Below are 115,343 nucleotides of genomic sequence, written 5' to 3' on the forward strand. Positions count from 1 at the left end.
CTCTTTCCCGCTCCGTAATTTTCCAAATATGAATAAAACCAAGATGGGCCGCTAATTTCGAATCATACGGATTCTCGAGGTAAGCTGCCATCAGCAAATAATCCGCTTGAGGAATATCCTGATATCGCCCCTCATGAAGGGTTCGCCAAAAATATCGCTCTGCCCGAGTAGCCAGTGGACTATTAGATAATTGCTGTTTTTTAGGTGGCGTAGTCAGTAATGCCATTTTTTCACAAGCCACCAAATTAAATATCATGAAACCTAACAAGCCATAAGATAAACGCACGCTCTTAATCCCTTAATCCTTTTATTTATTTCATCCCTATGTTTTATCTTGCTTTAGACGCCAACTCAATAACTCATTACCAAGTCAGCGCATCAGAAATATAGGCAGGAACCAATCATATCATTCATAAACGATATAACGCGGCCTCCTAAGTGGCAAGTAGTTGAGAAAAAATAATCACTCCCCATTACAGCTTACAGCACAAAACAATCTGATTTTCTAATTAATCTAAATTAAATGGATAGACGACTTAGACTTTCGTCTTCCATTTCTTCAAATTTATGTTTATGAACTCTTTTAATTAAATCCAAGATGTCATATTTGTACAGTGTGAGACTTGAAAGTTTTCCGTTGAAATCGTCCTTCTCAGGAGCACGCTCTAAATCTGAAAAAGTTAGCGAATTTTTATTTTATTCTTTGAAATAGCCTATACTTTTTAGTAACAACAAAAACATATTCTTCATGGAATTTTAAACATGACGACTAACTCATGGAAAGATAAACTGCAAAAGCAATTAATACAACAATGTGGTGCCCAAAAAGGGAGGCAACTCATTGATAAATATACCGAAACACTGTCAATGAGTTATTGCGAACAGCATTCTCCGGAAGAGGCACTCCAGGACATTTTACAAATAGAAAAACTGTCCAAAAACAATCCCCTAGTCATCGATTTTTATGAAACTACTCACTCACAATATCCTCTTCACCTTAAACTCTATCGGTATGAGACTCCAATCCCTCTATCTGACATCTTGCCTATGCTTGAAAACATGGGGCTACGCACTTATACCGAACGTCCTTATAAAATCAAAACACAAGAAGGACAATTATTCTGGATTAGTGATTTTAACGTAACCTATTCTCAAACCGATTCACTCAATATTGCCCTAGTCAAAGACATTTTTGCGGAGGCACTCATTAATATCAATCTTGGTATTTGTGAAAATGATGGTTTTAATAAATTGGTGTTATGTGCTGGACTTTCCTGGCGAGAAATTACTATTTTGCGAGCTTACGCAAAATACCTGCATCAAATTGGGATTCGTTACAGTCAATCCTATATTGAAAAAACCATTGAAATGCATGCTTACATTGCGCGGGAGCTGATTCACTTTTTTTATTTGAAATTTGCCCTTAAAAAGAAATCTTCTTTGCAAAAAGAAATGTCTGCATTTGAACAGAAAATTCAAACAAGCATTGATGCGATTAGCAGCCTCGATGAAGATAGAATTATGCGTTACTTTTGGGCTTTGATGAAAGCGACTCTTCGTACTAATTACTTTCTGATGAACAACGAGGAGCAGCCCAAAGATTACCTCTCCTTTAAATTAAAGTCTTCTGAAATTCCGGATTTACCACCAGGCCAACCACTTTATGAAATTTTTGTGTACTCAACTCGTTTTGAAGGAATTCATTTACGCAGTGCCAAAGTAGCGCGAGGCGGTATTCGCTGGTCCGATCGGCCAGAAGATTTTCGAACTGAGATTTTGGGACTCATGAAAGCGCAAAAGGTAAAAAACTCTGTAATTGTCCCCTCTGGCGCCAAGGGAGGTTTTGTCTTGAAAAAGCCGCTTCACTCAGCCAATCGTGAACAAATTCAACAGGAAGTAATCTCTTGTTATAAATCGTTCATCAGTGGTTTACTGGATCTCACCGATAATCTAATCAATGATAAAACAATCCCTCCACAGAATATTGTATGTTACGACGAGCCTGACCCGTATCTGGTTGTTGCTGCTGACAAAGGAACAGCTACTTTTTCTGATATTGCCAATAGTATTGCCAAGGAACATGGATTTTGGCTAGGTGATGCCTTTGCTTCTGGAGGTTCCGCCGGGTACGATCATAAAAAAATGGGGATCACTGCCCGTGGTGCGTGGGAATCTGTCAAAAGACATTTTCGTGAACTTGATATCAATATTCAGCAACAAGACTTTACGGTAGTAGCTATTGGTGATATGAGTGGTGATGTATTTGGCAATGGCCTCCTTTATTCAAAACATATACGACTGTTAGCCGCTTTCGATCATCGCCATATTTTTCTTGACCCGGATCCTGATCCTTTAAAATCTTATGAAGAAAGACTTCGCTTATTTAATTTACCTACCTCATCCTGGGAAGATTACAACTTGCAACTTATTTCTAAAGGTGGGGGTGTTTACAAACGCTCAAGCAAATCTATCCCCATTAGTCCTCAAGTCAAAAAAGCACTGACCATAGACGCAAATGCCCTTACGCCCAACGAACTTATCCGAGCACTCTTAAAAGCACCAGTGGATTTACTATTTAACGGCGGCATTGGAACCTATGTCAAAGCAACCACGGAGTCACATGCCGATGTTGGCGACAAGACTAATGAATTCTGCCGCATTAATGGCGCAGAACTACACTGCAAGGTAGTAGGAGAAGGAGGAAATCTGGGTTTTACTCAACTTGGACGCGTCGAGTTTGCATTAAAGGGCGGTCTTATTAACACTGATGCGATTGATAATTCCGCCGGCGTTAACTGCTCTGACCATGAAGTCAATATCAAAATTCTTTTAGATAAAGAGATCAGAGAAAAGAAGCTCACAGAAAAAAAACGCAATCAATTGCTAAGCAGAATGACGGACGAAGTCGCCGATCTTGTTTTGCAAGACAACTACAATCAAGCCTTGATTTTAAGTATATCGGCAGCTCATTCTTCTCACTATAGTGGCTTATATCAGGATTACATGAAAGAATTGGAAAAGTGGGTTAACCTTGACAGAAGCGTTGAATTCCTTCCTGACGATAAAAAACTCCTCGAACGCAAAACCACTGGCGCAGGGCTGACAAGACCAGAGCTTGCTGTTTTAATGGCACACACCAAAATTCATATTGCTAACGAATTATTAAAATCGCATTTACCCGATGACTCATACTTTACAACTTTTTTGGAAACAGGTTTTCCCATCTCGCTACGAAAGCCCTATGCGAAAGCCTTGCCAAAACACCCTTTATCTCGTGAAATCATAGCGACGCAACTGAGCAATAAGCTGGTTAACAACATGGGAATTACTTTCATGTACCGCATGCTGATGGAAACCGGTATGTCGATTGCTGATATTGCCTGCGCTTACACTATTTCAGCCTGTATTTTCCAAACGGATGTCTTACAAAATCTGATTGATTCATTTCAAGATAAAATATCTTTATCCACCCAATATGAATTATTACACCATATTCGTCAATTGCTCAACTTGGCGACACGCTGGTTTTTGCATAATAATCGACTGGCCGGAGGTATTGAAAAAAATATTAAAAATTATGGCACGTCAGTCAAAAAACTTGAACAGTTGATTCCCAAGCTCATGGGTGGTGTCACTAAAGAATACCTTGAGAAACTCATTAGCCAATTTGTCAGTATTGGCATTGAAAAAGATATGGCTCAAAAAATTGCTATCACTCGGGCTCTTTATACTTCATTAAATATCATTGAAGTAGCCACGCAAAATAAATTTGATTTATCGCTTGCTGCAGAAACTTACTTTAAAGTTGGCAGTCAATTTAATCTCGTTTGGTTTCGCGACCAAATAGCCAATGACTCACGTGAAGGTCATTGGAATACCATGGCTCGCCTGTCTTTGCGTGATGAGTTAGATAATCTTCAAAGACGTTTGACTATTGCCATTTTAACAACTAACACCAAAGAACGCACTGCTGAAAAATTGATAAACTATTGGCTGGAACAAAATCACCCCATTCAAAAACGCTGGGAAAAGTTATTAGAAATGTTATTGGGTAGCGAAAACATAGATTACACCATATTTTTTATCGCTTTGCGTGAACTGTCCTCATTAATTCAAGTATTGTGAACAAGGGTAGTTACTAATTGATTAAATGATTGAAATTATCAGGAGAAAGGAATGGTCTTACAATTTGATACCATCATTTTAGGTGGAGGGAAAGGTGGGAAGACTCTTGCAATGGATTTAGCAAAAGGCGGCCAGAAAGTCGCGATGGTTGAAAACAATCAGATTGGTGGGACCTGTATTAATGTGGCATGCATACCTACTAAAACGCTTGTTCAGTCAGCTAAAATGGCACATTACTGCCGTAAAGCAAAAGACTATGGATTAAATACCACATTGGAATCAATTGATTTTAAAGCAATTAGAGCACGTAAAGAGGCTGTAGTGAAAGGAATGCGTGAAGCGAATTTAAAACAATTTTTAGATTCAGGGATGGATCTCATGTTAGGACATGGTCATTTTATTGGACCAAAAATGATTGAAGTTATTCTTTCCTCACCGCGAGACAATCAAAAAATACTGCACATTACGGCTGAAAAAATTATTATTAATACAGGCGCCCTGCCATACATTCCCCCAACTCCGGGGCTTGATAAAGTAATTTATTTCACCAATGATAGTTTAATGAACATCAACACGGTACCCAAACATTTATTGATCATCGGCGGTGGTTATATTGGCTTAGAGTTTGCTCAAATGTTTCGCCGATTTGGTGCCGAGGTCACCGTAATCGAAGCCAGCCGTGAATTCCTTAGCCGGGAAGACAAAGACATTGCTGAACAGGTTTTTAATACCTTATCCAATGAAGGCATTCAATTTGCTATCGACACAAAGATTAATGCCATTCGTCAAGAGCAAACCGAAGTAATTATCGAGGTTAATCGACAAGGTCAGTCAGAGATTATCCGTGGCACAGCCATCCTGGTTGCAGTAGGGCGTATTGCCAATACAGCAGGATTGCATTTGGATAAAACTGGCGTTGAGCTTGATGAGCGTGGATTCATCAAAGTCAATGAGTTTCTCGAAACGACAGCGGCAGGGATTTGGGCATTGGGCGATGTCAAGGGAGGGGCACAGTTTACCCACCTGTCTCTTGATGACTATCGTCTGGTGAAACATAATTTACAAAACCCTCAGAAAAAGCTTTCTTCCCAAAACAGGCTTATTCCTTACACAGTGTTTCTCGACCCGGAATTAGCACGCATTGGAATTACTGAAGCTCAAGCCAGATCCCAAGGCCGCCCAATTAAAATCGCCACAATTCCGGCAGCTGCAATTCCTCGCGCCAAAACCCAAGGGGAAACAACAGGTGTTTTAAAAGCGGTCATTGACGCTGAAACTGATTTGATTTTGGGCGTTTCTATTTTCTGTGCGGAGGCAGGGGAAATATTAGGCGTCATCCAATTAGCAATGGAGTTAGGTATACCTTATCAAAAATTGCGCGATATGATGTTCGCTCACCCTACTTTAGTGGAAGGAATCAATCTGTGGTTTGCACAAATAATTTGAGCAGATATAAACCTTACTCACCATTTTTCATAGTGCAAGGCAAATTGTTAATTGAGACGTTTCAATAAATCCTGTGTATAGGCAGTAATCAGATACAGCCGATACACACTTTTTTATTTAATTTATTGCTGTGACTGTACTATTCTACATGGAACGTTTGCTTTTTATTGAATAACGAGAGGATAAATTATGAAAATAGTGTTGATTGGTGCTAGTGGGATAATTGGAAGAGCAATCATTGCTGAATTAAGCCCAAGACATGACATTATTTCAGCAAGCTATAAAAATAGTGATATTCAAGTGGATATAACAAGTAAACAATCAATCGACGCAATGTATAAAAAATTAAAAAATATCGATGCGGTCGTGTTGGCTACCGGTAAAGTGCACTTTGGTGCTCTAAAAGATATGGGTGAAGATAATTATAAAATTGGTTTGACCAATAAATTAATGGGGCAAGTTAACGTAGTCTTAGCCGGATTAGAATATATCAAAGAAAATGGCTCATTTACATTAACAAGCGGAATATTAAATCGCGATCCCATTCTCTATGGAAGTTCTGCCGCCATGGTTAATGGCGCATTGGATGGTTTTGTTAAAAGCGCTGCTCTAGAAATGCCAAGAGGTATCCGAATCAATTGTGTAAGCCCTACAGTAATTACCGAAGCCATGGAAAACTATGGCTCCTATTTCAGAGGCTATGAATCTGTATCCGCTGCCCGCGCAGCACTCGCTTACAGCAAGAGTATTGAGGGCGCTCAAACAGGTCAAATCTATTGTGTAGGATAAATTAATATTATTTTAAAAAACAGCAAGCTTGGTTTTGTATGGTATTACAGAAAAATTAACATGAGTTATGAATAAGATTGGTTGTTATCTCTAACCAATAAAGGCTAAAGAGGAATTTATGCCGTCCATGAAACTTCCCTCTGATTTTTTCTCTTCTTCGGCAACGTTTTTTTAGGTAACTCGAGTTTATTTTGGAATTGTTTATTTGGCAATTTGATCTCTCATAAATTAGAAACTACAATTAATGTAGTTTTTTTATTCTTTTTGTTTAAAAAATCAATATGAGAGAGCTATTCAATAAACTTAAAAATCATGGATGTTCGGCCAAACTCTGTGATGAAAAGGAACAACTCAGTGGAAATGAGGTACTAGAGCAAGTTCAGATTTATTCTGCTTCATTTTATCCGTTGATTTGTCCCCGATCTAGAGTAGTTCTGATTGGGGAATATCATTGCAATTGGCTCATAGCATTTTTCACATTAGCACAAATCAATGCGGTTATTATTCCTTTGGATAAGGAGCTTCCTCCAAGTGAAATGAAGAAAAAAATTGAATTTATAGAACCTCAATTTATTTTAAGCCTGTCTCATCATTTACCTTACCTTGAAGATTTTGTTGAGCAAGATAGGGGTCTTTCCATAGGAATTATCTATATAAATCAAAAAAATAAACCACTCCAACAGGATGAAACCCTGGTAATGATTTTCTCTTCAGGAACCGGCGGTAAAGAAAAACTGATTAAATTATCAGCTTTTACCGTTTGCGAAGTGGTTAATCTTTACATCAGGGAAATGAACCGATATCAATGCTTTAATGTATTAAACGTTCTTCCTCTTACAGCCATTTACCCTTTATCTATTGTCATAGCAACCCTTCTTAACGGCGGACATGTTATTTTATCTAATCCCAAAAGCAATCTCGTTAAACTAATGCAGGATGAAAATGTGGAGTGCCTACCTGGTGTACCAATGCTTTTGGATAAAATTTATACAAACATACAAAATAATCTTAAAAAACAAAAGCACTTCAAAAGAATAGTCTTTAACAGCATTTATTCTATACTTTACCTTTTACGTCAAAGATGGAATATCAATTTCGGACGTTATTTTTTCGGTAGCATCCATAACGCATTTAACCCCAAGTTAAAAATCATACTTTCTGGTGGAGCAAATTTTGATAGAAACAAACTCAATTTTTTAGACACTCTTGGGTTTCATATCCTTGAAGGATATGGTCTCACAGAATTAGGAGGAATTGTTAGTATCAGACGAAATAACCCAGAGGAATTTGGTTCGGTTGGAAAAGTAATTGAAGATATAGAAATCAAAATTGATGAATCTAGTCAGGAAATACTGATTAAAAGCCCAAGGCTTTTTAGCGGCTACTATAATGATGAATTTGCGACAAAAGAAGCAATGCATGAAGATTGGTTTAGATCTGGTGACATAGGGTATTTTGATCAACACGGATATCTACACATTGTAGGGCGTTTAAAAGAAGTTATTATCAAAGCCGATGAAACCAAACTACTTCCCGAAAAACTGGAGGAATATTATAAGACGATAGTACAAACTGATGATTTTGCTATAGCAGGGGTCCCCCATTCCAATCAATCCGGTGACAAAGTAGTAATTTTTATTGCTAATGCCGATGTAAACCAACGCCAGGAGATATTATCTAAAATTCAGCAAGCCAGTGATTCATCCCATACACAATTCAAAATTGATCAGTGTCTTTTCGTGCAGGAATTACCAAGAAATAAGCTTGGGAAAATATGCCGTCAAAAATTAATCAAAGAATACTATGCCAGCATTGTGCAGGAGGTAAGTAATGAATCTGAGATACTTGAGATTTATGAAAAAAAATTTTAAAAAAATTATTTCTCAGTCCTTTTTTTGGTCCTTATACTCTCTAAAGCAAGTTTTTGCTTATGATCTTGACAAAAAAAATATCAGGGCTACTTTTAGCCAAAAAAAATTTTATAAGCACAGCTTGGTAGATCAACTTTCTGCTTCTGCACGTATTACGACCTATTGTATTTATCGTGGTGAATTCAATCTTCAGCTTTTTGAACAAGCTGTCAATTACGTCTTTTCTCAACATGAAATCTTTTTTACAACCTTTTACATAGAGAACGATGAATTGTATTTTAAAGTCCATGAAAAAAACCTCGTGAAAATTGATTTTATTGATTTATCGCAGATAGATAACTACCTAAACGTAGAGCATACCTGCGAAGAAATTGCTTCAGTTGCTATGGATCCAAGAAATCTTCCCCTTTACAAAATTGCAGTTATCTTGTTACCCAACTATTATTTTAAAATTGTCTTCTGCTTTCATCACATGATCATCGATGGATGGTCCTTTTATTATTTGCAATCACAGATTTCCAAGGCTTATTCCCTTTTAGTTGATAAAAAAGAACTACCAATAATAAAACGTAAAGTACAATTTAGTGATTATATTTACATCGAAAACATGGCCAATCGACTATACGAAAAATCAAGGCTAGTCTTCTGGAAAAGTTACCTCGAGCAAGCCTCTGCATTAACACTCCCTTTTTTGAATAAGCCTACTGCATCAAGCAAAAAAGCCAGAAACATTGGCCTTTTGATGAACAAAGCCATTTTTAATGCGCTTAGAGACTTCAAAACAAAAACAAAGGTTTCCAACAATACCGTCCTGTTGGCCGTATTTATCACACTTCTATACCGTTACTGCCGCCAAGAAAGCATAACAATCATTATTCCTCGCTTTGCTCGCTTTCACCCCAAACAACAGTCGATAGTGGGACCCATGCTTGATGGATTGCCGCTGATCATCAATATGCATGACGAAATAACTTTTATTGAAGTAATAGCCGAAATAAAAAGAGTCATGTCTTTAATCATGAGCTATGATGATATTCCTTTTGATTATCTCCTAGAAAAATTACACAAAGATCAGCATATCGATCTCGATTTTTTTAAAAACTCAGTGATTTTTAACTACATTTCGGCTGAATGGCGAACAAATCTTGAATTGAGGAATGCAGAATTCATCAAAGAATCGTTTATCTCTAACTCAATATCTAATTTATTTAACTTTTATATTGTTGGCGGAAAAATAAAAAAGGAAAACGCGCTGAGTTATCAAATTTCATTTCAAGAGGAATGTATTGATCCGCTAATGGCAAGATTTTTGGTTGATCAATTTGAAGATCTATTGCAAACTGCCATTAACTATCCCCAAAAGCCCATTATTGAGTACCAACTGCTGACTCATTATCATGATTTAAAGGAACCAAATTTAAGTCATGATCTTAAGTTACCAAATCTACCACTAATTACTCAACAGCTATTAAAAAGCTTTAAAAATAATGCTGCAAGACCCTCACTAATGACTAACGGCGAACAATACTCATATCAACAATTATGTGAGAAAATTTTAGGCATGTTTCAAGCATTACAAGGTATAGAAAATTGTGATGTTTTCATTATAATGGGGCAACGAAATATATACTGGTATGCTACCCTTCTAGCTAGTCTATTTCTCGGTAAACCTTTCTGTCTTATTGATGACAAATCAGATGAACAAACCATTTGTAACAGAATCGAATCATTAGATAGTTATATTATCATCTCCAGCTCTGAGTTGCATGAAAAAACACTAGCAATTGTTGATAAATGTCAGCTTTCAGTTATACGTGCTGATGAACTCTTTCCTAAAATAATCACATCAACACTGGATTCATTGCAAGAGGCTTCTGACAAAATAAACCCCGAGCAACTTTGCTACCTCATTTTTACTTCAGGATCAACAAATAAACCAAAGCTTATCAAAGGCAATTATCTCGGTTTGTCTCATTTCGTCGATTGGCAAGTTTCCCAATTTAACTTAAACAATACAGACGTATGCGCACAAATTACTAATGTACATTTTGATGTTTGTTTACGTGAGATATTTTCACCATTAGTTTGTGGTGCTGAATTGGTTGTTCCTAGCATACCTCTAATAGACAATGCGCTATCTTTTATTGATTGGGTCGATGAAAACAATGTTACTTTTTTCCATATTGTACCAAGTTTATTTAGCACTATTTTAAAAAACAGCTGTGATTATGGGGCTCATAGCCTCAGAACAGTACGCTTCATATTCTTTGCCGGAGAAGCATTACACTTAACTTTAGTTTCTACCATCAGACATATGTTTTACGGATATGGATTTTTAGTGAATTTATATGGTCCTTCAGAGACTACATTGGCCAAGCTTTACTACATGGTTCCAGATTCCCCTTTGCATCAAATTATTCCAATAGGTAAACCCTTGCCAGGTAGCCAAGCCCTGATCATGAATAAAGGTCGGTTATGTGGAATAGGCGAACCAGGAGAAATTGTTCTCCGGACCCCATATAGAACTATTTTGGCTTCTAATGATAAGAGAGTGATTGCTAATCCTCATTCGAAATCGCAGGATGATTTACTCTACGCAACTGGCGATTTTGGATTGTTAAAGCCTAACGGCGATATTTGCATTCTTGGCCGCATAGATTCAATTGCCAAGATTAACGGGGTACGCGTTAACTTGAATCGAATACAGCAAAATTTAATGGAGCTTTCTTTCATCAAAGAAAGTTGCGTAACTATTAATTTAAATGAAAATCAAACAACACAATACATTGTAGCTCATGTAGTTATTGACAAAGAAGTGAAAAAAAAATTTACTGAATACATGATTAATAGCAAACTGAAGAAGAAAGACCCTTTCTGCCTCACTCCGAATGCTTATAATGTAATGGATAAATTACCGAGATTATCCAGTCAAAAATACGACAGAATGAGATTATCTCGTGTAAATATTGAAGAATTAAGTCGATTGAATACGGTTGATTCTCAACAAAATGCAGTTCCCAGTAACACCGATGAATTAAAAATTCATCAGCTCTTATGTTCTGTGACCAATCAAAAGGAAATCTCTTGCAATAAAATGTTTGACCACTTAGGTGTTACTTCTTTACAAACGGTGCAATTCTTAATGAAATTACAACATAAATTTTCTAAGTCTTTAACGCTTCAGGATATATTTAGATACAATACTATCCAGAAATTAGCATTGCGGTTGAATGCAGGGTCAACTCTAAAAGAACTTGATAATCCTCTTAAAGGGGTTAGCGCTAACTACCTGACCCAATTTGCAAAACTACCTGAACTTAAACTTGGAACTGGGAAAAATTTGGTGCTTAAACCGCCAAAAAACATATTTTTAACTGGCGCATCAGGCTTTTTGGGTAGATTTTTACTCGTAGAATTAAACAAACAATTTCCCTCTGCGACGATACATTGCCTTGTGCGTAGTAATGATATTAATGAAGCTTTATCCAAGCTAAAAAAAGGGCTAAGTATATGCCTGCAAGAAAACAACATAAATTTCAATCAAATTAAAATCATTCTTGGTGATTTGGAAAAGAGCCACTTTTCCTTAAAAGAAGAAACCTATCTGACCTTAGAAAAGGAGATTGATTTAATCATCCATTGTGGTGCTTATGTAAATTTTATTAGTGATTTCAATACATTATATCCATCAAATGTCCTCGGAACAAAATCCATAATTGAACTAGCCGCCTCACGTAAAATTCCGATTCACTATGTTTCAACAGCAGGTATCTTTCCAGGAAGGCATGAATGGGAAAAGGTCGAAATTAGGGAAGATATAGATATTCATTTTGAGGATGAATTTCCCTTGATTGGAGGCTACGCCCAGACAAAATGGGTAGCAGAATACATGCTGCATAAAGCTAGAAAACTTGGAATTCCCGTCAGTGTTTATCGATTTGGACGAATTAGTGGTGATATGTTAACCGGAAAATGGCCTACTCACGATTTTGTCTTAGCTTACCTAATCTCTATGGTACAATTAGGTATTGCACCTGATCTTTCAACTAAAATTGAAATGATTCCTGTTGATATTGCAGCAAAATTGATGATCAGTGCCTGCGTCAATGATCTTGATGGAAATCAAACTTATCATATTATCAATCCTAATCAAATCTCCTTCAGCGAACTAAAAAATCTTTTTACGCAAATCGGGTTTAATCTACATATAGTTCCATATCAAGCATGGAAAGCAGAATTAGAAAATGCTGTTTTAAAGGGCAAAGAACATGCCCTAACTCGCTTTCTTACATTATTCCCGGAGATCGCTGAGGATTTACCCAGGTTAAAATTTAACCGAAAATTTTCAACTAAGACTATAGAGCCTATCATTAAGAAAACTGGAGTTAATTTTCCTCTCTTGACCAAAGAGATGTTGGCCTTTTATTTGACCAAAAATACAAATTTTCAAATAAATCCTATATTTATCCAAGGAGAGAGAAATGAATCGATTTGATCCAAAACTAAAAACACCCATCCCATGGATAATCAACGCATTGACTTGCTGGTTACTTATTTTGGGTAGTGTTTACTTTACCAACCTATATTTAAATCCTGTTTCCTTTACGCTTTGCATAATGATTGTGGCATCAAGGCACCACGCCCTTTTGCTGCTTGGGCATGATGCAGCACATTATCTTGTGAGTAAAAATAAAAGCCTCAATGATTTTTTTTGTTATCTTTTTGTTTCGCCAACAGGATTTGCCCTTAAACGTTATAGAAAATTCCATTTTTTACACCACAGGCATTTAAATACAGAGAGAGATCCTGAAATGCATTTTAGAAGTGAGAAAGTACCTGATTACAAACTACCTAAGACCAAAAAAGATTTGATCAGGATATTGCTGCAACACTTCACGTTGGTCAATTATCGTTATACTATTGAAATTTACTCTATGTTTAGACCTTCCGGCTTGATTGATTACATATCAATTTATGGAAGCATTCTCTTGATTTTGTCTATCGTTGCCTGGAATAAGACTTACTGGGTTTATATACTCATTTTACTGATTTACTTAATTTTTTTTCCCTTACTGTTTCGATTTAGAACCTGGACTGAACATTGGGGATCTGAGTACGCCCATGTGATTAGTGCTAATCCAATTGAACGGTTTTTTCTTTACCCATGTAACACCTGTTACCATAAGGAACACCACTTAAATCCAAGCGTACCTTATTGGTACCTGCCTCATTTAAGAACAGAAAAGGACAAAGCGCAGGCAATAAGCACAAAGCAATTGCTGGGTAAACTATTCTCATGTGCATGCAAAACTAATAAATAATATTTTATAGAAGATACATCAAAAAATTATTTTGATACCCCATTAAATGTTTTATAAACCACTGCAATTTAGGCAATTTCAATTTCTGATTTTAAATAACCCATCCACTTCATTTAATACAGTTCAAATTAAATGTCCGAATATCATGATGTTAAGATGCTTCAAGTTAATGGCTGTCGAATTAAGTTATCTTAGTTTTATATTTGTTTATGAGTTTTTAGTACAAGTTTTTCTACTCAGATTTTAATAAGCAGATTGTCTTTGTTCACTTCAATCTAAGCTATAGCTTTCCATCCTATAGTACTCTTTTCTTAAAAATTAAGGTAATGCGAAATGCCAATTCATTGCTTTGGATAAACCTTCCAGCATGATTTCCCCTCGGATGCTATTTCCTTTCGCATTCACTCTTGGACTCAACACCACAATACCTGCTTTACCGGGAACAACCGCGATGGTATAACCAGACACTCCACTTTTAGCTGGCATCCCTGTTTTAACCATGTGAGTACCTGTTTCATCATATAATCCACAGGTTGCCATGATAGCCAAAGTAATTTTACAGGTTTCGATAGAAAGGATTTGTTCACCCGTGTCCGGATCTTGCCCCTTGTTCGCTAACACAGCAGGTAAGTACATCATCTGATCTAACATGGCTTCATAGGAACATAGCGCAAAATACAAATCGAGGGTTTCATGAACATCAGCTCCAAGATTGTTTCTGCTTTTCAGTAAATAGGCAAGAGCGCGGTTACGATTACCGGTTCGTTTTTCAGAAGCAAAAACCAGAGGATTGATACTGAGACGTTGATTAAATAATTTTTGCACCCAATGTTCTAACCATCTAAACTGCTGCTCACCCACGCCTGGAATACGTGAACATAAGGCAATTGCGCCAGCGTTCAGCATGGGATTTGACGGTTTAGGTCCAAACTGCTCCAGGCGGGTAATGGAAGCAAAATCATCGCCCGAAGGCTCCACCTTAACCCATTCAAACAATTGATCAGCACCAAACTCCTCAAGCAAACCAATCAAAGGGATCATCTTCCCAGTGCTTTGCAAAGTCACTGGATGAAGTGGATTATTACTATAAGCCAAGGTTTTCTCACCCAAAGGTTGCACCGCAATTGCTGTCAATTCCTGATTAACATTCGCCAGTTCAGGGATATAATCCGCGGTTTTGCCTTCTTGATTTAATTCGGCAGCATGCACAAGCTCTTCTAACAATTGGATGGTAAGCAATTTTGATGACATAGTACTATCGGATTAAAAAAGGGGCTATTATGGTAAATTTAGCACATTAAGACAAATATTTTATTTCTAAAGCATATTATTGATATGATAAATGGACCCTGTTGGAAATAAGACCTCTTTGGGAATTTATTATTCTTACATCAATTGGAGGTCATACCCCAGTACTCAATCTGCAATTTTTATATTAGATGATAATCTCTAGACCTGTATCAATTTTGTCCCCGAAAGAATTCAGGAACAAAATAATGAGAACAACTATATTGATATATTATTTTTTATTTACAAGCACATTGGTTTGGTCACTCAACTCAACACCAGACAATGTAAATAATTTAAATATACCAAGTCGATGCAATATGCTTACACTCTTGGGCATGGAATTGACGTGAACATTCTTTTGCAATGGAGTATTTTCCAGATTTTCATCAGTAATCTTAAGACTAGAGTCGGAATCGAAATCAACAGTAAATTGCAAATTGATCATTTGCGCTTCTATATCTTTCATCATTTGGCTAAACCCTTTCGAACAATCGTTATCTAATCCTTTGCAAGCCTCAGTAAAAGATTGGATTGTTTCCAAAGTGCAATTTGCTTTTAGAATAGAGATTAAGTGTTTGAAATCAATGTCAACTTGATGATTTAAACTGACAAATGTCTCCACTTCAAGTTGATTGAGAAACTTATTAAACAATTTACCCTCTTTATCTGTATCGAGGAACTTCTTAATTTCTGTAAGGTATGGAATAAAATCTGAGTTCCATATAGCTAAATCATTGCCTGACTTAGCATAGAGCAAGCTTAGTCCTAAAATATGCCTAGAGAATTTGGCTAAGGTGACTGAGCCGGGCTCTTCATTCTCAAATTTTAAAAAAGATTTTTCAATGAGGCCTAAAAAGAATTCCATTTCAGGCTCATTGTCTACTTTTTTAACAACCAGAAATAGTTTATCTAAAAAAAATCCGCCATCTTTTCTACTTGCTTCCGGAAGTTTTTCAAGTAAGTTGCGCATTACATTTTGATACCACATACCATTTACCTGCAATTAAATTAAACAGATTATACCGAAAGTAAATTAAGTGAATATTAAGTGGACTTTCCTGCGGTTTTAAACTGTGCACCTACAGCGATAGTTTTTTAAGTCCTGCATCAATAATTGAAAGGCCGATTTCCAAATCTTTTACGCCAGTAGAAAGTGGCATGTGGAGGCGAATTATGTTCCCATATGTTCCACAGGTCAAAATGACCAATCCGTGTTCTAAACAAAATTGAGCCAATTGTACTGCGGCTTCTTTATTAGGTTCTTTCGCGCTTTTGTCTTTTACCAATTCGATCGCCTGCATGGCACCCAAACCGCGAACATCACCGACTACCTTGTATTTTTCCTTAAAGCCAGAAAGTCTGGACTGCAGTACCTTTGCAAGATGGGTAACATTTTGCAGCAGGCTTCCTTCTTCAAAAATATGGAACACTTCAAGAGCAGCAGCACAACTAAGGGGATTTCCACCAAAAGTTCCACCCAACCCCCCTTCCATAGCCGCATCCATGATTTCAGCTTTACCTGTTACACCAGCAAGCACTACCCCACCGCCAAGGCCTTTTGCTGATATGGTGAGATCGGGGCTTACTCCTAAGGTATTCATCGCAAACAGATTTCCTGTGCGGCCAAAACCGGATTGGATTTCATCGGCAATAAAAACGATATCGTTTGTCGTACAAAACTCACGAAGTTTTTGCAAAAATAAGGCAGGGGATTGAATAAATCCACCTTCACCCAATACCGGCTCTATAATGACTGCAGCAATGTTTTCAACACCGACACGGAAATTGGCAAGATCGGAAAACTCATTGAAACATTCTTCTACACAATTGGCTCCCTTCCAACGATACTCATAAGGAAAAGGAGCGCGATGGATTTCGGAAGGAAACGGGCCGAATCCCTCCTTATAGGGCTTGTTTTTCGAAGTGAGTGTCATTGCCATGTACGTGCGTCCATGAAAAGCATGATCAAAACAAATCACTGCTTGTTTGCCCGTATAGGCACGAGCAATTTTAATGGCATTTTCAACTGCTTCCGCACCGGAATTCAAAAGAAGCGATTTTTTTTCGAAATGTCCCGGGGTGTGATAATTTAATTTTTCACACACCTTGATATAGGCTTCATAAGGAATGATGTTAAACCCGGTGTGTATGAATTTTTCGGCCTGGAGCTTGATGGCGTTGACCACTGAATCAGGGCAGTGCCCTGTATTGACCACCCCAAACCCTGATGAAAAGTCCAAAAACACGTTTCCATCAACATCCTCCACAAAAGAACCTTTGGCCTGCTTCACAAAGATAGGAGTAGCATGAAATGGCCCTCTTGCAACATGCTGACGTCGCAATTCCATCAACTGTTGCGATTTGGGTCCGGGTATTGACGTTTTGATATGAATTTTTTTCATTAGTTTAGTACCAACCAATTGGTGTTTCATCCAGGTTAATATTCACTTGCTTGACCTCAAGGTAACTCTCAATGCCATACAAACCTAACTCACGACCTGCTCCGCTTTGTTTGTATCCGCCCCAAGGCATTTCATTATAGGTTGGATGGTAATGATTCACCCAAAGAATCCCGGCACGGATTTGAGATGTGACTCGATGGGCCCGAGTAATGCTCTTCGTCCATACAGCCCCGGATAAGCCATAATCAGTATCGTTCGCAATGCGAATGGCTTCTTCTTCTGTATCAAAGGGGATGACCACAAGTACTGGACCAAAAATTTCTTCACGAGCAATGCGCATCGTGGATTTCACTTCATCAAAAATAGTTGGCTCGAAAAAATTTCCCTTTGCAAATTCACTGCCTGTCGGGCGTTTACCGCCGCAAAGTAATTTGGCTCCTTCTTCCATTCCAAGCTTGACATAGCTTTCCACTTTTTCACGATGTGCACTTGAAACCAAAGGCCCCATTTTTACCCCGGCGTCCAAACCATGGCCAAGCTTGATATTTGGAATTTTTTTCAACATTCCCTCTACTATTTTTTTGTGAATAGAGCGCTCCACTAGCAAGCGGGAACCCGCAGAACAGACTTCCCCTTGATTTGCAAAAGCACCAAAAAGGGCGCCGTCGATTGCCATTTCAAGGTCACAGTCTGCAAAGACAATATTTGGATTTTTTCCGCCAAGCTCTAACGAGATTTTTTTTAAATTGCCAGTAGCTGCCTGCATGATTTTTCTGCCTGTTGCCGATCCTCCGGTGAAAGCAACCTTATCCACCATAGCATTATTTGCCAACTCCTCTCCAACTCCTATACCCGGCCCAGTAATGAGGTTAACCACACCCGCTGGAAATCCGCATTGATCAATCAACTTGAATAACTCAAGTGCCGTTATCGGGGTCAATTCTGATGGTTTTAATACCATGGTATTGCCTGCGGCAAGTGCGGGAGCAAGTTTCCAGGCCGCCATAAGCAGTGGAAAATTCCATGGAATGATTTGCCCACACACGCCTATGGGTTCACGTACTACGTAACTAAATGAATTCGCTGGAACCGACATCGTTTCACCATGAATTTTAGTCGCAAGCCCACCGTAAAATTCAAAGCAATTGGCAGCATCAGTGACATCAAACTCCGCTTCGGGTAACGGCTTTCCGCAATTTCGAGTTTCCAGCTCTGCCAACATTTTAGCATTGGCTCGAATCAAATCAGCAAGCTTGAATAACAATTTGCCTCGATCAAGCGCCAGTGATTTTCTCCACTCTCCTTCATCGAAGGCTTTTCTGGCTGCTTTGATAGCAAGTATGGCATCTTCTTTGGCACTTTCTGGCACTCTTGCAATCAATTCCCCGTTAGCCGGATCAAAAATGTCGCGAGTAGTTCCGCTTTTGGCTAAAGTAAATTTTCCATCAATGTACATTTCGTAAATTTCCATTTATTCAGCACCTTTTTTAGGAAGAGGTTAAAAATTTTAGTATGGCATCATTGACTATCGCGGGGTATTCCAAGGGACTGGAATGTCCACCAGGAATTGTAATAAATTGAGCATTAGGGATCCCTTGTGCCAGTTGTTGACTTTCTGCAGGCAAGGTCAGTATATCGTCCTCTGCTGCTATAACTAGTGTGGGTACTTTAATTTCATGTAGCCACCCGCGGGAATCAAATGGTGGTATGGTTCTAAATTGTCGCGCTTGATCTTGTAAGGATTGCGGGTAAGGATTATTTTTCAAATTCTCTTTAAAAGTAGCGATATTTTTAGGCTCAGCCAAATATTCGCTTGAAAAAAACCATGGTATTCCAGCCTCTATTAATAAATCGAATGAAATATTCTCCTTTCGCAAATTCAAAAGGCTTTCCATAGCCTGGTTTGCTCTTGTATTGAATTTTGCAACCGAATTTAAAATAACCAATTTACTGATTTTTTTACCATGCTTTCTGGCAAGCAGTTGAGCAATGGCCCCACCCATTGATTGCCCCAGAATAGAAGGGTTTCTAAAACCTAATTGCTCCAAGAAAGCCATGATGTCATCCGCCTGAGCTTCTAATGTAAAAGAATCTCCATTGTCTCTCGTTTGCCCTATCCCGCGATTGTCAAATATCAATACCTGGAATTCTTCAGCCAACTCATGGAGCATGGCGTTCCAAAAGGTGTGATCACAGCAATAGCCTGCAATTAAAACCAGTGGTTTACCTTGCCCATAGAGCTCATAATAAATATCAACACCCTGAATCTTGAGTGTGGGCATGTCGCAAAAACTCCTTAATTGATTTTTTTGACGAACAAACACAACGCTTCATTCAATGACTTTTCGCCTCAATTATCTATTGTTTCGATGAATTAAGCCATTTGTCAACAAACGTATTTGATAAGTTTCTGCTGTCATAATTGTTAGTTTTTATAAAATCTGACTGCTCAATTATCATCAAAATAATTGATGCAGAAATCAATTCCTCTTAATAATTTCTTAATTAAGGTTTAATATACTCATCGCTTCATCGCCTTCCTATCTATTTTAGATGAAAATAAATGCGTTATGTTAATTTTGAATTATTAAAGAGAATCCCTCAGCATCTTAAAGGGGTTATGGAATACTACCCCGATGTGCTTCTGTTTCAATTGAATCAAATACAGTATACACATTTATGGCATGAGTTATCTTCCGCAAAATACCTGTATACTAACGGATTTGTGATAAAACCTACCCATTGGTTGATGTATGCCTTTCAAACGGTTAAAGGCTGGCTTGGCTTTGATAATCATTGCCAACCAGAGAAAATTTCATACGTTTTAGACAAACTCTCGTATTATGGATACACGAAACAATTTCTTCAGCCTGATTTTTCATCAATAACAAATTTCTCAATCTCTCCAGAAATTTCTGCCCTGGCTGTCAAAAGCAGAGATGATTTAACGACAGCCCAGCTACAAAATAAATTGGTGAATAATTATTTTAAAGTGGAGCCCCATCTTGGGATTGATTATTCCTACCAGAAACTAAACCCCAATCATCGCTTTGGTGAAAGCTGGACGCACGCACACGAGTGGGGACTGATTCCGCAATTAGACCCTCAAGATGACAGCTTGATCGCGGAGGTAATCAGCACCCTGGATAAGAAGGGGATTTCAGCAAAAGATGTGTTCTTTTTGCAACATAGCAAATACGCCAAAGCTGCTGCTCAGTACTATTGTGATAAGGCTAAAAATACAATTGTCCCTTCATTTTTTTTCCGCTTGCTTTGGACCGACCCGCGCCCTCGCTATCTCGCTTTGGCCCTTGCTTACGATCCTGAAATAGCCAAGCGGGATGCCCAGAAATTCATTGAATATCATCTTGCGCAAAAGGAATATGACAGTGCGTTTAATCTATTGGGCATATTGAACGACTCCAATCTGGTTTTAAAATTTTTGTTAGCGATTCCAGAAACAGAACGTCATGCTTTAATTCAAAAAGACACAGCAATCGCCGCCATCATGGCGAAATATTATATCGAAAAAAAACAATATCTCCTGGCAACACAATTTTACACCAATATTGAAGAAATTAGCCCTAATGCAGCATTTGCTATTGAAATTCAAGAGCAAAATTATGAAAAGGCTTATGATATCTTTAAGAAATACAATTCCCCTGACCTATTTTCAATGCCTGAGCGTAAATCGCTTGCCAAGATATTTTATAGTGAAGCTGAAACAGCCTACGTGGCCGGGAAAACATATAGAGGAAATAAAAGTTGGGAAAAAGCAAAACAATATTATCTGCAAAGCCTGGAGCAAAAAAAGGCAGCGCACCACCTGGATCCCACGGACGAATACCTGGAAGATTTATACGCTCACAAACGCTTATATGCCTTGTTATTAATCGACACGGATATCGACCTGAACAAAGCAGAGGACAGTGATATTGCCAGCATCCAAAAAGCAATCACTCTGTTAAGAGAATGCCGCTCAAACAATAAAGAAGAACAAGAACATCATAAGCGCGCCCTGGCAGCCGGGCTTATGCGCCGAGTAGATACTTTGCGTGAAAAAATTGCTTTTAATTATTACTCTTCTGATTTTGAGTCTATCAGAAAACATAAAATCGAACACCAACAAGATATTGCTATTTTAATTAAAACATTGGGGGAGTTAATTGCTCTATTGGAAGGAACTCAAGACAAAGCCTTGCGCTTGCAACTAGGTAAAGCACATTATCTCCTGGCCGATGTTCAATGCTTTTTTGATATCAATGCCCCAGACATTAACCAGCATTATAAAATGGCGATGAAAGCCGTACCAGGAAACCCCTTTTATGTGCTACGCGTAGCAGAGCTATTTGAAGAAGAAAAAAGCAAACTGCAAAAAATCGGCATAACTCAGCTGAAAAATATGGGGTACCAGGTCTTCGATTTTCTTCATTGGTCTGAAGAGCGTTGGTGTAAACGAGACGATATAATTCATAATATCAAAGATATCCACATGCCGCCCTCAGAACCAATTAATAGCTCATCATGGAATTTTACGTTTTAATTAATAGCTATAAAGTATAAAATAAACTCGGTTTGTGGGCTTTCTTTAAAATATACTTTTCCATTACTGCCAATTGAAGGAGGCATTTAGAATAATGGCAACTTATTATGGTCAATGCGCTTGTGGAAAAATTCAATTTATGTGCACAGGTGAGCCTGTCTTTACTCAATATTGTCATTGCAATAAATGTCGAGAAATTGCTTCTTTATCTCGAAAGAAACAGGATAAATCAGGTTACTCGCTCACTGCAGCTTATTTGACCAGAGACTTCAGGATCTTGTCTGAGGAGAATGATTTTGAAGAAATCATTAAAGAAAAGGCAAAGTTATTTCTTTGCTCATATTGTCACAGCCTTGTTTATGGTATTGCACTTGATCCCGCGCAACAGGATAGTATTGGGATTAATGTAAATAACTTTAGCTTTGATACGAGCATCCCAGATTCATTTAAACCAGTAAGGCACATATGGTATGCCAGTCGTATTATGGATTGCGATGATCAACTACCTAAATTTAAAGACGCTCCCAAAGAGCAGTTTGGTTCAGGGGAATTATTTGAATTGCCTAATGCCAACTGATAAGCCGTATTCTATGCTGATGTCATTGAGGATAAAGATCATAAATGGGCAGATTCTCTAGATCATGTCCTGGTCAATCAGGGCCATATGGTTGATTTAGTCAGAGTAAAGCAACCCCCTGAATCTTATCTGGAATACTATTTTTCGCAACTTCAACCTTGGATAGGCTCAAAAGCAGCTGAAGCGGTTTTTGCGGCACAGAGACAATTCTTCCATGCCACTTATGAGGCAGTTGCTGGTTTTAATAGCGAAAACACATAACCTCATCTGGTGGTTGATAGCTTAGGGCGCTATGTGATTGGGCCTGATGATAATCCAATACGAGAAGAACTTGTTGACGAAGACGAGGAAGAGTCTGGTGAATTAAAGTTTTTCTCACAAAAAAAGAAACTCGAGGAAAACCAACGTTACATGCGCGTTGATGAATATTTAAAACTTGATGAGGTACAAAAGCGATTCCCTGGCGCTGGCTAAAGACTCGATGGGGGACTGCCAGGACTGACTGAATATCAATATTTACAGCGCTTGAACTCAATAAACAGAGCGAGGTGTGAAAACGATGTCGACTTTTGTTTGGGACAACTACAAACAGCTCATCATCAAACTAAAATCACTCAATAAAGAGAGCATTTCAATCGAGTTCTGAGAAAGCGCGAAGACAACCCAATATGGATGAAATTGCTGCTGCACGTATTGTTCAGCAAATCATGGCCAATCCTGATTGCATCCATGACGATCATGTCTTCCTTAACGGTCAAAAACTGGAAGAAAAATTCTTTCGTGATTTGTTAGCGAGATGTGACATGGCTATTGTAGGGTCGCTATTAAACGACACAGACATTAGAAATATCGATACGTTAATGCAACATGAGAGAAACACAGAATTTAACTCAACCGATGACAAAGCAAAAGCTGTGAAACTGAGAGAAAAATGGGAAAAAACAATCAGATCAGGTGGGGGTGTTGCCCAGATAAAACATGATTTAATTTTCCTCATGCAAAATGATGCCTGGTACCATACTCGAGTCAATGCGATTGCACAAAACCGAGATATAAATTCAACCTTCAAAGAAGTGTTGATTAACACTTTCAAGGCCATTTGGCTAAAACAAGAAAAACAAGGAACTTTCGTAAGATTGTAATTCTTTATCTTCCACGGTAGTCCATGTAAGGGTAACTCGTGGGATATTTTAGATGATTATGAAAATAAGACTATGATTATCACCTCTTGCCACGTTTAAAATGCAAGCATATATTTAATCGCTGCCATCTAATTTATTTTTGATCGCATTGTCCCATCACAGCATTAGCTCCTAAAAACCGTATTTTTGCCCTATTTTTTATGAGTGAGAGAAATTGAACAAATAGCTCTCTTGTGCTAGGAATATAGATATGGAAAGCGTTACTATTTCTAAGGATGCTTATCTGTGAAGAAAACGGGAAGTGATGTTCTCAAAGAATTTATAACTACCTTTGAAATTAATTATATTTTTGGCAACCCTGGCACTACAGAATTGAAATTTCTGGAAGCCATTGAGCAGTGTGATAATTCTACCTATTTTCTCACACTGCAAGAATCCAGTACCGTAGGTATAGCCGCAGGCTATGCCATAATCACCAGGAAACCAGCTCTTATTAATTTACATAATTATGTTGGATTAGCGAATGCTGTCTGTAATATATACAATGCATTCACTTCAGGAATTCCCCTGCTAATAATTGCTGGCCAACATTCACGTCCTTATTTAATTCATAGCCCAGTCATGTCCGGAGATCTGACCTCTTTAGCTCACACTGCAGTAAAATATGCCTATGAGGTGAATTCAGCCAGCGATCTGGCCGTTGCTTTACAGCGTGGTTATGCTCAGGCAATTTTGCCTGGCCCAGGTCCGGTTTTTCTATCAATCCCTATGGACATTTGGCAAGAAGAAACTCAAGAAACGACGATAAAGAAGACAAGATTTTTACATACTTGCATCAACGCTGAAATAGAGCAAATTTGTGAGGTTTTAACAAATACCCCCAAAGGAAAATTGGCATTTATAGCGGATTATGAGGTAGGTGCATCGAATAGTATTTGCCTTTTACATACCATTGCCGATCGACTAAATGCCGATATTTATGCTGCCCCCTATCATGTGCGTGAAGTAATTAATCCCTTAAGTGTAAATTACAAAGGTAGATTGTCTGATAAATCTGGAGAAGTGCACAACCTGCTGCTGCAATATGAAACTGTGGTACTTTTAGGCGAAAAAGTGAAAGGGTATTTATATACTGGTCAATCTTCTATTCCACAGGGTATACAATTCATACAAATCAGTGCCGCATCGGAGCATCTGGCCTTTGACTATCCTTGCGATCTGGCAATTCTTGGCAATCTTGAAGCGACCTTGACTGCTATTAGCAAGCATTTAAAAATTAATGGGGTAAATGTACCGCTTAAACCAGCCACCAACATTAAAAATTTGGAAAAAAATATAAGCAACATCCTCTGCATTCATTGATTGTTACCCTCCTGAATCAAGTAAATCGCTCTGTTCATTTAATAACAGAAGGATCATCGGAAGATGCTGTTGTGCAGGACATTGCAACAACACTAGGTTTTTTAAATGTGAATTTTTCACCCAGAGGGGGTGGACTTGGCTGGGCTATGCCATTAGCAATAGGTATTTCTCTAGCGACCAGACACCATTCAATTTGTTTTGTAGGTGATGGGGGCAGCATGTATGCGATTCATTCAATATGGTCAGCTGCCAAATATAAGATTCCTGTCATTTTCATTTGTTTTGTTAATCGAGAATACAGAGTATTAAAAACAGATATGTCTCAAAATAGATCTTTCACAGAAGAAGATTTTTTTCGCCTGGATTTGAATCATCCACCAATTGATGTCCAACAAATTGCTTTATCTTTCGGGGCACAGGTGAAGACAATTAAATCAAAAGAAGAAGTAGAGGCTGTTCTCAGGAGTAGCTTTGCATTCCAAGGCCCAACATTTATTACCCTATATCACCAATAAAGCATTTCGAGAGTCAGACATTGACTATTGCATTATCTAAAAATGTAAAGCATAAAATCAGTCTCAGTATTTAAAAATTTGTTATTATACAACTCATAGGAAAATTATTGCCGGGAATTAATTTTTCAGGTTAGTCAGATTGCAATCAGAACACAAGCCTTTGATTTCTACCGTACAATTAATAATTGAAAATTGAATGGAGTTCGCCGCTTCTGTTACCGAAGTAAAATCAACTACACATTCCAATTCTTTGACAAAATCACACTGATTGCATATAAGAAATTGGGCTTGTCCCACATGATGGCCATACAAACAGGCGACATAGGATTTCAGACTGTCAATGCAATGAATAAATCCCTCTTGATGCCAAAATTGAATAGCCCGGTAGACCGTTGGTGGCTTGGGATTGTCTACTTCCATAGATAATCTTTGCAGGATGTCATAAGCACCGAGAGGCTTTCTCTCATCGACTAATATTTTGAGGACACGCTCCCTTGGCTCGGTAAATCGATAGCCATGGTTTACACAATGTTTATAAGCCTTATCCAACAAATTATGTTTCATTAATCTTCTTTCAAGCGAATAGTTAGTGCGCACTATTTTATCATAATCCCTGTTGCAAGGAAAAATGATCAAACAACAGCCAATCATTATTTCATAGAAATCATTTACTGTCTAAAAATTATTTAATTTTTCTTGTTATCTAACAATTAAATGTTACAATATAACATTTTTTGAGAAAGGCAGTATGTGCTTGTAACGCCTGGCTTAGGAAGAAATCTTATTAGGGACAAACAGCTGGAACTATTGTGCAGATCCAGTTTCAAAACAGGCATTTGCAGAAAATGAACCTTTCTCTATAGCAACCGGATAACCCTTTTAATAGAGGAAAGCTATGCTGTATAGTAATTATCGATTCTACCTTGCAAAAGATGCCCAACTGCTCGACCCGGAAGAATCCAGAGAAGCAATTGAGCAGATTTTGGCTAAAACCAAAGAACTGGAGTTAGTACGAGTAGCAGTCGATTTGACTGGTTCCAATAAAAGCATCAGCGTATTGTGCGCATCCAAAGAGAATCACGTCATAAAAGCCAAAGTAACTCAGCTTTTAAAGGAGCAAGGACTTACTGTAACAGACATGATGGAAACGGAAGTACTCCAGGATATTGAGCCAATGGATCATCACCATCCTACTCATAAGTCTAAGAACGCACATCTTCATCCCATTAAAAAGCACCAAAAAAAAGCAAAACATGACCATTCTCATGGGCACCACCATGGACATCATCATGAAAATCATTGGATCAAAGCAGCATTAGGTTTGATTTGGGGAATTGGATTGCTTGTTCTTTCTATTGGGACTTTTAATATTCCCCTGGTTGCTTACTATGTCATTACAGGACTTACCTCTTTGATGACTTTGTATTTGGGCTATAGAGTTTATCAATCAGCCTGGCAAGCATTGAAAGAAAAAAAATGGGACACTACTACCTTATACTCAATTAGCACTCTAACTATTCTTGCTGTTTCTATTGCGAGCGTTTTTGTCCCTGGCCTACCCATGATGTTTGAGGCAGCCCCTCTGGTTTTAGGCTTTTGGCATTTAGGTGAAGGAATTGAACATACTCTGGTCGGTAAAATCAATAAAAAATTGGATGTCCGGGATTGTGTACCACCATTAGTCCTGTTAAAAGGCAATCCGGATAAAGAGATTTCAGTCAAGACATTAATTCCTAACGACATGATTATCATTAAAAAAGGACAGGTCATTCCTGTTGATGGTGTCTTAACGCAAAAAGCGCTCCTTTATACCACAAGAATTGATGGCTCGCCCAAACTCAAAGAATTTCACCCTGGCGATGTTGTAAAAGCTGGCATGCAATTGGCAGATCATATTCCTTCCCTGGAAATGCAGGTTACCAAAACTTATCAAAATTCTTATTTGTCATTGATTGCCGAAAACATTAATAAAGCGAATGATGAGAAAGCGCCTATTGAAATGTTCGCAGACAAGGTATTGAAATATTTTATTCCTGGTTTGATTGCAGTAGCGCTCCTATCGGGGATTGTGATCGGTTCGTTGTTTAACCCGGCTCTGGCGATTCAATGCGTCGTGTCTGTTCTGGTAAGCGCCTGCCCGTGCGCTTTGAGTTTAATTACCCCAATGGCAGTTAAAATCGGTATGAAAAAAGCCTCTGAAAACGGCATCCACTTTAACAACGGTAAAGCCTTGCAAGCAGCAGCCGACATCGATACCGTTGTTTTTGATTTAAATGGCACTCTGACTCAGGGCAAAATGGTGGTCAAATCATTACATATTACCGATAAAAAGTATTTGCGCCCTATTGCATTACTGGAAAGCCAGTCGGATCATCCAGTAGCAAAAATTATTAAATCTTATATAGAACAGCAAGACGCAGCTTCAACCGAACCATTAGAAATAACATCAATTGATAAGAGTCATCATTCCGGCATGAAAGGTATTATTAATGGCGAGGCCTTTATGATAGGGAATAAAGACATGCTTGCAGCCAATGGAATTACCTCCTTCGACAAACCCTATGATAACCCTGAAAACGGTTCTGTTTATATTGTACGTGGAACAATGGTGATAGGACAGATTGCCTTAACTGACCCATTGCGCGAGGATGCCATTGCCACAGTGAAGCAATTAAAACGTCTTGGTAAATCCGTACACATTTGCACAGGAGCAGATCAGGCTACCGCAGAAAAATATGCGGCACTATTAGGCATTCCCAAGGATAATACCTGTGCGAACACCGTAGGGGCTGTCACGAAAACAGGTGAAGTATCCAAAACCAGTTATATTCAACAATTAAAGCAAAAAGGCTTTAAAGTAGCTATGGTTGGTGATGCCGCTAATGACGCTACCGCAATTGCCTATTCCGATATAGGCATTGCCGTTAAATCAAGTATCGGCGATTCCATAACCGAACAACATGCCGGCATAGTCGTACAACAAGGGTTATTATTCCCTATTGCGACCGCATTTGATGTTGCCAAAAAAACCAAACAAAATATTTTCCAAAACCTGTTCGTGAGCCTAAGCTATAACTCAACAATTACTCTGGTAGCAGCTGGGTTGTTTGTGGCATTAGGTTTTGCGCTCAATCCTGTGCTGGGTGTTGCATTGATGGTGCTTGAATCCACTATCGTTTTAACGAATTTATATCTTTTCAAGCAACAAGACATTGTGTCCTCAACATCATCCAATTTCAATAATACTGTAGAGGTCGAGCCAGCTGCCAATACAACCTCAAAGGTCTTGCATGCTTTAGGGCATCACTCCCAGCCTCAAGAAAATTTAGCAATTGTGACAAAGCCTAAACCAGTCAATCCGAAAGTAATCAATTTGTTTGCGCCTAAAGAACATTCTTCTTATAGGTCTGATGTCACTCAGCAAAAATTGGGATGTGGAATCTGTTGATCAAGCGGTACTGAAATTGCCTTGATTTTCTACTTCAAAGCAGTTGTTACTCCTTTTGCCTCATAAATAACTGTTTTTTGGACTATACTTTTATCAAGACCATACAAAGCATCAAGCCATAAAATTAGGCTGATTCAATGCCATGAATAACACTTGGCATCAAACCGCCACTGGAAACCACTCCATTTTAAGTGATTTGTGATTAAGTAGAACTCTACTTAACGTCATCTTTATTATTGCCCTTTCTCTGCTCTTAATCATCAATATTATTTCTTATAACCAGGTCAAAAACTTACTCTTGGCCATTAACTGGGTTTCTCAAAGTTATGAAATCATCCAAAGCATCCATACTTGTCTTTATGAAGTAGTCAGTATTGAATCTCGCCAGCGGTTTTACCTGATTCGAGACTCAAACGACCAACATATGGTCGATATGAAGAAAATGAAAGCGGAAAATTTGCGTTCAGCCATTTCCAAGTTACATGTTAAATACGGGGCACAACCTGTAGGACAGATAACAGCCTCAATCGGGATCTCGGTCTATGCTGACGATGCCAAATCTCCCACTGGACTGATTGAAGCGGCTGATAAGGCTTTATACCAAGCCAAAAACAAAGGCCGGAATAAGGTGATCTGATTATCCGAAGTAACCTATTGATTTAACTTATCAACAACCCATGGATTTTCAGGAAAAAGCGCTCAGTGTCCAACGTCAGAAACTCTGTGATTTTTAATGGCAAGCCAGTTTGCATTAATGTATACTGTGCCATCATTAGGCATCATGACTTCTCTACATGCTCTATTAAGGAATTATCTCGAATGTTTAGCAAAGCCCTGATCACTGCAACCTATAAAAATGCAAAACCCGGCCAACTTACAGAAGAACATGAAAAAGCTGAGCATCACCGCTTTAAGACAGAATTTCTGTTTAAAAATGCCAAGATCCCTAAAGAGTTATACGCTTCACGCTTGATTCAGCATTTTTTGATTATTAAAGCCTTAGAAACAAAATTACAAAGTTTGTCAAAAACAGAGCAGTCAGAAATCAGCGCATTTTTTGCTTTATCTTATCTTGAGCACCTATGGCGTACCCCTGGTATAGAAAATGATTTACGGCAACTCAGCATTAATCCTGATGAAATTCATAAGAATGAGATAACAAAATCAACCGAATATTACCTTGAAAACATAGGAAAATTTACACCCAAAATCCTCTTGGCTCATTTTTTATTGCATATTGCCGGGTTTATGCATGGAGGGAATATTATTCGCTCGAAATACATTGAACCAAGTAATCGTTTGACCACTTACCAAATAACAGCAGAACAATATGATTTTTCTTCTGCCATCTCCTTTTTATCCTCAGGAAAACATTCACCGCTCGCTCTTTATCAGGATATGATGAAACAAGTCGATAATATTGTTCTAACTGGTGATGAGTATCAAGAGATTCTTGAGCAATGCAAAGGCATCTATGAATCCATGACCAATATCTACGATGACTTATGTGATATGCACACTCATCACTCGAAACTACCCACTTGCTCACTTGCGGCTATCAGCGTCAGTCTGGTTGCACTTGGATTAATTCTAAAACTACTGATGGATTTTTTAAATCCGATGACGAATCCTATAGCAAACGCTCCTCGTTAAAGCCCATCGCCAGAATATTATTGTGGCCTGGATATTAAGATTTACAATGATTTATTTCTTTATATATAATCATTACCCACTTTTATAGAAATTTGAACAATATCAAACAGATAGTGTTGTATTGATAAACAAATGGAACAGTAACAGATGTTAAAACGGGATATTTCAACCCTGAATATATTAGTTGCATCAGCTGGCGGAATGATTGGTTCAGGTTGGTTGTTCAGCCCATTTATCAGTGCCCAAATGGCAGGCAGTAATTCTCTGATAAGCTGGATTATTGCAGCAATATTTATGTTGTTTATTGCCCTACCGCTTTGTGAACTGGGAACGATGTTTCCAGTTTCCGGGGGTATGTCTAATTATCCTACTTACACACATGGTCGAGAAGTGGGTTTTTTATTCGCATGGACATCCTGGTTATCTTATGTCGTTATGACACCTATTGAAATACAAGCAATTTTGCAATATTCAAGCCATTTTTTTCCAATATTAATCGACAATCATAGCGAATCACTCACACTGTCCAATTATGGTTATCTTGCTGCAATTGGGATTATGTTCTTCGTGGTTATTTTGAATTCTTATGGGATTAAATTTTTAGCCGAGTGTAACAAGTATGCCAGCGTCATTAAATTTGTTTTGCCGAGTATCGCTATTATCTCACTGTTAAAGCAATCACCCTCTCTTGTTAATGTTAATATTAATCTGTCATGCAAAGAACATTGGGTAGAGATATTTACCGCTCTTTCTGCAGGCGGTGTAGCTTTTGCTTTTACAGGGTTTCAAAATGGTTTAATCCTGGCAGGAGAAGTTAAAAATCCACAACGAAATATTCCTATTGCCATACTTGGCGCGGTATTGGTTGGCTTTATTCTTTATTTTATGTTGCAGTTCAGCTTTATAGCGGCGGTACCACAAAAATATTTGGCTCAAGGTTGGCATGCATTGAGTTACCCCGGCGATGAAGGCCCACTGGTTGGATTAACTCTTTTGTTAGGACTTGGTATTGTTGCTACTCTGTTATTGTTTGACGCCGCTTTTTCTCCTTTTGGCACGACTTTAGTTTATACCGCAGCTACATCTCGTATTTTGTATGGCATGGCATTAAACCAACATTTGCCCAAGCTCTTCTTAAAGGTCAACCGCCATAACATACCTTACGTAACGCTTTATGCAAATCTTTTGGTTGGCTCTTTTGCATTCTTACCCTTTCCAGGATGGCAAAAACTAGTGGCGTTCCTTTCATCAGCAAGTATTTTATCCTACGGAATTGGCCCGATTTGTCTCTTGGCCATGCGTAAGATACACCCTAACATGGATAGACCTTTCAAACTCAAAAATAGTGTATTCTTGTCGCATATCGCCTTTTATATATGTAATCTCATGCTCTACTGGTGTGGTTTTTCTATTATTTGGAAGCTAAACTTAGCATTGCTTATGGGACTTGGTATTTACTTTTTTTACCATCGCCATATTTCTTTGAGAAATGGCTCGCCTCTGGTGTGGTTTATCATGTACATGGGATCATTTTCTATTATTTCTTATTTAGGATCTTTTGGCGGCATTGGTTTATTAAAATTCCCTTTCGATTTAATTTGCTTCTTGCCTTATAGCATTTTAATACTTTACACATCTCAAGTTTTAGTGACACCCCGCCATGACAGTGACATGGTTGGTAATGTTACAGAATTGCCAGTATACAATTCTTGAGGTAGCAAAACGACAAAATAAAAACGCTTCCTGATTGTCCTTGTCTGTTTTGTAGTGAAACGTCATGATTTCTTATGGGTAAAATGCATCAAGGGTAACTTGCCTGCTTCCTGCCAAGATACCCTGATGCATATTGAGTTTCCAACATTTTTTACGATAAAGCGATTGCATCAAAATAAAATTTGTCTCAGTTCCGCTTCCTGTAATCGAGTTGCCAAAGACTCATCGGACTCCGAACCGGTTTGCACTTTGCCAGAAACGTGAGTATACCTTTTATTCTGTTCATGAGGAAAGAAACCATAACGCGACAAAGTATCAAACAGTGTTTCAAAGTGTTGGTGGTAACGTTTTGTTCTCTCTGATTGAGTTTGGGGTTTGAAGGTTCTTTCAAGAACTTGCTCTTCTTTCAAAGAAACGGCTCTGTCAGATAAGGCTTCATAACCAAAAGCTCGCTTAGGAGGTTTGTATTGTCTGGGTCCCTGGATAGATTCTACTTGTGTTATCCAATGTGTATTACTCAGGTTCTTTAGAGTGACCGTGGGATATTCCGGAATAGGTTTGCCATTCGGTTGTCCAACAACATTGAGATTGATTTTAAGTAGGTCGGCAATTTCTTTCAAATCATCATGCGTAGCCCATCGTCCTTGTTCTTTAATTTTTTCAAGGTTCTTCAAAATAATTGAATTTGAATTGATTGTATTGCCTGATAGAACATCGTTTAGTAAGACTTCTTTAACAAAAGCATTTTCTATTTTCTGTACCTGATGAAAAGGCTGGTTTCTGAGGATTGGTCTCAGTATTCTGGCAATATCTCGCGCTGTTTGAACAATTTCCGGAGAGAGGGCTAGTTCATTGAATTGACTTATCCTTTCCAGCGAATCTCTTCGATAGAGATAAAGTTGTACCAATTCCATGAATTTGCAATAAGCATTTGATCCTTCTACTTTGGTTTGATCTTTACTTCTACCTTCTTCGATTATTCTCTTGACCAAATCTTCTTTATTAACAATGACTGCAATATTTCGTAAAGACATCTGCAATAGAAATAATAATTCACTTTTATAAGTGTAGGGTGAATCATGAAGTTTTGTTAGATCGACATTAAGGATGTCTTGCAGTCGTAATCCATAAATACCTTCGACTTGCTTCCATCGATCATAAGTTTTACTTTTTCCGTAAAGTTTGTATTCATTTTGTATGATGCTTATTAAACCAATAGCAAGAGCATAAAATCCACAATCCCCGCCACCAGGATTATCTATTGAATATGACATCTGTACACTCCCTTTTAGGATTAATGATTTAATGTTTCAGTCAAGCATTATAAAATATGAACATTAAGCAAACATTGTGTAACATATGACATGGGGAAGTGCAAGTCGTTACCAATTATCTTTTACCTTACTTGTGGGTATCCAAGATATTTATAACTTACATTTAATATTGATATCAGTTATTATCGTGTGGAAGAAAAAAATCTTGCTAAAGCCTTAGCCTCTTGTAAATTGATTTCTGCGTTAATCCAATTTAACTTGACTTGCGCTGTTGTTTGTTCACGTTGATTTACTAAAAAAAGTGTACTATCGCCTTCATAAAACCGCTTGTTTTCACCTTCCTCAACTTGCTGTGCCAGTTTTAACTCTTTATTAAGTAACACAACCTGCTGCTGATATATTCTTATCGCAACCAGGAGATTAGACAACTCGTTATTTAATTGTTCATAGGTAAATTTCATTTCTGTTTTCACTTGCTGCAGTTCGCTCGTGGTGCTAATAAGCTTTCCTCTTGCTTCACGTTGAAAAATAGGGAATTTAAAATTCACACCGATCATCGCAGCCTGAGGGATTAATAAAGGATCGCCCCCTGTCCCATATTGCTTAAAAGTATAAGCTGTCGCATCAAGGTTAGGGAGAAGCTCATTTCTTGCTAAATTTTGTTTTAATTGGATAATCCGTGAATAATTATCCAATTTGCGTAAGGCAGGATGTTGTTGTAACTGTGAGATGCTATTGGATACTTTAATTGATCTTCTAGGAAATGAAGTGGGTAATTGACTTTCCGCTGGTTTTTGAGGTCTGCCATTTGCATCCCGATAATAAAGTGAAAGGTTAATACCTGCTTGTGCCAATACCATTTTTCCTTGATTGACCAACTGTTCACGTTGAACAATCAGTTGTAAATTTTCTGCTATGGCAAGCTTAGGCAAATCACCTTGCTGAGCTTGTTGAATAATCGCATTTTGTCGTATTTTAGCTAAATTTAACAGATGCCTAAAAGTTCTTAATTGATAACCAGCCTCAACCCATAACCAATAAGCTTTGATGGTTTCTTGATAAATTTTAATTTTTGTGGCAGCAGCATCCTGCTGTTTCATGCGAATGGTTTCTTCTCTTGTAAAAAGCTCAGTGCGCTCTTTATCAATTTGCCTGTCTCGCAGCAGCGGCAAAGAAAATCCTGCACGATATTCACCGCCTGAGTTGGTCAGAAAATTTCGGTAGTAAACAGGCCAATCCCCTCTACCAATACGATAACCCCCAAACAATTTAAGCCCATTATAGAGTGTTGGCACATTGAATAGATTGTCTGCGTAATTATTAATATATCCACCAACTGGTTGGGATTGAGGACTCACATCGAAAGAAGGATCAAACTTTCCTAAAGCATTCATATAATCACCCTCGGCTTTTGTAATTTCAAGGCATGCTATTAGTATCTGAGGATAACTTCGATCAACGCTTTTGAGTACTGCATCAAGCAGCAAAGGTTTGCTTCGCTTTGGAAAACAGTTGAATGACAATATCAAGAGCAAACATAAGAGAATCAATCTGTTTTTGCTCGAAGAAAAAAAAATCATGATGCTTTATTCTCGCGGTCACTTTCCGGGGGAAAACCATTATACTGGCGCCAAAGCTCATACCATAATGGAACTTCACCCAATTGAACCCAACCGTGAACCCGTACTCCTTGCCTTAAAAACCGAGTACTAGGCCAAGGTTCATTAGGAACAATCACTACGCGAAATAAACCAAATCCATTATCTGTAGGATCGATAAAGGATACTATTCCTCCAAATGTTCCCACAGCAATTTCTGGCCATCCACGAAATTGAATTGCAGGCCATCCTTCAAATTGCAAACGTGCTTTTTGATTCAGACGCACGAAAGGAATATCATTCCCATCAATCCATAATTCAACGGCACGAGACTCTGTTTCAGGCAGAATTTGGGCCAATACCTCTCCAGCATTGACAACGACACTTTCCTGACCGGTCAAACGCCTAAAAATAATACCGGCAACATGGGCTTTAATGATTTGTGTTTCTTGACGCGCAATACGAACATCGACATTCACTTTATCAATGTTTGCCTGGGCTAGTTCATTTTGGTATTTTGCATATTCAATTTGTGCCAATTCGTATTGCCTTCTCGAATTAATCCCTTGTTCATACAATTTCTTTTGTCTGTCAACATTGGCTTTACCAGCAACAATAGCTTGTTTAGCCGCTTCTATACGAAGCAAAATTGCTTTTTTTTCCTGCTCAAGGCGTGACAGAATCTCTGGATCGTTATCAGTAATATCGACTATCGGATCCCCGGGGTTAACGTGCATGCCTTCATCGACATACCACTTCTTTATTCGTCCGCTAATTGGCGAATTAACCGTATGTTGTCTCTCAGTTGGTGAAAAAGCGATGACTTTCCCATTACCTAATGCAAACTGTTGCCATGGGGTAAAACTTAAGAAAAGAAGAATAATCATAAAAACAATAAAAATTATTTTGCCTATTTTTTGAGGCTTAGGCAGTTTACTAATCATTGTATAAGCATACAGTTTCATGAGGGAACCACCAAGCGGTTGGTCAATTTGTTAAAATCAGCGTGTTGGCTCACGATCACCAATAGAGTATTTTTTAATGTCAATACCAATGCCATCATCTCATTGATTTCTTGACGATTTAGAATGTCAAAAGCTCGATCAATCACAATTAATTCAGGCTGCAATAGCATAGCTCTGACCAACATCAGTTTAATAATCTCAACTGAGGTAAACACATCCCGCCATTCATAGAGAATGGTGTGCAGTCCTTCCGGTAGTTGTATAATTTTATCAGCGAGTCCAACATTTTTTAATTGTTCAATAATCACTTTGTTGGACATTGTGCGATGATTGAGTACCAAATTGTCATAAATGCTCCCAGTAAACCACTGGGGCTCTGCAATCAATAAACTAAAACGACGCAGAGAAATAAGGTTTTTCTTCATGCAAGGAATTCCATTTATGAGAACCTGAAGTGAAACAGGATCTTGAAATCCTAACAATTGCTCAACAAACAATTGGCATATATCTGGTTTTTCTGAAGACACTAATAAAGGATTATCAGCAGTAATTAGTGCCTTATCCTTGCCATCTAAACCCAATTGGATGCTTTTAATTGGAGTCAGTAATTCGCCGCTATCCTCCTCTTTCACCTGCTCAAGCGATAAATTAAGTACTGCATCGATTTTATTTTCTGAAGCGACCAACTCATAATAATTTTCTAAAAGAACACTAAAGCGTTTAAATGAGTAAATCAGAGCGCCTAAAACGATTTCAGCGGCAACCAACTGACCAAGACTTAGCTGATCATTAATAACAAGATAGCCCCCCAATCCCAATAAAAGACTGCTCGCCAGAGCCGACAGGGTATAAAAACCGATTTGATGTTTGATAAGCTGCTTAAAATGAGTATTTCTTGCTTTTAAAAAAGCAACCAATTTTTTATCCGTTTGTTGGGTCACAAAGCGGTGATATAAACTAAAACGGAAGAGATAGCGGTTAATCAAAATTTCTTCTAACCAAGCACCTACAACGTGTTTTTCAGAACATTCTTTTTTGGCGCTGACCAACGCTTTTTTGTAAGGAATGAAAATGATCAACAGAATGCTAAGAATGATAAAAATATCAAACAAAAGGAAAAGTGGGTGGTAAATTAGAATCAGCAAAAGCCCAAAAAAGAGTTGTAACCCCAAATTAATGCCATATAACAATAAACTTGCGAGTGATTTTTTGATAGTGACTATTTCAAAAAAGCGATTGACCAACTCCGGCCCATGATGTGTCGAAAAATTATCAAGGGACATGTGGGTGAAATGTCGTGTCAAACTTAAGCTCACTTTAACCATCAGTTTTTGCTGAATTACTTCAATAATTACACTTTGCCATATCTGAAGAGCTCCTAAAGCCACCATTAGAATCAATACCATGAAACTTAAAGTAATGAGTGGTTGTAGTAGCTTGCCGAAAGCGATTAAATTCACAAGTGTTTGTGCGGCAATTGGAATACTCAATGACAGTAAACTAACAAGAACACTAATCATTGCGATGGATGAGAGTGTTTGACGATCTAGCACATCAATAATTGAATTAATTGGTTTTGCATTCATTCCCTAATTATCCCTTTTACCTTTGTTTCTTGTATATGCTGTTAATGTTTTAATTTTTGCAAGATAAAAAATTCAAGCGATTCAATCGCTTTATTGCTTTCACTCTTTTTTAATAAAGAAACATGGACATCATTCAAAACAGGGAGAAAATCATAATCGAGCCGTTCCAGATAATTTGGGATCATGCTGCGCTGAATAGCAGTAATTCCCAACCCAGCGCGCACAGCGGCCATTTTTCCCGCATAACTGGCACTGCTGTATACGAGGCGCCAGTTAATATGAGCTTTGTCCAAAGCATCAATGACATTTCCCCGATAAACACAAGGTGTTGGTGACAGCACTAGTGGAATTGGCCCTCGTTTGTCTAAAATAGGTAATAACTCCTTTTTTCCTATCCACTCAACAGGTTCTGTGCACACATCAATACACTCAGTACCAACCTGTTGCTGAGTCGTTTTAATGAGAATTAAATCAAATTTACCTTCATTAAAACTCTCAATGAGATTAAGCGTCAAGTCACATTCAACGTTCAATAGGACACGAGGATGTAATCTTGAAAATTCCACGAGAACATCCGATAAAATAATACTGGCAAAATCCTCTGGTAATCCGAAGCGGATTTCACCTTGTAACTCAGGCGCTTTAAAACGATCGAGAGACTCTCGATGCAACTCATAAATTCGTTTGGCATACCCTAAAAATATTTCACCATCCGTGGTCAGAGAAAGTTCTCGGCCACGATTAATTAAAGGTTTTTCAATCAGGTTTTCCAATTTAGCTATTTGCTGACTGATAGCCGATTGGGTGCGTCCAACCCGCTGCGCCGCCTTGGTAAAACTTTGTGTTTCAGCCACGGCGAGAAAACATTGTAGTGTGATTGTATCAATTGACATAAGTTTTTCTAATAGTTCTAATCATTATTTTTAATTTTACTTATATTAACATATCTAATATATTTCCACAATAATAACAGAATTTCTAATGGAGAATTAATGTGGATAAACTTTTAAATGGGTTATCGATTTCACTCATGCTATCACCCTTGATAGCGATGCTATTCTATATCTTGTTAGGAAAGACAAGAAATATTCAAGCAACTTATTACGGTACCACAATCATAGGTTTTGGTTTTGGTTTGAGTCTCTTGGCATTAATGATTTCTGCAAATACTGTAAACCAAAACAGCTATTCTTTAGTTCATACTAGCACGTTAAGTCTCTTGCTAACCACATTAATATTATTCATCAGCTTTATTATCCACCGTTTTTCCATACGATACATGCATGGGGATAAGTGCTACCGACGTTATTTTTTCAAACTTTCAGCCATAACTTTAACAACTGTTGTGATGGCTTTAGCAGACAATCTTTTATTATTTTGGATTGCCTGGTCGGTAAGTAACTTGCTCTTAATAAATCTTATGATTCACAAGTCGCAATGGAATGCTGCTTACAACTCAGGAATATTGACTTTAAAAACACTATTACCAGGAAGCTTATCTCTGATCACAGCATTTTGCATATTGTTTGCACTAAATAATACTCTGTCGATTGAAATAATAATCAGCGAAGTGAGCAATAAGCCATCCCCTGCTATTGCTGTAGCGCTTGGATTTATTATCTTAACAGCGATGACGCAATCTGCCATATGGCCTTTTCATCGCTGGCTAATGAGTTCATTAAACTCGCCAACGCCGGTATCTGCTCTAATGCATGCTGGATTAGTTAATGGAGGAGGCTTTCTGATTGTTAAATTTGCACCTTTGTTTGCAACGCAAGCAAATTTATTAACCATTTTATTCGTTTTCGGCGCACTGACTGCTTTATTAGGCAGCCTCTGGAAACTATTGCAGTGGAATATCAAAAGTATGCTTGCCAGTTCCACCATGGCACAAATGGGTTTTATGATGATGCAATGTGGCTTAGGACTTTTCCCAGCCGCTATCGCGCATCTATGCTGGCATGGCTTGTTTAAATCCTATCTTTTCCTCAGTTCAGGCTCTGCCGTCCAACAAAAGAAATATCAGAATAAATCATGTCCCAAAAAATTGACAACCTTATTGATTGCATTTTTTGGTGGGCTGTTGGGAATGTATGGTTTTGCCCTGATCACGGGGAAACCCATCTTATCGCTCCAGGCATCCACCTTTCTTTTAGGTTTTGCATTCATCACAGGTACACAACTCACCATGAGCTTAATTGCAAATGAGAAAGATTTCAAAAAGGTAATTTTAGCCTTGGCTTTAGTTTTCTTAATTGGAGTTTTTTATGGAGGAAGTATCCATCTTATCGAGTCACTCCTACCTAATCTAACAGGATTTACTCAATACCAATTAAGCAGCTTACAAGGCTTAACTCTGATTGTCTTCTTTTCCCTTTGGATTGTATTCAGCATGGGGTTATTCAAAAAAATCAGAGAGACAAGACTTTGGGATTGGTTTTACATGTACATGTTTAACGCAAGTACTCCTCATCCCAAAACCATTACGGCAAATCGACATACTTATTACTATTAAGAAAAGGAGCAAACATGAGCAGCCACATCACTCTAATCAAAACTAATAAGGACAATCAAAATCAAATGACTCAATGTAACTACCCAATCGATAATGATGTCATGATTATCCAGGCCATGGTAAATAATGTTGCAAAACAAATTACACCTGTATGGCCTCTGGAAAAATTTATTGCCTGTAATTCCTTGCATGGTTTTGAATCGATGTCCTTTGAAGAGGCTATCCTGATAAATCAAACAGCAAAAAAAGGCACTCCATTTAATGAAAAACTGGAAAGAGTTAATTGGCACATGATCAAATGGTGTGGGAGCTTTCTGGACATTGGACAAGGCACGATTGAAATGCCTCATCGTGATAAAGGCTTATATTTTGGTTTTTTAAAGCTAGCCCCTTTTGACAGCGCACTGCATCAAAACAATAAATCAACAAAGATCTGGTTATCAAACCTGCCAGAAATGCCTGAACAAGCTATCCAACTTTGCCTCGATAAACTTGGCGTATTAAACCAAAGACAAGAGGAATTTCTCCAATCTACTCTGTCTCACTTACCTGGATGGGCTGGATACATTAAGTGGATAAGCGAATGGAAAAATCGTAATGGCAAGGAAGAAAATCCTGTAAGCCTAGTCGATTTTCTTGCAGTGAGGCTGATAATCACCTGCGTATTATGGCCAGAAGCAAATCTGGAAGAAAAAAAAAAGGAAAAGGATAGTACACATACTAAACAACTTATTCAAAATATAAAACACAAAGAAGATGATTACAGGCAATTGCTTTTAAAGAAGCTTTTGCCTGAGTTAAACAAAGTTCAGATAAAAGAAAATAGAGCTAATGCCCAAATGGTTTTTTGCATTGATGTCCGCTCAGAACCGTTTCGACGATGTATAGAAAAACTGGGAAGCTACGAGACTTTGGGATTTGCAGGATTCTTTGGTTTACCTGTGAGTATCAAAGATTATGACGGTGAAACAATAAAAGACTCCTGCCCAGTCCTCTTAAAGCCACGATTTAATATCCATGAAAAAGCAATTGCTGCAAATGAACATTGCATAGAGCATCATAAGAAAGGTAAAGAGCTTAAAAAAATTTTGAACCGGGTCTATCAGCAATTAAAGTACAATTTTTCAACCCCCTTTGCCCTGGTAGAATCATTAGGAATCTGGTGTGGGATTACAATGTTCCTCAAATCATGTAGCCCAATTTTCGCTAGACGTATTACCAAAAACCTAAACGAAATGATATGCCCCTCCATTCAAACACAGCCTGTTTTTGAATTGGATTTATTAGAGAAGGAGGTGGGGATCTCACTTCAAGAACAAATTGCCTATGCCGAAATGGCATTGAAACTCATGGGACTAACTGATAACTTTGCCAAACTTGTTATTTTCTGTGGTCATGGCAGCTCTACGCAAAATAATCCTTATGCTTCAGCCCTGGATTGCGGCGCTTGTGGAGGTAATCAAGGTGGAAAAAACGCGCAATTACTGGCGTCTATCCTCAATAAAATAACAGTGAGAAGGGCTCTGGCAGAAAATGGAATCAATATTCCCCAAGATACTGTGTTCTGTGGCGCACAACATGACACAACGACGGATGAGGTTGAAATTTATCATTCAAATGTCAGTCAATTCATTGACCAAGATATCCTCGACCAGCTTAGAACTGACTTAAAAATGGCTAAGCATAATAATAATTTAGAGCGAATTAACTATTTGAATTCTATAGATTGCCCGGAAAAAGACATTGTACGAAGAAGCACGGATTGGTCAGAAACAAGACCAGAATGGGGACTTGCTCGCAATGCCGCTTTCATCGTAGCACCTCGCCAACTGACCAAAAACATTGATCTGGAAGGGCGTTCTTTCTTGCATTCTTATGACTGGACCAAGGACGAAGACGGCACCCTGCTTGAAACCATTTTGACTGCACCTATGGTGGTTGCCCAATGGATTAATACCCAGTACCTGTTTTCAACAATCGACAACGTGGCATATGGAAGTGGCAGTAAAATCACTCATAATGTCGCAGGAAAAATTGGAGTCATGCAAGGCAATGCCAGTGATCTAATGCATGGACTACCACTGCAATCTGTCATGAGCTATGATGACAAATCCTTTCATGAGCCACAACGCTTGTTAACTATAGTCTATGCTCCTCGTGAAATTATCAGTGAACTAGTTGAAAAACACGATGTCTTAAAAACCTTGTTTTTTAATGAATGGGTTCATTTGGTAGCGATTGATCCACGTAGTCACTTGTTTTACAAGTTAGAGAAAACCAATACATGGTCTGTAATTAAGTGAAAGGAGTTTTATGATGAATATAATCAAAGTATCAGAAAAAAAAGAGATGAACATCTCTTTGCATCCGATGAAAAAGATCGAAGTGATCGTATCTGGTGAAAATGAAAATATGGTCGCTAACATGATGGAGAAGGCAAATATTTCTGGTTTTACCTTATTGCGAAACGTCTCTGGAAAAGGACATCATGGGTTTCATGAAGGTAAAATTTTGTTTAACGACAAAGCCTCTTTCGTCATGTTTATTGCAGTGGCAACTGAGGAAGCTATTGCCAAAATTGCACTTGGCATGAAAACTCTATTCCAAAAGAATTCAGGAGTCCTCTTTGTGTCGGATGTTTCTGTTGCTAGAGTCGATTATTTCTCTTAGTATTTAACTTTGGAGGTGACCCCTATGCACTATCAGAATCAGCATGTTTTACTGGCCTCAAAACATCAAAAGGAAAAAGCGATTCAGCCTCCTTTTGAGGAGAAATTAGGCTGTTTTATCCATGTCCCTGCTGATTATGATACTGATCAGTTCGGCACCTTCACCGGTGAAATACCAAGAAAAGCCTCAGCCTATGAAACATTAATTCTGAAAGCTAAAGCAGCAGCCCAGCAATTTGGATACCGTTATGTTATATCCAGTGAAGGAAGCTTCGGCCCCCATCCCCAGCTTTATTTTTGTCCTGCAGATACTGAATTGATGGCCTTTGTTGATTTGGATAATGACTTAATTATCGCTGAGCACGAATTATCTACAGAGACAAATTACAGTCATATTGATATCAGTGCCACAAATGACTATGAAGCGTTTCTCAACAAAGCAAAATTTCCAAGTCACGGTATTATTGTTCGAACCTTAAATAGGGAAGAGAATTATATTCAAAAAGGAATCTGTGAGCTTGAGCAACTTAAAACAGCGATTCAAAAAGCGTTCACATACAGTACAACTATCCGCCTTGAAACCGATATGAGAGCGATGATGAATCCACTTCGGATGAATGTAATTAACAAACTTGCCGTGAAACTGGTTCAGCGTATTCAGCAACATTGTCCTCAATGTCACACTCCAGGGTTTGGAAAAATCTCGGCTGAAGGTCATTTAGCCTGCATTTCTTGTGGAACACCAACAGAACTTTACCTGCGAAAAGTTTTAAATTGTCTAAAATGTGAGTTTAAGACTTATCAAGCGCGAGACGATGGACTAGAATTTGCTGACCAAAGGTATTGTCCTTATTGTAATCCTTAACCGTTTGCGAGAATCAAGTATATGCTATGTTATAAACATTCAAACAAGAGAGGCACACTATGAAACCCATATTAATAGGTCTAATTATGGGTTCTCAAAGTGATTGGCAAACATTAATCCATGCTGCCCAAACACTGGATGCGCTCAACATTGGCTATGAGGCAGAAATTGTCTCCGCTCATAGGACACCCGACAAACTTTTCCAGTATGCGGAACAGGCTGAGGAAAGAGGTTTGGAAGTGATTATTGCTGGTGCAGGAGGAGCCGCTCATCTCCCAGGCATGGTAGCAGCCAAAACATCTTTGCCTGTTTTAGGTGTTCCCGTCATGTCACAAACTTTAAACGGCGTCGATTCCTTGCTATCCATTGTGCAAATGCCTGCGGGGATACCTGTAGGGACTTTATCGATAGGTAAAGCAGGTGCCATTAATTCTGCACTGTTTGCAGCTGCAATTCTTGCTAATAAATATCCTGATATTCGAGCTGCCTTAAAACGCTATCGAGAACAACAAACACAAAAAGTGCTCGACAATCCAAACCCTAAAGAGGAAAAGTCATGAAACTTGGTATTCTAGGTGGTGGCCAACTTGCAAGAATGTTGGCATTAGCAGCATATCCCTTAGGGATTAACACTGTCTGCCTGGATCCCAGCCCTGACGCCTGTGCGAGTCAACTCACCAGGCTGATAGTCTCTGATTTTAATGATGAATTGGCTTTAAAACAATTTTTGTCAGAAGTGGATTGCGTGACAATAGAAACCGAAAATATACCATTTTCCTGCGCCGAATTGGCTGCCCAAATAAGGCCTTTCTATCCATCAACACAAGCTCTGAAAATTACGCAAGACAGATTGCATGAAAAAAATTTTTTCAGAACTCTGAATATTCCTGTACCAGAATTTTTACCGGTTGAATCAGAAGATGAATTGATACAGGCTATTTCAGTCATAGGAATGCCTGCTGTGTTAAAAACAAGAAGGTTTGGCTATGATGGCAAGGGCCAATATGTTTTGCGAACCCAAGCTGATATTTCAAAAAGTTGGGGCCTGTTAGGCGGCCAACCACTCATTCTTGAAAAATTAATCTCCTTTGAAAGCGAATTTTCGTTAATTGCTGTTCGTAATAAGAATGGTGAAACAAGTTTCTACCCATTGATTAAAAATCATCACAGGAAGGGCATTTTACATTTCTCAGAAGCACCTGTTCATCATGATACCTTACAACAGGAGGCGCAAAATCATGCATTCAAAATTTTAGAAGCACTGAATTATATCGGTGTACTTACCATTGAGTTTTTTTATCAAGACAACCAATTGATTGCGAATGAGATAGCACCACGCGTTCATAATTCTGGCCACTGGACTATCGAGGGAGCACATACTAGCCAATTCGAAAATCATCTGCGCGCTCTTTTTGATTTGCCCTTGGGAAGCACTGAAGTAAGCGGCTCTTGTTTTTTATTAAATTGCATTGGCAATCTGCTGCCATTGGAACCCTGTTTATCGATCCCGGGCGTTCATTACCACGCCTATGGAAAAGCACCCCGGCCAGATCGCAAGGTAGGTCATGTTACCCTTATCGATACTCATTTGGAACGTTATGCAAAAAGTAAAGACTTACTTCTTGACATTTCATGAGTAACAGATAGTTAGAAAGCGAGCAATAGCAGTCAGTGCATAATATTGTTTGCAATTTGGAAAGCTGAACTTTGGATTCTGTTTCCTACTACTCATCCTCATTATCCTGCTTATTATTGGTTGTCACTATAGACTCGGCATCAATGGAGCTTCCAGGAATTTTTCGGCTTTCGCTGGCCCATTCTCCCAGATCTATTAATTTGCATCGTTCAGAGCAAAAAGGCCTGAACTGGTTATCAGGGCTCCAGGTATTTTGCTTGCCACAAATGGGGCATTTGATTTTTTGCTGGTTGTTCATTACGGTTTTTCTAATTTATATAGTTTAGATATGAAGTATGGCTACAGCAGCAATGATTTTCAATATACCTGCCTCATTTGGACAATAGGAAAATAGATCTCTTGCATTCCCCAATCTAAAACTAATTATCAACATGCACTTCGCGCACCAGAGCCAACCAGGCTTGCGCAGCCTCGGAGAGATAAGAATTTCTGCGCCAAGTCATCGCCATATTCCATTGGAACTCACTTCCATTAAGTAAAAGAGAGCGAATTTGTGTCGTATGCCTTTGAGTGGCAATCATCCGTGGCAAAAAAGTAACCCCAAGGCCTGCTGCAACAAGCTCCAGCATAAAATCAATCTGACTGCTTTGAGCCACCACCTTAGGTTCGAAACCAGCATGACGGCACGCATCCAATATAATTCGATGTAGTGCGAAACCACTGCCAAAAAGGATGAAAGGTATTTCTTTAAGTTCTGGTAGAGAAATGCAATGTTTAGTTGCTAATGGATGTCCAGATGCCAGGAGCGCGACTAACGGTTCAGAGCGAACTAATTGGCAATCAAATTCTTTGGAAGTGGGTAATAAGGTTCCAGCAAAATCTATCTCTCCTGCACGCAAACACTCTGCAAGTTTATCGCTGCCATGTTCAACAAGCTCTACTTCAATGCCTGGATAACGTTGTCTGTACAGAACAAAAAGAGGGGCAAATAAAGTACTGCTGCCCACCGGAGAAATACCCAAACGCAGTCGACCTTGTTTCAAACCTCGGATTTCATCCAATTCTTTAAGAAGATCATCTCGATCAGCCAGTAGTTTGGTTCCTCGCTGATAAACAATTTCACCTGCTGTTGTTGGTACATTACGCTTTTTAAACCGCTCAATCAGAGTGATACCTAACTCCTCTTCAAGCTGTTTTATGGCTTTACTCACTGTAGACTGGGTCGCAAATAGATTTTCAGCTGCTTTGGAAAAACTACCCTGCCGTACAACCTCTATGAAAATCTGAAACAGTTTAAATTCCATAATTATTCCATATTGGAAAGGTTATTAGTCTATAAATTCATTTTATTCATCTTAATTAAAAGTGTAAACTTAAATGAAAAAATAATATTCATCATGAACACATATATGGCAAACAAAATTCAGCAAAATTCATTTTTTCAGATAGTATTGGTTGGCTTATTTTGGTTAGCTAGTGAATTATTGCTCAAACTGATCAAGCTTCCTTTGTCCGGAGGAATCCTTGGCTTGGGAATTGTTTTACTGCTTTTAGCGACGAATTGCTTAAAATTAAATCGTATAAGACGGGGGGCTGAGTTACTCCTTGCCAATATGTTACTTTTTTTTATCCCTGGCGTCCTTGCAATACTGGAGCACCAGGAATTTATCGGTCTTTTAGGCCTTAAAATTCTCTTCATTATTCTGCTCAGCACAATCACGGTGATGCTAGTCACTGCCCTTGTTGTAGATTATTGCTACCGTTGGAGAACGCATCATGCCAAGCAACATTCTCTCTGAATCCATGATTCAGGCATTTTTCTGGTCGCTTATCACAATAGGCATGTATTTTATTACCCAAAAACTATATAGAAGATGGCCCTTTTGGTGGCTAATGCCGCTTGCTTTAACACCAATACTGGTTGCCAGCGTAGTGCTTTTACTGCATGTAAACTACGAGGACTATTTCCGCGGAACAAAATGGCTAGTCTTGTTAATCGGTCCTGCAACCGTAGCCTTTGCCATTCCCATTTATGAAAAACGTGCCCTCATTCGCCAGCATTGGCCAGTGATTTTAATTGGCGTGATTGTGGGAAGTTTCACTGCTATAGCATCCAGTTGGGGATTGGCAATCCTTCTTGGCCTTGATGATAATTTACGTTTAAGTCTGCTCCCTCGCTCTATCAGCACACCGTTTGCTATAGAAATCTCAAGGGGAATTGGTGCGGCACCTGATTTGACTGCGATTTTTGTTATTGTCACAGGGATATTGGGAGCTATACTCGGCGAGTTCATCCTGTCGCGATTGCCTTTTAACTCAGCTCTTGCCAGAGGTGCCCTTTTAGGAGTAGGAGCCCATGCGGCAGGAACCGCTCAGGCCCATAAAATAGGGAATACGGAAGGCGCCATTGCCAGTTTGGCTATGATTTTAGTAGGCCTATTTAATATACTTCTTCTCCCCCTTATCAGCCATCTTTTGAAATAAAAGTGCGTTTAGTAGAAATTAAAGGGAACTCCTCTAGTTAAGAAAAAATCATAACCATGTTATTTTATGGTTTTTCCATCAATAGAAGAAAATAATGACTATTGCTCTTGTGTGGTTCCGTCAAGATTTAAGATTGACCGATAATCCCGCGTTCATCGAAGCATGCTCCCATCATGAAATTGTAATTCCACTTTATATTTATGATGATAAATGCAGTGTTTTAGGGCAAGCTCAAGCTTGGTGGCTCCATCATAGTCTCATTGCTTTGGGCAAATCGTTAAATCAACTGGGTTTAAGCCTCGTTCTTCGCAAAGGATCTCCGCAAGAGATTATTTTGGAATTAGTCGCGCAGTATGGTGTGGAATCAGTCTATTGGAATCGCTGCTACGAGCCACAGGTCATTGCACGCGATAAAAAAATTAAGTTTGCTTTGGGTGAAAGAAAAATTAAAGTGCAGAGTTTCAATGGAAATTTACTTCATGAGCCGTGGACAATTAAAAATAAAAATGGGGATTTTTTTAAGGTTTTTACTCCTTACTGGAAACAATGTCGACAAATTCTTAATATCCCCTCGCCTTTTTTTCTCACTAAACGCCCAAGGGGAATTGAAATTACAAGTGATGACATTGGCAAATGGAAGTTATTGCCAGCAATTAATTGGGCAGCACGATTTTCTGAATATTGGATTCCTGGAGAAGAAGGCGCACAAAAAAAACTGGATGAGTTTATTGCTCATCACCTTAGCGGATATAAAAGGGATCGCGATTTTCCAGCAAAAAATGCGACCTCTCGATTGTCCCCTCATTTGCACTTTGGTGAAATCAGTCCTTGGGTGATTTTAAGAGCGCTGGAGTTGGCTAAACTGGAACAAACCTGTGATCTGGCCTCATTAGAACATTTTTTATCAGAGCTGGGGTGGAGAGAGTTTTCTGTCTATCTGCTCTACCACTTCCCCAAGCTGGATTGCGAAAATTTTAGAAAGGAATTTGATGCATTCCCTTGGCAAAATGATGAGCAATTATTAACTTGCTGGCAAAAGGGAATGACTGGGTATCCTATCATTGATGCTGGAATGAGAGAATTATGGGCCACAGGATACATGCACAACCGTGTTCGCATGATTGTCGCATCATTTCTTACCAAAGATTTACTGATTGATTGGCGTTCGGGCGCACAGTGGTTTTTAGACACTCTAGTCGATGCAGATCTGGCGAATAACAGCGCGAGCTGGCAATGGGTAGCAGGATGCGGTGCGGATGCAGCACCTTATTTCCGTATTTTCAATCCTGTTTTACAAAGCCAAAAATTTGACCCGGCTGGCGTTTACATACGCCAATGGATCCCCGAACTTGCCCAATTAAATACTCAGTCAATTCATCAACCCTGGACAGATGCTGACGCCAGTTCCATTTTTTTAGGAAAAAAATATCCCAACCCCATCATTGATCACCAAGAAGCGAGAACTAAGGCATTGAGTTACTATCAGCAAATAAAAAAAGGAATGGATTGACAATAGATTAACTAAAATTTGGAGAGACCCTATTGAACAAAAAAAGTTGGATGGAGCTGATTGCCTGGATCATTACCTTTGAAGCAATTGGTTTTTTTTTAGGAATGCTGACGCAAGCGAATATTCCCTCTTGGTATGAGGGGCTCAATAAATCCGGTTTAACTCCTCCTGGACCAGTATTTTCAATTGTTTGGTCGATTTTATATGCCCTTCTTGCAATAACTGGTTGGGCTTTATGGTGCTCTCGAAAAAAGTCTGAGATGAGATCCGTATTTTATTTATATTCAGTACAGATGCTGATGAATTGGGCATGGACCCCGCTTTTTTTTGTGCTGCATTGGACTGGGCTTAGTTTGTTATGGATTCTTGTGATGGTGGGGCTCACTGGGCTTCTGATTTTGAGCCTAAAAAATAAGAAAAAAAGCATCACTATATTCTTGCTCCCCTATCTCGTTTGGCTTCTTTTTGCCGCCTATCTCAATGGCGTGATATGGCTTCTCAATTAACTGTCCCCAAGTTATCCCTTAAGCCAAATACAAACTGGCTATAGTGAAATCGTGCTAAATCTTACTTTGCGAGATAAGCACAGGACTTACGAAAAACTCCAAGGTCAAGGCAAAAAATGTTTTTAATGAGGGAGTTTAGATAAACTAAATGACTGAATTAAAACCATTTTTTAGCATAGAGATTGGGGTTTTCGTAAGTCCTGAAGCAATCATCTTTGAGCCAACAGAATATTGCCCTCTGAAGAATTAGGGTTGAGGGCAGTTGGAAATCCAATCCATAGTATTATCTTCCGCGATATTGTAAATATCCGAATTATTAACAATAAGAGAATCTTGTAACGCAGAGGTGAGTTGGCAATGTTTTGCGCCATGCTTGACTAAAAATAAAAGAGGAGACTTCCTTTGCTGATCTTTTTTTAAGATTTTGGCTAGGGCTGCCTCACCAAAATCATCAACAGCATCAACAGAGCCGACATGTTGCTGGCAAAATTTAATTAGCAAATCACTCATCAAGGGATATTCCTCAGATTTGTTCGCAATGGTCTTGATTGCCTTGGGAAAGAGGTTCTTTTGCCATGGTGAGTACAAGGCTGACATTAATTTTTGCGCAACACGATCTGCTCCTGAATCCAATTCAGCAGTTAGCATGCTGATTTGCTCATCATAACTACCATTAGCTTGGGATAAAAAATCTAAAAAGAGCTGTTCGTAATCTTTTTCAGCATAAAATTCCGCTGTCATGGGAGTATCGGTTTTATCACTCGCCAGAAAGCGCTTAACAGGTTTATCTAGGTTTAAGAAAATTCGATTTTTGATAATTGCTGCATTTTTCATATCACAACTTACTCTACCTGGATATATAATTTTCATTATAATGAAATTTAAGGGATATTTAAACTATTTCTTTTTTTTCCTTTACAATTTTAAAAATTGGCTAGTGTTGCTACAATCCTCACTCACCTGGTGTTCTTTTTTTAGAATTCGATGCAGATTAAAGCACTCTATTCGAAAATCATCTGAAAAAATTTCAGCCTTTGTACTGATTACTAATGGAGGATCCAATTTCATTTTCTCATTGATATGAGATATGATTTGCGGGCTATCTTTTAAAATATCAAGGAAAAAACGGATATAAGAACGAGTTTCAAATTTATGCATCGCTGTTGGCCGAGCAATATTTTCCCCTGAAAAATATTTTTGCAATAATCGCATAATACCGCTAATTGAAGTTTGACTCGCGCAAGCCTCCTTCAATTGATTAAGAGCATCAATGTCCGCAGTAGTCGTACCTATAAACCTGCTGTCCAGATGCCTATTAAGATTATGAAAATTAATGCAGTCCTCAATTGATTTAAGCACAATACCGCATAATATTTTTACTTCAGGGGCGGGGTCAGGGCAATTTGCAAGTTGTTCAGCCTCGCAGAAATCTCTCATACATAAGGGCATATAGCACGATTTAAAATAATTTAGATAGTATGCCCATACTTGCTCTCTTAACTGAATAAAATCAGAATCAAATTGTGCAATTTGCTTAAAGTATTCATGATATAGAGGAGGATGAGTTAAATATTCAAGTCCCTCGTAGCTTGGATAATTAGGCAGAAGATTAATGCATTTCACCAGAGGAATAAGAATTTCGTTGACACTGTGAAAACCGGCACCGACGATATACGCTATAATTCCAAGGCTGTAGGCTTGTATTAATTCGATATTTTGAGGATTTAAAAACAGCAGCATCATGTTCATATAGATAGAAGTCATGCCAGAAGGGCCAGTGACATAAGGACAATCATTTTTAAGCGCAGTCTTGTAATATATTGAATTCTGATTGGCTTCTTGTGCTTGAGCATCCGCACACCAAATTTGTTTAGGAATAACGGTTAACCCCATGCTATGCGCTGAATGATCCAGCTTCATCAATCCTAACTGGTTGGTTTTTAAGTGGGTTTTACGAGGCCCTTGGCGCCCTCTGTTTTCTCCTTGGGTATAAAGTTCATCCTGGTAAAATAATTTTTTAGTGATGAAAGTTCTAAATTCTTCCGCCTCATTTTTAGCTGCCATAAGCTGATAGGAAAAGCCATCCTCTTCTTCTTTCAAATCGGGGTGAGCCTGTAAATATTTACCCAGAACTTGGGCAAAAAGGCCAGTTGGCTTAAATGGTGGCAAATTTCGTAATGGAAATGGTCCGATTACACTGCGAGCAAACATAAATGATATGAATTGAATTTGAATTAAATTCTTAGGATTATTTTCCTTTAAAATAGCAATAACCTCTTCCAGAGACGGCCTTTTTTTAAAAGCCCCAAACTCTATATCAGAACCCTCTAACTCTTGCAGAAAAAAATTCAGCGCAGCTCGTTCGGAAGATTTCGAGTCTAATTTACTATACTCTTTGATTAAATTGATTATAGCTTGAGATACCAGATCAATTGCTTGCATCATGCTTTTTGTTGGCGATTCTATCAAGCGGCAAGCCAGCTCTGATTCAAATCGCCGGGGCAGAATATTGTTTGCATTAGATTGACTGTCTTTGATAGGCACCAAGCATAACGCATTTAACTCATCGGCATGCTCCTGCTCAAGCAAGTGACTCAAGCCATGTAACGTTTTGTGAACGACCAAAGTATCTTGCTCATGATTTTCATAAGCCATTTTTATTGAATCAATGGCTTTAGCTATCGCTTCTCTTTTGTCGGCCATGTAATTGGTCTGCCATTGATTTAATAAAAAAATAAAATAAGTGTAAGCCTCTGGTTTTGAATTAAAACATCGGTAGTCACCCGTGTTTTTTAATGATGTTGGATCAGCCATGGCAGCAAGGTTATCGCTGCCTTGGCGTTTTGTATTTTTTAGAGAAGGGTTAATTTTTTCTTTACTTAACATAGAACGCCTTCCTTGAGGTTAATATGGCAAAACGATGACGTTGCGGTTTTCTTTCCTGGGTTCATGATTTGCAACCATCTGCTCTTCATTTGCTGCGATGGACGTCTTCTTAATCTCCAGGAAGAGTTCTTTTTGCTTAGAGCTTCCCAATTCGCACTGATGCACACCAATCGTATTTTCTATCCTTAAGGTCAAATTGAATTGTGAAAGCAGTGTTGGGCTTTCCTTCAATACATCAAAGAAATGAGCAATAAATTTAAGTTGCATTTCTCTATTTATTATTATTCCTTCTTCTGTCTCAAAAGTTCCTTTAAAATACGCCTGGATCTGCCTAAAAATTGCGGTTAGCCCTACCTGTTGTTGACAGACATGACTTAAGACCTCAAGCGCTTTTCTTTGCCCACATGGTGTTGAAAGGAACAACCCCATATCGCCAGTACGCTTAACTTTATGCTCTTCTAAGCAATTTTTCACAGATTTAGACACAATTTCAAGCATTTCTTTTACGTCTGAACTTATATCCTCCATTGAGGGGACTTGATGTGGCAGGCAATGATCACGCATACAAACGGGCATATAAGTCATACGGAAATATGCAAGGTAATCCTGCCAAATTTTTTCATGAACCTCAGCAAACTCTTTATCAAATTCCTCTATCGCCTTAAAGTAATGGTTATATAAAGGTGAGGCTGTAAGACACTCTATTCCTTTATGCTGTGGATAATCAGGCACAATACCTACGCACTTGACCATCGGAATAAGAATTTCTTTAATGCTGTGGTAACCAGCACCAACTACATAAGTCATTACCCCAAGGCTGTAAGAGAGAATGACATCTTGATCCTTAGGATTGAGCAGAAGAAACATCATATTCATGAATAATGAAGTCATACCGGAAGGCCCCGTAATATAAGGGCAATCCGTTTTCAGGGCTGAGAGATAATGAATTGAACCGTAGTTTGGTAGCTGGGTCTTACAATCAGCATACCAGGATTGACCATTTAACGTCAGTAGTCCTTTGGTGTGGGCTGAATGTTCGAACTTCATTAAACCAACTTGATTAGTTTGTAATCTTTGGTTAGGCTTGCCTTCGCGGCCACGATTATCCCCGGTACTAAAAATTTCATCGCCATAAAAAAGCTCATCACAAATGAATGCTCTAAAGCGGTATCCCTCCCCTTTTTTTACTTTCGATGCGCTGTGATCTCTAACAGCTGCCATGTGATGATAGAGCTCGAAAAGTGATGTCTCATCAGGCGCATATTTTGCTTGATATTTTTTCAATATTTCTAAAAAAGCCCCTGTTGGCTCATGTTTTGGCAGGTCATGCAAAGCAAGATCACGTAAAGCAACTTGGGCAAATTTAAAAGAAATATGCTGAATTTGTACAAAATCCTCCGGTCTGTTTTTCTTGAGTATTTTTATAATATCGGAAATCTCAATTTTCTCTTTGGGTGCGCCAAAAAGAATGTCCGATTGAACCATTTGTTTGAGAAAATCTTGCAAAACCTCATGCTCAAAGGATTCGGTAGGAGAATGTTCATATTTTTCCAGGATTTTTACAATAGCATCTGAAACTTGTTTAATCGCTGCCATCATTTTAGCTGTTGGAGTTTTTATTAGCTGGCTCACAATGTCTGATTCAAAGCGACGCGGCAAGATGTCGTCGTGCCCGATTTCTTGTTGCTGGACATTAGCAAGCGATTTAGTCAGTACAGAGAGCAAAGATTTATGAGAATTAAGCAGTCCGTCCGCTTTAGATAACTGCTCAAGCATTGATATAATTTTTAAGACATCCTGTTCATGGTTTTCATAAGCTACTTTTATTTCTGTAATGATTTCATCTAACTCCTTCTTTAATTCCGGTATTTCATAGCAGCTTTTCCATTGAGTAAACAACATAATCATATAGGTAAATGCTTCTGGTCTCGATTTGAAACTCTCCGGGACTCTTTGTAATTGCAGGATGCGGGAAAAATAAAGTGTTCGTTCTGATGCTTCATTTGACATGAGCCCGTTAATACACGCTTCGATTTCAGCATGCAAAAGCACAAGATGCTTATTTTTAATTCCTATATCCACTTTCAAAAACTTAACCTGCCTGAATGGATTAAAAAGTTCATCAAGGGAATAGGCCAAAGCAAAAAGATCGCTAGCCTGAGAGAAAGCAATAAAATCCTCTTGTGCATTAAGTTCTGGTGCTAAATAGCTTGAGGTTCCCCATGATGCCGGTTTAGGTTCTTCATCAGAAGAACTGCTGCCAAAATCAACTAAATGACACTGCATTTCCGCATCCAGCATAATATTTCCAGGTTTAAGATCGCGGTGAATTAAGCCTAATTCATGGAATTGTTTCACCTGATGGCATACAGAAATCATAATGCCGAGAACTTCCCAAAAATGTTTTAGATTAACATTAAGAGGAAGCGCGTTTTTATATCGGGATAAATCAATCCCTTTTATAAAAGTTGTGAGAATATAATGCACCTGGGTTTGTTCATTAAAAAAAGTTCCTACCAAGCGACCCAATTTACTTAAGGTATCTTTCTCATTGGTAAACTCTGTCACGCTTTCAGCATCGATCTTAACGGATTTTAGGAAATAAGTTTTTCCATCATCCAAAGCATAAACTTTAAATTGCTCGCAATAAGATTTACCACCCCCTGAAATCTTGTTTTCAGTGGGAACGATGATTGGCTTAAGAGATGCCTCGGTGGTAATAAACAGAATTTGACAATCTATTCCAAACTCATGAATCATTTTTTCTCGTGATATTGGCTTGCCATCGGCAGATTTTATTAGTTTTCTAATGCCTTTGTTGCCTAAAACCTTTATCAACAATTCCAATGCTTTCTCGTCCATGCCTGGCAATGATTTTAATTCATGAAAACGAAGCAATTTCATAAGGTACCTCACATATTTACAAACTTGGATAAAAATGACTTAGTATTATAAAAAATTATCATTAAGAAAAAATTAAGAACAACACTAAAAGATAATAACGCTTCCAAGCATGCCACTGCATACCAATTAGTTGCTCACACGATGGGGCTCATTAAGAGATGGTTACGCAAATATCAAACACTATATTCAAGTACCGTAATTACCGATACCCTTTTATAGTAAGAAGCATTTATCTCGATTAGGCATAAAATTAACTTTTGTTAAATGGTAGGTTTTGGAAATGAAGCTCTGTTACCTGAATCGAATTGAATGTAAAATACAAAACCAGAAGGATAAAAATCATAATTAAGGGAATAAAATGAATGGATGGACGCTTAAGGTTTTTGCAATTGCCTTTTTTATCTTTATTGTGACAGATATGATATGGCTTGGATTTATCGCCAGAAATCTTTATTTTGACCAATACCAACAATGGCTGCGTCTTTCAGAGGGGCAATTAAAGCCAATATGGTGGTCTGCTTTATTAGTTTATCTGCTTTTTGCCTTGAGTATTGTTGTCTTTGTTATACCGCTGGCTAAAACATCGCTACCTCATGCCGCATTATATGGCGCACTTCTTGGTGCTATTATTTATGGAATTTATGATTTTACCTGCCTCGCTATTTTTAAGGATTTTCCTATCGGTATGGCATTCCTTGATTGGCTATGGGGTATAGTGTTGTGCTCCTGGAGTTCGATAGCGACAATCTATGTGGCAGGTTATATCAAATAAGACATCAGAGATTGGCGGAATCCAAGTCTGCCAGTATCTGCTGTGCTTTATGGATAGTCTTCTTTTGTTTATCAAAATCCATTTTTTGCCAATTCATATAGGCATAACGAAGGCGAGGGTTATCTTTTAATTTTTCTTGATTTTGGTGAAGAAAATTCCAATAGAGCGCATTAAAAGGACATGCCTTTTCACCCAAAAGATCATTGGGATTATAATAGCAGGATTGGCAAAAATTACTCATGCGGTGAATGTATTTTCCACTAGCAGCATACGGTTTACTGGCCATCAGCCCCCCATCTGCATAAAGAGCCATACCCAAGGTATTGGGTAACTCTACCCATTCATACGCATCAGCATAGACAGCAAGATACCACTCACAAACTTGTTTGGGATCTAAACCTGCAAGCAAAGCAAAATTACCTGTTATCATCAACCGCTGAATATGGTGGGAATAGGCCTCAGTCGAGGTCTGACGCACCACTTCCTTAATACAAAACATTCCCGTTTCCTCTCCCCAAAAAAAGGAAGGCAACGGCCTGCATACATTAAAATAGTTCATCTCGCCGTAATCCGGCATAAAAAGCCAATAAATACCCCTCACATATTCTCGCCATCCTAAAATTTGGCGTATGAATCCTTCTACCGAGTTCAGAGGCATTTGCTTTGAGAAATAGGCTTGCTCTGCCATTTGACACAATTCCAGAGGCAATAAAAGCCCAGCATTTAGATAAGACGACAGTTTTGAATGATATAAGCTGATTTCATCTTTGAGCATGGCATCCTGATACGCACCAAAATTGCAAAGAAAATGTTCCATAAAATAATCGGCTTCTTCTAATGCTTGTTCGCGGGTCACTGCCAAATTAAAGGGATAGCACTGACCAAAGTGCTTAGCAAAATGCGCTGAAACCAAGCCCAAAACTTCATCAGTGATCACATCCCTGGCATGATCTAAACGCTTGGGGAATGAACTGACGTGATTGGCATTCTTACGATTTTGAGCATCATAATTCCATGAGCCGCCAACCGGTTTCCCATTATTATCGACCAAAAGATGATATTTTTGGCGCATCATCCGGTAAAAAAACTCCATCCGTAGCTGTTTTTTTTCCTTAGCCCAATTTCTGAACTCATTAATTTTGCATAAAAACCGATTGTCTTCATGTAGAGTGACAGGAATGGTCAATTGGCTTTTTAAATCATGGAATATTTTCAGAACACGCCACTCTCCAGGTTCAGTAAGGCTTATTGCTGACACCTGCTCCTCTTCAATGGCACGAAGCAATTCTTTGGCAAAACTGCCTTGATTGCGAGGATCATCGAATGCCGTATAGCGGACTCGATAACCCTTCTTTTTCAATTGTTGCGCAAAATGACGCATTGCCGAAAATAAGAACGCGATTTTTTTCGGATGATGAGGGACATAAGAAGTTTCTTCTGTCACTTCACATAAAAATACAATATCCTTCTGTTTATTAATTGCCGCAAGTGAGGCGATTGTTTCATTAAGTTGATCGCCTAATATAAAACACAGTGTCGTCATAAGAATTATAGTTTCATTAAATTTTCATCTTGGGCCGAACTCGGCTTAACCCACCATCAACAGCAATCACTTGCCCTGTGATCCAGCTGTTGTCCGGATTAAGTAAAAACACAATTGCGTGGGCAATATCTTCCGGAACACCAATTCGCCCTAAAGCATGCATTGCCTTTGATGCATTCAAAACCAACTGATTGCTTAATAACGATGAGGTCAGCGGGCTATTGACCATTCCAGGGGACACGACATTCACTCTTAAATTGTTTGAAGCATAAGTGGCTGCAGCAGATTGAGCCAAACCAATAATACCTGCTTTGGCCGCCGCTATGGCTTCATGATTGGCCAGACCTACCAAAGCGGCGGCTGATGATATCAATACAACAGAACCTCCTTGATTCATAGTTAAACCAGCAGCTCGAATGGTAGCAAAAGAAGTAGTAAGTGACGCATTGATCGCTACTTGAAATTCATCAAAACTAGTGCTGTGAGCATTTTTCAGAAGTAGTGAACCCGCACAATTGACTACGCCATCAAGGGGACCTGTTTGGCGAAAAACATCTAAAACCGCATCAAAATCAGTGGCATCCAGTTGAAAATCAGGGCTTATCTTATGATTATCTCGTGCTGTGGTAAAAACGGTATCACCACGATTTTTTAAAAGGGTTGTCACGGATTGTCCGATAGCACTGCTTGCAGCAATTACCAAGTAGCGAGCCATATTATTCTTCTTGCATTAGTATAAAAATACCTACTATGATGGATTAGCTTGGAAACTTCAATATTTATTATACGGACATCCCATGCCATTGGATAAATTAACTGGTATAACATTTCATGCTGCAATAATAGCCGGCTGTCATAGACTTATTCGCCATAAACAGGTACTCAACGACATTAATGTTTTTCCGGTAGCCGATGGAGACACGGGGGATAATTTATCCTCTACTGGTATGGCAATCATTGAGTTTTCATCAGCAAAAACCAATTTAAGAGGCACTCTTGAATCCATTGCTGATGCAAGTATTATCGGTGCACGTGGAAATTCCGGGATTATTTTTTCTCAATTCTTTAACTTATTAGCCAAGCATTTACCCCTCAAAGAAGAACTCTATTTTAATGACTTTTCCAAAATCATGGTTCAAGTTGGTAAAGAGATTGCCTCTGTAGTAACTAATCCCGTACAGGGCACTATGATAACGCTCATTCAAAAGTGGACCACCGTGTGTGAGATAAAACAACCCGACTCCTTGCTAGCTCAAGCTATGTTGGAATTGCTACCTTTACTCTCCGTGGAAGTAGAACAAACTAAAAATTCGTTGAATATTTTGCAAAAAGCCAATGTTGTGGATGCTGGTGCCCTAGGATTTTATTATTTCGTTGAAGGGTTTACACAGTTTTTACAGCAACCACATACCACAGATACAGCAAATACCCACTCACCGTTATCTATCACAGAGCATCCCAAGTTGATATGTACCACGACAGAATATCGATACTGTACTGAAGCAGTACTCAAATCGGCCTCCATTGATAAAAATAAATTATTACATTTTTTAAAAGAACAAGGAGAGTGCGCCTCTGTTACGGGCAATGATCGCATCACCAGATTTCATGTTCATACCAATAACCCTCGTGAAATTTTCACGAGTTTATATAAGGATTACACTATTCAATACCCTAAAGTAGATGACATGCAAAGGCAACATGAACTGCAGTTTGGGAAAAAATATAAGATAGGGTTGGTCACCGATTCAAGCGCCGATTTGCCTCAGGATTTAATCGATGAATATCAAATTCATCAAATTCCTTTAAATATTCATGTTGACGAGCACCATTTACTGGATAAACATTGTTTTGAGGCCAATTATTTTTATACACAACTGAACTCGTTCAGAACTTATCCTAAAACCTCTTGTATGAATCCGAATCTTATAGAGGAAAAACTGGCAAAAATTGTCTCATACTATGATCATGTTCTTGTTCTATCAATATCCAGCAAAATGAGTGGCACTTATGACGCCTTCCTTACTGCAACCAAAAAATACACCAATATCACTGTATTGGATACCAAAACGAATTCTGGGGCGCATGGATTGCTTTTGCATTATGCGGGGCAACTAATTGCCTCAGGGAATGACATCGATACCATAGCCAAATTACTCGGCAAAGCAATAAAAAACACCTATATTTTTGTTATGGTGAACCAATTCGAATCGATGATTCGTTCTGGCCGAGTTAATAAAATATCCGGGCGAATCGCCCAGTGGGTTAATATAAAACCATTAGTCTCCATTGATTCAGCAGGCCAAGGCATTATGGTAGGCAAGTGTTTTTCAGCCTCAAGAGCACGTAATAAATTAATTAACTTCTTTCAGGAAAAGAAAAACGAGGCTCAACTCATTTTAGAGGATTACTGCATTGTTCACGCGGGTGAGAAAAACCAGGCTTTGCATCTCGCCGAGATGACAACCCAAGCATTCAATAAACCACCCACGTACATAGAGCCTGTATCCCTTGCCATTGGTTTACATGCCGGTCAAGGTTGCATTGCTATCGCAGGTCGCCTGAGAGAACGTAATGATTATTAATCCTTTGAATCTAGTTCATTATCTGTCGTACTATCTGTGCTGGATATTTTGTATCTACTTAGCCTCTTATGGCTATCCTTTGCTGGGATTAATCATTACCGTATTAATCATGGGCCTACAGATTATTGTACAGATACTTAATCAACTCCCCTGGCGTGGTGCCCTCTATTTTGCTATTGGATTAGCCTTGTTAGGTGCGATCACTGATGCCATCTGGCTTTATAGCGGTATGATCTATTTTAAGGCCAATTTCTTTGGATCTCATTTTCCTCCACTATGGATGGTCGCCCTCTGGCTAAGTTTCGGATTTAATCTCGTTGTTTTGTATGGTTCCTGGTTAACTTACTATTTTCTTTGGGGGTTAGTCATGTTTCCCTCCATTATCTTTGCCTATTGGCTAGGAGTACAATTTGGAGCGGCAACCCTTATCGGCAGTGACGTTGGATTTTACCTTACTTTAGGGTTAACTTGGTCTCTATTCTTGCCTTTGAGTTTATACCTATTTAATTACCAGCATGGGAAATGAATAAGATGATAATTTTACTTGTGATCGCCATCATCTTTTTACATATGTGCTTGATTTGGCTATGGTACCGTTACACCAATAATCCTTCCGTGGTTGATGTGGGATGGGCTTCTGGTTTAACACTCGCCGGACTTATTTATTTAAATAATCAAGAATTTTCATTGCGCTCTTTACTGCTTAGCCTGGCATTGCTTACCTGGGGAATCAGACTTGGAGGGTATTTATGGTGGACACGAATACGCCTTAAAAAAATAGACAAGCGCTATCTTGCTTTAAGCAACGATTGGAAGCTTGCCAAACCTTTGGGATTTTTTTTAAATTTTCAGTTGCAAGGCGTATTGATTTGTCTTGTTTCCATTCCCTGGTATTTTTCTTCCTCGGAAACTCAAACAACATTAAATCTATTGGATGGGCTCGCATTGATTATATTTCTCACGGCCTTAATTTTGGAAACAGTTGCCGACAGCCAATTGCAAGATTTTAAGAAAAACTATCCTGGAAAAGTCTGCAATCAAAAACTTTGGCGTTACTGCAGGCATCCAAATTATTTTTATGAATGGCTGGTATGGTGCTCGTTTACCTTATTTGCCCTTTCTGCTCCTTATGGATGGATAGCTATTATTTCTCCATTGACCCTTTATTTAATCATGACAAAAATCACAGCTCCCATGACTGAACAAGGTTCGATTGAATCCAGAGGCAATCTTTACATCGAGTATCAAAAAATGACCCCCATGTTTTTCCCTAAATGGCTTAAAAATAATTCGACGCCCAGAAAATAACTAGTGATAATTTTCTGATGATTTACCCCGAAAAAGGTAATAAGCATAAAGGGTATATCCAAGAAGGATTGGCAGCATGATAGCGACACCTATCAAGATAAAAACAAGGGTGGAATCAGGTGCCGCCGCCTCCCAAAGAGTCACGTGATGAGGAATCAGGTAAGGGTAGACACTGATTGCAATTCCTATATAGGAGCATAAAAATATAATGATACTGTAAATAAACGGTTTGTATTCACTACCGGAATTTAAGTTCTGCCATACGAGGTAAATAGCCATTAAAGCTATCAAGGGCAAGGGGCTCAGTAATAGCATATTTGGAAAACTATACCAACGATGAAACACTTCCTCACTATGCAACGGTGTCCAAATACTAACGAAAAGCAGGAAAAAGCTGACCAAGACTAACAAGCCTCTGGCATAATGAACCATTTTACGCTGCAATCTTCCCGTGCTTTTGATAATCATCCAGGTAGACCCCAAAAGCGCATACCCACACACCAAAGCGATACCAGTACAAAGGCTAAAAGGGGTAAGCCAGTCCGGATCATTGATAGTCATCGAAGATTCATTGATAGAAAACCCCTGCACAAAAGCGCCAAGAATAACCCCTTGCAAAAAAGTGGCCGCAAGCGAACTGATTGAAAATGACCAATTCCACAAAGTTTTTGACCTCTTGGCCTTAAAGCGAAACTCAAAACTCACACCACGAAATATCAATGCAATCAGCATAAGCATGATAGGCATGTAAAGGATGGGCAAAAGCAAACCGTAAACCTGTGGAAATGCACCATAAAGCATGGCTCCTCCAAAAACCAGCCAGGTTTCATTGCCATCCCAAACAGGTGCAATCGAGTTCATCATTTTATCGCGCTCGCTCTCACTTGAGGTGAAAGGAAATAAAATACCAATTCCCAAATCAAAACCATCTAAAATAACATACATCAAAACGATAAACCCAAGAAGTGTAGCGAAAATAAACGGTAACATTATTTTTTCTCCTTGGGGAAATCGGTCATATATTGAAAAGCATGATGTTCCGCTTCATCTTCTTCAAGAATTGCAGGCCCATGAGAGATGAGCCTCAGCAGATAATAGAGATAAAATCCAAAGACCACTCCATAGGCAACAATGAGCAAGACAAAAGAAATAATAACTTCTTCAACCCCTATTGCAGAAACAGAGTCTCTCGTCTTTAAAAGACCATGGACAACCCAGGGTTGTCGCCCAAGTTCAGCGGTTAACCATCCAGCGATACTGGCAATAAAACCGAGTGGTGCCATTACAATGCACCACCGATGAAACCATGAATTTTCAAAAAGAGTTCCTCTTAAGCGCAAGATTAAACCAACGATAGCCGTAAATAACATGATGAGCCCAATACCCACCATAATACGAAAGGAAAAAAACACAGGAGCCATGCGCGGCTGCTCTTCATTGCCAACAGAACTCAAACCGATCATTTCACCGTTCCACTCATGCGTATTGATCAAGCTTGCCAGTTTTGGTATTCCCACTTCATAAAAATTTTTTTGCTGTGTCTGTGACGGGATAGCAAACAACAAAAGCGGCGCTCCTTTTTGAGTCTCCCATACGCCTTCCATAGCTGCTGTTTTTAGTGGTTGGTAATGATGCACATTAATACCTACGACATCACCCACTCCTATTTGCAAAGGGACTAAAATCAACGATGCCCATAAACTGAAAGATAAACTTTTTTTAGCAATTGCAGTAGATTGTTTCCTTAAAAAGTAAAATCCGGATACCGCCATGATGACAAAACAAGTCGTTACATAAGAAGCTAACAGCATATGAATGAATCTAGGAATGAAGGTAGGATTAAAAACAACCGCCCACCAACTATCGACAACATATTTCCCTTCAATAAGTTGATACCCGCTGGGTGCCTGCATCCATGAATTGGCTGACATGATCCAAAAAGCGGATACGGTTGTTCCTATGGTAACCAAAAGGGTGGCGATAAAATGAAGTGCTGGAGGAACTCTTTTCCAACCAAAAAGCATGACTCCTAAAAAACCAGCTTCCAGGAAAAAAGCGGTCAACGTTTCATAAGCAAACAAAGCCCCCAGGACGTTTCCAAATTGAGTGATGAAGGGTCCAAAATTGGTACCAATTTGATAAGCCAACACAATGCCGGAGACAACTCCCATACCAAAAGTCAAAGCAAAAATCTTAGTCCAGAACTTGCATATTTCGAGATAAACGGGATTTTTTGTTTTCAGCCACAGGGCTTCCATGATAACAAGAAAAACCGCAAGGCCAAGATTTAAAGTTGGAAATAGAATATGAAAACCAATGCTAAAACCGAATTGAATGCGGGATAATAACTCTACAAGCATTGGCCACCTCAAAGATATAAGTTATTTGAATATATTTTAGCATATAAGCCTGTGCCCATCTTAATGAATTAGCAATAATATTCAAAAAGGAAACTATGGCATTCACCTACTCTTAATTGGTATCTGCTGCATTTGCTTCATTATTGGCTTTATAGCATTTAAAATAACTTCCATTCAATTTAGGTAAAAGCTGTTCTGAGAAAAATGGTTCTTCGGTATTCCAAAATAAAATGAAAGCTCCTATATACTCTTTTGAAAAAGAATAGAAGTCATCAAAGCGATAGAAATTGCCTGACTTAGGATTGGTATAAGTATAATCTGGTTCTTGAATAGCCATAGCTATTTCTATCTTTCCTTTGAATTTGTGAAAAAAAGGATAACTATTTTTCATTTGTGATTCTTTATAGGGCACCACATCAGGTCCACCTAAACCGATGTGGTGTTTTCTGGCAAAAGCAAATAATCGGCTTATATAGTGATGGTCATTATTCCACTCGTCTGGAAAAAAATTAACATATTGAGTCACCCTGGTTTTTTGAAACACCTTTTTTAAATAACTCATATTATCAATAACTGAATAGAAATATTCATCTGAGCTAAAATCTTCGGGGAGATTATAAGGATCAAGATCTATTCAGGAATAAATGATTTGTACCCCACGAATGCAAGGATTTTGCAAAGTCTCCTGAAATGTGCTTGCTCTGTCTCCCCCTAAAAACAAAAACAGTTGCGGAAACTCAGATTGCGCGAAACCAAGGCTATTAAAAAATAGCAAAAGAAATGAAAGAAACACTCTCATAATTGTCATTTTGGTTCCTGCTTATTTCATAGCACGATCAGTAACTAATTCCTTACCAATTTTCACTCTGTATAAAAATACTCTGCTCTAAAACAAGAGCCAATGATGTTACCTTAAAAAACTGGATACCAACTTGCTGCAAACATGCGAAAAGAGCTCGAAGTATAGAATCTAAAAATTGAATGAATATTCTGATGATTGTAAAACATTTCCATGTAATGGAATAGAGTTAATTGGTCATTTTATTCCAATCTGCAATAAAAGTTATCACTTTTGTGATTCTTAAAGAATGATAAAAATTTGCCATAAGTGCAAACGCATAAGCATTACTTGAACAAACGTTGAACTAATAAAGAAAGGGAACCCCAAGGGTTCCCTGATTTACGCGTTAACCCAGTAAAATCCAGGCTTCTCGCCATGCCAAACCTACGCCAGGTTCATAATAGGCTGGCGCTTGTGAACACCAACCAGAATAAGGCCAGGGCTTACACTGATAATACTTGCGATCAAGACGACCCAGAACTATGGTTCCTGCTTTATAGGTGCTAATACCATCTGGGTAAATCAGATCAGAATTACCTGAAGGCTCTACAAAATCAACGAGAACACGGTAGCTGCTGGTATCGTTGTCGCTAAGGTATATCTTATTGGCTTGATTGGCTGCCAAAACGACCTGGCCACTTTGCGGATCAAGTTGACCAATACGTACCAGTGAGGAGCTGCTATTGACTGCTGTGCCCAAAGCCAGAGGCCATTGTTCTGCTGTACGATTGCTTTCATTGACGGTGATACTGGTGTTTTCAACTTCTACTTGATTCTTAAAAACTCGTAGAGTGATCTTAGTGTTGGCTGCAATATCGCCCGACCCGTAAAAGTTCTGCAATTCAAACCAGGTTGGAGCCTGTGCCGTACCGTCAATAAATACATCACTACAGGAATAGAATGCCTCAGGACTGTCCTCACGTTGCCAAATAACGTAAAAAATTCGTTTGCCTGTCTTATTCGCTGGCAATGGGCAGTCCATCTGATAACGACCATTCGCTAAAGCGACGCTGGTGATTGTACAAAATGGGCTAATCTCCAAATCGGACCATTTTAAGGGAGTATTGAAATCATATCCGTCCTTAGTGACATAAAATTTAAAATACTTAGTTTTATGAGGAGCAGTAGCAACATAAACAAACTGAAAGCGGCCATTAGAATCAGGATGCACTACCGTGGTTGTCCAATCGTTGCGAGCCAGATTGAAACCTTTAAAAAAATCTCTACCCCCGGCGCATAATTGCCCATCTGCAATGAGTTCACGATGTCGGTCATTAGCCGCTGCCTGGTTAACTTCGTGCCAATTGTACAGAGGTTGGGTTCCACCTATCTGGACAGCCGCTTTACAAGCTGCTGATTTAGGGCTTTCCGGGCCTTCCTTGTAACATTGATAGGTTCGAGAAATTGGAACTTCCATAGACCCATGAGCAAACAGTGAGAAACTGACTACTGCAAGACCAATGCTCCCTAATACTTTTTTCATTAATCCCCCTATTATGACATTCAAGAAAAGTATGTTTACATCAACCATGTTCAACATGTTTTTTTAATCTAACACAATTTATCCTTATTTAACAATGGATTAGATGAGGTACATATTAAGGTCGGCTTATAACCTCAATAGATTTCTTGCATCAGCTGATTATTTTTTTAAGACAAGGCGCAAATCTTTTGCAGAGCGGAGTACATGGATTGAATGTGCACCAAAGAAACGTTTACAACGCGGCAATAAAATGAAAGAGACAAATTAAGCAAGGTCTGAGAGGAAAACCGCTCTCCTGACGACAATATTTGAGCTTTTCTGAACTGATTACCCACACTATCTAGCCTTATCATCATCAATCAGATGAAAGGAATGCAAAAATCTCGAAACATCAGAATGCAAATAGCGGCAGCTTAACCTTTTTTGGCTCCCCTGGTGGATGGTGAGGGATTGTTTTCCTCCGGTAAATTGTTATTGTTATTATCACCAAATAAGCCCAGGTTAGCTAGGGATGGCTGATTTTTCACTTTATCAGCCTCTTCAATACGGATTTGCTCTTTCTCGATAAAACTGGTAAACCGCTCACATTGAGCCAGCGTCTTTTTGCTTGAAGCATTAGTCATCAAAATAACTACTAATTTTGTGTTATTTTTAAGAAAATCGTATATGCCCAAGTTGAAAAAATATTGCGGACCTTTTTTATCTTGCTCTGTAATAATTTTAGCAATAGCATCTAACAAGAATGGATCACCTGGTTCATCGAAATATCGTTGTTTTGATAAAATACTTAATGCCACTAACACTCCCTCATCAGACAAAAGCTCGCGGCACTCTGTTAAAAGAGTAACTACCAGGTCTGTTTTCTGCCCTATTTCAGTGTTTTTCACCACAGCAAGTAAATTATACATCCATTTTTCCCTAAATTCTTCCTGCTGTTGAGTATCTCCAGTACTGTTGTAAACAGCCATAATAACATCCTTAATCAATGGAACAGTAAGTTTATTCAGAACAAATGGCTTATGTAATAAATTAAGGTATCGTTCTTTAATTTCTTCAATTTGTTTTTTTTCCAGTAAGACCGATAACATTTTTCTCAGAACATGACCCGCATGAGCAAAACCAAACTCAAGCGACTCCAGTAAAAAAGGCATAAAGTCCCCTTTTTGTTTATCTACTATCAGGGCTTCAAGATAAGCCGCTTTAGCGCGATCAGCCTTACGAGCAAGGGCAATATATTGTTTTGCCTCATCTAGTTGATTATTTGCCAAACAATAGTCCAAACAAAGCAATGCCGCATCAGGATTTTTATGGCCTGCTAATTTTAAGTAATGGTATTCACGTATTTTATTTAACATTTCCACGGCTGCTCGTCGTATTTCTCTTGTGCTGGCATGAATGGCTTCATACAGAATGGAAACTAATTTTGCTTGTTTATTTTCTTCAGGATCTTTCGTGCTTGTTTTCCCCTCATTGTAAAAAAACAATCCTTTTTCTTCATCAACATGGGGTGGGGTAACATAAAACTCCGCCAATGCCGCATAAACTCTGTAGTTTTTTATAAATGGATTTTTATTGCCTTTAATTTGTTTCTCTGCCCAAATTGCTATTTCTTCATTCCCATCAAGGATTAAATCAACCAAGAAGTCTAGAGTTTTTTGAGCATGAAACTTAATTTCCTGAGGTATAGAGAATTCGCTATTGTTTTTCTGCACCTCATTAAGGGCAAGTATATAGCTCATCTTTAATTTTACAATTTCAAAAACAAATAACGGATACTCTTTATAAGACAAATATTCTTCAAATTTATTAAATTTTGCACTATTGGACAGGCAACGGTACAATTTAATCATTTGTTGAGGATTGCTGGCCGCCCAAATCTCTAAATCAAAAGTTACAGGCATTTCTTTGGTTACGTTATTATTACTATCCAAACGATTTATCAACCGCAAATAATAGGCTTTTTTGATAGTGGAATCACCTGCTACCATAGCAAGTGCTAAGCCTGTAAATAAATCAGGCGAGGGATTAGCTTCTACTTCTTCTTTGCCAGTCTTATCGGTTGCTTCACTCTGCTTTTCAATGAGATCTTGTTCGTATAAGTATTGTGCCATTAGAGTTAGCATGGCTTTATAGGTTTTCATAAAGGATTTGTCTTGTAATTGCGGCTTGATTCCCAATAAAATGTTTACACTTAATTCAATTCTTTTCGCATGTTGGTTAAATTCAGCAAATTGTTGATTAGACAGGACTTTGATTAATTGAGAGGTTAACATATTTTGTTGAAGGTTTTGCTCTTCTAATTTTTTAAGTTGTCCTAGTTGGTCGTGTAGTGCTTGTTCTAAATTTTTGAACATTCCTTCAATCTGCTCTTGATCGTCTTTGGCACTGGTTTGTTTTAGAACTGACGATTTTTGTTGCTGTAAATCACTAATCTGCTCTTCAACTGCTTTAATCTCTTTGACATAAGAGAGATTAAATTCTTTAATTGTTATTTTAGGAATACCAGTCACTCGAGTAGTAAGCTCACCGTATTGCTGCATTTTGTCCAATGGGTTCTGTGAGTGCTCTTGAAGATACTTGGTAAAATAATTAGACCATGTGTCTAAGTTTGAGGTTATGTACTCTAGCCAAAGCTCCCAATTTTTTTCTATGGCTTCAATTGCTGGTTTACTTTCTTCCCCAAAAATTAAAGGGAAAGGATTTTGAGTAAACGCGACAAGTTCATTAATAGAACATTGGAATAAATTTTCAATATATTTTTCGACCTCATCAGGATATGAATTCATCAATGGCTTTTTAACCGGTTCAAAACCTTTCATGCTGAACAGATTATCTTTCACTTCCCAGCCTGAAACACCCCTATTACCATCAAGCCATATCCATAACCTATCTTTGTGTTCTCCTATTACTGTCCCTAATCCATTGGGGGTTTTAATTCGTTGTAAAAAAACTACCCCCCACCTTTTTGCAGTATCCTTTTTATAAACAAGATTTAGAATTGGCCCTTCTTCCGATGGACAAGGCATCTTTAAACTCACGCTGGAAAATTTATTTATATCGATGGGCATCATCCACCTCATTGTCAACTTTTGGGGTGGTTTGTTCTGGTATTTTTAGATCAATTCAAATTGAAAATAAAAAATCCAATAGAATAAATATAGTTCAGTAATAGTGGATTATCCAATTCCCTGACTCATCCTAAATGCTCTGAAACTATCTATCTATTGCTAAAGAAGGCAAAAAAAGAATGAGCAGGTTGTAGAGAATTGCCTGCAGCAAGGGGCGGGCAGGACTTGAATTTTGTAATCTATCATTCGCCCGAATAATAGTTTATCAGATAATCACCGCTGTTCCATAGCATAAAACTTCTGTGCCAGCCTGCCCAACCTCACCCGTATCATAACGCATGGCAATAATGGCATTGGCGTTGAGTGCCTGGGCATGTTCTATCATGAGCTGAAATGCTTCTTCTCTTGCATGCTCACACATTTGCGAGTACGCACCAATTTTTCCTCCGACGATCGATTTCAAGCCTCCCATCAATCCCTGGCTGATGGTAGGAGAGCGCACTACTATACCTCTCACAATACCCAAATATTGTTTAATTACTTTCCCTTCAAACGAATTTCCTGTTGTAATCATCATTGTCATAATCTGCTCACTAAATATCCCTTTTATCTTTCCATATTAGTTTAAAATCTTGAAAATAGAAGCTTATTGAAAAAAATTATTAAAACTACGAGAAAATTCTAAATAAAGACCTCCCTATTTATAAATACAATTCATTTGCGGGATTACAGATTAGCATTGGCAAGAATAGTTAATCCATTTTGTTTATACTGAGAAATATTCCCTCTTATCAGATCAGGTTTTCGCTCCTATTGACGTTTTTCATAAGTCTTGATGAATCTTTAAAGATTCAGCGTTATTCCTGTTAGGAATGTATGATGCTGAGATTCCCTGCACATATAAGCCCCCTTTAATTTAATTTTTAATCAATTGGCTCATAATAAAACCATGTTAGTTGTGTGGAGACTTTATTATGAGCCTTGAAATATATACCTGGAAAAATGGTTCCAAAGGGTTGGGGTTTAGCAAACCAGTTAAATCCATGTTATTTGGTGGCAATGTTGGCCATGCTGCCGTTGAATTAACATTTCCAGCTGATGCAAAAGGAGATGAGTTAGCGAAAAAATATCAGGATGTGCCTGGTCTTTCAATCAGTAAACGCACAGAAATTATTCCAGAAAAACAAGAAGACGGGAGTTATAAACCCAAAGAACAAGTCGTCTATTTTGTCTATTTTAGCTGGTGGCCTGGGCATACCAATGGTCATCACATCAACAGCCACAGGCAAGATTTGGAATCAGAATGGCGTCATGAACCAGCTCCCAAAATTAAACCTGAAATACAGAGGCATTTATACGGAGAAAATACTCCTGCTGCTAATAAAACTAATGTTACGGGAATATTAATTAGTGAAAAAACGATTTCCAAAGTAAAAGAATTTTCTCATCAAAATGTTAAAGAAACTATTACAATTGAAAATGACCCGGCTTATCAGCAATTAAAAGCTAAGGAAGCAGCATTACAAACTGAATTGCAACAGTTAATTGATAAAGGAAAAAATTATGCGCAGGAATTGGCCAGATCTGCCCTTGAACATCGGCAACCTAATAGAGATCTCGGTTTAACAGATGCTGAAATTATTCGCCTTGCTGAGATTAACAAAGAACTAAAAAGAGTGGTTGAGCAAATCAAATTATGTCAAATGGATTTTGAAGAGCGGTATCTGAGCGTTGGAGAACCTCCCTTATCAGTGCTCAGAATACCCACAACCCACGATTACAATGCACCAACTTTTGCTCTTGATACAGCAGGAATCCTTGACAAAATGGCCAGTTTGGCACGAAGTACAACCGCCTATAGCTTCTATAAATTTAATTGTTCCACTTCAGCAACGCAAATAGTCAAAGCTGGCATCAGCGACGAGCTAAAAAATATCATGAAAGCAGATGGGTTTAATGTAGATAAATCATCTCAAACCACCATCGCCACACCCACATCGTTCAGTCATTTCAGTCAACAAGTTCAAACGGAACTAATACTTCTTAATACTAATCAAGCGCTTGTAGAACAACAAAGAGCAAAAACAGCGAATACTTCTGGGCCACTGCCTACAACCACACAGAGCTTCAAACAAAAACTTCAAGAGGCAGTGAAAGGAAAATCAGAAGAAATAATTAGAGAACAAGATGAGTCTGAAGAAAACAGAATGGATTTAACCATGAGCTAATGTTTTCATCTTTCCCAAAGTATTAATCGGTTGAGTTCTGCATAACAATAATGAACAAGATAAACTCAACTAATAACTACAACACAAATTGGCAGGTAAAGTAACTTAATTCAAAATTTCAATAAGCATACTTCAAAAAAGATAAGAAATTCACTTTTTTACTATCTTAATTCTCCAAATCGCAATTCAATCAGAAAAGTTATTCTCCAGACAACCACACCCCAACAGGATGAAAATGCTAATCAATACCTCTGGTACCATGTCCATAACCCGGATAATGAAACACAGGCCTACAAAGAATTGGTCAAATCATATACAAAAAAAGGACTGTCTACTTATTTCCCACTGGGAGTTAATATTTTTAAAAACTCTGATAAGGAATTGGATACCGATTTTTGGAATAAGGTAAGCGCCAATTGCTATAATTATGATCCAAAAGCTCTTGACACATTGACTGCTTCCATTTTGAAATCCTTACTAGGTCCTGAAGTTTCAGCACACTTGCGCACAGATGGACAACATCACGTTGATGCGCTTATATCTCTTGAAACTGTTGAAAAAACACATCAGATAAAATCTTTGGATTTCTTGAGAAGCTTAAGTAAAACCTCAGGTGGCATTCACTTTGAAGTAGCAAAAATCAAAACCAAAGATCAGGTGATTATTCGTGGCATTAATGAACCTGAGGTAGCAGAGCAGATCAGTAAGTTATCAAAAAAAATGTAACCCTACCTTTTTGAAAGGTATAGTGTACTTTAAATTATCTTGTTGAATAAACAGTTAAATGTGTTATTGCTGCTTGAAAGTAACATGGAGTATACTTTGCCTTTTCTGTATAGAAAAGGGAGTCATTTCTATGTTCAAACGAACAATACCTCTGTTTGCAGCATTCACTCTGGCCATCTCGCCTTCCGTTTTACCAAATTATGCCCATGCGCAAGAAGATAAACCGAAAACCAATCAATACTGGTGGCCTAAAATGCTCGATCTTAGCCCGCTGCGACAACCCAATGCCACTTCGAATCCCATGGGTGAAAAATTCAACTATGCCAAAGAATTCAATAGCTTAGATTTAAATGCCGTGATAGAAGATCTCAAAAAATTAATGACTACCTCGCAAGACTGGTGGCCTGCTGATTATGGTAACTATGGTCCATTATTCATACGCATGTCATGGCATGCGGCAGGAACTTACCGCATCTATGATGGCCGCGGTGGAGCAAATGGTGGCTTCCAGCGTTTCGCCCCGCAAAACAGCTGGCCGGATAATGCCAATCTGGACAAAGCCAGACGTTTACTGTGGCCAATTAAGCAGAAATATGGGCGCAAGATTTCATGGGCTGATTTGTTGGTACTTGCTGGAAATGTTGCGATGGAATCTATGGGCTTCAAGACCATTGGATTTGCTGGAGGGCGTGAAGACGCATGGGAGGCCATCAATATCAATTGGGGCCCTGAAGGCAAATGGCTGGAAAGTAAGCGCCAAGATAAAGATGGAAAACTTGAAAAACCGCTTGCTGCGACCGTAATGGGCTTAATCTATGTGAATCCGGAAGGACCAAACGGCGTTCCAGATCCTCTTGCTGCGGCCGAAAAAATTCGCGAGACTTTCGGGCGTATGGCCATGAATGACGAAGAAACAGTTGCTTTAATTGCAGGCGGGCATGCATTCGGAAAAACACATGGAGCCGCGCCCAGCAAATATCTGGGGCCAGCACCAGAAGCAGCAAGCATAGAAGAACAAGGCTTTGGTTGGAAAAACAGTTACGGTAGCGGCAAAGGGAAAGACACGATTACCAGTGGTTTAGAAGGTGCCTGGACCATAACACCTACCCACTGGAGCCATAACTACTTACAAAACCTGTTCAATTTCAATTGGGTTAAAACCAAGAGCCCCGGTGGAGCAATCCAATGGGTACCTGAGAATTCGAATGCCTCGTCAATGGTTCCCGATGCATTTGACCCCAGTAAGAGGCATGCGCCGGTCATGCTGACCACAGACTTGGCACTAAAATTTGATCCTGTTTACAGTAAAATTGCCAAGCGTTTTCTTGATAATCCTAAAGAGTTCGATGACGCATTTGCTCGTGCCTGGTTTAAGCTGATTCACCGAGACATGGGGCCACGTTCACGTTACCTCGGCTCTTTAGTGCCTAAAGAAATCATGATTTGGCAAGATCCAGTTCCACTGGTTGATTACAAATTAGTTGATGCCAATGATATTGCTAACCTCAAGGGTAAAATTCTCAACTCGGGATTGACCACATCCGAGCTGGTCAGAACTGCTTGGGCCTCGGCATCTACCTTCCGTGGTACTGATATGCGTGGAGGGGCAAATGGTGCTCGAATTCGCCTGGCTCCCCAGAAAGATTGGCCGGCTAATGATCCTCAGGAGCTGGCAAAAGTATTAAAAACATTGGAGAGCATTCAGAATAACTTCAATAATGCTCAAGCCAATGGGAAAAAGATATCTCTTGCGGATTTGATAGTTTTAGGTGGTAATGCCGCAATCGAACAAGCGGCCAAGCAAGCTGGCTACGACATCATTGTTCCCTTCTTGCCAGGACGCACAGATGCCACAAAAGAAATGACTGATGTGAAGTCTTTTGAGGTTCTTGAACCTACAGCAGACGGGTTTAGAAATTACTTTGATAAAAGCAACAATATGTCGCCACCAGAAATGTTGGTGGAAAAAGCGAGTCTGTTGAAATTAAGTGTTCCGGAAATGACGGTTTTAGTTGGTGGGATGCGTGTACTTAACGCGAATACTGGACAAAACCAATATGGTGTATTCACTGACAAACCTGGAACTCTAAATAATGACTTTTTCATCAATCTGCTAAGCATGTCAACAGAGTGGAAGAAATCAAGTGAGAAAGAAGGGATTTATGAAGGTTATGATCGCAAAACTGGGAAGCTGAAATGGGAAGCGACCTCGGTTGATCTCATCTTCGGCGCGAATTCTGAGTTAAGAGCAGTTGCAGAAGCCTATGCAACCGATGACGCAAAAGATAAATTTATACAAGATTTTGTTAAGGCCTGGGTTAAGGTAATGACAGCCGATCGCTTCGACATCAAAGCAGCAAATGCCAACATTGACAGTTAATCCTCATTCTTTCAGATTTAGGGTGACAAACTGTGACTTAATAATCGTTTGTTACCCTAAGTCCCAAATCACCGGAAAGGATTGATTACACAGTTTGATGCCGGCTTGAAATTTTGATTTTCTGCAGCGCTAGTTAAAGGAAATCAAGAGTCAGGGTTTGAATTTTCTATTGCAAATATTTGCTGTCTTTGCACATAAAATTCAAGCCCCGGCACCTTTTTTTCCATCTATAAAAATAGCTGATTATTTTAACTGAGGCTTACCTAAGTTAGGTTGAACCGAACTTATTGCATCCTCTGCCGCAAGCACTTCATTGTCAGTGCTTAAGCTTATGATTTTATTAATTAATTCTCCTGTAAGTCTGTTGAAGAAGCAAGTGTTATTTGGATTTCTAAGTGCTTGGCCCAAAATCCTTGCAGCATAACGAACATCCGCATGGGCAGCATTAGATGATTGTGAAACACACGCTGGTGCATTAATACCAAAGTTATATCCGGGGGTATGCAAATTTTTATCATTAAAATATACCGCATCATGCCCTTCATAAATTGACCATGTTGCTGAAGAGGCGTGTCTAAGTAAAGTTAAAAAGTTTTGACGTATTTCCTTATTAGGAAAAACTACGGCTAACTCCCCATTTTTTGCGGTATAGGTACTGAGATACAACGTAGACGGATTTTCAGGATAAGTTTGCGGACATTCTTTATTCGCATTGAATTTATCAGAAGATGCAAAATGAGATACGCCCCCCATCTTTTGAATAAATCGGTCTCTCCATTCTTGGGTAGGAAACTTCAGTGCAAGTTCTCCATTTTTTGCTTTATAAATAATAATTTTTTCTTGGCTTACACATGCATGAAAATTTTGTAAATTTGTTAATAATTCCGGTTTATCCTTGGCATAGTGAATACACATTTTTTGGAAATGATCTTTAAAAAAATCATCAATTAACAATTCATTAAGAGCTATTTGGGGATCAGAATTCAACTCTTTTATACTGCTCATGCCTGAAGTAGCTACAACTGGTACAAATTGAGTGTTGTTTGCTATAGCTTTTAGTGCAGCCAGAGCATTGGGCATAATTTGCGCATCAAAACGTAAAAGATTTTGATAACTTGTTGTAATAATATTTTGCAGCTCATTTAAGTGTTTTTCATACTTGTTGAGTAAAGCAAGTGCTTCTTTTTGGGATATCATATTTTTTCCTCAGGTTTTCACATGGCTCGAAATTCTAACAGTAAATTATTAAATCAATATTAAATTAATTTTGACTCAAGCCATTGTGTTCTTTTTATAAACCATTACATTCACTTGCTTCTTGGTATTACGCATCCATTCAAAACCATATACTTCTTCATAGTTATCTATGGTCTATTAAAGTAAAAAAATTTGCTATTCCCTTTCGCTCACATGCGATCATCACATCTGTTTTATTTATGTTGGTTATAGGATCTAATCTTCAAACCAGATAAGATATACTTTCTACCCCATCCGATTAGAACAATTATTAAACAGCATTCTAATCGGATAATCATTTGAATGGAATTCTGAATTAATTTAAAAAGGAGTTTGTTATGAAACCAGGTTATTTATTAGGCGCTTTGCTTTTATCTCCCCTTCTCGCTTTCGCCAATTCTGATAACAACGCAGATGGCCTTATTTTTTCGCCATTGCCGCAGAATAAAAATACCGTAGTCAGGCACTATAGCAATGAACAGGACATGTCTAATCTTAACCAGATGACTCAAAGAACTATTGATTTTCCGACTCAAATTGTTCGTGTTAGCGGAAATCTTACAGGATTGGAACTTAGCTGTGACGATGTAGAAAATGAAATAGATCAAATCTTTTCAAAAAAAATTTCTCCTAATTTGTTTACTTACAACACCTATGTCAGCTGCGGCTATGATGTAAATGATCCGGAACAGCACGCGACAAGCTTTTCTATTCAAAGTTATTTCGATCCATTGACAGATAACGCTATTGATTATTTAAAATCCTATCTGAAAGAATATAATGGATACAATTTATTCAATACTACAACATTACAAATTGAAAATGCCAAAGGCATCATTGTATCGATGAATCTTAATGCTGGTTTAAAAAATAACCCCGATAAAACGCCATTCACGCTTTATCGTCAAGACAGAAACAATTTTTATTTTAAAAGCAATTTTGACATGAGAAAGGAATTAATCACCGATATTTATCAACGATTTTATTCTAACGATCCTGATATGATTCTACCCTTTTTCGACAAATGGATTTTCTCTTATGCGAGTTCAGTTTATTACTCTATTCTGAAGGCATCCAATTATCTTGAATTGCAACCTGAAAGAATCTTTGTAATGGAAAACGAAGGGGATATCTTTGTCTCTGATTTAAGATATTATTTTGCCAATCTTTGTATGAAAAGGAATCCTAATAAACATTGCTTGTAAATAATTCAATTATTGAGCCACGGGCTTGTCTTTAGGCACTCCACAATCGTGGCTCTTAGGATTCCAGGCCATTTTTTGGCGCAGAGTTTGAATTTGCATTTGAAATATTCGCTTTTCTTGCATACAAAATTTAAACCCTGCCACATTAGGGTTTTGGGTAAGTCCTAATCTATTTAAAAACAACCGATGTGACACGCGCCGTGGGAATATCACCGATGAGTTCCTTTCGAATGAGAGATTTCGCACGCTCATCATCAAAAACGTCCTTGAGATCCATAATTTTCCCAGCTGGAACATTTTCCCTGTGCAACATTTCGAGAAGCTTGTTACTTTGCCATTTCGCTGTTTGTTCAGCAATTAATAAAGCGAGCTTTTCTCGGTTCCTTACCCTGTTTTGATTGTGCTTAAACTCATCATTATCCGGCAAATCGTTTAGCCCAAGGACAGCGCATAGTTTTGCAAAGTGCCTATCAGAACCTATAGCCAAGATGATAAGCGCAGCATCAGCTGCACGGAACAATTCGCCATAGGGGGCGATATTTGGATGCAGTGACCCGATACGCTGCGGCACCTGCCCAGTCATCAAGTAATTAGATGCCTGATTGACAAGACTGCTGACAGCAGCATCATAAAGTGAAACAGAGACAACCTTACCTTCCCCGCTCTTTTCCCGATTATAGAGAGCCAGAAGGATAGCTTCTTTCAGGTGGTGAGCTGCGAGGACATCGATTAGGGCGACAGGCATTTTAACTGGGCCGCTGTCAGATGTCCCATTGATTGACATAAAACCGCTTTCACCCTGGAGAACAAGATCATAGGCAACGCGTTCGCTTTCTTCACCATAACCATTGATTTTTCCGATGATTAGGCGTGGGTTTATACTGAGAAGATGATCAGCTTGTATTCTTAGCTTTATGTCATCTCCCTTTTTAAAATTCATAATTAAAATATCTGCTTCTGCAATAAGGTTAAGGAAATAGAGATAATCCTCCTCCTTCATGAGATCTAAAAACAAATAATCCTTTCCGAAATTAACACTGGCAAAATAAGCTGAAATCTCAGAATGAGGATCCTCTCCTGGGAGTTTCCATGTTCTTGTCACATCCTTATGCACAGGATGTTCGATTTTAACAACTGAAGCACCTAACTCGGCAAAAAAAGTGCCTACAGAGGGCCCCGCAAGAACCGTACTCAGATCAATGACCTTTAAGCCCTTCAACATATATCTGTTTTCCAAATCTCAATAAACATTCGTTGTTTTTACAAGCTTTTACATCGGGAAATTCTGCAAAACTGACCTCAGGGACCTCAAATCAATATCCTGCCTGATTTAGTGAGGTCCCGACCGGAAAAATCATGCTTAAGTTACATCGCTTGACAGTTGTTTCACCAAATCATAAAGGAATGCATGAGCTTCATAAAATGATTCGACACTAATCCGTTCATCACGACCATGTGCTCGGAAATCATCGCGGTCTAAAAATAGCCCCATCACTCCATAGGTAGGAATTCCAGTTGATCGCAGATAGCGTCCATCTGTTGCGCCAGTAACCATAATTGGAATCGCAGGAACTTCAGGCCAATAAGTTTGAGTTAGATGAGTAATTGTTTTTAGTATTTCCGGGCTAAGTGGAGAACTTGGGCCTCTGGACAATTTGCCAATGCGCTTTAGTGTAACCTCTCGATCGTTAATAGCTGTCTTCAAAGATTGCTCAACCATTTCAGGTGAATCCTCTGGGAGCACACGACAATTTATGGTAACAGCCGCTAATTGTGGTAAAGCATTCATTGCATGCCCTCCTTCAAGTAAGGTAGGGGTACAGGTTGTTCGTAAAATAGCATTCCATTGCGGTGAACTATCAGCTAAACGTTGCATAGCTTGCTTCGAGCCTTTGCTTGCTTCAATCATTTCTGTTTTCAGAGGCCCTATCTCAATAGCCGCCATTTGTTTAAAATAGGCCGCAGTGACATCATTGGTTTTTAAAGGAAAATTAAATTTTGACAGTCGCTCTAAAGCCCCGGCAAGACGATAAATGGCATTATCTTTGGTTGGCAGCGAACTATGCCCCCCTTTATTACGGACCTCAAGGTTGTAATTGACAATGTATTTTTCACTCACCTGGATATTTTGTGATATTTTTTTCCCGTTAGCCAAATCACCCCACCCACCCTCATTAAGAGCGAAATCTGCCTCGATTAAATCCTTGTGATTTTTAATCAGCCAACTAATCCCGTTGTATGGGCTGCTTCCTTCTTCATCAGCCGTCAAGGCAACAATGATATCGCGTTTGGGTTTAAATCCTTCCTGCTTATATTGGATTAAGTTGGCTATCCAAATAGCCGCTTGCGCTTTATCATCCAAAGTGCCTCTGCCATAAAAATACCCATCTTTTTCAGTCAGTTGGAAAGGATTCATGCTCCAATCGGAAGCTTTGGCTTCAACAACGTCCGTATGTGCAAGTAATAACAAAGGTTTCTTTTCCCCAGTACCGCGATAACGTACAACCAGATTGGCTTTTTGTGGACTGGCTCCACCAACGAAAATGTCCTCGTTGGAAAAACCGGCTTTCTTTAAGTATTTTACAGCCACTTCAACCAGCGGCGTTGTTGAACCGGTAGTAAATCCTGATTGCACTTCGATAAATTGTTTATAAATAGAGCGAGCAAGTTGTTGTTCATCCGCGGGACGAGTAGTCTTAGCTTCTACAACCCCAACAATCAATGCCAAAATCATAAAAAATGAAATTTGAGTTATCTTTTTCCTAATCATAAAATGAAATCCATTCAAAGAATTAAGCGTTTAAAGAAAAACTCACTATAAAGTAATCTGAGTAAAAATCAATGCGCTTTGGGAGCCAGAGCTTGAATTTTGAATGCCAACTGTTCATTTTCCTTGATCTGCAGAATTTAAATCTGGCCTCTATTGTCCCAAGAAAATTTAAAATCAGATCCACAATTATCGCTCTCAATTTGTCCTTGAGAGCGATATCAATTTAATAGATATTGCCACAGAATAACCGATGTCAGGTTTATGGCATTGAAGGATAGGCGGCTACTGCTGCAACCTCCACCCTCATATCTGTAGACAATTTCGGAGATAGGACAGAGTCAAGTATATGAGGGAATAGCGCGAGACGTTCATTTTTATCTAAACAATGTTCTCGCTGATTCAATTGGGCAGCAACTTGTAATGCTGCTGTAACACCACTTTCATGTGAATCATTAAATCCAGCAAGAATACCGCCATGCCATAACCCGGCCTCACCTTGTGCTGCATGCAAGGCTTGCTGTGCTTCGTAGTAATTTTTATCCATGACCGGGTGTTTGTAATGAACTTCTCTCAGTACGTTTTTAGGCATTTCTTGCCCAGGCAAAACCCAGGTTTTCATTATGGGTATTTCATCTTTATTAAATTTCCAGGGTTTGCACATGGTGTTTGCTGATTGAGTCCCATCAAAACGGCTGTGCACAACTGTTCTGTAGGGAGACAGGTATTCGGTATCCTGATGAAATACTACTGTTGTGTCATAATAAGTGACATTGGCAAGTGTTTCACGCAATACTTTTATCGTGTTACTTTCAATACCAGACAGCAGTTCACTCGTTATATAAGCCGGTGTGGAGATAACCACATCATCATAAACAATTGGACTTCCAGTGGCATCGCAAACGAATGTGCCATCTCTTTTCAATAATTGATACTTTATTTTTCCATCAATTGTTACTGGTATTAATTTTTTTATAGCCGTATTCACTTTAAATTGAGTGTTGGTGCATTGCGCCACCATTTTATCAATATAGCTGCTCAAACCTTCTGGCGCATCAAACCAATTCATTCCTGCTGCCAGATAGTTCATGGCATAATGGGCGCCAAATTTTTTGATTGTTTCAATTGAAACTCCCCATCCTGAGGCAATCAAAGGATACACGAACTCCTCAGCAAACTTGTCTATAGGTGAAAGTGCGTGTACACATTTCTCTTTAAACTCTTTTATAAATTGCTCTAATGTTATTAAATTATCTGGATGCAGTAATTTGTTCCTGGCATCCATAATTAAGTGGTTCATCTCAAGCAAATTGTACATTTCAGTGAGTAGAGTATCCACTGAAACACGGGTATCATTCTGTTTCCTTCTCTTGCCAAATAAACCACAGGATAATGTATATAGAATTGATGAAGTGTCCTCAGATTTGCCACTTGATGTATGATACAAAGGGGGTAAAATAATATGATCCTTTTGTTTCAGATCGTCAAAATCCATATTTAATTCAAACTGATCTAAAGCCACCCCCAGAGATTGAAACAATCGATGCACATTGGGATACAATGTGGGTGGTCCTATGAATTCTGCACCCCCTTCAAGGATTACATTATTAATCTTGATGCTGTGAATATGCCCGCCTAAACGATCGTTTTCCTCAAATACAGTAACATGAAATTTTTGTTGATTTTCCAAAGCCCAGGCAGTAGTTATTCCTGTTCCACCACCAATTACCGCAATATTCGTTACTTTTTTAGTCATTTTAAAAGTCCATTTCCAAATACCAGGCTCGTAAACTAAATGGTTAGAATAAAAAAGTAAATAAGCTTTTCATGATTAATCAGGAAAAGATAAAGGGAGATTATTAAAAACAATGTGCGCGCTTGTTTGTATTCCATTTACGACTGTCCCATTTCAAAATGTCATTCCACCTTAAGAAAATCTTAAGATGCTCATCATTACACTTCGTATTCATCAAAATTTAAATACGTTGGAGTAGATATGAAAATCAATCTTAGTTTATACGACATTGATGGGTGTATGTATCATGCACATACCCTTGAAAAACCTATAGAAAAATGGCTAATTGAAAGCAACCAAAATTTATTTGATTTGCAAAGAATGTTGGTAAGGAAAGAAGCCTATGATTTGCTAATTGTTGAGAGTGGAAGCAATCGGCAAGACAAATTTATTGATGAGTTTAACAGCCAACGCTCAGACTCCTCTGTTCCTGCATTCCCCATCATCCAGAGTTATTTAGCCAGTCAAGTCGATTGCAACGTCGTCATGGATCCATTTTTTCTGGCGGATCTGTATGGGGAAAAAGAAGCAGGACATAGTTATAAAGCAATTTTAAAGGAAAAATATTTACATTCTCAAGAAAACCATGCCCAATCAGAATTTGATGAAAGGAAACGCTCTTTGCTTTACGCCCATGCCCATCGTGTTGCTGCTCTTCATCCTGACAGTGAAATCGTTATTGATTTCTAAGATGATCGGAACGATATTTTATCCGGACTTTATGATTTTTTTAATGATAATCCTTTTCTACTCCCTGCAAACGTAATCTTACGCTTAAACCAATACGAAGGAAAGGATATAACAACTTATCCTGGCATAAAAGGCGACGGGGCTACTGAGCACTGTTATCTTGTCAATACTAAAAAAATGATAATAAGAGACCTTTCCCCCTTTACTTTTGATAATGAACGAGAAACAAATCCCTTTAATAATGAAGTAACTCCGTCAAGTTACACGAGCGCCTACGCGTTAAAGGAACAAAAATTGATCCCTGATGTTTTTGAAGTCATGGCGGAAAAAAGGAGCTGAAAGAATTGTCTCAGATGGGTAAAAGGAGTATGCAAACAAAAAAATTAGTTCCTTCTGAAGAAGATAAGCAAAAATATAAAGCCTTATGTGAAGAGTTTCGCACTAAATTCCAATCGAAAAAACCGCAAAGTGCAGATTTTGCATGTTATCTCAAACAATTACCCAATCAATTAAAAATTGATTTTATCTCAGCAATGGGTGAATTTTTTACTTCTAATACCATAGCCTGGATTTTTGCAAGGAATGTTATTTCGGGTGACATAGTGAATGACTTTATAAGGGATGTTCATCCTGAATTACTACAAAACTTTGCAGCGACCTTATTATCCTATTTACCTCCTAAATTTAGGCTTCCATTTATTATGCTATCTAAAGATGCGCTTCTAAAGGAAATGGCTATTGAAGAAATCGCAGAATATGCACCAAAAAGTTATCGGCAATGTATCATCGATTTGCTGAATTCACATACGGTCGCTGAAGATAAAGTCCCTGACCAAGATAATCAAAGCACGCAAGCTGCTTCAACTGCATCGCTTCTTTCCAGCTTTAGTCTCTTTGAACCGCCCTCATCGAATTCTGCAGCGAATATTTTGACAATTCAAGAAAGAAAAGAAACCTGCTCGATGTAAAATAATACGTCCATTGTTAACCGCCATCAGTGGTTAGCAATTCAAATACCTTTAAATTGTTTATCATGATATAATTTTGAGCATATCTATGTTTAATGGTAGCTCCTATATGAAAAAATCATCTTTTTTTGATTATTCCTTTTTTACCACTTCAGATACCAAAGAAGAGTTTCCTCTTTTTCCGGAAGAAGGCATGGATTGCTTATTTGAAAAACTAGGTTCACGCATTACATCTAAAAAAGCCGGCAATACTTATTTTATCGCTCCCGCTGATCCATCTATTGCTATTCAAAAAGGTAACGATGGGGTTCATGAATATTATCACCTGTTACTTAATAAAAAAATCATTGCTGTATCATCATTCGTTAATCACAAAACCACAATTTATTTAGCTAACATCATTAAACAACTGGAACCAGAACGCATCGGTACGCCCGTAGATTTTGATTTTTTGGGTGATACAGATGAAACAGATTCCGTGTTTTCAGATACTTTGGATAATACAGAAGGTAACGTAGATCAAATGCCCTCACCTCGTTAGTGGTCATCTTCAACGAATTCAAGGAAAACCAGCATCTTTCTTATTACTAATCATAAACTGGCTTTGCCCAGTCATCTTCATAACAAGTAGTGCTCTCTTTAACCCTATAGATATAAGAAGCATCAATCGATTTAGTATAAGGATGTTCTTTAAATAAATTATCCGATGAGTTCATGACAATCTCTTTCATCAAATCTGTTTTTGATGAAAGATGACAATTTGATTGCAAAAGATAGCTCATAAATTCCGGATAGAGTTCAACCAGTTCTGCAAGGGTTTTATCAAAAGGATTATCGCAACCACCGAATTTAGCATAAAATTCTAAATAAGCTATAGAACAAGCACGTAATGCTGTTTGCTCTTCTTTCTCATTTACTTCCTGAGTATATTTGTTTCTTATAAGTGAAATTAACTGGCAGTAAAGAGTATTAAACTCCATTCTCGCTTCTTTATTGTCTTGAGGTATCCTAAGATAAAAGGGGTTAACTAATTCTTTATTGTGAATTGTAATTTTTCTTATGCTGCAAAAGGGTACAGCTAAAGCAACATGCTCTCTTTCTCGTTCCATTCGGCCAGGCAAATTGAGCTGGTTTTTACTAAAGGTTGCATGAACATCTACAATATAATCAGAAAATAAAACAGGGTCGATTGTTATAAAACATCCTTTCCCCCAATCTAATGCAATTTGAGGATCCTCTGACATACTCACCATATGAAAATCATTAGATAGGTTAGTTAATTTGTGCAATCTTATTTGCTCCATATCCACAACCTCAGGAAAATTTTGACAAAATACTCCTGTAATTAGAGTAGGCAAAAGAAAAATTATACCTGCAAGATTATTATCACCTCGATATAATGATTCAATGGCAGAGGGAATTCCTACAACATTTGAAAACCGCACACCTGATAAAGACTTTATATTCTTATTTGGGAAAAATACTGGATATTTACTATACATAAGATGTTTAATGACATATAAATCCGCGCAACAATATATCACATTGATCTCAAAATAAAAACAACCACGTATTACGCTCAATAGGTTTTCTTGATCTCCAGCTCTAAAGCATGGACATAAACAGAGATAACGCTCCAAATTGAATTTTTAACATCTGGCCTTATATATCAGATATAAAATATAGGAAGAGTAAATGAGGTGATGAGAAATGATAAATAACCTGAAAACTTTTATCTTGCTAGCCTCTCTAACAGCATTGCTGCTTGTTATTGGGGGATTGCTTGGCGGTTCTACAGGAATGCTGGTTGCGTTACTATTCGCAGGAATTATGAATTTTTCAGCTTACTGGTATTCAGATACTCTTGTTTTGAAAATGTATAATGCTGAGCCTCTTTCTAATAATCACTTTGTTTGCCATATTGTTTCAGAGCTTGCTCATAGAGCAGGAACCTCAGTACCCAAAGTTTATTTAATTAATAACTCTACTCCGAACGCGTTTGCAACAGGGAGAAATCCGGAGAATGCCAGTATTGCTGTTACAACAGGATTGTTAGATAGGCTCACTCAAGAAGAAATCACCGGAGTTTTAGCTCATGAACTGGCTCATGTAATCCACCGCGACACTTTAATTAATGTGGTAAGCGCAACAATAGCAGGGGCGATTAGCGGGATTGCCAATATGTTCATGTGGCTTTCCATGTTTGGCCACAATTCAAATAATGAAGAGGGTGTCCATCCTATCGTTGGCATGATCATGATGATAGTAGCTCCCCTGGCGGCTGGACTGATTCAAATGGCTATATCGCGCTCCAGGGAGTTTGAAGCGGATGCCGGTGGAGCACGAATTTCCGGGAATCCGCAGTGGCTAGCCAGTGCCTTGTTAAAGCTTGATAAAGCCAACCATGAGCAATACTTTGATGAAGCAGAAACTCACCCTGCCACTGCGCACCTGTTTATCATTAATCCATTAAATGGAGAAAAGCTAGCGAACCTCTTTTCAACTCATCCCTCAACAGCAGAGCGGGTAGCAAGGCTAAGAGCCATGCACTAATTGAGATTTCTCTCATTGATTCGGAATAGGCATTGCTTTAATCAAAACGATAAACATAGTACTCTATTTCAGTTATACCCAGTGCATCTCAATAAAACCATGTACTGGAAATAGTGGATTGGTTTTTATGATTCAATCTTTTGAATTAAATAATAAAAATAATATTTTTTCTTCCAGTGCTTGCACTGGCGAGCAAACTTTCCAAGCGCTTGCAATGCCGGATTTTTAAAGCGAATCCTCCACCAGGGAAGAAACATGAGCCCCATTGAACTGGCGACATTGGACAGTTCTGAAGTAAAGTTAATTTTATCAGGTCCCAAAAGGTATTGAGCTAATTGGTAAAATCCTTTTTCATTGACAATTAAACGCTGATAAATTGATGCTTGGATCATTTTAGTAATATTATGCTTTTCAATGATGCGTAAATTTTTCCTAGTCTTCACAAAAGCTTCTAAGCGTTCTGCTTGCTGCTTCACATCAAAATTAACATCCGCATAACAAAAAAATCCGTTAGGCGCTAAAACCCTCTCTACTTCAGAAAAAAAATGCTCGATTTGTGGATAAAGATGTGAACTTTCAAGGTTAGTGACAATATCAAAACTTTCGTTTGCTATAGCCATATTTTCTGCATCGGCCTGCATATAATTAATTTTATCTTCTATATAAAAGCTATTATTCGAATTAGTGACCAACTTGTTGACCAAATCGATACCTAACGTGTATCTTGTGTTTAATAATTCAGAACTTATTTTCAAACCTACGCCATTACCACAACCGACATCAAGTAATCTTTTATTAAATAAATGGATTTTTATTAATGGCCTTATCAAATAAAAAAGAAGTGATTGTCCATAAACATGAGGAAAAAAACCTACTTTAGAAAAATCAAAATTTAATGCCGATAATTCCCGATATATTTTTTTATCACATAATCCCCAGTTCAAAAAAACTCGGTCATAAAGCATATTAGCCCAGCTCCGGTAGCTCTCTTGAATATTGGATTTAATGAATTTTGCATCCGATGCATTTAAACAGACATGATGTATTGCATTACCTATTCGCTCATTCGCTTCACTAAAGCTTTGGGGGGATTTATTCATTTTTGAATTTTTAAAATTAATAATATAAGTATAGACAGCAAGACGTTGACATTGAATTAGTGAGCCAAATTTTAGATAAACTCTATGCTTAGGATATCTATCGAGCAATATTGAACTATTAGCAAACTACACACTTGCTAGTAAAAAGCCTTACGATAAATTTGGATTTAGACAGACCGAACTTCCTTATTCCATCGAAGGCGATACAGAGTTAATCTCGATGCTATTGATAAATCAGAGTCTAATACAAAATTATTATAAAAAACGAAATTTTATTAAAAAAATTACTTTCTTTGCTAATCTCGATGAGAAAGCAGAAAACCATTCAGTTGGATATACTCATTAATTGACTTGTTTTTTCATCAGCCTATAAATACCCTCAACACAGGATAACGGCTTCTAATTGAACAACCAAAATCTCAACATGAGATGAAGTTATTTTCTTAAATTATTCTATTTGTTTATTCCATTTTATGGTGAATTTTTAATCAAAAATTCTATACTTTAAGAATATCCTCAAACCAAAATGGAGCTCTATCATGCATTCCAAATATGATAAACTCATTTACATCAATTTAGCTCAAGATCAAGTAACGGCAAATATTGATACACTTATAATTCATGAAAGCCCCTCAATACTCGTGAAAATACCGGATGGAAGCGACCTGAAAACCTTGGTTGACCCAGATTTCTTTCCTGGACCGATAACAAATCGTACCAAAATATATTTTTCAGCTCATGGACACGAAGAGCTAGATGACATGGTTCTTGATAGACAAAAAGAAAATCCAAAGATATACAAATTAGACGATGTTGCTGCCTATTTTGGCAAATTACTAACGAATCCAGATTTTAAAAATCCTGATATAACACCTCGGTTGACACTAGTGATGAGTGTATGTGAAGGATTAGGCTTTGCCAAAAACTTGCAAAAAAAATTATTTGACGACTACGGATTAATTGTCGATGTGATCGCTAATAAAAATGTAATACATGAGAAATTTGTAAAACCTTACCATGAATCAACAGCCTATCTCACTCATAGGGAGACATCCATAAAAGGAGAGGGCAAAGAACACAAAAGACCACATAGCAAAGTATTATTGACTATTGATAAGGAGGGGAAACAACAGGAAATTGATGCTTATGAATTAAAATGGATAGAAAAAGTTCTTAATACGATTCATCAACAAGTAGCAACTTTTGGCAAATGGGCTGATTTTGAAAAACCAGAAAATATCAAGATACAAGAAGGCCTCAATGCTTTTTGTCATGATATCGACGCCCTCATCTCGTTATTCACCAATAAAGACATTAATTTGACTGCTAATAACCTCTTGGCATTGCTGTTAAGTTGTCAGAAAACCACCGCTGATCCATTGTATAAACAAGCAATGAACTATGAAATGTTTCAAATTGTGACAAAAAATCTCATTAATGAAGGGTTAAGATATATTAATCCGAAAATTGAGATACAAGAATATTCACATGCTCTTGAAGAACTTCAATCACAAAAGGACAAAATGATTCGAGATGAGGTTGCCCCTAATATATTTCGGGCAAAAAAGGCAATTTTTTCGGCATTACTTGCCGAAGCTTCAGAATATGGCATTGATTCAGTCTTGGAGCAACTTGAAAAGGCAAAACAAGAACTATCCCAAGGAGAGATGAACCCGTCTTAATTAATAGCATGACCGGCCTCTGTTTTGCTTATTTATTCTTTTAGTGGGATAGCAAAAATCAAACCCGCTAAAGCTGGTTTTAGTATAACTGTATCACTGCAAAAAACAGTTAAAGACCATAAAAGACAGGAAAAATATTGTCATAGAAGTTCAGCAATAGAAACCCTAAAATGTTTGGATAACTAATTTCGACTCCATGCTTCGAATTTTTTCGTAATCCAATAAAATGGAGTCGCGGTCTCCAGCCAACCCAATAATTCCAATACTCGTTAAATAATCAACTGTTTGTGGAACAAGGTCACCATTTTTAAACCAAATATGTTCATTAAGAAAAGTCGGTAATTTCGATAGATCGGCGAAAGCTTCTACATTCGAAATTTTGCCTTTCGCGGGTGATTTCAAAAATACAGGCACAACCGTTTTTTTAAATACATATTCTTCTGCTGAAACACTCCCATCTACATAGATTTCCACTAATTTATCGGCCTGGCTAGTGCCTGTCGCCTCTCGAGCAAAGCCAACCACTGGGCCACCACACATTCTGGCGCCTGTTTCTATGAGGCGAGGTCCGTCCTTAGTGAGCATGATTTCATTGTGGGCAGCCCCCCAGCGAATTCCCAAAGCGTCCAATGCCTTTTTCGTATAATCAAATAATTCACCATATATTTCTTCGCTATAAGGCACAAATTCCACATAGTCGTATACCGTTTTGCGATCATTAAAGGATGTTTTATTGTATTGGATTAAATGTGCTAAATAGTGTTTTCCATTAGCACTCACTGTACCTACAGCAAATTCAGTTCCTATAGCCTGCTCTTGCACAACCACGGTTTCATTGTTTTTACCGGTAATTTTAGATGGCTCCGATAAAACCTGGTTGAATGCTTTTTTCCACTCCCCTCTGGCTGGAATATGAAAGACCTTATCACTGCCAGCAGATACTGGGGGTTTAATAATAAGTGGAGAATCAATTAATCCGTTTGTCCTGATCCAGGCTTCAACCTCATTTTCAGATGCCGTATTGAGCGTCTTAAGGGCAGGAACTCCAGCTTCCTGCAGCGCTTTTTGCATCAGAGCCTTATGTAATCTATTCTGTGATTTTTCAGGATCATTGGCAAATTGAGGCGTCAAGTTTATCGCCAATGCTTCCGCGAGAGGGACTCCTTCCTCAGTACCAGGAATAATGGCAATAGGGTCATATTTTGCAAGTACCTCCACAAGATTTGCTTGGTCTGGAATAATCTCGATAAAATCCGAGATTTGCATGTTTGCTCCAAATCCAATCCAATCCAGAGGTTTATGCGTGACTGCAATAGCAGGTATCCCTCGAGCCTTAAAGGCAGGAGCCAACTCTATTCCTGATGATAATGGATCGACAATGACAACAGGCCTGTTCATATGTTATTTACCTTATGTGAAGTGTTAGTTACTATCAGCTGCATTATCAATACGAAAAACAATAAAGTGGCAGCAGAAAAAGGAAGATAGATTCCCCTGAATCCAGAGGAAATCAATAAGCCGCCAAGCAACGTTCCCAAAGCTGACCCCAAGCCCAAGGCCGATGAATTGATCGCGGCAAGGATAGTTCCCTGATTTTCATGTAATTCATATAAAATGTGTTGCTGGGGAGTCACTATAGCCCATCCGCAAGCACCCCACATAAAAAAAGGGATTAATCCCAGGTAAGGCAGATTCCTGGTGAATGGTATGGCAATCAGAGCAAACATGAGGCCAACCAAAATTAAGGCCATAATAACCCGTGGTTTACCCGTTCGATCGATAAACACCCCAATCAGTGAGCTTCCTATAAATCCTCCCAGTCCCCAACTCAATAGCGTCATACTGAGCGAATTAGGGGATCCTGATTGAATCAGTGTGACATACGAGTATAGTCCCAAACTTGCCAAGGCGGTAAAGCAAGTAATTCCAATTACCGATAGCGTTTTTGGCTCGACCAGAAGACGAAGCCTGCCTCCAAATGGCGAAGGTTTGGGTAGTTTTATATCAATCTTTTGCATTGAAAAACCAATCAATGCAAGCAAACTTAAAATAATAAGACTGGCAATCGATAACTGCCAATGAAACAAGGAGGATAAGTAAACTCCAGCAGGAACGCCAAATACTACACCCGCACTGTTAGCACTCCAGATAAAACTTAAAATTCGTCCTTTGGCAGATGGAGAGGCAAAATGAATGGCAATGCTGACACATAAGGGCGTAAAAATCCCGGTTCCTGCTCCTGCAATAGACCTTCCAATTAAAAACAGCACGATATTTTCAGAAAGTAGCGTTATTAAATTGCCAAGTATGAAGACAGTAAGCGCAAGCTGAACCATACGCTTTACCGGCTGATTAGCAAAAATCAGAGAAAAAAGTGGCGCTGAAAGAAGATAAGTCAAACTGAATAGACTCACTCCTTGCCCAGTTACTGCAACCGGCTGCCCAAGCGTTTCGCCTATTTGAGGAAGCAGACCAGCAATCAGAAATGTATTGCAACCTCCTGTAAACATACCTATTGCTAAAAAAATCAGGCTTTTCTTCATAACTGCGCCAACTCAAATAAGGATTCAATTTTATCCAGCGGTACAGCGTATTGGATGTAGGAGTCAGGCCTTACTAAAATAGCCTGGTTTGCATAGTGTGTATTATCGGTCCAAAAATTTTCCTGGCATTGGTTTGGATATATTGGAATGACTTTGACAAACTCCGGAGGCTGTGACTCGACTTCACAATCACCAAAGATAAGTAAAGTGAATTTCATATAATCCAGAAGAGAATATAGCCGTGTCTTGGCAATGCCATTAAAAATTTCAAAATCAAAGAGTCGAGAACCACATAAACCTGTTTCTCCATAACGAATCCCCATCCCCGTGATATAACCCGCGCGCTTTTGCACAATCCTGACATAGTCTTGGGCATGGGTTCCATTAAGCGAATACTTGGTCGAGCGCACAAGCTCACCGGAAGTCTCTATCACACCGTGAGCTACTGGTTTACGCTCAGCTTCATAACTGTGCAAAAGTTCTTTGGGAGCGCCGAAATGCATGACCATGTGCAATTTCCACATGAGATTAAACGCATCTGCAAGACCAGTGTTAAGACCCTGCCCACCGTTTACCGAATGAATATGGCAAGCATCACCGGCAAGAAAAATGCGATCCTGAATGAAGAAACTCTCTGCGACAGATTCTTTAACTGAAAATTGTGAAAACCAGACAATGTCCTTAAAATTTAAGGAATGGGGCCGCACGGCATGATTAATTTTGTCCATTGCTTCCTGCAAGGTAAAGTCTTTAGTATCCATTCTTACGTAAAACCTGTCGATTTCCCCTTCCCTTGGAATCCAGGCCACATCTGAAGTTTCTGCCTGAAACACGATGATTTCAGGAACTTTTGGAAAGTCGGTGTCAATCATGCCATCGATGACCGCCCATATAATTTGTGGCCGTATGATCTCAAAAGATATTGCAAAGTGGTTGCGAACAAAGGAACGAGCCCCATCGGCTCCGATGACGTAGCGTGACTGAATACGCTCTCCATTGACAAGAGTCGTAAGACATCCTGCTTCATTAATCTCAATGTTGACAATCGCTGTTGAACGTTTTACTGCTGCCGCAGTTTCCTTCAGCTTCTCATCTAACAATTTTTCTACATAGGATTGACCAAGCATAAGGAAATGTTTATGCAAACAACCCTCCAATTCCTCCCACCATGACGATTGTCGGGAAATGAATTGTCCATCTGCCCAAACAGAACTGGTATTGCAGGTCTTTCCTAAAGGATAAAGTTTATCAAATAAATCAACTAGTTCGAGAAGTTGTAAAGTGCGCGCGTTAAGGGCATCCGCTCTACCAACCTCTAAAGGACCATCAGACTTATCCACAATCACGGTATGGATACCACAAAGTTGTCCCAAATAGGCACACATGAGCCCTACTGGACCCGCACCGACAATTACAACGTCTGCAACTTGTGCGCTCATTGATACGACTCCAGACCCGGGTTATCAAAAGGCGGATTACTCAAAACATGAACGCGTTGGATATGGCGAGGCGATCTGGAGACAAACCCTTCTCTGCCATGTAATAAAGAAAAATTATCTGCAATGACTATATCTCCGTTTTGCCACTCATGAGCATAAAAATTATCCGCTGAATAAAGCGCTTTATTTAAACTTCGGTGGAAGAAATCCAACTCTTCCTGATCAATACCGGTAAATACAATATCGGGTGGATTTACAAAATGACCTTTGTCTGCAGAGGGAGGCTCATTGTAGCGAATGACTGAAAAATCCTTTTGAGGATGCTTCGTGATAATTGGTGATACCGTCTTGCTGTTATAAAACTCCATTTTCCTTTGGTAGGTACCACTCACCTTATTCCATAATTCTTTGATTTCTGAAGAGGCAAACTGTAACGCTAAAATTGTGTTTGAAAAAGTAGTCCTTCCTCCTTGTCCAGGCAAAGGCGCTTTCACACAATGAAAAATCTGATATTCAGGCACTTGGGGTCGATACATACCATCCCAATGCAAGGGCATGTAACTATGATCAAAAATATGATCTTCCGGATCCTCTTGCTCAATTAACTCCAGTACCTTGCCAAATGGCCAAAGGCTGACTTCTCCCCACAACTCGCAATAATTAGAAAAATCCTCCGCATTTTGAAAGGCGCAAAAGCCTCTTAATACAACGAGTTGATTCTTTGCAAATAAATGGCGCATGTTCTCTATATCGACATCAGTCACCTTCGTTTTTTCGCTCACTGGCTCCAAGAGTACTCCAAATGGTTTTATAGGAGTCACTTTATAATTCATGTCACACCTCTACCATCAATTGATAATGACTGCGCCGACCATCAGAGGAGCAAATTAATTTTGCGCCTAAAGCCTCCGCTTCCGAGCGTTTCAGCAAGACATACCCTTTCTTGCTTTCAACGGCAACGCCATGCCAAGGGGTCATCCAGCTTTCATTTCCTATTAACCGAATCCCTAATTTTTTTGATCCGCAAGTTTGTGGATGAATAGACAGCCGAACTGCCTTGGGAAAGTGTTCGGAAATGAGCGCACTCCAGGCGTTGCTTCTTCTTATGACCTCATAGGCTTTAGAACGAGATTCTTTTTGGATAGCAGTACGACTTTTGGTTTGACCGGCATGCATGGCATCTTCAAATAGAAAACGCGTGATTCCGCTATACATACGGTTGGCTTCTTGCTCATCGGGGCTTGCTGAGGGTTTTGCGCCATTACGGATCTTTTGTTTAAGGAAATCCAGGGACTGTCCATAGCTTTTCATGAGTTCGTCACGCATTTGTACAAAATGAAAATCTTTATAAAAATAATCAAGATTAAAAATGGACAGGTCTGCAAGGGACATTTCTTTTATAAGCCTATCCAGCTCAAGCTGGTAGGCTGTGACATCACTCTCATTCATTCCAACCACATCGCTAAAAACCCTTCCATCGGAACACAGAATAATTTTAATTCCCGGCGTATAAAAATTTTTTATTCGCTGACAAAGTGTTCCCAAAAAATTAAGAGAAAGGCGTTCCGCATGATCTGGCAGGGGCCCCAGAACTTTTTCAGGGTTGGGAGATTTTCCCGGGAAGGCCGGCAATATAAAAGTAACCGGCTCATTTTTATTAACTGCCGAGATGATTTTTGGCAAATGGGGTGAAGCGCACTTTTGGCATCCGGTGTCGCATAAGCTAATGGTTTCCGGGACACGGCGAAAAATCATTACTTTAGCTAATATTCTTTTGGCTACCCCCATAGCAGAATCACTATCGGGTGATTTTTTAAGTCGATAATCTTTAGGGTAATGATTCTCTGTAATTAAAAACGCTGTATTCTTCATTTTCCTTCCCTCCTGAAAAAGAGAGTACAGATCTTCTACAAATAATTAAAATGATTTATTTTAATTGTTGTGATAAATTTTACTTATACCTAAAGTGGAGTTGATGAGTTATGTCTTTATTGTTGGATGATATAAGGTATTTCATAGCGGCCAGCGATACGCTCAATATGACAAGAGCTTCTGAAATTATTGGAATATCTCAACCTGCGCTTAGTTATTCTATAAAGAGATTGGAGAACAAACTTGGTGGATTACTATTTATCAGGCTTAAAAATGGAATCCAGCTTACAAAACTTGGAGAGGAGTTTAAGCGGCGCTCTCACCGTCTATTATATGAATGGGAGCAGGTGCAAAACATAGCAAACCCTGAATCAGGTTTTGTTCAGGGAAACTATACTATAGCCCTTCACCCTTCCGTTGCGCTTTACACTCTCCAGTACTTTATGCCAAAACTGCAAGTGAACTATCCTGGGCTTGGCATTAATTTCATTCATGGTCATTCAAGAGAGATGACTGAAAAAGTGATAAGTTGGGAAGCCGATTTTGGTATTGTTGTGAACCCCATACAACACCCTGATCTCGTTATAATAAAGCTGTCTACGGATGAAGTGACAGTCTTTTATGCCAATGATGCACAAAACAAACTGATTTATGATAGAAAACTTGCCCAATCACAATACATCCTTAAAAAAATTGGCAAAAAAGTAACTTTCAATGGCGTAATTAATTCTACCAGTCTTGAAGTTGTAGCCAAACTCACAGCCTTAGGTCTTGGGTATGGCATTCTACCTACGAGGGTCACCTATCCCTACAAACACCTTAAAAAATTACTCAATGCGCCTGTGTTTAGAGATGAGATTTGTCTTGTCTATCGACCTGAAAAACATAATAATCCTGTCAGTAAAAAAATCATTCAACTTATCAGATCATCCATAAGCAATGATAATGATTTTGATTAATTCAGCTATTACAATGATTTTTGCTTATTTTTGAGGTAATAGAATTTATTGCAAAAAATATAAAATACCGAAATTGATTGATAATAGACCATTGTTTTTCAATTTCAGTATTTTAAATTTGATGCCCTTTAGGATAGTGTTGGAATATTATCAACAGCTTCACCCAAAATGGCTGGACTTGGAGAAATACTCTGAGTGAGTTTTTTAATAATCACTATATTCTCGATGCCTTCTTTCTGCCTTTCCCATTGTCCGTCGGTAAAACCATAGCTTTTCAAAGTATCATCTTCTATTTTACCGTAGGATCTTGCCTCGTATAATATTCCTGGTTTTGTCGACTTGGTAAATCTTTTATCTGTATCCACACTCTTTAGAGAAAAAAATGAGGTATTAACAACACTTGTTTGGGTTGGTTTTTCGGGTTTGCTTTCTTGGCCTAATAACCTTGTTAAAGTTGAAACAGGCTCAGAATAACCCGCAGCATCTTGACTGCATGTAAAGCCGGCTTTTTCTAAAACGTCTTTTGCTGAAATGCCATATTTTGTTTCATACTCTGTAACATCGAGGCTATCAAATTGAAATACAAGATTAACTGTCAAATATCCAATTTCCCTCACTCTTCCATTGCGTTGAATTCTTGCCATTCTGAGATCATTCTCAATGTCATAATTAGAAAGAGGAGACCATAAACCAGGCATATCAGCCGTCATTTGCATGCCATATCTCTTGGTTTTTATTCCTTCTTCAGTCTTTTCAGCAGCTTCAAATAAGGCACGACAGACTGCTACTTCATTATATCTTAAATTTTTTATGTAAAGCGTTGTCATTAGATAACCCCATTTATTGTAAAGCAGGCATTTTATCCATTTTTGCTCAAAATAAAAGCGTGTTTACCGATTGGACTTAATGAAAACGCATTAATTACTCCCGCATATCAATATTTTATATAGCTCCTATACAAATAAATCATTTTTGACACAATGCAAAACTACCTAAAATAAATTTTAATTTTTTCAGAAAATAAATAATTTAGGTTATTCACTATGAAAGCAAAATACGACCCCACAGAGCCTGGGCTCCAAAAGTTACCTCCTGAAATCAAGGTAATGATTCTTGAGTTTCTTGATGCCAAATCAAAACTTGCTCTTTCACAATCAAATTATGGTTGGCGTGATTTAATTCGACATCTGCCAGAATGTACCAAAGAAATAACGAATACATTATTTCGTCTTGATAAAAAACGCCATCATCAAGAGATAGCACAAATGATGTCAGGAAGAGTTACAGCAAGTTCTATGTCTAAGCTATTTGAAGAATTACTATGTTCCAGCATACTTTCGTCCTATGTGTTTTTAATCCTCTTCGCATCGCAAAAATCTGTAGCGCTTATAGAAGTCTTAACTGTAATCCTTTTGTTTGCTGCAATCACTTCTCTTGCCCATGATCTGGTGGATTATTTTATTGAGAGTGACACAAAAGCTGAGAAACAGCATGCACATCGCCGTGCTTTTCAATTCTTTGCCCAACCCAGTCAAAGTGCTGTACAACAAAACTCGGAGGAAGAGAATTTAAGCGCTGATCCCAAGGCCTAGCCATGTGAACCATTGTAGTTCGGGTCTTGGCCCGATATTTACCGAATGCCTCTACTTAATTCTTCGATATTTATTATATTTACAACCTTATTTTGATCCTCCACTCACCCGAATATCACTAGCAACGAACTAAACAGAGTGTTATTCTTGGTTGTAGTAAAAGATCAATACGTCTCACTGCTATTAAGTTAAGAATTAACTTCTTTTTGCCTGATACAAGCATCTTGCTAACGAAGCTATTATTCTTGTCGAGGCATTTTGAAAGAGGACTAATGGATTAGCCATGTATGTTTTTCGCCGTTTTTCGAAGCATATTATTACTTTTCTCCATTCGCTTGAGCTCGCGTTTCGATTTTTAGGCCATTTGGTTGATAGCACTATCAAAGCTATTTTTGGCAAACTGTCCATCGTCTGGCCTAACACACTTGAAATGATTTACTATTCTGGAGCGCGGCTTGTTATTCTACTGAGTTTTATTGGTATATTATTAGGCGCTACTGTTTCACAAACGGTTTATGCGCTCTTAAAACCTTTTCAGCTACATCAACGAGTACTTCCCATTGTTCAAAATATTTTAACCCATGAAATATTACCGGTACTTATTGGCTTCATTTTATGTATCCAAGCCGCCTTGCATATGGTTAACACCCGTTTGGAGCATTACCAGGAGAATCCAGAGGCAATTATCCTTGCTCAAGTATTACCAATCATTGTAGGTATGAACATTGCCTCCTTACTGTTATACGTTTATCTTGTATCCGCTATTTTTTTTAGTTTTTATCTCACTTTTCATTTTATGCTAGGGTTTACAAACAATGAATTTTTATCCTATGTTGTCAGCTCGACAACCTTATTTGATCTGATATACTCGGTCGTTAAGACATTGATTTTATGCATCATAGTTGGGTTGACTTCTGGTTATTATTACTATGAAGCATCTATTAGACATATTTATTTGAGAAAAGCAGTTTCTCGAATTTTAACGCGTGGCTCATTCTGGCTGATCATTGCCAGTATGTATATTACTCTTACGTTTTAGGGACGACGTGCATAACGAACGATTCTATACATTAGTAGGTATTTTTATAGTAGGCGCCCTATGTTTAATGATTCTAGGCGGTACTTTTTTTTATATAGAATACAAACGCGCACAAAAACAAACTTTTGTCATGTTTTTCAAAGGCTCTTTAAAAGGGCTAGTCACCACTGCCCCAGTAACCTATCGAGGTGTGAAGATCGGTGAAGTCAAAGTCATAGAAATCACTGAAAATAAAGAGCACAGTAAAGTACTTATTCCTGTTTACGTCCAGTTTTTTGTCGAGAGAACCTATGGTTTTAGCCAAGACCCTATTCACCTGCTTATTGATAATGGGTATGTAGCAAACATCACCAAACCAAACCTGTTAACGGGCGTTGCTGAAATTGAGTTGATTAAGCCAACCCCAGCGGTAAAATATAAACAAACATACTATCGTTCTTATCCTGTTTTCCCGACTCACAATTCGGCTGAAAAATATACATCTATGGAAGAAGCGTTTGAGGCCGCGAAAAAGGCTTTTGAAGACGTCAGTGAATTAGTTCGCTCCAAAGAAATTCAAGATACTTTAGAGGCGATACAAAAAGTTTCTGAAAATTTAGGGCAACTAGCCTCTAGTCTAAACCAAGATGTGCCCACTGTTGTTGCTTATTTAAATCAAAGCTTAAAACAAATTACCAGTGCAGCTTACTCCACTCAAAATTTGACAGATTATTTGTCTCGATATCCTGAATCTTTACTTCGAGGCAAAAGATGAAAAACAATAGGCATTTTTTAAAATTCTATTGCATCAGAGATCTGAGTTGGCTAAGTAGTGTTCGAACCTCTTTTATATATTCCCCCTTTGAGAGCATCGCATCCTCGCCTTTTTCTAGCTATATTGAGCTTCGAAAGAAACCTGTGAAGTTCCTGTTAATCTTGCTCATTGCCTTAACACTCTGCGATTGTGGTCGAAGCAAAGAAACTCAATTTTATTTATTAACACCTATTTCCCCTCAAAAAAACAGCCGTAACTCCTATAATCATTTACAGATTGGTGTTGATGAAGTGAGTATTCCTGATTATATGAAAAAACCTCAATTAATGATTCACCAGACACCTCATCACCTAACTCTCGAAGAGTTTAACCAATGGGCTGGGGCCTTGGATAAGAATATTACTCTTGTATTAACTACTAATCTTTCAACTTTAATGCCAGGAGTAGTAGTTCAGACCTCACCTTGGAACAATAAATTCCACCCGGATTATCATCTTCAAGTAATGATTTCACAATTTGAAATTGATATTCATGGTAACAGTATTTTAAGAGCCGAATACCTTATTTACCGAAAAGAAGAGTTAATCTACAAAGGAAATGCTTATTACCATATTAAAGTCCATTTAATCAGTATTGAAACGCTTGTGCAGAGCATGAACACGAACCTTACTCATTTAACTGAAGAAATTGCACGGTTTTTTATAAAAAACACGACTAAGTAATATACTCATGTCTTCAAATCAAGAAAAATTATTTTGATTGAATTCAGCTATTATAATGCTTTAAAGGCATTATTTTATGGGATAACAAAGAGACTTCATGATTGGCAAAAATAAAACGCCAAAAGAAACGACGGTCCAGAAGATCCAAGCAAAAAATGTTGGATGAAAAATCCAAACAGAGTCAACTCAAAACATTAACAAAAACCCCTCTATCTCATGATAGTGAGTAATAAGTACACTAGGGTCTCAGTCGATTTTTTCAAGTTAAACAGTCTCTGATTTGATAATTATAAATACTGAAATATCTTAATTGAAATATTCATCAAATTTATAAATTCTGAATTCATTTTGTTACAACACGAGATTAGTTATGATATTGATTAATTTATAAAAAAATAGTACAATTAAAAATCAATGTAATTTCTATATAAGCGTTTTATTATGCTCGAAATGAAAACTTATCGTCTGAAAAATTCCTTTCCTGATCAATTAAATCTAACAGAAAGATCAAGAAGATTATTCAATGAGGGAGTACCTGGACAAGGTTATATAGGTATATTGGATATAACCAATGGGGAAGTTCATCTGCTTCCTGCATTTAATAAAGATGATAATAAATCTCGATTAAATAAATATAATAAATTATTTTCAGATTATTTGGACTCACAACAACCTCTGCATACGATGAGAAGCTACCTCCATGAAGATGCTGCTAAACATCTTGGTTTAAGTCATCTTGGGGGACAATCTGGTAAACTTTTAGGATTTTCAGTTTGGAAAGATCATGAAGAAAATATTGAAGAGTTTCTGAATAGATCCACTTCTCATAATAAATTTGTGTTAGAGCATTTTCTTCTTTATAGGGAATTTTATAATGATAAAGTTTTTTATCATAGCGCGCATTTGCTCGAACTTCATATTGAATTACCAAGAGAAATTTCTCAGCAAATTTATGATTGCTTAACCCGGGACTTAAACTTGCCTCATGAAGATGTTAGAGTAAGTAAGAGAGTTAATGAGCGAGTTCGACAACATTTTACTGTAGAAGACAGTTACTTTGGTGACTTCTCCAGTAAATATTTTTCAGCAAACCCTAATGATCATGATGATAAATCAGTCTGGACTGGATTTGAATTTTTAAAGTCACTAATTGATGGCAATAGACTATCAACACTGGAATTATTTATTAAAGAAGCACCTTGCATTTTGAGTGGTAGGACTCCAGAAACCCGTTACATCAGAGACCCAAATGCTGTAGAAACAGCCTTGACATACGCTATAAAAAATAAGAAATATAAAGCAGCCAAAATCATTCTTGAACATGGAGCATCGTGGCAAGATGATCCCGCTGTCAACAATAAAATCATCTATTTATTAAAACAACAAATTGAATCTAATCCCCAAGGTGCTACAGGAGCTCAAGAGTTATTGCAATTTATAAAAGAGAAAAACTCTTTAGAAATAAAGAAATTCTTTAACTCGCCTCAGGGAAAAGCAATAATTACCTATGCAGAGCAAAATAATAAAATGAATGTTATTGAAGAAATACTCTCTGATTGTGAATTTTCATGCGTAGCCCTTATAATATCTAATCTTAAATCAGAAGAAATGATATTAAAACTTACACAAGGCACAAATTTTCTAGGTTATTCAATATTTTCTTTTTTTGTTACTCCAGCTCAAACAATAGATGCAAAGAAAAAGGAGGCATTAAATAATATTCTAGAACAATTAGATACCTATAAACTTGATGCAATAGACACATTAGAAGATCAAGATCCAAGTATCAATAGCTTAGTTGCGTATAAACCCCATTAATTCGTTTATAAATTTATATTTGTTTGTAATTTGTTTGATTTATTTGTCATGTGATTCACAAAATATTGTATATATCCTGATCTAATTGTTTGTTAATTTTTCATTATGGTACTATCATAATCATATAGCTATAGCAAATAACTATTGATGGTTGTGTATTATGCCAAAACTTGAAATGAAGGCATATAGCCTCAAACATCCTTTCCCCGAACATCTGACTTTAACTGAACGTTCCAAGAAATTGTTTGAAGAAGGTTCACCTAATCAAGGATATATAGGAATTTTAGACATATCTACAGGAGAGATACATTTATTACCATCATTTAATAAAGATGATGGTAAAGAGCGATTAAACAAATATGGAAAAAAATTCTCAAAATATCTCGAGTCACAACAACCTCTAGGGACTATGACGGGTGATCTCCACACTTATGCAACAAATGCTCTTGGTTTAGGTTTAAAAGGAGGTGTTAATGGGCAGCTTATGGGATTTGGTATATGGAAAGACGATGAGGGGAATATAAAAGAATTTCGCAACAGATCTTCAAGCCAAAATATGTTCTCAGTAAAGTATAATGAGTTTTATAGAGAGTATTATAACGATAAGGTATCACATCATTCTGCCCATTCATTAGCACTTCCAAGAGAATTACCACGAGAAATCTGTCAAGAAATTTTCGATTGCCTAGCAAATGGTTTAGGTTTTCCAACCGAAGAAGTCAGCAATAGCAAGCGTGTTCATCCAGAAATTAGACAACACTTTATTGTCGAAAATGATTATTTTGGTGGCGATTTTTCCCCTAAATATTATTCAAATGAAGAAATGGAAGTTCTGGGTAAAGACGTAACTTTTGGATTCAGTTACCTATTTGAGCTCATAGATGGCAATAGGTTGAAAATGATTGAGTCATTTATCAATAGTACACCATGCATACTAAATGGTAGAACACCAGAAACAAAGTACTCAGTTGATGCAAGTATAGCTGAAACCGCTTTAACTTATGCTATCGCAAATAAAAAATATGACGTAGCAAAACTGTTTATTGATAAAGGATGCTCATGGCAAGATGACCCAATTATCAATAGGAAAATTATAACCTTGTTAAAAAATCAAATTAGTAGTAATCCTGAATATACACAACAAGCCACAGCACTTCTGCAAATTGTTCAAAGTAAAAACCAACATGCTATAGAATCTCTTTTAGAATCACCAGTAGGGAATGATTTAGTACAGTTTGCCAGTAAACTTAACAAAAGCGCGCTAATAGTCGGTTCTAACGCAAATAGTGGTGATTTCTGCTTACAGGACTTTAAAAACTATCTTAAATCAGAGGAAATAAAACTCGAACTAACGAAAGGCACCAATTACTTTGGATATTCATTTTTTAAACCTTTTGTAAGCGCTGAATATACTGTAGACCCAAGTAAAAGGCAGGAATTGGATTCTATATTGAGTAGATTAGATACACCTCTTGATTTGGATCTGGGCACTGAACATACACAATACTCTCCCCCCATTTAATTGATTATCAGCCCACTAATCCAACCTTAATTATGATAATAAAAGGCAATATTAGCCACTTAATAAGCAATCTGTTACCATATAAGCTCATCATCTTTTTCTAGCATAAAATGCTGCCTTGTAATGCCTATACTTTAAATTGTTCATGGCCCTCTCTCTTAAAACTAACGGAAGAGTCCATTCTGCTTTTTAATGAAGGTTTACCAGGACAAGGTTATATAGGTATTTAGATACAACAAGCGGCAACAATACTAGGCCTTAGCAAACTTGGTAGCAAATCAGGAAAACTAATGGGATTTAGTTTATGGAAAGACAGAGATGGAAATGTAACTAACTTTTTAAACCGTTCTTCAACACACAATCCTTTCTCAGTAAACTATCATCCACTTTATAGAGAATTCTTTTGTAATAGAGTCTGTAACCATAGTGCGCATATACTCGAATTCCCTACAGAGCTGCCTTTTGAGATAAGCCAAGCGATTTTTGATTGCGTTTTACTTGGGCTAGGTTTACCGAAAGAACAGATTGGTAATAGCCCAAGGGTAAACCCGGAAATACAACAACATTTTGCTGTTGAATATGATTATTTTGGGGGTGATGTATCAGAAAAATACTATTCTCAAATCGAAGCAGAACGAGATGGCAAAGAAGTAAGAATTGCATTTGAATTTTTGCATGATCTAATTGTGGGTAGCAGAATAAAAACTATTTCTAAATTTATCAATCACTGCCCTTGTATTCTATGAGATGGCCACGAATACTTTCAAAACAACTGATGAATATAAAAAAATGTTGGACGACTTTCGTTGTGCAAATGAATTGGCATCTTCCAAAATTAATGGGTCTAAATAAAAGTATCAGGGATCAAGAGCTAACCTGCATTTAATCCGATTGATAGCAAAAAATGATTTTAATGAGGTTGTTTAGATAAACTAAATAACCGAATTAATAACTTTTTTTAACGAAGAGATTGGGGGTTTCGTCCTATTTAGTTCGACTTGGATAAAGGAAAGACTTGACACTACTCACGCATCTTGCAAGCGATGCATTCAAAATTCAATTCTTGGAAAGCAGGATACAATCTTTTTATATTATCAGGTTCTAATCTTCGAGAAGTAGATAAGACATATTTTTGCATTGCTTTGAATTTGCTTTAGTATTTAGTGTAATCATTAAATTAAACTCGGCGTCAATATGGCAGGAACAAGTTTATTAACACTGATTGATGATATTGCAGCGTCACTAGATGATATTGCTGCCATGACTAAAGTGGCAACTAAAAAAACAGCAGGCGTATTGGGTGATGACTTGGCACTCAATGCTGAGCAAATAATAGGCATACATGCGAGCCGAGAATTACCTGTCATAGGAGAAGTGGCCAAAGGATCTGCTATTAATAAATTAATATTAATTCCCTTAGCGATTTTAATAAATTTTTTCGCTTCATCTCTGGTGGGTATCCTATTGATTTTGGGTGGATTGTATTTGTGTTTTGAAGGTTTTGAAAAAATTGTAGAAAAAATTTTCCATAAAAAAAATGAGACTGCAAAAAATAAACTGGATTTACAAACCATCGACATGCACCAATTTGAAAAAGAAAAAATTCGTGGGGCGGTACGGACGGATTTTGTATTATCGGCTGAAATTATTGTCATCACATTAGGCACGGTTGCAGCAACATCCTTGGTTAACCAAATAGCGGTATTAACTTTGATTTCATTAATTATGACCATTGGTGTTTATGGTTTGGTTGCCTGCATTGTGAAATTGGATGATCTGGGCTTCATTTTACGGGGAAAAAAGCACCTGCTTAAACAAATTGGAATTCTTTTGATTGGCACAGCACCAGTACTTATGAAAATGTTAAGCGTGGCAGGAACAATTGCCATGTTTTTAGTAGGAGGGGGTATTATTACTCATCAAATAACTGCCATTCATCATTTCACAGAAAATCTGTCTGCAATGATGTCTATAGGAATTAATTTTTTTATAGGAATTATTTCAGGTGCAATTACGGCTGCTCTATATTTTACATTCAAGAAGATGAAATCAAAATTTAAGCTATTGAATACGAAGTAAGTACTATAAGAGTCGAAATCCATTGTAAAATCAAAGTAACTTTGCATTCCATCATTCAAATGACTATAGTTAAACAATGATTTTTAAACACCAAACCTCATCAAACGACTCTTTTTTTGCGATTTATTTTGGATTTTAATACCACACTATCAATAGGAGATAAGCATGATGCCAGATATCAAACATTACATTAAACCCATGGTTTTATTTTCAGGACTATTGGTTGCTCCTTTTGCCATGGCCGAAGCAACAAAAGCCGAGGAAACCTCTACTGTAAAATTAAGTACTATTCTTCAACAGTTGTCTGACCAGGGGTATAAAAACATTCATGATGCTGAAATTGACGATGGCGTATTGACTGTCGAAGGCAGCAATGAGCAAGGCGTTAAGTTTGAAATTCAACTTGATCCCGCCACAGGCAAAATTTTCAAAAAGCAAGAACATCCACAACCAAAATATTCAATCATAGACATTACCAAAAAAATTGAAAACGAAGGTAAATTCAAAATCATTGAAATTGAGTTTGATGAGGGTGTTTACAAAATAAAAGGTGAAACAGCCAGCCACGAAAAAAAGGAACTGCATATTGATCCCAATACCGGGGAAACCAAAACAGATAATTAACTCCACATGAAAGAGCAAGTCTTTCCTTTCCCTTAGTACAACCAATTATTTGCCTAAGGAAAAGGGAGATGCTTGCCCTACTCAACCACTTTGCTCTTCTGATGAAGGAGTTAAATAACGGCTGGCCCAGGCAGCAATAACCTCTGCAGCATATTGGGAGTCCCTTTTGTCACTTAACAAATGATCAGCCTTATCAAGACTGATAAAGCTTTTTGGATGCTTGGCGGCTTTATAGATTTTTTCGGCCTCTTTAATTGATACCACTTTATCTATGGGGGAGTGCAAAATGAGTAACGCTTTACCAGCATCACTATTAATCGTGTCCTGATACCGATCAATATCTTGCAGAAATTGTTTTTTGATAGTAAACGAGCGTGGACCAAGCGTAACTTGAGCTTCACCATCAGACTCTATTTTACTTAAATCAGCAGAAAAATGGTGCTTAACGTGGTGGGCACTGGCAGGCGCGCCAATAGTGGCTATTGCCTTTACTTCAGAAATATTCTTGGCTGCAAGCAGTACAGCGGCACCTCCAAGACTATGACCTATCAGCAGAACAGGAGCTCGATAATGGGATCTTAAATAGTCAGCAGCAGCAACTAAATCTTCAACATTTGAAGAAAAATTCGTTTCTGAAAAGGAACCTTCGCTGCTGCCTAAGCCTGTAAAATCAAAGCGTAACACCGCAAACCCATTTGAGACCAAAGCACTGGCAATTCTGCTTGCAGCAGCTATATCTTTACCGCAGGTAAAACAATGAGCAAATAAAACATAACCAAGACATTTCCCAGTCGGTTCTTCCAGTTTCCCTTCCAGCTTCAAATTGTTACTATAAAAATGAACGGTTTTGTACATTGCATATTCCTTAGTTATCTTGATTAGGTGCTCATACAGAACATTCAAATCTGTTTATAAATCCTTTTTCTTGCTCTGGAATTAATTTGATTGATTACTGATCCAGAGTTTGGATATTCTGGCAGTGTTCACATACTAACAAATATAGCCATATTTAACCCCACTTCCCAATTTATTTCGAATATTTATTAACCTTTTTAGCAAGCAATGATATAAAACTCATACTTCCTTCTACCCAGCTACCAGAAGCGACAATATGGTAAAGTTACCAACCTTATCGCAAGGAGAATCCAATGAAGAATATTACGGAATCAAGGGTCAAGGAGCTTTCCCCTTTTCTTATACTCCCCTTATTTTCGCTAAGGAAAAAAGAAAGACCTACCCCCTATTTCCTTACATCAAGCTTATTTGATCCCTTATTCCGCCGTAAATTTTTAATTTAAAAACCATATAAAAATTGATGGCTTGTTATTTATGAACAATGTAGCGCCCTGATGATTTGTAAATAATTAAATCTATATGTATAGTAAATGCTCATTTGGCATGGTATAATGGCAACCTCTTTAATCGCGCCGAGAAATAATTATGCAAGAACAATTTGAATTTCCCTTTGATGAATTACCCAAAGACATAAGGGAAACAGAAATTGGTCAGTATTTAAAGTTACCTGATTTTGCCCATCTTATCCAAAGCTCAAAGGCTAACCAAACTCTATTTAAACCCCTGCTGGATGAGCAAAAACTACCTACATTTCTGCACAGGGCAGTCCGACGAGAAGATGATGCGGTCCAAAAGATACTGATAAATGACCCCACTTTACTCTCTAAAAGAGGAAAAGTCACCGACTGTTCAGGTCGAACTTTCGAGAACATCAGTGCTTTTGAATACATGCTTTGGGCCTTGGATAAGCATGGTTGGACGATGCTTCTTGAGTGTATTCCTAAAACCAAGAATAACGAGGAACTCGTTAAAGAATTATTAGCACAATACAACAAGGTGAAAAATGAAGGAGTGACCTATACACTCAACGGAATAAAAATCACGGAACAGCATTTTGATTTTAAAAATACCATTATTAAAGAACTGCAAGACCAAGTGGATGCGAGTAATGTGCCCAACCCCAATTGGGATTCCATTGATAAACAATGGAGAGAAGGGGTGGGCGGCGCGCAAAAGCTTTTTCCTATGCATGTCGTTTATGAATACTGCTCGGACGAGCCTTTTGACCCTGTACCGAAGTTTAAGTCAAAACCCAAGTCATCCAGCCAGTTTTATAATTGGATAACTAATAAGCTTGAAAGTTGGGTCTCTTCTGATTCGTTGTTGGGGGGTGAATTTGCAATATATAAAGCCGCCGGGGAGGTGGCGCGGGCGGGGGCCGTGGGCAGTCGTTTGCTGGTCCGCGCCTCGTGCGATTTAGTCGCCATGAAGGCATTATACGAAATAAGAACAAGCGATTTTATCGTACTCAAATCAACACTCGAAAATTTACTCAAGCCGGCTGTTAAGCTGGAACACAAGGATATAATCAAGGGGGCATAATTTTTTAATGTGCGCTGCATGAAGCTGTGTGGCATACGCTGCCACATCAGCGTCCCAGCAGGTCTCTAAAAACCATAAAAGTACGTCTGGATACAACCAGTGTTTTGATGTTCTTACCTACCACAAACACCAACGATGCATCTATGCAAAAGAGGCTGACCATTCGGATGGAACATTGCATCTACCCCTCCCGCAACACTTTCATCAGGCGCTGGTTACACCGATTCAAGCGCTTCTCGCTCTGCACACCGCTTGAGCCTTGAAGGTGATAACAGTTGGGATTCATGACAAACGGGAAGGTCGCTTTGAGTTGGTGCAACAAGATATTCTGCAATACTCTGTCAGTCAGATGGAGTTGGTCCATCATTTCATCGGGGAAATAATGGCGCCTAAGAAAACGGGCTGTATAAGAACCATCGATTAACGAGCGTACGCCTTGGGTCAACCAAACCTCTTGTTCCCGCGCCAGAAAATGTATGTCGTGGTTATGAGGGGCGTGGTGCTTTTGCCTATAGATTTTGGCAAACAATTTTTGACCTATATCCAGCATCAAAGCCATGTTCCAGCGCTTCATACCCCACTTAACCCCATTTCCATTGCATTGATGTATTTGCTTCGTAAAAAAATGCGCAGCATCTCTACTATCATCGCAATTTTAAAACAAATAAGGGTAATGAATAGGCCTGTATTACTTTCTTTGTATGGGGATGAACTTGTATTGTTGGATTGCAGCTCTTAATTACAGATTCATTCCAAAAAAATTTATTCAGATAGGCTTGACTCGGATCGGCTTATCTTATCTTATACTTCCTTTTGGAAATTAGGATATGACAGCATCGAAATAGGATGTAAAGCGATTGGATCATTTGGGTTTAATCTCTGGCTTTTTGTAAAGAAATAGGCCTTGAAAGCTGGGGGAATAAGCACTTTCCCAAGGAGTCTCATAATAGCCATATCAGTAACGGTCAGCTTTTTGTTGCGATGCTTCTCAATCGCCTTGGATTTGTGAGTCCTACTCGCATGTATACCCTGAATATTTCAAGGACATCCCCACAGAACGCTTACTGGGGAAGGGTATTTTATCCGAGCATATTAATGATGATGTCCTAGGGCGATTTTTGGACAGCTTTTATGAGAAAGGTGTTTCCTGCCTTTACCAGGAACTTGCCCAAAAAGTAGTTTCGCACTTGCAACTACCCTGCTCTAGCCTAAATTTGGATAGTAACAGTTTCCATCTTGATGGACAGTACCATCACGATCTTGATGTGGTAGTGACCAATATGATGGAGAGGCAAGAAGTTTTGCTTAATTGTATGGGTAAAGCGTACCAGGAGTTTTATTTATGAATATAAGCATGAAGGTTGTTTTAAATTTTATACAATATGTGATTTTAATAAATTCTGAAAATTACTGCGGGATATAGGATTGGTGAGAGATCTGAGCTGAAATGCAATGGTAAAAAAAATTTTTAAACTGACTTAAAATGCATCAACTGGTGAATTAGTGATAAGTACACAAAAGATAAAGAAAGCATTATTAAAACATTCAAAAGCCCACAAAAAGAAAGGGCCCAAAATTAACCTTGACCAATCCTATTACATTGGAAAAATCGCTCAATATAATATTGATGGACTCATCGAGTCCACAGACATTTTTATAAAACTTATTGACGATTGTATTTCCTCCCTTGACCTGGATGACAGCAGTAAGTTTGATTGCCTACTTATCCAATTAATAAGAGATACTCAACATAATGGAAATAAAAACTTTATTCTTTCACTTATTGCCTTGCTGAACAAACATCTTGCTCAATCTGCCAATGAAAAATTGATTCTGCTATTATCCGGATTTTTTTCAGTCTATGAAATTCATCAGGTTCATTTATCTGAACCAGTTAAAATGAAGTTAAAGTTAACAAATTTCCTGGATCATTATTTAAACACTCAAGTTTTTGGTGCTTCCGACCAGCAGACTCACTCAAAAACTGACAGATTTCAAGACCTTCCAAGTCATCAGCAACAATTATTAATTAAGCTGGCAACAAAAGGTTTGTTAACCAATTTACCGCAAGATTTTATCAAATCACTCTACTCTAAAATGAGCGATGAAAATGCTAGTTTACTTGCTTCTCTCCCTAAATTATTACCATCGAAACTTATGAAGGCAGTCATTGAAAGAATAATCTCAATGACTAAAAGTAAAAGACGAGATTCCATCTATCAAGCCTGCATATTGATCAAGGCTTACTTTCCCTTTATGGAGGAAAAGAATCAAAAACTAGTTATTCAATATTTGAAAAAAATTGTCAGTCGAAAAAACAGCCTGCTTTCCAGTGAAGATAATACTTATGACAACATGGCCTTGAAAGTTCTTGATAAGATATTGGTCCATATCAATCAAAGTCATTATAGCGATATTATTTCAATGCTTTCTGAACCTTTAAACAGGCAACTGTATTTTTATAGAATCGGCACAAATCAAAAAATATTCTACCCAGCAAGAATTCTGTTAAAACTAAGAAATCTTTGCCCTACCAATGACGCAGTTAAGATTTCATTATTAATAAAGAATTTTATAATCAATCACAATGATAGTGCACTAATACTACTTACTTCCGAATGGAATCGCCTCACCGCTAAAGAACAAAAAAAATTAGCCGAGTTGATCATCAGTAAATTAAGAAATGATAATCAAGAAAGCACCATAACAGCATTAAAAATGTTGGCCAATATTGATGATCTATCCAATATTGAAAACCAACAAGAGGAATTGTTAACATGTCTTTCTTTGTGTATTTCAAGTCCGGACAAGGAAGAAAATTCGGCGGCACTTTCTGCTCTCTCAAATTTAACGTCACTCATTCCAAAACACTGGAAATTGAAATTCCTTAATCAAACTATTGGGTTATATAATGCAAATATGCGTTATATTACCTATATCTATAAGAACAACCACCCAATGTATACAAATACATATAACTTATTCAGAGAAATTGATAAGGAAAAAGCGACTCGCGCACCAACTGTCGATAATTTTGGATTCGAGTTATTTATAATGGCAAAGTTAAGCCTTTCTTTTCCGGAAAGAGCTGCCCGTTTAGTTGGTCATTTAATGTCAGTCTTTGATTTATTTGAAGAGACAACCTTAGACTTGATTGGCTTTCGTAGTAATCTCCAATATTGGATAATGAAATCCGTTGTACTATTAGGTGAATATATTCCTAAAAAAGAATATAGGACTTTTGCAAAGGCTTTCATTAAAGAAGTCAAATTAACTAGCAATCAAAATAAAATTTTTATCTTGGCCGATTTAATAGAAACAATGCCAAAAAAATTAAAAATTACAATAGTCACTGAATTAGCGCAAACTGTGTTATTGAAAGATGAAAAAACTCTAAAACTTATACTTCCCTATGTTGAAAACCTCCCCTTCAACTTTAAAATTTATATGTTAAATTATCTGACCCATTCAAGGAGCAAGGACCTAAACCTGGGAGAACTTTTTTCTGCCCTGTGTGCCTCTTGTCGAAATGACATTATCAAACATGATCTTGAGCATGTTCGTGTTAATCAACATATCCTACCAAATGAGCTTATCGACTATATCTTTCAATTTACGCATTGCTAGGCATTAAATTGATAATGAATACCAATTTGAGCTTGATTGCTGTATACGTTGGTGAATTTTGTTGGCGCTCCTGAGGCTGGAGTATTATTGGCTGCAATAGCATTATACTGACCTGAATTCCTCACTTCTCCAATTGAAATAAAATTATAATTGATATCTATTAACAAAGAGTCACTGAGGGCGTAAAGACTTCCAATACCAAACTGCCAGGCAAATTTTGTTGCCTTGTCAGAGAACTCCGTCTGAGTAGCCGCTGGCCAGTATATGTTCGTTGTTTTGTTATAAGCAACCCCGGCACCAGCCATAATATAAGGGTTGAAATTCATAACGGAAAAATTAGGGCTAGATAAATAGCCATTGAGCATATAAGTGTAGTTATCAAAATGTCCCGTTGCTGTTTCAGGAGCATCATCGGTTACAGCAAAGTTAACATCCGGTCGTGCCTGCACAGTTATCGCCGTCCGCACATAATCATTAAAACGATACCCCAGACCAAAACCATATCCCCATTGATTGTCGATAGACGCTTCAAGTGCCGAAATGTTTTGTGGTCCAAAAAAGGAAGCAGTATACGCATTGTTATAATGAAACCAATTGTAGTCCAGCATCGCTTGCAGATAAAAACCTCTTTTTTGAATAGTACCCATCTCCCCTGCGAAGCATCCAAGGCTTATTCGCTGTCTGTATGCAAACTCTACCCAATCTTGTGCTATCTGGGTTTTCCAAATCACCAATATCTATAATTGACTGAATACGTTACTCTTACAGGCATTTACATTTTTACCATAAGCTCAAAATGCCTTAACAGGATGTTCTCTCCATATCCGCATGACTTTCCGGGTAGTTTCTCTAAATAAAGATTAAATTTAAATTATCATCCATTTGAAATAGAGCCAGGAATGCTATATGTTTGCCAGATATTGATTTATTGCCCAATCATTATCAAAATCATGAAAACGTACCGAAAAGAACTATGGTTTAATATCCCGGAGCGTATGGGATTTATTAATATCACAGATAAAGTCATTGAATGCTTAAAGGAAAGTAGTATTCAGGAAGGTTTAATATTGGTCAATGCCATGCATATCACCGCTTCCGTATTCATCAATGATGATGAAAGCGGCTTGCATCAAGATTATAAAAAATGGCTTGAGCAAATAGCACCCCACGAACCTATTAGGCAATACCGCCATAATGACACCGGCGAGGATAATGCTGATGCCCATATCAAACGACAAATCATGGGGCGAGAAGTGGTCGTCGCTATTACAGATGGAAGACTGGATTTTGGCCCATGGGAGCAAATATTCTATGGTGAATTTGACGGCCGCCGTGATAAAAGAGTCCTTGTAAAAATTATCGGTCAATAAACCAGGACTCGAAGGCATCATGGGTAACTTAAGAATAAAAGGTCGGGCATTTCTTTATTCTCTAGTAAGCCATGCTTCTAATTCTCGCTGAGAAAAAAGGAAATAGTCGACCATACTCTAGTCGGCTTTCATGGATTATTTCGTCGGTAAGTCCTATTTTCATTAATTATCTTTCTTGATTCTACTAGAGATTCATTTTTTCCATCCCAAAAACTAAAAAGTGATGGTAAGCGACGTATATTGATTGCTTTTGATAATTCGCTGTTGCTATTGTTTAATTCATTATCGACATCAAGGCCTTTTTGATAACAAGTTCGAAGCGCCTCCAAAATTTTATTGAGCTTCGCCTGACTACCTATCCAGTAAGGATTGTAACTTTTACTTCCTGCTTCCAGGCGGTTGATGACATGCAACAAGGTTATATGCTTACTGTAGATGGTTTTAAGATTCTCGCAAGACAGATCTTTGCGGGAATTATAAATCTCACCCTTTGTTCTGGTTTCTGATTCTGCTTTGGCTCTGGCAGTTCTCCTCCGTATTTCTGGATGAAACTCATGATTAAGTGCGCAATATTCGATTGCAGCACCCTCATTTTGAGTTCTCAAAATATATACGAAATTCGCTGCATGAATGATGTTTTGTACACTTGCATTAACAAGTAAAAATGCATAGTTTCCATTTTCTTTTCCCCAATTGGCATGGGGAACAAGTAGCCCCTTACCACTGGCTGTTAACTTTCCATTGCTGTCGGTCACTTGAAAGTGATTGGATTGAGATGAATAATTAACCCAACTTGATTTTGCAGGCTCATAGTACAGGACTTGCCAATGACCTGCCCCCCCTTGAGTGCCGGTACGGAAAAAATAAACACTGCTTTTATTAAGAGTCGCCAGATCCTTTTCCAACGTTTCCTGATTTTTCCCACTTAGCCAAAGTGTTTTTTCTTCGTCTGGACTGAACATAAAAGCAGGACCCAGGTCAATTTGAATATCTTGAACAACTCTAGTGTATTCAAAATCAAGATCACTACCTAAAATCAACTGAGCAGCTTTCTTTATCATCATTTCTGCACAATTTTGGTTTAAAAATAATTCAACTTTTAAGTTCATTCGAAAATACCAGTCATTTATGGGTTATTATTGTACAAAATAATCACATAAAAAGCAACTGATTACTTAAATTGTAGAGCAATCCCAATATTTGAGTTCCCTGTAAGACAGCAGAAAGGAACAAAGCAAGGTGGGAGAAATCTTACTCCTTTCCTTGCCAGTCAATCCCGCCCTATGCTTGATAGTGAAAGAAGAAAAAATTGACTCTGTGGCCTGTTAAGGATCATGTCCTTGCATCAATGCCCCCAAGAGTCGTGTTAAAATGTCAAAGATAGAAATTCCGTATAAAACAGATTGATTGAAATTGGTTATGAAAGAAAAGATAGTGAAACAATTGAAATTGTTTCTTATATATCTGTTGAGTTATTGGCTATTAAGCATTATTTCATGCCTCATCGTGTTAGGTTATGAAGATTCACTGCGCATACTGCATGCCTCGCCAAAATCAGATCTCAGCGGTGCTTTATTATTTTTCTCTTCATTTATTGCCGCCGCTTTGTTGTTTGTTTTTCGATACAAGACTTTTTCAGAATAAACCTCCAGAGTCTTCTATTTTTCATTTGTAATCGCTCCCTTGTTCTTGCCTTGGAAAAAAGAAACCTGCCTCTAATCTATTGCCCGATTTATTTATTCCCCACAAAAATATATTTTACAGTTAAATGTATCATTTTATATTAAAATGCCATATTATATGTTTTTTGGAGAAAATATGGGTATAGTAAAAATTTCTGACGAATTGCATGAAGCAACCAAACTGATGGCAAGAGCTATGAGTCGGTCAATCAATTCACAAGCAGAATATTGGATTAGAATAGGAAAATTGGCGGAAGAGAATCCATCCATCACCTATACTGACATTCTTAAAATTTTAGTCCATCAAGCTTCATTAAGTGAAATATACGATGTTAGTGAAGACGCCTGAAGAAATAAAAAAAATGCGCGTTGCGGGGCAATTGGCCGCATCCGTAGTTGAAATGATAGAGCCTTATGTC

General features: G+C 38.1%; 97 protein-coding genes and 4 pseudogenes (2 of these 101 running past the window's edge). 59 read left to right on the forward strand and 42 right to left on the reverse strand.

Going from position 1 to position 115,343, the window contains the following annotated elements; all coding sequences use genetic code 11:
- Nucleotides 1–286: the start of a hypothetical protein gene (locus tag OQI99_RS10620; protein ID WP_265731890.1), read on the reverse strand. 668 nt of this gene lie to the left of the window's left edge; the window shows 286 of its 954 coding nt (coding positions 1–286); its start codon is at nucleotides 284–286; the stop codon falls past the left edge of the window.
- A gap of 476 nt (nucleotides 287–762) precedes the next feature.
- Here OQI99_RS10620 and OQI99_RS10625 point away from each other — a divergent pair, with 476 nt between their 5' ends.
- The 6 genes from OQI99_RS10625 (at nucleotide 763) to OQI99_RS10650 (ending at nucleotide 13,552) form a co-directional block, all read left to right on the forward strand.
- Nucleotides 763–4,125: an NAD-glutamate dehydrogenase gene (locus OQI99_RS10625; protein ID WP_265731891.1), complete on the forward strand. Its 3,363-nt coding sequence runs from the start codon at nucleotides 763–765 to the stop codon at nucleotides 4,123–4,125.
- A gap of 51 nt (nucleotides 4,126–4,176) precedes the next feature.
- Nucleotides 4,177–5,571: a mercuric reductase gene (locus OQI99_RS10630; protein WP_265731892.1), complete on the forward strand. Its 1,395-nt coding sequence runs from the start codon at nucleotides 4,177–4,179 to the stop codon at nucleotides 5,569–5,571.
- 189 nt (nucleotides 5,572–5,760) lie between these two features.
- Nucleotides 5,761–6,360 carry a short chain dehydrogenase gene (locus OQI99_RS10635; RefSeq protein ID WP_265731893.1) on the forward strand — a complete coding sequence of 200 codons (600 nt, stop codon included), beginning with the start codon at nucleotides 5,761–5,763 and terminating at the stop codon, nucleotides 6,358–6,360.
- 281 nt (nucleotides 6,361–6,641) lie between these two features.
- The gene (locus tag OQI99_RS10640; protein ID WP_265731894.1) at nucleotides 6,642–8,231 is read left to right on the forward strand and encodes an AMP-binding protein; all 1,590 of its coding nucleotides are present in this window, start codon (nucleotides 6,642–6,644) and stop codon (nucleotides 8,229–8,231) included.
- On the forward strand, nucleotides 8,191–12,726 hold the full coding sequence (locus OQI99_RS10645) for a thioester reductase domain-containing protein (RefSeq protein ID WP_265731895.1): 4,536 nt from the start codon (nucleotides 8,191–8,193) through the stop codon (nucleotides 12,724–12,726). The genes OQI99_RS10640 and OQI99_RS10645 overlap by 41 nt, the downstream gene beginning before the upstream one ends.
- The gene (locus tag OQI99_RS10650; RefSeq protein WP_265731896.1) at nucleotides 12,713–13,552 is read left to right on the forward strand and encodes a fatty acid desaturase; all 840 of its coding nucleotides are present in this window, start codon (nucleotides 12,713–12,715) and stop codon (nucleotides 13,550–13,552) included. Before OQI99_RS10645 ends, OQI99_RS10650 begins: the two co-directional genes overlap by 14 nt.
- 318 nt (nucleotides 13,553–13,870) lie before the next feature.
- On the opposite strand, the gene glsA is transcribed toward OQI99_RS10650, so the two are convergent.
- From glsA to OQI99_RS10675, 5 genes are all read right to left on the reverse strand, one after another.
- On the reverse strand, nucleotides 13,871–14,803 hold the full coding sequence (gene glsA, locus OQI99_RS10655) for a glutaminase A (protein ID WP_061514212.1): 933 nt from the start codon (nucleotides 14,801–14,803) through the stop codon (nucleotides 13,871–13,873).
- 268 nt (nucleotides 14,804–15,071) lie between these two features.
- The gene (locus OQI99_RS10660; RefSeq protein WP_265731898.1) at nucleotides 15,072–15,830 is read right to left on the reverse strand and encodes a DNA repair protein; all 759 of its coding nucleotides are present in this window, start codon (nucleotides 15,828–15,830) and stop codon (nucleotides 15,072–15,074) included.
- A gap of 91 nt (nucleotides 15,831–15,921) precedes the next feature.
- Nucleotides 15,922–17,244, reverse strand: coding sequence for a 4-aminobutyrate--2-oxoglutarate transaminase (gabT, locus tag OQI99_RS10665; protein ID WP_265731899.1), 1,323 nt, complete (start codon nucleotides 17,242–17,244; stop codon nucleotides 15,922–15,924).
- 4 nt (nucleotides 17,245–17,248) lie between these two features.
- A complete protein-coding gene (locus OQI99_RS10670) occupies nucleotides 17,249–18,715 on the reverse strand; it encodes an aldehyde dehydrogenase family protein (protein ID WP_265731900.1) in 1,467 nt (488 codons plus the stop codon).
- Nucleotides 18,716–18,731: 16 nt separating this feature from the next.
- Complete coding sequence (locus tag OQI99_RS10675; RefSeq protein WP_265731901.1) at nucleotides 18,732–19,526, reverse strand: alpha/beta fold hydrolase; 795 nt, start codon at nucleotides 19,524–19,526, stop codon at nucleotides 18,732–18,734.
- A gap of 281 nt (nucleotides 19,527–19,807) precedes the next feature.
- Between OQI99_RS10675 and OQI99_RS10680 the strand changes: the two genes are divergently transcribed.
- The 5 genes and pseudogenes from OQI99_RS10680 to OQI99_RS10700 all read left to right on the forward strand — a co-directional run bounded on the left by OQI99_RS10680 (nucleotide 19,808) and on the right by OQI99_RS10700 (nucleotide 25,383).
- Nucleotides 19,808–21,787, forward strand: coding sequence for a hypothetical protein (locus OQI99_RS10680; protein ID WP_265731902.1), 1,980 nt, complete (start codon nucleotides 19,808–19,810; stop codon nucleotides 21,785–21,787).
- A gap of 94 nt (nucleotides 21,788–21,881) precedes the next feature.
- Nucleotides 21,882–22,364, forward strand: a complete 483-nt coding sequence (locus tag OQI99_RS10685) for a GFA family protein (RefSeq protein ID WP_265731903.1) — start codon at nucleotides 21,882–21,884, stop codon at nucleotides 22,362–22,364.
- 9 nt (nucleotides 22,365–22,373) lie between these two features.
- Nucleotides 22,374–23,446 (forward strand): annotated as a pseudogene (locus OQI99_RS10690) (SidE phosphodiesterase domain-containing protein); the annotation flags it as partial.
- A 345-nt stretch (nucleotides 23,447–23,791) separates the two neighbouring features.
- Nucleotides 23,792–24,868 carry a thiamine pyrophosphate-binding protein gene (locus OQI99_RS10695; RefSeq protein ID WP_265731904.1) on the forward strand — a complete coding sequence of 359 codons (1,077 nt, stop codon included), beginning with the start codon at nucleotides 23,792–23,794 and terminating at the stop codon, nucleotides 24,866–24,868.
- Nucleotides 24,865–25,383: a thiamine pyrophosphate-dependent enzyme gene (locus tag OQI99_RS10700; RefSeq protein WP_265731905.1), complete on the forward strand. Its 519-nt coding sequence runs from the start codon at nucleotides 24,865–24,867 to the stop codon at nucleotides 25,381–25,383. The genes OQI99_RS10695 and OQI99_RS10700 overlap by 4 nt, the downstream gene beginning before the upstream one ends.
- Before the next feature lie 117 nt (nucleotides 25,384–25,500).
- Here the strand turns inward: OQI99_RS10700 and OQI99_RS10705 are convergent, their stop codons facing one another.
- A complete protein-coding gene (locus OQI99_RS10705; protein WP_265731906.1) occupies nucleotides 25,501–25,947 on the reverse strand; it encodes a Fur family transcriptional regulator in 447 nt (148 codons plus the stop codon).
- A gap of 331 nt (nucleotides 25,948–26,278) precedes the next feature.
- On the opposite strand from OQI99_RS10705, the gene OQI99_RS10710 reads away from it, so the two are divergent.
- The 4 genes from OQI99_RS10710 (at nucleotide 26,279) to OQI99_RS10725 (ending at nucleotide 32,197) form a co-directional block, all read left to right on the forward strand.
- A complete protein-coding gene (locus OQI99_RS10710; protein WP_265731907.1) occupies nucleotides 26,279–28,831 on the forward strand; it encodes a heavy metal translocating P-type ATPase in 2,553 nt (850 codons plus the stop codon).
- A 298-nt stretch (nucleotides 28,832–29,129) separates the two neighbouring features.
- The gene (locus tag OQI99_RS10715) at nucleotides 29,130–29,468 is read left to right on the forward strand and encodes a diguanylate cyclase (RefSeq protein ID WP_265731908.1); all 339 of its coding nucleotides are present in this window, start codon (nucleotides 29,130–29,132) and stop codon (nucleotides 29,466–29,468) included.
- Nucleotides 29,469–29,650: 182 nt separating this feature from the next.
- Nucleotides 29,651–30,484, forward strand: coding sequence for a biliverdin-producing heme oxygenase (locus OQI99_RS10720; RefSeq protein WP_265731909.1), 834 nt, complete (start codon nucleotides 29,651–29,653; stop codon nucleotides 30,482–30,484).
- A 147-nt stretch (nucleotides 30,485–30,631) separates the two neighbouring features.
- On the forward strand, nucleotides 30,632–32,197 hold the full coding sequence (locus OQI99_RS10725) for an APC family permease (protein WP_265731910.1): 1,566 nt from the start codon (nucleotides 30,632–30,634) through the stop codon (nucleotides 32,195–32,197).
- Nucleotides 32,198–32,367: 170 nt separating this feature from the next.
- On the opposite strand, the gene OQI99_RS10730 is transcribed toward OQI99_RS10725, so the two are convergent.
- From OQI99_RS10730 to OQI99_RS10750, 5 genes are all read right to left on the reverse strand, one after another.
- A complete protein-coding gene (locus tag OQI99_RS10730; RefSeq protein WP_265731911.1) occupies nucleotides 32,368–33,471 on the reverse strand; it encodes a type IV secretion protein Dot in 1,104 nt (367 codons plus the stop codon).
- A gap of 182 nt (nucleotides 33,472–33,653) precedes the next feature.
- Nucleotides 33,654–35,051, reverse strand: a complete 1,398-nt coding sequence (locus OQI99_RS10735) for a TolC family protein (protein WP_265731912.1) — start codon at nucleotides 35,049–35,051, stop codon at nucleotides 33,654–33,656.
- Complete coding sequence (locus tag OQI99_RS10740) at nucleotides 35,048–36,034, reverse strand: HlyD family secretion protein (protein ID WP_061514201.1); 987 nt, start codon at nucleotides 36,032–36,034, stop codon at nucleotides 35,048–35,050. The genes OQI99_RS10735 and OQI99_RS10740 overlap by 4 nt, the downstream gene beginning before the upstream one ends.
- Nucleotides 36,031–37,620 carry an ABC transporter transmembrane domain-containing protein gene (locus OQI99_RS10745; protein WP_265731913.1) on the reverse strand — a complete coding sequence of 530 codons (1,590 nt, stop codon included), beginning with the start codon at nucleotides 37,618–37,620 and terminating at the stop codon, nucleotides 36,031–36,033. The genes OQI99_RS10740 and OQI99_RS10745 overlap by 4 nt, the downstream gene beginning before the upstream one ends.
- 41 nt (nucleotides 37,621–37,661) lie before the next feature.
- On the reverse strand, nucleotides 37,662–38,513 hold the full coding sequence (locus OQI99_RS10750) for a LysR substrate-binding domain-containing protein (protein WP_265731914.1): 852 nt from the start codon (nucleotides 38,511–38,513) through the stop codon (nucleotides 37,662–37,664).
- A 101-nt stretch (nucleotides 38,514–38,614) separates the two neighbouring features.
- On the opposite strand from OQI99_RS10750, the gene OQI99_RS10755 reads away from it, so the two are divergent.
- The 6 genes from OQI99_RS10755 to OQI99_RS10780 are packed head-to-tail and all read left to right on the forward strand — an operon-like array spanning nucleotide 38,615 to nucleotide 45,305.
- Nucleotides 38,615–40,135 (forward strand): proton-conducting transporter membrane subunit, encoded by a 1,521-nt coding sequence (locus OQI99_RS10755; protein ID WP_265731915.1) that lies wholly within the window; start codon nucleotides 38,615–38,617, stop codon nucleotides 40,133–40,135.
- Between the two features lie 14 nt (nucleotides 40,136–40,149).
- Entirely contained in the window at nucleotides 40,150–42,438 is a 2,289-nt protein-coding gene (locus tag OQI99_RS10760) for a DUF2309 domain-containing protein (protein ID WP_265731916.1), read from the forward strand.
- A 13-nt stretch (nucleotides 42,439–42,451) separates the two neighbouring features.
- Nucleotides 42,452–42,805 (forward strand): DUF190 domain-containing protein, encoded by a 354-nt coding sequence (locus OQI99_RS10765; protein WP_061513384.1) that lies wholly within the window; start codon nucleotides 42,452–42,454, stop codon nucleotides 42,803–42,805.
- Between the two features lie 24 nt (nucleotides 42,806–42,829).
- On the forward strand, nucleotides 42,830–43,669 hold the full coding sequence (locus OQI99_RS10770; RefSeq protein ID WP_061513385.1) for a DUF6671 family protein: 840 nt from the start codon (nucleotides 42,830–42,832) through the stop codon (nucleotides 43,667–43,669).
- A gap of 59 nt (nucleotides 43,670–43,728) precedes the next feature.
- Entirely contained in the window at nucleotides 43,729–44,229 is a 501-nt protein-coding gene (purE, locus tag OQI99_RS10775) for a 5-(carboxyamino)imidazole ribonucleotide mutase (protein ID WP_011945461.1), read from the forward strand.
- Entirely contained in the window at nucleotides 44,226–45,305 is a 1,080-nt protein-coding gene (locus OQI99_RS10780) for a 5-(carboxyamino)imidazole ribonucleotide synthase (RefSeq protein WP_265731917.1), read from the forward strand. Before purE ends, OQI99_RS10780 begins: the two co-directional genes overlap by 4 nt.
- A gap of 88 nt (nucleotides 45,306–45,393) precedes the next feature.
- Here OQI99_RS10780 and yacG read toward each other — a convergent pair whose 3' ends face one another.
- Both yacG and OQI99_RS10790 read right to left on the reverse strand, forming a co-directional pair.
- Nucleotides 45,394–45,603, reverse strand: a complete 210-nt coding sequence (gene yacG / locus OQI99_RS10785; RefSeq protein WP_265731918.1) for a DNA gyrase inhibitor YacG — start codon at nucleotides 45,601–45,603, stop codon at nucleotides 45,394–45,396.
- Nucleotides 45,604–45,724: 121 nt separating this feature from the next.
- Nucleotides 45,725–46,609 carry a LysR family transcriptional regulator gene (locus tag OQI99_RS10790; protein ID WP_265731919.1) on the reverse strand — a complete coding sequence of 295 codons (885 nt, stop codon included), beginning with the start codon at nucleotides 46,607–46,609 and terminating at the stop codon, nucleotides 45,725–45,727.
- A gap of 105 nt (nucleotides 46,610–46,714) precedes the next feature.
- Between OQI99_RS10790 and OQI99_RS10795 the strand changes: the two genes are divergently transcribed.
- From OQI99_RS10795 to OQI99_RS10810, 4 genes are all read left to right on the forward strand, one after another.
- A complete protein-coding gene (locus OQI99_RS10795) occupies nucleotides 46,715–47,104 on the forward strand; it encodes a CidA/LrgA family protein (protein WP_322783717.1) in 390 nt (129 codons plus the stop codon).
- Nucleotides 47,082–47,789 (forward strand): LrgB family protein, encoded by a 708-nt coding sequence (locus OQI99_RS10800; RefSeq protein WP_265731921.1) that lies wholly within the window; start codon nucleotides 47,082–47,084, stop codon nucleotides 47,787–47,789. The genes OQI99_RS10795 and OQI99_RS10800 overlap by 23 nt, the downstream gene beginning before the upstream one ends.
- Nucleotides 47,790–47,883: 94 nt before the next feature.
- Nucleotides 47,884–49,299, forward strand: a complete 1,416-nt coding sequence (locus tag OQI99_RS10805; protein WP_265731922.1) for a cryptochrome/photolyase family protein — start codon at nucleotides 47,884–47,886, stop codon at nucleotides 49,297–49,299.
- Nucleotides 49,300–49,331: 32 nt separating this feature from the next.
- On the forward strand, nucleotides 49,332–49,805 hold the full coding sequence (locus tag OQI99_RS10810) for a TspO/MBR family protein (protein ID WP_265731923.1): 474 nt from the start codon (nucleotides 49,332–49,334) through the stop codon (nucleotides 49,803–49,805).
- Between the two features lie 246 nt (nucleotides 49,806–50,051).
- Here OQI99_RS10810 and ravG read toward each other — a convergent pair whose 3' ends face one another.
- From ravG to legK4, 3 genes are read right to left on the reverse strand one after another with little or no spacing between them, the layout of a single operon-like run.
- The gene (gene ravG, locus OQI99_RS10815) at nucleotides 50,052–50,675 is read right to left on the reverse strand and encodes a Dot/Icm T4SS effector RavG (protein WP_265731924.1); all 624 of its coding nucleotides are present in this window, start codon (nucleotides 50,673–50,675) and stop codon (nucleotides 50,052–50,054) included.
- 45 nt (nucleotides 50,676–50,720) lie between these two features.
- The gene (locus tag OQI99_RS10820; protein WP_265731925.1) at nucleotides 50,721–52,691 is read right to left on the reverse strand and encodes a hypothetical protein; all 1,971 of its coding nucleotides are present in this window, start codon (nucleotides 52,689–52,691) and stop codon (nucleotides 50,721–50,723) included.
- A gap of 18 nt (nucleotides 52,692–52,709) precedes the next feature.
- The gene (gene legK4 / locus OQI99_RS10825; RefSeq protein WP_265731926.1) at nucleotides 52,710–55,595 is read right to left on the reverse strand and encodes a Dot/Icm T4SS effector kinase LegK4; all 2,886 of its coding nucleotides are present in this window, start codon (nucleotides 55,593–55,595) and stop codon (nucleotides 52,710–52,712) included.
- Between the two features lie 358 nt (nucleotides 55,596–55,953).
- On the opposite strand from legK4, the gene OQI99_RS10830 reads away from it, so the two are divergent.
- A complete protein-coding gene (locus OQI99_RS10830; RefSeq protein WP_265731927.1) occupies nucleotides 55,954–56,367 on the forward strand; it encodes a DUF2177 family protein in 414 nt (137 codons plus the stop codon).
- A gap of 4 nt (nucleotides 56,368–56,371) precedes the next feature.
- Here OQI99_RS10830 and OQI99_RS10835 read toward each other — a convergent pair whose 3' ends face one another.
- Both OQI99_RS10835 and OQI99_RS10840 read right to left on the reverse strand, forming a co-directional pair.
- Nucleotides 56,372–57,910: a cryptochrome/photolyase family protein gene (locus OQI99_RS10835; RefSeq protein ID WP_265731928.1), complete on the reverse strand. Its 1,539-nt coding sequence runs from the start codon at nucleotides 57,908–57,910 to the stop codon at nucleotides 56,372–56,374.
- A 16-nt stretch (nucleotides 57,911–57,926) separates the two neighbouring features.
- Complete coding sequence (locus OQI99_RS10840) at nucleotides 57,927–58,625, reverse strand: SDR family NAD(P)-dependent oxidoreductase (RefSeq protein ID WP_265731929.1); 699 nt, start codon at nucleotides 58,623–58,625, stop codon at nucleotides 57,927–57,929.
- Between the two features lie 82 nt (nucleotides 58,626–58,707).
- Here OQI99_RS10840 and OQI99_RS10845 point away from each other — a divergent pair, with 82 nt between their 5' ends.
- Genes OQI99_RS10845 through OQI99_RS10855 form a run of 3 tightly spaced genes read left to right on the forward strand, consistent with a single transcriptional unit; the run spans nucleotide 58,708 to nucleotide 61,803 of the window.
- Nucleotides 58,708–60,495 (forward strand): DAK2 domain-containing protein, encoded by a 1,788-nt coding sequence (locus OQI99_RS10845; protein ID WP_265731930.1) that lies wholly within the window; start codon nucleotides 58,708–58,710, stop codon nucleotides 60,493–60,495.
- Entirely contained in the window at nucleotides 60,485–61,021 is a 537-nt protein-coding gene (locus OQI99_RS10850; protein ID WP_265731931.1) for a DUF2878 domain-containing protein, read from the forward strand. Before OQI99_RS10845 ends, OQI99_RS10850 begins: the two co-directional genes overlap by 11 nt.
- Nucleotides 61,018–61,803, forward strand: coding sequence for a DUF1295 domain-containing protein (locus OQI99_RS10855; protein WP_322783701.1), 786 nt, complete (start codon nucleotides 61,018–61,020; stop codon nucleotides 61,801–61,803). The genes OQI99_RS10850 and OQI99_RS10855 overlap by 4 nt, the downstream gene beginning before the upstream one ends.
- Here the strand turns inward: OQI99_RS10855 and cydB are convergent, their stop codons facing one another.
- The 7 genes from cydB to OQI99_RS10890 form a co-directional block, all read right to left on the reverse strand.
- Nucleotides 61,804–62,793: a cytochrome d ubiquinol oxidase subunit II gene (gene cydB / locus OQI99_RS10860; protein ID WP_265731933.1), complete on the reverse strand. Its 990-nt coding sequence runs from the start codon at nucleotides 62,791–62,793 to the stop codon at nucleotides 61,804–61,806. It lies immediately after the preceding gene.
- Entirely contained in the window at nucleotides 62,793–64,163 is a 1,371-nt protein-coding gene (locus OQI99_RS10865) for a cytochrome ubiquinol oxidase subunit I (RefSeq protein WP_265731934.1), read from the reverse strand. Before OQI99_RS10865 ends, cydB begins: the two co-directional genes overlap by 1 nt.
- Before the next feature lie 112 nt (nucleotides 64,164–64,275).
- Nucleotides 64,276–64,725 carry a hypothetical protein gene (locus OQI99_RS10870; RefSeq protein ID WP_265731935.1) on the reverse strand — a complete coding sequence of 150 codons (450 nt, stop codon included), beginning with the start codon at nucleotides 64,723–64,725 and terminating at the stop codon, nucleotides 64,276–64,278.
- A 72-nt stretch (nucleotides 64,726–64,797) separates the two neighbouring features.
- Nucleotides 64,798–64,971, reverse strand: a complete 174-nt coding sequence (locus OQI99_RS10875) for a hypothetical protein (protein ID WP_265731936.1) — start codon at nucleotides 64,969–64,971, stop codon at nucleotides 64,798–64,800.
- 379 nt (nucleotides 64,972–65,350) lie between these two features.
- A complete protein-coding gene (locus OQI99_RS10880; RefSeq protein ID WP_061513394.1) occupies nucleotides 65,351–66,487 on the reverse strand; it encodes a lytic polysaccharide monooxygenase in 1,137 nt (378 codons plus the stop codon).
- A 413-nt stretch (nucleotides 66,488–66,900) separates the two neighbouring features.
- Entirely contained in the window at nucleotides 66,901–69,555 is a 2,655-nt protein-coding gene (locus tag OQI99_RS10885) for a hypothetical protein (RefSeq protein ID WP_265731937.1), read from the reverse strand.
- Nucleotides 69,556–69,820: 265 nt separating this feature from the next.
- The gene (locus tag OQI99_RS10890; RefSeq protein WP_265731938.1) at nucleotides 69,821–70,138 is read right to left on the reverse strand and encodes a YbjQ family protein; all 318 of its coding nucleotides are present in this window, start codon (nucleotides 70,136–70,138) and stop codon (nucleotides 69,821–69,823) included.
- Nucleotides 70,139–70,529: 391 nt separating this feature from the next.
- On the opposite strand from OQI99_RS10890, the gene OQI99_RS10895 reads away from it, so the two are divergent.
- From OQI99_RS10895 to katG, 3 genes and pseudogenes are all read left to right on the forward strand, one after another.
- Entirely contained in the window at nucleotides 70,530–71,783 is a 1,254-nt protein-coding gene (locus OQI99_RS10895; RefSeq protein ID WP_265731939.1) for a hypothetical protein, read from the forward strand.
- Nucleotides 71,784–72,005: 222 nt separating this feature from the next.
- Nucleotides 72,006–72,509 (forward strand): annotated as a pseudogene (locus OQI99_RS10900) (hypothetical protein); the annotation flags it as partial.
- 130 nt (nucleotides 72,510–72,639) lie between these two features.
- A complete protein-coding gene (gene katG, locus OQI99_RS10905; RefSeq protein WP_265732367.1) occupies nucleotides 72,640–74,889 on the forward strand; it encodes a catalase/peroxidase HPI in 2,250 nt (749 codons plus the stop codon).
- 243 nt (nucleotides 74,890–75,132) lie between these two features.
- Here katG and ceg5 read toward each other — a convergent pair whose 3' ends face one another.
- Nucleotides 75,133–76,086: a Dot/Icm T4SS effector Ceg5 gene (gene ceg5, locus OQI99_RS10910; RefSeq protein WP_265731940.1), complete on the reverse strand. Its 954-nt coding sequence runs from the start codon at nucleotides 76,084–76,086 to the stop codon at nucleotides 75,133–75,135.
- Nucleotides 76,087–76,463: 377 nt separating this feature from the next.
- On the opposite strand from ceg5, the gene OQI99_RS10915 reads away from it, so the two are divergent.
- The gene (locus OQI99_RS10915) at nucleotides 76,464–77,330 is read left to right on the forward strand and encodes an Lpg0189 family type II secretion system effector (protein WP_265731941.1); all 867 of its coding nucleotides are present in this window, start codon (nucleotides 76,464–76,466) and stop codon (nucleotides 77,328–77,330) included.
- 169 nt (nucleotides 77,331–77,499) lie between these two features.
- Here the strand turns inward: OQI99_RS10915 and OQI99_RS10920 are convergent, their stop codons facing one another.
- From OQI99_RS10920 to OQI99_RS10930, 3 genes are all read right to left on the reverse strand, one after another.
- Nucleotides 77,500–78,552: a CaiB/BaiF CoA transferase family protein gene (locus tag OQI99_RS10920; RefSeq protein WP_265731942.1), complete on the reverse strand. Its 1,053-nt coding sequence runs from the start codon at nucleotides 78,550–78,552 to the stop codon at nucleotides 77,500–77,502.
- A gap of 138 nt (nucleotides 78,553–78,690) precedes the next feature.
- Nucleotides 78,691–80,100: a M20/M25/M40 family metallo-hydrolase gene (locus tag OQI99_RS10925; RefSeq protein WP_265731943.1), complete on the reverse strand. Its 1,410-nt coding sequence runs from the start codon at nucleotides 80,098–80,100 to the stop codon at nucleotides 78,691–78,693.
- A gap of 259 nt (nucleotides 80,101–80,359) precedes the next feature.
- On the reverse strand, nucleotides 80,360–81,853 hold the full coding sequence (locus tag OQI99_RS10930) for an FAD-dependent oxidoreductase (RefSeq protein WP_265731944.1): 1,494 nt from the start codon (nucleotides 81,851–81,853) through the stop codon (nucleotides 80,360–80,362).
- A gap of 240 nt (nucleotides 81,854–82,093) precedes the next feature.
- Between OQI99_RS10930 and OQI99_RS10935 the strand changes: the two genes are divergently transcribed.
- The 4 genes from OQI99_RS10935 to OQI99_RS10950 all read left to right on the forward strand — a co-directional run bounded on the left by OQI99_RS10935 (nucleotide 82,094) and on the right by OQI99_RS10950 (nucleotide 84,091).
- The gene (locus OQI99_RS10935) at nucleotides 82,094–82,582 is read left to right on the forward strand and encodes a hypothetical protein (RefSeq protein ID WP_265731945.1); all 489 of its coding nucleotides are present in this window, start codon (nucleotides 82,094–82,096) and stop codon (nucleotides 82,580–82,582) included.
- Nucleotides 82,583–82,759: 177 nt separating this feature from the next.
- Nucleotides 82,760–82,921: a hypothetical protein gene (locus OQI99_RS10940; protein ID WP_265731946.1), complete on the forward strand. Its 162-nt coding sequence runs from the start codon at nucleotides 82,760–82,762 to the stop codon at nucleotides 82,919–82,921.
- Between the two features lie 29 nt (nucleotides 82,922–82,950).
- Nucleotides 82,951–83,550: a hypothetical protein gene (locus tag OQI99_RS10945; protein WP_265731947.1), complete on the forward strand. Its 600-nt coding sequence runs from the start codon at nucleotides 82,951–82,953 to the stop codon at nucleotides 83,548–83,550.
- Nucleotides 83,551–83,659: 109 nt separating this feature from the next.
- Complete coding sequence (locus OQI99_RS10950) at nucleotides 83,660–84,091, forward strand: hypothetical protein (protein WP_265731948.1); 432 nt, start codon at nucleotides 83,660–83,662, stop codon at nucleotides 84,089–84,091.
- Nucleotides 84,092–84,137: 46 nt separating this feature from the next.
- Here OQI99_RS10950 and OQI99_RS10955 read toward each other — a convergent pair whose 3' ends face one another.
- The gene (locus OQI99_RS10955) at nucleotides 84,138–85,052 is read right to left on the reverse strand and encodes a hypothetical protein (RefSeq protein WP_265731949.1); all 915 of its coding nucleotides are present in this window, start codon (nucleotides 85,050–85,052) and stop codon (nucleotides 84,138–84,140) included.
- Between the two features lie 208 nt (nucleotides 85,053–85,260).
- Here OQI99_RS10955 and htpX point away from each other — a divergent pair, with 208 nt between their 5' ends.
- A complete protein-coding gene (htpX, locus tag OQI99_RS10960; RefSeq protein WP_265731950.1) occupies nucleotides 85,261–86,103 on the forward strand; it encodes a zinc metalloprotease HtpX in 843 nt (280 codons plus the stop codon).
- Nucleotides 86,104–86,228: 125 nt separating this feature from the next.
- Here htpX and OQI99_RS10965 read toward each other — a convergent pair whose 3' ends face one another.
- Nucleotides 86,229–87,203, reverse strand: a complete 975-nt coding sequence (locus tag OQI99_RS10965) for a class I SAM-dependent methyltransferase (RefSeq protein ID WP_265731951.1) — start codon at nucleotides 87,201–87,203, stop codon at nucleotides 86,229–86,231.
- 539 nt (nucleotides 87,204–87,742) lie between these two features.
- On the opposite strand from OQI99_RS10965, the gene OQI99_RS10970 reads away from it, so the two are divergent.
- Entirely contained in the window at nucleotides 87,743–88,885 is a 1,143-nt protein-coding gene (locus tag OQI99_RS10970; protein ID WP_265731952.1) for a hypothetical protein, read from the forward strand.
- Between the two features lie 165 nt (nucleotides 88,886–89,050).
- Here OQI99_RS10970 and OQI99_RS10975 read toward each other — a convergent pair whose 3' ends face one another.
- Genes OQI99_RS10975 through OQI99_RS10995 form a run of 5 tightly spaced genes read right to left on the reverse strand, consistent with a single transcriptional unit; the run spans nucleotide 89,051 to nucleotide 94,739 of the window.
- Entirely contained in the window at nucleotides 89,051–90,283 is a 1,233-nt protein-coding gene (locus tag OQI99_RS10975; protein WP_265731953.1) for an ATP-grasp domain-containing protein, read from the reverse strand.
- Nucleotides 90,280–91,428: an MFS transporter gene (locus OQI99_RS10980; protein ID WP_265731954.1), complete on the reverse strand. Its 1,149-nt coding sequence runs from the start codon at nucleotides 91,426–91,428 to the stop codon at nucleotides 90,280–90,282. Before OQI99_RS10980 ends, OQI99_RS10975 begins: the two co-directional genes overlap by 4 nt.
- Nucleotides 91,425–92,867: an FAD-binding protein gene (locus OQI99_RS10985; protein ID WP_265731955.1), complete on the reverse strand. Its 1,443-nt coding sequence runs from the start codon at nucleotides 92,865–92,867 to the stop codon at nucleotides 91,425–91,427. The genes OQI99_RS10980 and OQI99_RS10985 overlap by 4 nt, the downstream gene beginning before the upstream one ends.
- Nucleotides 92,864–93,700, reverse strand: a complete 837-nt coding sequence (locus tag OQI99_RS10990) for a TauD/TfdA dioxygenase family protein (RefSeq protein WP_265731956.1) — start codon at nucleotides 93,698–93,700, stop codon at nucleotides 92,864–92,866. Before OQI99_RS10990 ends, OQI99_RS10985 begins: the two co-directional genes overlap by 4 nt.
- Before the next feature lies 1 nt (nucleotide 93,701).
- Entirely contained in the window at nucleotides 93,702–94,739 is a 1,038-nt protein-coding gene (locus tag OQI99_RS10995; protein ID WP_265731957.1) for an isocyanide synthase family protein, read from the reverse strand.
- A 110-nt stretch (nucleotides 94,740–94,849) separates the two neighbouring features.
- On the opposite strand from OQI99_RS10995, the gene OQI99_RS11000 reads away from it, so the two are divergent.
- Nucleotides 94,850–95,698, forward strand: coding sequence for a LysR family transcriptional regulator (locus OQI99_RS11000; protein WP_265731958.1), 849 nt, complete (start codon nucleotides 94,850–94,852; stop codon nucleotides 95,696–95,698).
- A 128-nt stretch (nucleotides 95,699–95,826) separates the two neighbouring features.
- Here OQI99_RS11000 and OQI99_RS11005 read toward each other — a convergent pair whose 3' ends face one another.
- Nucleotides 95,827–96,552: a lpg0172 family Dot/Icm T4SS effector gene (locus OQI99_RS11005; protein WP_265732368.1), complete on the reverse strand. Its 726-nt coding sequence runs from the start codon at nucleotides 96,550–96,552 to the stop codon at nucleotides 95,827–95,829.
- A 189-nt stretch (nucleotides 96,553–96,741) separates the two neighbouring features.
- On the opposite strand from OQI99_RS11005, the gene OQI99_RS11010 reads away from it, so the two are divergent.
- From OQI99_RS11010 to OQI99_RS11050, 10 genes and pseudogenes are all read left to right on the forward strand, one after another.
- Nucleotides 96,742–97,290, forward strand: coding sequence for an F-box protein (locus OQI99_RS11010; protein WP_265731959.1), 549 nt, complete (start codon nucleotides 96,742–96,744; stop codon nucleotides 97,288–97,290).
- A gap of 283 nt (nucleotides 97,291–97,573) precedes the next feature.
- Nucleotides 97,574–98,329 (forward strand): ABC transporter permease, encoded by a 756-nt coding sequence (locus tag OQI99_RS11015; RefSeq protein WP_265731960.1) that lies wholly within the window; start codon nucleotides 97,574–97,576, stop codon nucleotides 98,327–98,329.
- 67 nt (nucleotides 98,330–98,396) lie between these two features.
- Complete coding sequence (locus OQI99_RS11020; RefSeq protein ID WP_322783718.1) at nucleotides 98,397–99,083, forward strand: MlaD family protein; 687 nt, start codon at nucleotides 98,397–98,399, stop codon at nucleotides 99,081–99,083.
- Complete coding sequence (locus OQI99_RS11025) at nucleotides 99,080–99,805, forward strand: PqiC family protein (protein ID WP_322783702.1); 726 nt, start codon at nucleotides 99,080–99,082, stop codon at nucleotides 99,803–99,805. Before OQI99_RS11020 ends, OQI99_RS11025 begins: the two co-directional genes overlap by 4 nt.
- Before the next feature lie 101 nt (nucleotides 99,806–99,906).
- Nucleotides 99,907–100,035, forward strand: a pseudogene (locus OQI99_RS16205) (peptide chain release factor-like protein); the annotation flags it as partial.
- 220 nt (nucleotides 100,036–100,255) lie between these two features.
- A complete protein-coding gene (locus OQI99_RS11030) occupies nucleotides 100,256–101,623 on the forward strand; it encodes a hypothetical protein (protein WP_265731963.1) in 1,368 nt (455 codons plus the stop codon).
- A 160-nt stretch (nucleotides 101,624–101,783) separates the two neighbouring features.
- Nucleotides 101,784–103,145, forward strand: coding sequence for a hypothetical protein (locus tag OQI99_RS11035; protein WP_265731964.1), 1,362 nt, complete (start codon nucleotides 101,784–101,786; stop codon nucleotides 103,143–103,145).
- 290 nt (nucleotides 103,146–103,435) lie between these two features.
- Nucleotides 103,436–103,891, forward strand: coding sequence for a hypothetical protein (locus OQI99_RS11040; protein WP_265731965.1), 456 nt, complete (start codon nucleotides 103,436–103,438; stop codon nucleotides 103,889–103,891).
- A 448-nt stretch (nucleotides 103,892–104,339) separates the two neighbouring features.
- Nucleotides 104,340–105,224 (forward strand): DUF808 domain-containing protein, encoded by an 885-nt coding sequence (locus tag OQI99_RS11045; RefSeq protein ID WP_265731966.1) that lies wholly within the window; start codon nucleotides 104,340–104,342, stop codon nucleotides 105,222–105,224.
- Between the two features lie 168 nt (nucleotides 105,225–105,392).
- Nucleotides 105,393–105,848 (forward strand): PepSY domain-containing protein, encoded by a 456-nt coding sequence (locus tag OQI99_RS11050; protein ID WP_322783719.1) that lies wholly within the window; start codon nucleotides 105,393–105,395, stop codon nucleotides 105,846–105,848.
- Nucleotides 105,849–105,929: 81 nt separating this feature from the next.
- On the opposite strand, the gene OQI99_RS11055 is transcribed toward OQI99_RS11050, so the two are convergent.
- Nucleotides 105,930–106,703: an alpha/beta hydrolase family protein gene (locus tag OQI99_RS11055; protein WP_265731968.1), complete on the reverse strand. Its 774-nt coding sequence runs from the start codon at nucleotides 106,701–106,703 to the stop codon at nucleotides 105,930–105,932.
- Nucleotides 106,704–106,996: 293 nt separating this feature from the next.
- On the opposite strand from OQI99_RS11055, the gene OQI99_RS11060 reads away from it, so the two are divergent.
- Nucleotides 106,997–107,146 carry a hypothetical protein gene (locus OQI99_RS11060; RefSeq protein WP_265731969.1) on the forward strand — a complete coding sequence of 50 codons (150 nt, stop codon included), beginning with the start codon at nucleotides 106,997–106,999 and terminating at the stop codon, nucleotides 107,144–107,146.
- Nucleotides 107,147–107,288: 142 nt separating this feature from the next.
- A complete protein-coding gene (locus OQI99_RS11065) occupies nucleotides 107,289–108,245 on the forward strand; it encodes an F-box protein (protein WP_265731970.1) in 957 nt (318 codons plus the stop codon).
- Nucleotides 108,246–108,426: 181 nt separating this feature from the next.
- On the opposite strand, the gene OQI99_RS11070 is transcribed toward OQI99_RS11065, so the two are convergent.
- Nucleotides 108,427–108,819 (reverse strand): hypothetical protein, encoded by a 393-nt coding sequence (locus OQI99_RS11070; RefSeq protein WP_265731971.1) that lies wholly within the window; start codon nucleotides 108,817–108,819, stop codon nucleotides 108,427–108,429.
- 323 nt (nucleotides 108,820–109,142) lie between these two features.
- Here OQI99_RS11070 and OQI99_RS16255 point away from each other — a divergent pair.
- The 3 genes and pseudogenes from OQI99_RS16255 to OQI99_RS11080 all read left to right on the forward strand — a co-directional run.
- Nucleotides 109,143–109,354 (forward strand): annotated as a pseudogene (locus OQI99_RS16255) (DUF4277 domain-containing protein); the annotation flags it as partial.
- 9 nt (nucleotides 109,355–109,363) lie between these two features.
- Nucleotides 109,364–109,591 (forward strand): hypothetical protein, encoded by a 228-nt coding sequence (locus tag OQI99_RS11075; protein WP_265731972.1) that lies wholly within the window; start codon nucleotides 109,364–109,366, stop codon nucleotides 109,589–109,591.
- 703 nt (nucleotides 109,592–110,294) lie between these two features.
- Nucleotides 110,295–111,872, forward strand: a complete 1,578-nt coding sequence (locus OQI99_RS11080; RefSeq protein WP_265731973.1) for a hypothetical protein — start codon at nucleotides 110,295–110,297, stop codon at nucleotides 111,870–111,872.
- Here OQI99_RS11080 and OQI99_RS11085 read toward each other — a convergent pair.
- Nucleotides 111,869–112,603, reverse strand: a complete 735-nt coding sequence (locus tag OQI99_RS11085) for an outer membrane protein (RefSeq protein WP_265731974.1) — start codon at nucleotides 112,601–112,603, stop codon at nucleotides 111,869–111,871. The two genes, OQI99_RS11080 and OQI99_RS11085, sit on opposite strands and share 4 nt — an antisense overlap.
- Nucleotides 112,604–112,822: 219 nt before the next feature.
- Between OQI99_RS11085 and OQI99_RS11090 the strand changes: the two genes are divergently transcribed.
- On the forward strand, nucleotides 112,823–113,242 hold the full coding sequence (locus OQI99_RS11090) for a secondary thiamine-phosphate synthase enzyme YjbQ (protein WP_265731975.1): 420 nt from the start codon (nucleotides 112,823–112,825) through the stop codon (nucleotides 113,240–113,242).
- 128 nt (nucleotides 113,243–113,370) lie between these two features.
- Here the strand turns inward: OQI99_RS11090 and ravD are convergent, their stop codons facing one another.
- Nucleotides 113,371–114,351, reverse strand: a complete 981-nt coding sequence (gene ravD, locus OQI99_RS11095) for a Dot/Icm T4SS effector deubiquitinase RavD (protein ID WP_265731976.1) — start codon at nucleotides 114,349–114,351, stop codon at nucleotides 113,371–113,373.
- A gap of 310 nt (nucleotides 114,352–114,661) precedes the next feature.
- Here ravD and OQI99_RS11100 point away from each other — a divergent pair, with 310 nt between their 5' ends.
- The 3 genes from OQI99_RS11100 to map form a co-directional block, all read left to right on the forward strand.
- Nucleotides 114,662–114,886 (forward strand): hypothetical protein, encoded by a 225-nt coding sequence (locus OQI99_RS11100; RefSeq protein WP_265731977.1) that lies wholly within the window; start codon nucleotides 114,662–114,664, stop codon nucleotides 114,884–114,886.
- 174 nt (nucleotides 114,887–115,060) lie between these two features.
- Nucleotides 115,061–115,273: a ParD-like family protein gene (locus tag OQI99_RS11105; protein ID WP_265731978.1), complete on the forward strand. Its 213-nt coding sequence runs from the start codon at nucleotides 115,061–115,063 to the stop codon at nucleotides 115,271–115,273.
- On the forward strand, nucleotides 115,254–115,343 hold the beginning of the coding sequence (map, locus tag OQI99_RS11110; RefSeq protein ID WP_265731979.1) for a type I methionyl aminopeptidase. 672 nt of this gene lie beyond the right edge of the window; 90 of the gene's 762 nt are visible here — the first part of the coding sequence; its start codon is at nucleotides 115,254–115,256; its stop codon lies off the right edge, out of view. The genes OQI99_RS11105 and map overlap by 20 nt, the downstream gene beginning before the upstream one ends.

The organism is Legionella sp. PATHC039 (assembly GCF_026191275.1).
GTDB classification, from domain to species: Bacteria; Pseudomonadota; Gammaproteobacteria; order Legionellales; family Legionellaceae; genus Legionella; species Legionella pneumophila.

Coding starts and splice junctions, on each gene's coding strand:
- OQI99_RS10705 (WP_265731906.1), bottom strand. CDS start 25,947: ATGAAACATAATTTGTTGGATAAGGCTTATAAACATTGTGTAAACCAT.
- OQI99_RS10750 (WP_265731914.1), bottom strand. CDS start 38,513: ATGTCAATTGATACAATCACACTACAATGTTTTCTCGCCGTGGCTGAA.
- OQI99_RS10630 (WP_265731892.1), top strand. CDS start 4,177: ATGGTCTTACAATTTGATACCATCATTTTAGGTGGAGGGAAAGGTGGG.
- OQI99_RS10740 (WP_061514201.1), bottom strand. CDS start 36,034: ATGAAACTGTATGCTTATACAATGATTAGTAAACTGCCTAAGCCTCAA.
- OQI99_RS10670 (WP_265731900.1), bottom strand. CDS start 18,715: ATGGAAATTTACGAAATGTACATTGATGGAAAATTTACTTTAGCCAAA.
- OQI99_RS10675 (WP_265731901.1), bottom strand. CDS start 19,526: ATGCCCACACTCAAGATTCAGGGTGTTGATATTTATTATGAGCTCTAT.
- OQI99_RS11010 (WP_265731959.1), top strand. CDS start 96,742: ATGAAAGCAAAATACGACCCCACAGAGCCTGGGCTCCAAAAGTTACCT.
- OQI99_RS11025 (WP_322783702.1), top strand. CDS start 99,080: ATGAAAAACAATAGGCATTTTTTAAAATTCTATTGCATCAGAGATCTG.
- OQI99_RS10800 (WP_265731921.1), top strand. CDS start 47,082: ATGCCAAGCAACATTCTCTCTGAATCCATGATTCAGGCATTTTTCTGG.
- OQI99_RS10685 (WP_265731903.1), top strand. CDS start 21,882: ATGGCAACTTATTATGGTCAATGCGCTTGTGGAAAAATTCAATTTATG.
- OQI99_RS10975 (WP_265731953.1), bottom strand. CDS start 90,283: ATGAACAGGCCTGTTGTCATTGTCGATCCATTATCATCAGGAATAGAG.
- OQI99_RS11015 (WP_265731960.1), top strand. CDS start 97,574: ATGTATGTTTTTCGCCGTTTTTCGAAGCATATTATTACTTTTCTCCAT.
- OQI99_RS11060 (WP_265731969.1), top strand. CDS start 106,997: ATGAAGAATATTACGGAATCAAGGGTCAAGGAGCTTTCCCCTTTTCTT.
- OQI99_RS10990 (WP_265731956.1), bottom strand. CDS start 93,700: ATGAATTATAAAGTGACTCCTATAAAACCATTTGGAGTACTCTTGGAG.
- OQI99_RS10770 (WP_061513385.1), top strand. CDS start 42,830: ATGCACTATCAGAATCAGCATGTTTTACTGGCCTCAAAACATCAAAAG.
- OQI99_RS11105 (WP_265731978.1), top strand. CDS start 115,061: ATGGGTATAGTAAAAATTTCTGACGAATTGCATGAAGCAACCAAACTG.
- OQI99_RS10885 (WP_265731937.1), bottom strand. CDS start 69,555: ATGCCCATCGATATAAATAAATTTTCCAGCGTGAGTTTAAAGATGCCT.
- OQI99_RS10890 (WP_265731938.1), bottom strand. CDS start 70,138: ATGACAATGATGATTACAACAGGAAATTCGTTTGAAGGGAAAGTAATT.
- OQI99_RS10895 (WP_265731939.1), top strand. CDS start 70,530: ATGAGCCTTGAAATATATACCTGGAAAAATGGTTCCAAAGGGTTGGGG.
- OQI99_RS11035 (WP_265731964.1), top strand. CDS start 101,784: ATGCCAAAACTTGAAATGAAGGCATATAGCCTCAAACATCCTTTCCCC.
- OQI99_RS10790 (WP_265731919.1), bottom strand. CDS start 46,609: ATGGAATTTAAACTGTTTCAGATTTTCATAGAGGTTGTACGGCAGGGT.
- OQI99_RS10995 (WP_265731957.1), bottom strand. CDS start 94,739: ATGAAGAATACAGCGTTTTTAATTACAGAGAATCATTACCCTAAAGAT.
- katG (WP_265732367.1), top strand. CDS start 72,640: ATGTTCAAACGAACAATACCTCTGTTTGCAGCATTCACTCTGGCCATC.
- OQI99_RS10985 (WP_265731955.1), bottom strand. CDS start 92,867: ATGAGCGCACAAGTTGCAGACGTTGTAATTGTCGGTGCGGGTCCAGTA.
- OQI99_RS10840 (WP_265731929.1), bottom strand. CDS start 58,625: ATGGCTCGCTACTTGGTAATTGCTGCAAGCAGTGCTATCGGACAATCC.
- OQI99_RS10735 (WP_265731912.1), bottom strand. CDS start 35,051: ATGATTTTTTTTTCTTCGAGCAAAAACAGATTGATTCTCTTATGTTTG.
- yacG (WP_265731918.1), bottom strand. CDS start 45,603: ATGAACAACCAGCAAAAAATCAAATGCCCCATTTGTGGCAAGCAAAAT.
- OQI99_RS11065 (WP_265731970.1), top strand. CDS start 107,289: ATGCAAGAACAATTTGAATTTCCCTTTGATGAATTACCCAAAGACATA.
- OQI99_RS10845 (WP_265731930.1), top strand. CDS start 58,708: ATGCCATTGGATAAATTAACTGGTATAACATTTCATGCTGCAATAATA.
- OQI99_RS10660 (WP_265731898.1), bottom strand. CDS start 15,830: ATGTGGTATCAAAATGTAATGCGCAACTTACTTGAAAAACTTCCGGAA.
- ravD (WP_265731976.1), bottom strand. CDS start 114,351: ATGAACTTAAAAGTTGAATTATTTTTAAACCAAAATTGTGCAGAAATG.
- OQI99_RS10830 (WP_265731927.1), top strand. CDS start 55,954: ATGAATGGATGGACGCTTAAGGTTTTTGCAATTGCCTTTTTTATCTTT.
- OQI99_RS11055 (WP_265731968.1), bottom strand. CDS start 106,703: ATGTACAAAACCGTTCATTTTTATAGTAACAATTTGAAGCTGGAAGGG.
- OQI99_RS11000 (WP_265731958.1), top strand. CDS start 94,850: ATGTCTTTATTGTTGGATGATATAAGGTATTTCATAGCGGCCAGCGAT.
- OQI99_RS10625 (WP_265731891.1), top strand. CDS start 763: ATGACGACTAACTCATGGAAAGATAAACTGCAAAAGCAATTAATACAA.
- OQI99_RS10780 (WP_265731917.1), top strand. CDS start 44,226: ATGAAACTTGGTATTCTAGGTGGTGGCCAACTTGCAAGAATGTTGGCA.
- OQI99_RS10980 (WP_265731954.1), bottom strand. CDS start 91,428: ATGAAGAAAAGCCTGATTTTTTTAGCAATAGGTATGTTTACAGGAGGT.
- ceg5 (WP_265731940.1), bottom strand. CDS start 76,086: ATGATATCCCAAAAAGAAGCACTTGCTTTACTCAACAAGTATGAAAAA.
- OQI99_RS10930 (WP_265731944.1), bottom strand. CDS start 81,853: ATGACTAAAAAAGTAACGAATATTGCGGTAATTGGTGGTGGAACAGGA.
- OQI99_RS10730 (WP_265731911.1), bottom strand. CDS start 33,471: ATGTCATATTCAATAGATAATCCTGGTGGCGGGGATTGTGGATTTTAT.
- legK4 (WP_265731926.1), bottom strand. CDS start 55,595: ATGAAATTGCTTCGTTTTCATGAATTAAAATCATTGCCAGGCATGGAC.
- OQI99_RS10865 (WP_265731934.1), bottom strand. CDS start 64,163: ATGCTTGTAGAGTTATTATCCCGCATTCAATTCGGTTTTAGCATTGGT.
- gabT (WP_265731899.1), bottom strand. CDS start 17,244: ATGAAAAAAATTCATATCAAAACGTCAATACCCGGACCCAAATCGCAA.
- OQI99_RS10720 (WP_265731909.1), top strand. CDS start 29,651: ATGTTTAGCAAAGCCCTGATCACTGCAACCTATAAAAATGCAAAACCC.
- OQI99_RS10645 (WP_265731895.1), top strand. CDS start 8,191: ATGAATCTGAGATACTTGAGATTTATGAAAAAAAATTTTAAAAAAATT.
- cydB (WP_265731933.1), bottom strand. CDS start 62,793: ATGTTACCGTTTATTTTCGCTACACTTCTTGGGTTTATCGTTTTGATG.
- OQI99_RS10855 (WP_322783701.1), top strand. CDS start 61,018: ATGAATAAGATGATAATTTTACTTGTGATCGCCATCATCTTTTTACAT.
- OQI99_RS10950 (WP_265731948.1), top strand. CDS start 83,660: ATGAAAAAATCATCTTTTTTTGATTATTCCTTTTTTACCACTTCAGAT.
- OQI99_RS11050 (WP_322783719.1), top strand. CDS start 105,393: ATGCCAGATATCAAACATTACATTAAACCCATGGTTTTATTTTCAGGA.
- OQI99_RS10805 (WP_265731922.1), top strand. CDS start 47,884: ATGACTATTGCTCTTGTGTGGTTCCGTCAAGATTTAAGATTGACCGAT.
- OQI99_RS11045 (WP_265731966.1), top strand. CDS start 104,340: ATGGCAGGAACAAGTTTATTAACACTGATTGATGATATTGCAGCGTCA.
- OQI99_RS10820 (WP_265731925.1), bottom strand. CDS start 52,691: ATGTTAAGTAAAGAAAAAATTAACCCTTCTCTAAAAAATACAAAACGC.
- OQI99_RS10940 (WP_265731946.1), top strand. CDS start 82,760: ATGATAATAAGAGACCTTTCCCCCTTTACTTTTGATAATGAACGAGAA.
- OQI99_RS11020 (WP_322783718.1), top strand. CDS start 98,397: ATGATTCTAGGCGGTACTTTTTTTTATATAGAATACAAACGCGCACAA.
- OQI99_RS10870 (WP_265731935.1), bottom strand. CDS start 64,725: ATGAGTTATTTAAAAAAGGTGTTTCAAAAAACCAGGGTGACTCAATAT.
- OQI99_RS10710 (WP_265731907.1), top strand. CDS start 26,279: ATGCTGTATAGTAATTATCGATTCTACCTTGCAAAAGATGCCCAACTG.
- purE (WP_011945461.1), top strand. CDS start 43,729: ATGAAACCCATATTAATAGGTCTAATTATGGGTTCTCAAAGTGATTGG.
- OQI99_RS10650 (WP_265731896.1), top strand. CDS start 12,713: ATGAATCGATTTGATCCAAAACTAAAAACACCCATCCCATGGATAATC.
- OQI99_RS10795 (WP_322783717.1), top strand. CDS start 46,715: ATGGCAAACAAAATTCAGCAAAATTCATTTTTTCAGATAGTATTGGTT.
- OQI99_RS11070 (WP_265731971.1), bottom strand. CDS start 108,819: ATGAAGCGCTGGAACATGGCTTTGATGCTGGATATAGGTCAAAAATTG.
- OQI99_RS10635 (WP_265731893.1), top strand. CDS start 5,761: ATGAAAATAGTGTTGATTGGTGCTAGTGGGATAATTGGAAGAGCAATC.
- OQI99_RS10745 (WP_265731913.1), bottom strand. CDS start 37,620: ATGAATGCAAAACCAATTAATTCAATTATTGATGTGCTAGATCGTCAA.
- OQI99_RS10970 (WP_265731952.1), top strand. CDS start 87,743: ATGCATTCCAAATATGATAAACTCATTTACATCAATTTAGCTCAAGAT.
- OQI99_RS10765 (WP_061513384.1), top strand. CDS start 42,452: ATGAATATAATCAAAGTATCAGAAAAAAAAGAGATGAACATCTCTTTG.
- OQI99_RS11090 (WP_265731975.1), top strand. CDS start 112,823: ATGAAAACGTACCGAAAAGAACTATGGTTTAATATCCCGGAGCGTATG.
- OQI99_RS10945 (WP_265731947.1), top strand. CDS start 82,951: ATGCAAACAAAAAAATTAGTTCCTTCTGAAGAAGATAAGCAAAAATAT.
- ravG (WP_265731924.1), bottom strand. CDS start 50,675: ATGAAAATTATATATCCAGGTAGAGTAAGTTGTGATATGAAAAATGCA.
- OQI99_RS10640 (WP_265731894.1), top strand. CDS start 6,642: ATGAGAGAGCTATTCAATAAACTTAAAAATCATGGATGTTCGGCCAAA.
- glsA (WP_061514212.1), bottom strand. CDS start 14,803: ATGTCATCAAAATTGCTTACCATCCAATTGTTAGAAGAGCTTGTGCAT.
- OQI99_RS11100 (WP_265731977.1), top strand. CDS start 114,662: ATGAAAGAAAAGATAGTGAAACAATTGAAATTGTTTCTTATATATCTG.
- OQI99_RS10875 (WP_265731936.1), bottom strand. CDS start 64,971: ATGACAATTATGAGAGTGTTTCTTTCATTTCTTTTGCTATTTTTTAAT.
- OQI99_RS10835 (WP_265731928.1), bottom strand. CDS start 57,910: ATGACGACACTGTGTTTTATATTAGGCGATCAACTTAATGAAACAATC.
- OQI99_RS10915 (WP_265731941.1), top strand. CDS start 76,464: ATGAAACCAGGTTATTTATTAGGCGCTTTGCTTTTATCTCCCCTTCTC.
- OQI99_RS10935 (WP_265731945.1), top strand. CDS start 82,094: ATGAAAATCAATCTTAGTTTATACGACATTGATGGGTGTATGTATCAT.
- htpX (WP_265731950.1), top strand. CDS start 85,261: ATGATAAATAACCTGAAAACTTTTATCTTGCTAGCCTCTCTAACAGCA.
- OQI99_RS10680 (WP_265731902.1), top strand. CDS start 19,808: ATGCGTTATGTTAATTTTGAATTATTAAAGAGAATCCCTCAGCATCTT.
- OQI99_RS10725 (WP_265731910.1), top strand. CDS start 30,632: ATGTTAAAACGGGATATTTCAACCCTGAATATATTAGTTGCATCAGCT.
- OQI99_RS11030 (WP_265731963.1), top strand. CDS start 100,256: ATGAAAACTTATCGTCTGAAAAATTCCTTTCCTGATCAATTAAATCTA.
- OQI99_RS11040 (WP_265731965.1), top strand. CDS start 103,436: ATGGGATTTAGTTTATGGAAAGACAGAGATGGAAATGTAACTAACTTT.
- OQI99_RS10955 (WP_265731949.1), bottom strand. CDS start 85,052: ATGTATAGTAAATATCCAGTATTTTTCCCAAATAAGAATATAAAGTCT.
- OQI99_RS10760 (WP_265731916.1), top strand. CDS start 40,150: ATGAGCAGCCACATCACTCTAATCAAAACTAATAAGGACAATCAAAAT.
- OQI99_RS10920 (WP_265731942.1), bottom strand. CDS start 78,552: ATGTTGAAGGGCTTAAAGGTCATTGATCTGAGTACGGTTCTTGCGGGG.
- OQI99_RS10850 (WP_265731931.1), top strand. CDS start 60,485: ATGATTATTAATCCTTTGAATCTAGTTCATTATCTGTCGTACTATCTG.
- OQI99_RS10880 (WP_061513394.1), bottom strand. CDS start 66,487: ATGAAAAAAGTATTAGGGAGCATTGGTCTTGCAGTAGTCAGTTTCTCA.
- OQI99_RS10925 (WP_265731943.1), bottom strand. CDS start 80,100: ATGATTAGGAAAAAGATAACTCAAATTTCATTTTTTATGATTTTGGCA.
- OQI99_RS10965 (WP_265731951.1), bottom strand. CDS start 87,203: ATGAATAAATCCCCCCAAAGCTTTAGTGAAGCGAATGAGCGAATAGGT.